The sequence below is a fragment of the Streptomyces sp. NBC_00083 genome (assembly GCF_026343295.1).
Classification (GTDB): Bacteria; Actinomycetota; Actinomycetes; order Streptomycetales; family Streptomycetaceae; genus Streptomyces.
The window spans coordinates 1,531,691-1,647,033 of the sequence record NZ_JAPELY010000002.1 but is presented as its reverse complement, the minus strand read 5'-3'; the positions used below and the strand labels follow the sequence as shown (position 1 = coordinate 1,647,033).

Genomic DNA, 115,343 nt, shown 5'->3' with positions numbered 1-115,343 from the left:
CGCGGGCGGTCTCGACGGCGTCCTCGGCGGTGGTGCCCCCGTCGGCCCAGTCGGTGGCGGAGATCCGTACCGTCATCGGCCGGTCCCCCGGCCAGACGGCGCGGACCGCGTCGAAGACTTCCAGGGGGTAGCGGAGCCGGCCGGCGAGGGAACCGCCGTAGCCGTCGGTCCGTTGATTGGTGAGGGGGGAGAGGAATCCGGAGAGCAAGTAGCCGTGGGCGCAGTGCAGTTCGAGGAGGTCGAAGCCGCAGTCGGCGGCGCGGCGGGCCGCCGCCGTGAACCGGTCGCGGATCTCGGTGAGCCCCGCGCGGTCGAGGGCGTGCGGGACCTGGTTGACGCCGGGCCGGTAGGGCAGCGGCGAGGCGGCGGCCACGGGCCAGTTGCCGGTGTCGAGCGGCTGGTCCATGCCGTCCCACATGAGCCTGGTCGAGCCCTTGCGCCCGGAGTGGCCGAGCTGGACCCCGAGGGCGGTGCCGGGCGCCTGGGCGTGCACGAAGTCGACGATCCGCCGCCAGGCGTCGCCCTGTTCGGCGGTGTAGAGGCCGCCGCAGCCGGGCGTGATGCGGCCCTCGGGGCTGACGCACACCATCTCCGTCATGACCAGGCCGGCGCCGCCGAGGGCGCGGGCGCCCAGGTGCACGAGGTGGAAGTCGCCGGGGACGCCGTCCACCGCCGAGTACATGTCCATGGGGGAGACGACGACGCGGTTCCTCAGTTCGAGACCGCCCAGCCGGAACGGGGTGAACATGGGCGGAGTGCCCGGCGGGCAGCCGAACTCCCGCTCGACGGTGTCGGTGAATCCGCTGTCGCGCAGCCGCAGATTGCCGTGGGTGACGCGGCGGCTGCGGGTGAGGAGGTTGAAGGCGAACTGCCGGGCGGGCTGGTCGAGATAGAGGTCCAGCTCCTCGAACCAGCGCAGGCTCGCGGCGGCGGCGCGCTGTGTCGACTCCACGACGGGCCGGCGCTCGCTCTCGTACGCGGCGAGGGCCGCGGGCAGGTCGGGCTGTTCCTCGATGGACGCGGCGAGCGCGAGGGCGTCCTCGACGGCGAGCTTGGTGCCGGAGCCGATGGAGAAGTGCGCGGTGTGCGCCGCGTCGCCGAGCAGCACCGTATTCCCGTACGACCAGCGGTCGTTGACGACGGTGCGGAAGGCGGTCCAGGACGAGTTGTTGCCGCGCAGGGGACGTCCGCCGAGGGCTTCGGTGAAGATTTTCGCGCAGAGGCCGGCGGACGCCTCCTCGTCGAGCGCGTCGAATCCGGCGGCCGTCCACACCTCCTCCCGCATCTCGACGATGACCGTGGAGGAGTCGGCGGAGTAGGGGTAGCCGTGGAGCTGCATCACGCCGTGGCCGGTCTCGGCGATCTCGAAGCGGAAGGCGTCGAAGGCGAAGTCGGCGGCGAGCCAGATGTAGCGGCAGCGGTGGGTCGTGACGCGGGGCGCGAAGTGCTCGGCGTGCGCGGCGCGGGTGAGGCTGTGCACCCCGTCGGCGGCGACCACCAGGTCGTAGGCGGCGGCGAGTTCGCCCGCGGGCGGCGCCTCGGCGCGAAAGCGCAGGTCGACGCCGAGTGCCTGGCAGCGCTCGTGCAGGATCTCCAGGAGCCTGCGCCGGCCGAGCGCGGCGAAGCCGTGGCCGCCGGAGGTGAGCGTGCGGCCCCGGTGCACGATGTCGATGTCGTCCCACCGCACGAACTCGGCGCGCAGCGCCCGGTAGACGGCCGGGTCGGCGTGCTCGATCCCGCCGAGGGTCTCGTCCGAGAGCACGACGCCGAAGCCGAAGGTGTCGTCGGGGGCGTTGCGCTCGAAGAGCGTGATGGCACGAGCCGGGTCGAGCCGCTTGAGCAGAGCCGCGGCGTAGAGCCCGCCGGGGCCGCCCCCGATGACGGCGATCCGCAACGGGACCGGGCGGCCGTCCGGGGTGCCGGGCGTGTTGGCCCGTGGGTGCGTCATTGTCAGCGGCCCTGCCATTTCGGGGGACGCTTCTCGGTGAAGGCGGCGTGGAATTCGGCGTAGTCCTCGCCGTTCATCAGGAGGGCCTGGGTGGCCGCGTCCAGTTCGACGGAGGCCGCGAGCGGCATGTCGAGTTCCGCGGTGAGCAGCGCCTTGGTCTGCGCGTACGCCAGGGCGGGGCCGTCGGCGAGGCGGCGGGCCAGCTCGGCGGCGCGTTCGTCCGCGCGGCCCTCGTCGGTCAACTCGCTGAGCAGGCCGATGCGTTCGGCCTCCGGGGCGCGCACCGGCTCGCCCAGCATGAGCAGCCGGGTGGCGTGGCCGAGGCCGACGACGCGGGGCAGCAGATAGGCGGCGCCCATGTCGCCGCCCGACAGGCCCACCTTGGTGAACAGGAAGGCGAACCGTGCCGTGGGGTCGGCGATGCGGAAGTCGGCGGCGAGGGCGAGCACCGCGCCGGCGCCCGCGGCCACGCCGTGCAGGGCGGCGATCACGGGGAAGGGGCACTCGCGGATCGCGCGGACGACCTGGCCGGTCATGCGGTTGAAGTCGAGGAGTTCCGCGGTGTTCATGGACAGGGTGGCGCCGATGATGTCGTCGACGTCGCCGCCCGAGCAGAAGCCGCGGCCCTCGCCCGCGAGGACGAGCGCGCGCACGGAGCGTTCCCGCGCCAGTTCGGCGAGAAGGTCGCGCAGGTCCGCGTAGGCGCCGAAGGTCAGTGCGTTGAGCTTCTCGGGCCGGGCGAGGGTGACCGTCGCGACGCCGTCGGCGATCGAGAGCCGGAGATGGCGCCAGTCCTCGGTGCGGGGCGCGGAGCTGGGAAAGGGGCTCATCGGGGGCTGCGGCCTCCTCCGGCGGGGCGGCGGGGCCGCCGCTGCTTCTGCTGCCTGCCTTCCGAAGGTATCACTCCTGTGTGACTGTCGTCACGAGTACGCGATACGCCGCGCCGGAGAGGCCCCGGGCCCCGCTCCCGCACGGTCCCGGCGGGGCCCAGAGGCCAAGGTCCCGCGCGCCGGTGCCCCACGGCCCGCGTCCTGGGCCCCGGCTCCCCTATGACCTGGCGCCGCATGTTCGTACCGTGGAAGGCAGGACGAGACCCCCCGCCGCGTCCGCCCCACCCTCCGAACGGATCCCCCGCCTTGCCCGAGCCTTCCGGCCCCGACCGCGACGCCACGCCCTCCGCGTGGCGCATCGCGCTCCCCCACACCGCCGCCGCGGTGCCGATCGCCCGCGCGCTGATCCGTACCGCGCTCGCGGACCTCGACGCGGGCGCCGACAGCGACACGGCCGAGCTGCTCACCGCGGAGCTGGTGGCCAACGCCGTCGAGCACACGGCGGGCGACGCGCCGATAGAGCTGGTGGTGGAGCTGCTGGAGACCGGCTGCCAGGTCGAGGTGCACGACGGTTCGCCGGTGCCGCCGGGCGATCTGGGCGGGCCGGACGGCCGTCACCCCGACCCGTGGCAGGAGCACGGCCGGGGCCTGCTCCTCATCCGCACCCTGAGTTCCGCCTGCGGCCACCGCCCCACCGCGCACGGCAAGGCGGTCTGGTTCACGCTGTCGGACCGCCACCCCTGACCAGACGCGAGCGCGCGCGGCCGTAGCAGGCGTACAGGACCGCGCCGGCCAGCAGGAACACGGCGAACTGGAGCCAGGTCGCCCAGCCGGTCCCGTACATCAGATAGAGGCAGAAGCCGACGCCCAGGGCCGGGCTGACCGGGTAGAGCGGCACGCGGAACGAACGCTTCAGCTCCGGCTCGCTGCGGCGCAGCGCGACGACGGCGATGTTCACGACGGCCATCACGGCGAGCGTGCCGATCGTGGTCAGGTTCACCACCGCGTCGAGGGAGGCGAACGCCGCGGGCACCGCGAAGACGAGGGCGACGATCCAGGTGTTGACGCCCGGCGTCGCGGTCTTCGGCGAGACCCGCTCGAAGACCCGCGGGACGAGGCCGTCCCGGGACATCGACATCAGGATGCGGGTCTGGCCGTACATCACGGCGAGCACCACCGAGGCGATGGCGACGACCGCGCCGAACGCGATGACGCCGCCGCCGAACGACGACCCGGTGACCTGGTTGACGATCAGCGACAGCGCGGCGGGCCTGTCGCCGACGGCGTCCGCTCCGAGCCCTCCGATCGCGGCCAGGGCGACCGCGCAGTACAGCAGGGTGACCAGGCCGATACAGATCATGATCGCTATCGGGATGTTCCTGCGCGGGTTCTTCACTTCCTCGCCGGCGGTGGTGATCGCGTCGAAGCCGATGTACGAGAAGAAGGCCAGCGAGGCACCCGCGGTGACCCCGGCGGCGCCATGGGTGGCGAACGGCGAGAGGTGGCCCGCCTTGAACGCCGTGAACGCGATCGCGAGGAACAGCAGGAGGATCCCGATCTTGAGGACGGCCATGGCGGCGGTCGCCCGCGCGCTCTCCCTGACGCCCCGCACGAGGAGGGCCGCCGCGAGCAGGATGACGACGACCGCGGGCAGGTTGACGACGCCGCCGTCGCCGGGCCCGGCGGAGAGCGCGGCGGGCAGCTGCCATCCGACGAGGCTGTTCAGGAGCTCGTTGAGGTACTGGCTCCAGCCGACCGCGACCGCGGAGACCGACACGCCGTACTCCAGGAGCAGACACCAGCCGACCAGGAAGGCGGTGCGCTCGCCGAGCGTGGCGTAGGCGAAGGAGTACGAGGAGCCGGACACGGGGATCGCGCCGCCCAGCTCGGCGAAGGCGAACGCGGTGAACACGCAGGTGACCGCGGCCAGCACGAAGGAGAGGACCACGGCCGGGCCGGCCTTGGCGACGCTGTCGGAGAGCCCGACGAAGATGCCGGTGCCGACGATCGCGCCGACGCCGAAGCACACGAGCTGGAAGAGGCCCATCGTGCGGCGCAGGCCGTGCCCTTCGAGGTCGGCGCCGGACTCGGCGATGAGCTGCCGCGGCGGTTTGATCCGCCGGCGGTCGGCGGGGCTGAAGGCGGGGTGGGGGCGCCGCATGAGGGGTTCTCGTTCCTGGTCGTACGCACCGCGGCCGGAGCTGGGGAGGGGCCGCGCACAAAGAAAAGCGGGGCCCGAGCGTGCGAGCTCGGACCCCACCAAGAAGCGACATAGTAGCCACCGCACCGCATGTTCACCCAATCGGGCGCATTCCTATTCGAGGGGTACGGGCAGGGGCCCGCGGTCGGCCCTCCCTCGTGCCCCGACCGCCCCTCCCTCGTACGGCGCCCGGCGACCCCGGCCGGGCGGTGCCCTCGACCCCGGCTAGGCGGCGCCCGTGACCCCGGCGCCCGGGACTGCCGGGCCGCCGCCGAGCGTGGCCACCATGACCGCCTTGATCGTGTGCAGCCGGTTCTCCGCCTCGTCGAAGACGACGGAGTGCCCCGATTCGAAGACCTCGTCGCTCACTTCGAGCTCGGCGAGCCCGTACCGCTCGAAGATCTCGCGGCCGACCTGGGTGGAGAGGTCGTGGAAGGCGGGCAGACAGTGCAGGAACTTGACGCCGGGGTTGCCCGTGGCGCGCAGCACGTCCATGGTCACGGCGTACGGGGCGAGCGCCTTGATCCGCTCGGCCCAGATCTCCTGGGGCTCCCCCATCGAGACCCACACGTCGGTGGCGACGAAGTCCGCGCCGGCCACGCCCTCCTCGACGGACTCGGTGAGGGTGATCCGGGCGCCGCTCACCGAGGCCGCCTCGCGGGCCTGCGCGACGATCTCCTCGGCCGGCCAGTACGCCTTCGGCGCCACGATCCGGACGTCCATGCCGAGCAGGGCGCCCGTGACCAGGTAGGAGTTGCCCATGTTGAAGCGGGCGTCACCCAGATAGGCGAAGGCGACCTCGCCCAGCGGCTTGTCCGTGTGCTCGGTGACGGTCAGGACGTCGGCGAGCATCTGGGTGGGGTGCCAGTCGTCGGTCAGGCCGTTGTAGACCGGCACCCCGGCATGGGCGGCGAGGGTCTCGACCGTCTCCTGGGCGTCCCCGCGGAACTCGATCGCGTCGAACATCCGGCCAAGCACCCGGGCGGTGTCGCGCGGCGACTCCTTCTTGCCGATGTGCGAGCCGGCCGGGTCGATGTACGTCGTCGACGCGCCCTGGTCGGCTGCGGCCACCTCGAAGGAGCAGCGGGTGCGGGTCGAGGACTTCTCGAAGATCAGCGCGATGTTGCGGCCGCGCAGCCGCTGGACCTCGGTGCCCGCCTTCTTGGCGGCCTTGAGGTCGGCGGCGAGCGTGACCAGCCCGAGGAACTCCTCGGCCGTGAAGTCCAGCTCCTTGAGGAAGTGGCGGCCTGCGAGGTCTATCGCCATGGTGGCTGCTCCTGGGGCGGGTAGGGGACGGCAGCGAGGCCCGGCAGGACCGGACATCACTGGAAGTCTATACGATTGAGCGCATCACTATACGGCATCGCGTTCGACCGGACAGCTCATGCAGCGCGGGCCTCCCCTCCCCCGGCCCAGCTCGTTGCCCCGGATCTCGATCACCTCGATGCCCTCCTTGCGCAGATGCGTGTTGGTCGTCACGTTGCGCTCGTACGCGACGACCACCCCGGGCTCGACCGCGAGCACGTTGCAGCCGTCGTCCCACTGCTCGCGCTCGGCGGAGTGCACGTCCTGGGTGGCGGTGAGCACCCGGATCCGGTCGAGGCCGAGGGCCGCCGCGATCGCCCGGTGCATGTGCTCCGGGGGGTGGTCGGTGACCTTGAGCTCCTGCTCCCCGGCGCCCGGCTCGATCGTGTACGAGCGGAGCATGCCGAGGCCCGCGTACTGAGTGAAGGTTTCTCCGTCGACCATCGTCATCACCGTGTCGAGGTGCATGAACGCCCGCCGCTTCGGCATGTCGAGCGCCACGATGGTCTGCGCGGAGCCCGCCGCGAACAGCCCGCGCGCCAGCATCTCGACGGCCTGCGGGGTGGTCCGCTCGCTCATCCCGATCAGCACCGCCCCGTTCCCGATCACCAGGACGTCACCGCCCTCGATGGTCGAGGGGTAGTCGCTCTGTCCCCGCGACCAGATGTTGAACGGACCCGCCTGCGCGCCCTTGAACAGCGGGTGGTGCCGGTAGATCGCCTCGAAGTGCACGGTCTCGCGCTGCCGGGCCGGCCAGCGCATCGCGTTGATCGAGACACCGTCGTAGATCCACGCGGAGGTGTCCCGTGTGAAGAGGTGGTTGGGCAGCGGGCCGAGCAGGAAGTCGTCGAGGTCCATCGCGTGGAAGCGCACGGAGGTGGGCTCCGGGTGGCCTGCGAGGAACTCGCGTTTGGTCATCCCGCCGACGAGCGCCTCCGTGAGGTCCGCGTCCGGCAGGTCCTCGAAGGCCGCCCGCAGATGGTCCGTCGCGAGCGGGCCGTACTCCTTCTCGTCGAAGACGCGGTCGAGGACGAGCGCGCGGGCCTCGGGGATGCCCAGGGACTCGCGCAGCAGGTCACCGAAGAGGTGCACCTCCACCCCCCGGTCGCGCAGCACGTCGGCGAACCCGTCGTGCTCCTGTCTGGCCCGGCGCACCCACAGGACGTCGTCGAAGAGCAGCGCGTCCTTGTTGCTGGGCGTGAGCCGTTTCAGCTCCAGATCTGGCCGGTGGAGTATGACGCGGCGCAGCCGCCCGGTCTCGGAATCGACATGGAATCCCATGTCTCCATCCTGTCCCGCCCCGGCCCGCCTCACCCGGCAAACACGGGGCCCGCGGCGGCCGGGGTGCTCGGGGCGGGCCCGGACGCCGCGGGGCGGGGGGCCCGCCCCCAGCCGCGGGACGGTCCGCCCCGCGCACCGGGGTGACCGGGTCAGAGCCGGGGGTCGACCGGCTCCGATTCCAGGGCGAGCACCGCGAAGACCGCCTCGTGGACGCGCCACAGGGGCTCGCCGTCCGCGAGGCGCGCCAGCGCTTCGAGGCCGAGCGCGTACTCCCGCAGGGCGAGCGAGCGCTTGTGGCCCAGGGAGCGCTGCCGCAGCCGGTCGAGGTGGTCCGGACGCGTGTACTCGGGACCGTAGATGATCCGCAGGTACTCGCGGCCGCGCACCTTGATGCCGGGCTGGACGAGCCGGCCCCGGCCGTCACGGGCGAGCGCCTGGAGCGGCTTGACGACCATGCCTTCGCCGCCCGCCCCGGTCAGCTCGAGCCACCAGTCGACGCCGGCCCGCACCGAGGCCTCGTCACCGGTGTCCACGACCAGGCGGCGGGTCCGCCGGACCAGCCCCGTCGGGTCGTGCGCGGCCAGCCGGTCGAGCCGGGCCAGCTGCTCGTCGTGGGGCACGCCGGCGAAGCTGCGGCCGTGCCCCGCCAGGATCTGGAACGGTGCGATCCGCACGCCGTCGAGTCCGTCCGTGGTCCAGCAGTAGCGCCGGTAGGCCTCGGTGAACGCGGCGGCGTCGGCGGCCCGTCCGCGCTGGTGGCCGAGCAGCTCCCCGACGTCCACGCCTCGGGCCGACGCGGCCTCCAGCGCCTGGACGGCGGCCGGGAACACGGCCCCCGACGCGGCTCCGACCGCGGCGTACTGCGACCGCAGCAGCCCCGCCGCCTTCAGCGACCAGGGCATCAGCTCGGCGTCCAACAGGAGCCAGTCCGTGCCGAGTTCGTCCCACAGACCGGCTGCGGTCACGGCCGACCGCAGCCGCCCCAGGACCTCCTCGGTGACCACCGCGTCGTCGAAGAACGGCCGTCCGGTACGGGTGTGCAGCACCCCGGTCGCGCCGCGCGCCCCGAACCGCTCCCGCGCGACCTCCGCGTCGCGGCAGACCAGGGCCACCGCCCGGGACCCCATGTGCTTCTCCTCGCACACGACGTGGGCGACGCCGTCCTTGCGGTACTGCGCGAACGCCTCCCGCGGATGCTCGAGGAAGCCTTCCTGCGCCGAGGTCGCGGTCGGCGACATGGTCGGGGGCAGGTAGGTGAGCAGCGCCGGGTCGACGGCGAACCGGCTCATGACTTCGAGGGCCGCCGCGGCGTTCTCCTCGCGCACGGCGACCTTGCCCATCAGCCGGGTGTCGACGATCCGGCGCCCGTGCACATCGGCGAGGTCGAGGGGCCGGCCCTCGTGGCCGCCGGGCGCGTCGGTCGCCATCGGCCTGGCCGGCTCGTACCAGACCCGTTCCGCCGGCACGTCGACCAGCTCGCGCTCCGGCCAGCGCAGCGCGGTCATCTTCCCGCCGAACACGGCGCCCGTGTCCAGGCAGATGGTGTTGTTGACCCAGGAGGTGTTCGGCACGGGGGTGTGGCCGTACACCACCGCCGCACGCCCTCGGTAGTCCTCGGCCCACGGGTAGCGCACCGGCAGCCCGAACTCGTCGGTCTCGCCCGTGGTGTCCCCGTACAGCGCGTGCGAACGCACCCGGCCCGATGTGCGGCCGTGGTACTTCTCGGGCAGCCCGGCGTGGCACACGACCAGCTTGCCGCCGTCGAGCACGTAGTGGCTGACGAGCCCCTCGATGAACTCCCTCACCTGCTCCCGGAAACCGTCGTCCTCCTTCTCCAACTGCTCGATGGTCTCGGCGAGACCATGGGTGTGCTGGACGTTGCGTCCCCTCAGGTAACGCCCGAGCTTGTTCTCGTGGTTCCCGGGCACGCACAGCGCGTTGCCGTCGGCGACCATGCGCATCACCCGGCGCAGCACGCCGGGGCTGTCGGGGCCGCGGTCGACGAGGTCTCCCACGAAGACGGCGGTACGGCCCTCGGGGTGGACGCCGTCTTCGTAGCCGAGCCGGCCGAGCAGGGTGTCCAGCTCGGAGCGACAGCCGTGGACGTCACCGATGATGTCGAAGGGGCCGGTGAGGTGGGTGAGGTCGTTGTACCGCCGCTCGATGGCGATCTCGACGCTCTCCACCTCCGCCACGCTGCGCAGCACATGTACCTTGCGGAACCCTTCGCGCTCCAGGCCGCGCAGGGAACGCCGCAGTTCGCGCCGGTGCCGGCCGATCACATGGCGTGGCATGCCGGCCCGGTCCGGGCGCCGGGCGTTGCGCTCGGCGCAGACGTCCTCCGGCAGGTCGAGGACGATCGCGATGGGCAGCACGTCGTGCTCGCGCGCCATGCGGACGAGCTGTTTGCGGGACTCCGTCTGGACGTTCGCGGCGTCCACGACGGTCAGCCGCCCCGCGGCGAGGCGCTTGCCCGCGATGTAGTGGAGCACGTCGAACGCGTCGGAGCTGGCGCTCTGGTCGTTCTCGTCGTCGGCGACCAGGCCCCGGCAGAAGTCGGAGGAGATGACCTCGGTCGGCTTGAAGTGGCGCCGGGCGAAGGTCGACTTGCCCGAGCCGGTGGCGCCGACGAGCACGACGAGCGAGAGGTCGGTGACGGCGAGCGTCCTGGCACCCTCCGAGGCGGCCGACGCCGCCGGGGCCTCCGGGGTCTCCGATGTGCGCGGGGTGTGTGGGGTGGCCGGGGTGTGTGGGGTGGCCGGGGTGGTCTCTTCCCTCATGCTGCCTTCGCCTCCTTCGTGGTGTCGTGCCGGGTGGGCGCGCTGTCGCCCGGGGTGGGCGCGTCGGTGCCGGTCAGCGTGAAGACCGCCATCTGGGTGGGCGGCCCGACCTCCGGGTCGTCGGGGCCGACGGGCCCGAACTCGACGGCGTAGCCGTGCTGTTCGGCAACGGTGTGCGCCCAGGTCCGGAACTCCGCCCGGCTCCATTCGAATCGGTGGTCCCCGTGGCGCACGTGCCCGGCGGGAAGCGTCTCCCAGCGGACGTTGTACTCGACGTTGGGCGTCGTCACGATCACGGTGCGGGGCCGCGCCGCGCCGAACACGGCGTACTCCAGCGCCGGCAGCCTCGGCAGATCCACATGCTCGATCACCTCGCTGAGCACCGCCGCGTCGTACCCCTTGAGCCGTTTGTCGGTGTAGGCGAGGGAGCCCTGCGTCAGCTTCACCCGCGCTGCCTGACGCTCCGTCATGTCGGCGATGCGCAGTCGCCGGGCCGCGGTGTTCAGCGCCCGCACGGACACGTCGACCCCGACGATCTCGGTGAACCGCGCGTCCTTGAGGAGCGCCTGCACCAACTGGCCCTGCCCGCAGCCGAGGTCGAGCACGCGGGACGCTCCCGCCGCGACGAGTCCGGCGATGATCGCGTCCCGGCGCTGCTCGGCCAGCGGCGCCGGCCTCCGCTCCGTGTCGCGGCTTTCGTCGACGGAGTTGTCGACCTCGGCCACGTCCAGGCCCTCGGCCTCGGCGAGCCGCACCAGTTCGAGCCGCTCCGTCGCCTGGCGGGCCAGGCTCCGGCGGCGCGCCAGGTACCGGTTGGTGATGAGCTGCCGCTCGGGGTGAGCGGCCAGCCAGCCGTCGCCGGCCCGCAGCAGCTTGTCCACCTCGTCCGGTGCCACCCAGTAGTGCTTGGCGTCGTCGAGCACGGGCAGCATGACGTACAGCTGCCGCAGCGCGTCGGCCAGGAGCAGCTCGCCTTCGAGCACCAGGCGTACGTAGCGCGAGTCGCCCCACTGCGGGAACTGCGGGTCCAGCGGCACGGGTTCGGCGGTCACCGTGGACCAGCCGAGCGGCCCGAACAGCTGGTGCACCAGCTCCGCGCCGCCGCGCGCGGGCAGCGCCGGCACCTCGATGCGCAGCGGCAGCGGTGTGGCCGCCCGCTCCGGGAGCGCCTGGCACACGCCGCGCAGCGCGCTCTTGAAGACGGTGGACATCGCGACGGACATCAGCGACGAGGCGGCGTAGGGGCGGTCGTTGACGTACTGCGCGAGCGCTGCGTCGGGCGCGCCGCCCCGCCCCTTGCCCTGACCTCGCCTGACCAGCGCCACCGGATCGACCTCCAGGAGCAGCGCGGCCGTGCAGCGCTCGGCGGTGGCCTCGGGGTAGAGGATGTGCGCGGTGCCGTGGGAGGTGGAGAAGCGCTGCGCGTTGTCGGGGTGCTTGTGCAGCAGAAATCCGAGGTCGGTCGCGGGGCGCTCAGGGGTGCCGGTGGTGGTGATTGTCAGGAACACGCAGCCGAGTATTGCCTGGTCCCGGCCGCGCGCACCAAGGGTTTTCGCTACCCTCCGGCGCCCCTGACGCGCGCCGGCAGTTCGGCGATCCGCTCCGGCCCGACCCGGCAGCACCCTCCGACGAGCCGAGCGCCCGACGCCGCCCACTCCTCGATCCGGGCCGCGTCGAACGTCACGTCGCCCGTCCACCGACGGCGCTCCGCGTCCCACCGTTCGCCGCTGTTGGGGTAGACCACCACCGGCTTGCCCGCGGCCGACGCCGCGAGGGGCACCGCCCGGCCGGCGTCGGCCGGAGTGCAGCAATTGGCGCCGACCGCGATCACCCGGTCCTCGCCCGCGACGAGCCCGAACGCCTCGGCCAGGTCCTGTCCGGCCCGTGTGCGCCCGTCCTCGATGCTGTACGAGAGCCACACCGGCACCCCGCATCCCTCGGTCGCCCGCAGCAGCGCCTCCGCCTCATCGATGTCGGGCACCGTCTCCAGGGCCAGCACATCGGGCCCCGCGGCCACCAACGCCTCGATCCGGGGCCGGTGGAACCGCTCCAGCTCGCGCACGCTCAGCCCGTACCGCCCCCGGTACTCGCTGCCATCGGCCAGGAAGGCGCCATAGGGCCCGACGGAGGCCGCCACCCAGACGTCACCCCCGGGCGCCCCCGAATCCGTCGATCCCCTCAACTCTGCAGCTCTGCGCGCCAGTTGAACACTTTCACGGAAGAGGTGCTCGGCCTCGCGCCGACCGAGGCCCCGGCGCGCGAACCCTTCGTACGTCGCCTGATAGCTCGCCGTGGTGAGGACTTGGGCGCCCGCCCGTACATACGCCTCGTGCGCCGCCCGGATCTGCTCCGGGTCGTCCGCGAGCAGCCGGGCCGACCACAGCTCGTCGCTCAAGTCGCAGCCTTGAGCCGCCAGTTGGTTGGACAGGCCGCCGTCCAGGACGACCGTCCCGCGCGCGAGGGCCGCGGCGAGTGTCCGGGCGGGGCGCACCGTCAGGCTCCGGTCAGCTGCGGCAGCACCCGCGCCGAGATCAGTTCGAGGTGGTCGAGGTCGTGGAGGTCGAGCAGTTGCAGATAGATACGGGACGAGCCGGTCGCCTCGTACGTGCCGATCTTCTCGACGACTTCGTCGGGCGAGCCGGCGAGGCCGTTGGCCTTGAGCTCCTCCACATCGCGTCCGATGGCGGCGGCCCTGCGGGCCACCTCCGCGTCGTCCTTGCCCACACACACCACCAGCGCGTTGGAGTACACCAGGTCGTCCGCCTTGCGCCCGATCGCCTCGGCGGCGGCCCGTACCCGGGCGAACTGCCGCTCGCTGTCCTCGATGGAGGCGAACGGGATGTTGAACTCGTCGGCGTACTGCGCGGCGAGGCGCGGGGTGCGCGTCGCGCCGTGCCCGCCGATCAGGACGGGGACCTTGGCCTGCGCGGGCTTGGGGAGCGCGGGTGAGTCGCTGAGCTGGTAGTAGGTGCCCTGGTAGTCGAAGGTGCGGCCCACCTCGGTGGCCCAGAGCCCGGTGACGATGGCCAGCTGCTCCTCCAGCCTGGCGAATTTCTCCTTCGGGTAGGGGATGCCGTACGCCTTGTGCTCGTCCTCGAACCAGCCGGCCCCCAGGCCCAGTTCGACCCGGCCGCCGGACATCTGGTCGACCTGGGCGACCTGGATGGCGAGGACGCCCGGCAGCCGGAAGGTGCCCGCGGTCATCAGGGTGCCGAGCCGGATGCGCCGGGTCTCGCGGGCGAGCCCGGCCAGGGTGATCCAGGCGTCGGTCGGGCCCGGCAGCCCGTCGGCGCTGCCCATCGGGAGGTAGTGGTCGGAACGGAAGAAGGCGTCGAAGCCGAGGTCTTCGGTGGCCTTGGCGACGGTCAGGAGGGTGTCGTAGCCGGCGCCCTGCTGGGGCTCGGTGAAGATGCGAAGATCCATGGCTCCATCCTGCACCGTGGAGCCGTCGTCAACCCTGCCTCCACGACTCCCCCGACGGAACCCCGGTCGGGTGAATATTGACCGCTCTGGTGGTGCACGCCCCCTCTGACCAGTGACGTTGAGGCCCAGTATTCGTTGGCTCGGGCGGAGCCGGAGTGCCCGGCCCGCGTGTCGGCGGCCGTGGCCGGTACGTCGACCGATTCTCCGCCCTCCGCCCCTGCCGGAGGGCTCGGGCCGAGGAGGCCGCCATGTCCCAGGAAGCCGTGCCGGAACAGACTGTGCCGGATCAGGCTGTGCCGCAGCAGTCGGCGCCGCACTCCGCGTCCGAGCGGAGGGGTGCGCCCAAGGGGCTGTTGCAGCAGATGGAGGAGCTGATGGCCGCGCTCAGCGCGGACCTGACGCAGCTCGACGCGGACCTCCAGTCCACCGCGGACCGCTCGTCGCCCGACGCCGGGGCGGGAGAAGCACGCGAGGCGGAGGAGCCGGTCGAGGCAGGCGAGACCGGCGAGGCGGACGGGCCCCGCGCGACCCTGCGGACCTCAGTGGCCGAGGGAGGCCCGGGGCGCGGGGAGCACGAGGAGCACGGGGAGCACGAGAGCCACCCTCGGCCGTAGGCTCCCGCCACCGCCGGGCAGGCCTCCCCGGCCCCGCGGCACGAGCCGCCCACGTCCACCCCACGGCGCGAGGCCGTCCAGGCCCCGGTGACACGCGGGCGAACCCTACGGCGCGAGGCGGCTCCGGCCCGCGACACTTGGCGGCCCGCAGCGCGAGGTGGCCCAGTCCCTCCCCGGCACCGGGAGGCTCCACGGCAGGAGAAGGCCCGACCGCCGCGACGCCGAGCGGCCCCACCGGCACGAGGTGACTCCGGCCCCGCGGCGCTGAGCGGCCCCACCGGCACGAGGGGGCCCAAGGCCCTCGCCGATGCGGCACTGGCCGTCCCCCACGGCGTGAGGGGCCCGGCCCCCGCGGCTCTCAGCGGCCGGCCTCCCGCGGTGCGGCCGGTCCGGCCCGGGACCCGTTCTTCAGGGCGGGCCCGTCGCCGAGTCGCGGAGCACCTCCGTCGATCTCTCCTGGGTCCGCAGCGTGATGCGCCGCAGCATTCCACGGACCCGGTCGGTGGATTCGTCGGCCGCGTCGATGGCCTCCATGCACTGCCAGTACAGGGCCTCGTCGTCGGTGGCGCAGGCCACGGAGACCAGGGCCATGGCGACGTCGCCGAGGAGCGCGGCCAGCGAGGTCAACGCGCTTGTCGCATCGCCCACTTCGGACAGCTGCGAGGCCCGGACGGCCGACCGGCGCAGGCCGGGATGGTCGAGGACCGCGCAGCCCCGGCTGCCGGCTTCGCTGAGACCGCGGGCCTCGCCCCTCAGCTCCGGCGGGCCGGAGGCCGCGAGGTGGCCGCCGATCGCCTGGGCGAGCGCCTGCGCCTGCCAGGCCTCCCCCACGATGTCGAGCACTGCCCCGCTCTGGGTCAGTGCGTGCCTGCTGACTTTTAAGAGCCGTACCGCATCCATCCGATGCCCCCGTTTCCCGTGCCGGACCCGGCGTTCGCGTCCACTACCTAGAGTGAGCTTGCCCGGCCCGGAAAGCCAGAGGAAATCGGAAATCTGTGCACAGCAAGGCGATTGTGAGTATCTCGGTCACTCAAAAGAGTGACTCTCCGTGGTCGAAGGCGAATCCGGCGGACCGGGCGACGGCTTCGGGTCCCCGGGCACCGGGAAGCGCAGTTCATTGCGGTCGATCTTGGCGTCGAGCGCCGCGAGGACGTCGATGCCGAGGACCTCGCAGAACTGGAGCAGATAGGAGAGGACGTCGGCGACCTCGTCGGTGACGCGGTGCGCGGTGTCCGGGTCGCTCATCACCCGGTCCGACTGTTCGGGGGTGAGCCACTGGAAGATCTCCAGCAGCTCGGAGGCTTCGACGCTGAGGGCGGCGACGAGGTTCTTGGGGGTGTGGTACTGCTGCCAGTCGCGGGCGGCGGCGAATGCGGCGAGCCTGCGCTGCAGGGCCGTAACGTCGAGTCGGGTCACGGTCGCAGGTCTACCACTGTCGCCCCGTGGGCCTCGCGGGCGCCGTCCGCGGTGCCGACGGCGGCGAGGAGCCGGATGTGGCCGCGGGCGCACATCTCGGCCGCGAGGGCGATGAGTTCGCGGGCCTGGCGGGGATCGAGCGCGCGGTCGAGCCCGTCGGCGAGGACGGTGAGGGTCTGCATGGCGGGCGGCACCTCGGCGACGGTGTCGACCGCGAGGACGCCGGGCCCCGTGAGCAGCACGAGGGCGAGCGCGAGATAGCGCAGTTCGCCCTCGCCGAGCCGCCCCACCGGGGTGCCGTGCCGGTTGCCGCCGCGCGCGAGGACGGCCCGTACCGTACCGTCGGCGAGTTCTTCGGTGGTCAGGCCGGTCACGGTGCCGTGGCAGCCGGCGCGGGCCGCGGTGACGAGCCTGCCGTGCCGGATGCCGCATTCGGTGCGGGTGCGGAGCAGGATCTCGGCGAGGTTCTCGCAGCCGCGCCGCAGCCGGCCGCCGGCGGCCCCCTGGGCCGGCACGACGGGGGCGCGCATGTGCTGCGGCTGGGGATCGCAGGGAAACACCGAGCGCAGCGCGACGACGACTTGTTCGGCCGCCGCCAGGACGTGCCGCTGGCCCTCCGTCTTACCGGCGACGCGCAGCGGCAGCAGCGCGGTGCCGAGGCGGTCGTCGGGCAGCGGCGCGCGCGTGACCGGGACCGCGCCCGCGGTGTGCCAGGCCGCCTGGACGGTGGAGCGGCTCGGGTCGCGCAGCGCGGTGCTCAGGAGCGTCTGCCCCTCGCTGGTCAGACGTTCGCCGACGACGCGGAGTTGCGGCTCGGCCTGGACGGCGAGGTCGAGGCGTACCGGCCCGGCGGGGCCGTCGACGGTGCAGCCGATGCGGAAGCCGCGGCGGCCCTGGGCGTCCGCGTCGGCGCGCTCCGGCACACAGCCGACGGGGTCGCGGAAGACGGCTCCGAGCGCCGCGCCCGAGCCGAGTCTGGCGAGTGCCTCGAACGCCTCCAGGACACTGGACTTGCCGCTCCCGCTCGGCCCGGTGATCAGGGTGAGGGGGCCGAGCGGGATGGCCGCGCCGCGGTGCGTCCGGAACGCGGAGAGCCGTAATTCGGTGACGGTGGGTCGATCGGGACGGCCGTTCCTGTCACTGTTGGTGGTCATGGCTCGGACCGTACGCAGCCCGAAAACTGACGAACCGTTCCGCCTCGTCGACCTTCCTACGAATGAGGGACGGTACGGCGGTGCGGGACGGTCCTGGGCGAAGCCGGTGGGGTCGGCGGCCATGGCGGGCGGCCGGTGACGGCGGCCGTGGGTGGCGGCGGAGGTGGGGCCGGAGGCGGGCGGAATACCGGTCGGGGATGCGGGGGCGGGATGCCCGGTCAGGGCTGCGGGACGACCGCCGCCGCGATGCCTTCCACTTCGGTGCCGGCCGGCGCGAGCAGGAAGACATTGCGGTCGACGCGGTGCATCCCGCTGCCCAGGCCGAAGACGACACCGGTGCTGAAGTCGAGGATCCGCTTGGCGACTTCGGGGTCCGCGCCGGTCAGGTCGAGCAGGACCGGGATCTGGGCCATGAGGTACTCGGCGACTTCGCGGGCGTCGGCGAAGATTTGCACGCGCAGGACGACGAAGCGCCGCTGTTCGACGGTGACGTAGTCGCCGGGGATGGTCTGATGGTCGGCTCTGGACGGCCATTCGTTGCGGCCGCGCAGCGGAACGACCTGGGCGAGGCCCTCCCACTGTTCGTCGGTGACGTCGTACCTGCTCACCGGACCACCTCGCCCACGTGCTGTATTTGCATTCGGCCATGATGACGCCGCTCACCCGTTCAGCCCAACTTCGACACGGCTGCGGGAGTGTCGCCCACGACTCGTTTCCGCGGAGGCGGGCGTCGGCCGACCGCGTCCCGGGGCCTTCCGGCCCCGGCTTCCCCCGCCCGTGCGGCTACGCGCAGGACGGGCACAGCCCGCGGTAGGTGACCTCGGCGCGGGACAGGGTGAAGCCGAAACGCTCCTGTGCGGGCAGGTCGGCCAGCCGGTCGCCGACCGGGTGGACGTCGCGAATGGTGCCGCAGCCGGAGCACACCAGATGGTGGTGCGGGCGGTGGGCGTTGGGGTCGTACCGCTTGGCGCGGCCGTCGGTCGAGACCTCCATGACCTCGCCCAGCGACACCAGCTCGCCCAGCGTGTTGTAGACGGTCGCCCGGGAGATCTCGGGGAGCAGCGCGGCGGCGCGGACATGCACCTCGTCGGCCGTCAGATGGACGTGCTCGCCGCTCAGGACCTCCGCCACGACACGCCGCTGGGACGTCATCCGCCAGCCGCGCCCTCGCAGCCGTTCGAGCAGGTCGCTCATGCCGTTCACCTGTCCACGGTTCGGGGTTGGACGGACACGCGCAGTGTGCCGGAGGGGGCGGCCGCGTTCCGAAGGGATATGGATTTGGTGTTTTTCTTGACTTGGATTTGGTCCATCGTAGGATCGAAAGCACCGATAGCCTAGGGACAAGAGGACTCCAGCACACCAGCACTGCGACACATCACCAGGAGACGCATTCGTGATGGGGGATCGCCGCCGCGAAGGCGCGGGACACCGGGCCGCGGGCGCGCAGCGTCCGCCGCGCGCCGTGGGTCCCTGCTCCGCCCCGGGCGCACGCCTGGGCGCAGCCTCCGGCGGACGTCGCCACGCGGCCTCCGGCGGAGCTCCCGGCGGACGCCTCGGCGGACGCCCCGCCGGGCGGTCGCCCCACGCTCTGCGCGACGGCTTCCGGGACGCGTGATCATGTGGGCCGTAGTCTTTGCCAAGTCGTGTACGCGGCCCTCCACTTGCCCACCAGTCGGCCGCGCGACGCGCCGCGTCACGGCCCGTCCGGCCGCCCGCAGTTCCTGAGCACCGTGATCCACCGAGTGAAGAAGGATTGCCATGTCCGAGAACCCCGATGCAATCGTCACCGACGCCAAGACGGAGGGCACGACCGGCTGCCCCGTCCTGCATGACCGCGCCCCGCACCCCACCCAGGGCGGCGGCAACCGTCAGTGGTGGCCGGAGCGGCTCAACCTGAAGATCCTCGCCAAGAACCCCGCGGTGTCCAACCCGCTGGGCGAGGAGTTCGACTACGCCGAGGCCTTCAAGGCTCTCGACCTGCCCGCGGTGAAGCGCGACATCGCCGCGGTGCTCACGGATTCGCAGGACTGGTGGCCGGCCGACTTCGGGAACTACGGCCCGCTGATGATCCGCATGGCGTGGCACAGCGCGGGCACGTACCGCATCAGCGACGGCCGTGGCGGCGCCGGTGCCGGTCAGCAGCGGTTCGCCCCGCTCAACAGCTGGCCGGACAACGTCAGCCTCGACAAGGCCCGCCGTCTGCTGTGGCCGGTCAAGAAGAAGTACGGCCAGAGCCTCTCCTGGGCCGACCTGCTGGTCCTCACCGGCAACGTCGCCCTGGAGACGATGGGCTTCAAGACCTTCGGCTTCGGCGGCGGCCGCGCCGACGTGTGGGAGCCCGACGAGGACGTGTACTGGGGCCCCGAGACCAACTGGCTCGACGACAAGCGCTACACCGGCGACCGCGAGCTGGAGAACCCGCTCGGCGCGGTCCAGATGGGCCTGATCTACGTCAACCCCGAGGGCCCCAACGGCAACCCGGACCCGATCGCCGCGGCGCGTGACATCCGCGAGACGTTCCGCCGCATGGCGATGAACGACGAGGAGACCGTCGCGCTGATCGCGGGCGGCCACACCTTCGGCAAGACGCACGGTGCCGGCCCGTCCGAGTCCGTGGGCAACGACCCCGAGGCCGCCTCCCTGGAGCAGCAGGGCCTCGGCTGGAAGAACACCTACGGCACGGGCGTGGGCCCCGACGCGATCACCAGCGGCCTCGAAGGCATCTGGACGAACACCCCGACCGCCTGGGACAACAGCTTCTTCGAGATCCTCTTCGGCTACGAGTGGGAGCTGTTCAAGAGCCCCGCGGGCGCCCACCAGTGGCGGCCGAAGGACGGCGCCGGCGCGGACACCGTGCCGGACGCCTTCGACCCGGCCAAGAAGGTCGCCCCGACCATGCTGACGACCGACCTGGCGCTCCGCCTGGACCCGGCGTACGAGCAGATCTCGCGGCGCTTCCTGGAGAACCCCGAGGCCTTCGCGGACGCCTTCGCGCGCGCCTGGTTCAAGCTGACCCACCGCGACATGGGCCCCGTCGTGCGCTACCTCGGCCCGGAGGTTCCGGCCGAGGAGCTGCTGTGGCAGGACCCGCTGCCCGCCCGCACCCACGAGCTCGTCGACGCCCAGGACATCGCCTCCCTCAAGGAGCAGGTCCTCGCATCGGACCTGACCGTGTCCCAGCTCGTCTCGACGGCGTGGGCCTCCGCGTCGTCGTTCCGCGGCAGCGACAAGCGCGGCGGCGCCAACGGTGCGCGCCTGCGCCTGCAGCCGCAGAGCGGCTGGGAGGTCAACGAGCCCGACGAGCTGGCGGCCGTCCTGCGCACGCTCGAAGGCATCCGGTCGTCCTTCAACTCCGCGCAGAGCGGCGGCAAGCAGATCTCGCTCGCCGACCTGATCGTGCTGGCCGGTACGGCGGCCGTCGAGAAGGCCGCGAAGGACGGCGGCACCTCGGTCGAGGTCCCCTTCACGCCGGGCCGCGTGGACGCCTCGCAGGAGCAGACCGACGTGGAGTCCTTCGCCGCGCTCGAGCCGACGGCCGACGGGTTCCGCAACTACCTGGGCAAGGGCAACCGCCTGCCGGCCGAGTACCTGCTGCTCGACCGCGCCAGCCTGCTGACCCTGAGCGCCCCCGAGCTGACCGTCCTCGTGGGCGGCCTGCGCGTCCTCGGCGCCAACCACCAGCAGTCCGCGCACGGCGTCTTCACGGACCGGCCGGGCACGCTGACCAACGACTTCTACGTCAACCTGCTCGACCTGGGCACGACGTGGAAGTCGACGTCGTCGGACGAGTCCACGTTCGAGGGCCGCGACGGCTCGGGCAACGTCACGTGGACGGGCACCCGCGCCGACCTCGTGTTCGGCTCCAACTCCGAGCTGCGCGCGGTCGCGGAGGTCTACGCGAGCGACGACGCCAAGGAGAAGTTCGTACGGGACTTCGTCAAGGCGTGGGACAAGGTCATGAACCTGGACCGGTTCGACCTGGTCTGACCGTCCTTTTTCGGACACCCGCGGATCCGCCGCCCGCCCCCGATGACCACCTCGGGGGCGGGCGGTTCCGTGTCCCGCAGGGGCCGCACGCCCGCGCCCGGCACCGTCGGGTTCGCGCCAAACCCGGGCGGCGGAGCGGGCGCACACGTTCGACGGAGCGGGCGGCTCATTACGCTGGGGTGGCAGACGTGGAAGGCGGCAGAGAGCCAGTGCGGACAACCGGCGCGTACGAGGAGCTGCAACGCAGGTGCCTCGCGATCCTGCGTGATGTCGGCGTGGAGCGCTCCCTGCCCTTCGACGCCGTCTGCGCACGGGTGGAGGAGCTGCGGGGCCGCCGCCTCGTCCTGCGGGAACTGCCGGAGGAGGCCGCGCAGAGCGGGGTCTGCGGGCTGTGGCTCGGCACCGACACCGCCGACTACATCTTCTACGAGGCCAGGACCGCGCCCCTGCACCGCGAGCACATCGTCCTGCACGAGATCGGCCATGTGCTGTGCGACCACCGCCGGGACATCGCCGCGGGCGCCGGCGACCTGGCGGGACCGCCGGACGGCGAGCTCCAGCCGCAGCTCGTCAAACGCCTGATGGCGCGCAGCAGTTACACCACCCGCGAGGAGCAGGAAGCCGAGATGATCGCCAGCCTGATCCAGAGTTCCGGGAAGCCCAGCCGTCTGGCGGGCCCCCTGGGACGACTCGGCGCCTTCCTCGGATTGACGGTCACCGGTGGCGAGTGAACGCGTGGTGGATCAACTGGCCGACACCGTGGGCCTGGTGAGCATGGTCGTCCTGTGGGCGGCCCTCGTGTGGCGGGCCCTGCCGGCGCTGCGCCGCCCCGCGCACCGCGGCCTGTGGCTCACCGTCCTCAGCGCGACCATCGCCATCACCCTGTTCCAGCCCAAGGTCGTCGGGTGGCTGGTGAGCGCGGGCGCCGGCGTCCATCTGGTGTCCCTGACCCGCAATGTGCTGGGGGTGCTGAGCGCCGGACTCGTCCTGCTCTTCGTCATCGACTCCACCCGGTCGCGCCGGCTCCGGCCCACCGTGGTGGCGGGTCTGGTGGCGGCGATGGGTGCGCTGCTGGTCCTCGACCGGTTCGGCGTCGCACAGTCGGGGTCGCGGATGGCGCTCCAGGGGCCGGCCGACCCGTCGACGCTGTACTGGCTGATCCTCGTCGCCGCCCATCTGCTGGGCGACGCGGTCGCCGTGGTCGTCTGCTGGGAGTACAGCCGGCGTGCCGACGACCGCGATCTCGTATGGTCCCTGCGGCTGTTCGCGGCCGGCAGCGTCCTGGCCATCGTGTTCTGGAGCGGCTACCTCCTCAACCTGTGCTTCCACACCATCGGTACGCTCCCCTACCTCTCCCTGGTCATCAGCGTCCACGGCCTGTTCCGCGCGGCCTCGCTCCTGGTGCCCACCGCGACCGCCTGCGCGAGGTCGGTGTCGGACCTGCGCACGACGTGGCGGCTGTGGCCGCTGTGGCGCGATCTGGTGGTCGCGGTCCCCCAGGTGACCCTGACGAAGCCGCAGCGCTCCCGGGTCCAGGACGTGCTGCGCCCCCGCTCCCCGCTCTCCCTCCAGGCGCACCGCCAGACCATCGAGACGTACGACGCGATGCTGGAGCTCCAGCAGTACGTCCGGCCGGACGCGTACGAGCAGGCGCTCCTGCGGGCGCGGCACGCGGGCCTGTACGGCGACCGGCTGACGGCGGCGGCGCTCGCCGGGGCCCTCGACGAGGCCCGCCGCGCCAAACTCGCGGGCGCCCCGCCCTCGGCGCCACGCCCGCTGCCCGGCGTCGACCGGGGCAGCACGGTGACGCTTCTGGCGATCGCCCGGATCTGGCCCGCGGTGTCGGGCCGCGCCGCCGCGGGGGCGGTCCGGCCCGGCTGAACCGCGGGCCCCGACGAGCCCTCAGAGTGCGGCATCCTCCCTCGGGGTGATCCGGAAGTCGAACGCGAGGGTCCCCGGGTCGAGGGCGGTCGCGCCGCCGTCGATGGTGAGCACGGAGCCGTTGACGTACGAGGACGCCGGGGAGAGCAACCAGCTGATGGCCTCGGCGACCTCACGCGGCTCGGCGGGACGTCCCATGGGCAGCAGCCGGGTGGCCTCCGCGTAGGCGGAGTCGGCGCCGCCGTCCCCGAGCCCCGCCTCATCGGCGAAACGGCTCATGCGCCGGTCGGCCATCTCGGTCCGCACCCAGCTGGGGCACACGATGTTGGAGCGCACGCCCAGGTGCGCGTAGTCGACGGCGACCGAGCGGGCCAGTTGCAGCAGGGCCGACTTGGAGACGGCGTACGGCGCGTTGCCGCGGCCGTTGCGCAGCGCGGAGACCGACGCGACGGAGACGACCGCGCCGCGCGCTTCGATCAAGTGCGGCATCGCGGCGCGCAGGAGCAGCAGCGGGCCGGTGACGTTGGTGCGCATGACCTCGTCCCAGTCGTCCAGGGAGAGGTCGCCGACCGTTCCGCCGCGCCCGATACCGGCGTTGAGCACGATGCCGTCGATCCGCCCGTACGTGTCGAGCGCGGCCCGCACGAGGCTGTCGGCGGCCTCGGGGGTACCCACGTCGCAGGGGTGCGCCAGCGCCCCGGCCTCCCGCGCGAGCCGCTCCAGCGGTTCGGCCCGCCGCCCGCCGGCGACCACGGAATGACCCCCCTCGCACAACAGCCGAGCAGCCGCCTCCCCGATCCCGGAGCCGGCGCCGGTGACGATGACAACGCGCTTGTCGTTCATTGCGGTTCAGCCTTCTGTTCTGGGTGTGGTGCGTTCGACGGGTTCCCTTCGCATCGTAGATCGGTGACGGGGCACCGCGATGATCTTGAGTGCGGGATGGCTCGTTCTGGCGGGCTCGCCGGCGGTGCGCCGCGGCACGGGTCCCGGGCCGCGCGTCCTTCCCGACCGTCGCGCCCGCCCTACGGACGCCCCGGGGCGGGGACCCGGCTGTCAGACCGAGCCGATCCGCTCCCTGACCAGTTCGATGAACTGCCGGGCGGAGGAGTTCTGGTAGAAGTCCCGCACGGCGATCTTCGGTGCGCCGAGGTCCTTGACCTCGGCCAGGACACGGACCACGAGGAGCGAGTTGCCGCCCCGTTCGAAGAAGTTGTCCTCGGGGCCGACCGCCGCCCCCAGATGACGGCTCCAGATGGTCAGCACATCCCGCTCCAGCCGGTCGGTGGACCCGCTGGGGGCGGCGTCCGGGGGCTCCGCCGCGGCCGGGCGGGCGGTGGTCGGTGCGGGGAGCTGTGCGCCGTCCACCTTCCCGTTGATCGTCAGCGGGATGGCACCGACTTCCGTGACCGTCGCCGGGACCATGTAGTCGGGCAGAAGCCGCCGTGCGTGCTCCGCGACCATGGCCGCGGTCGTGTCCCGTTCGAGCACCACGTACGCGTCCAGCCTGTCGGCCGCTCGGTCGCCGCTCTCGTCGTGGCGTACGACGACGGCCGCCCCGGAGACCGACGGCGCGCCGAGCAGGACGTTGCGGATCTCGTCCAGCTCGATCCGGTACCCGCGAATCTTCACCTGGCTGTCGATCCTGCCCAGGTGTTCCAGGGAGCCGTCGGGCTTCATGCGGCCCTTGTCGCCGCTGCGGTAGATTCGCTCGCCGGTCACCGGGTCGGGGACGAAACGCTCCGCCGTGAGCTCCGGCCGGCCCTCGTAGCGCAGCGCCACGCCGGCCCCGCCGACCCAGATCTCGCCCGCCGCTCCCAGCGGCAGGACCTCGCCGTGCGGTCCGCGTACGGACACCGACCAGCCGGGGAGCGCCCGGCCTACCGAGCGGCTCCCCCGCAGGGCCGCCTCCGGCGTCACGGTCCGGGCCGTCACATGCACGGTGGTCTCCGTGATCCCGAACATGTTGACCAGACGGCACTCCGCCTGCGGGTGGCGGGCGAACCAGGGCAACAGCTCACGGGCGTCCAGCGGCTCACCGCCGAAGATCACCAGGCGCACCGCGAGTTCGGCCGGCGATTCGCGGTCCTGCGCGACGAGGGGCAGGAACGCGGAGGGCGTCTGGTTGAGCACGGTGACGCGCCGTTCGGCGAGCAGGGCGTGGAACTGCGCCGTGTCCCGGGTGATCCAGAAGGGCACCACCACGAGATGGCCACCGGTCAGCAGACATCCCCAGATCTCCCAGACGGAGAAGTCGAACGCGCTGGAGTGGAACATCGTCCAGACGTCGTCGCCGCCGAGCCCGAACTCCTCGGCCGTGCCGTCGACCAGGGCCAGCACATTGCTGTGCGGGACGACGACCCCCTTGGGCCGCCCCGTCGAACCGGACGTGTAGATGATGTAGGCGGGGTCGTTCTCGTCGGCGAGTGCGGTCCGGCCGCGAGAGGCGCTCCTCCGGCCGAGCCGGAGCAACTCCTCGGGGGTCAGGGACCGGACGCCCTCGACGGCGGGGAACGTCCCGGCCGCGGCGACGACGACGCGCACCCCGGCGCTCCCGGCCGTGTAACGCAGCCGCTCGTGCGGGTACTTGACGTCCATGGGCACATAGGCGCAGCCGGACTTGAGTATCGCGAGCAGGGTGACGACGAGGGTCGCGTCGCGCTCCAGGCACACACCGACCATGCCCCCCGGCGCCGCCCCGGAGGAGCGCAGCCCCTCGGCCATCAGCGAGGCCTGCTCGTCGAGTTGACGGTACGTCAGGGTGTTGGTGCCGTGCGTGACACCGGCCGCGTCCGGTTGGCGTCGGGCCAGCTCCTCGAAGCGCCCGTGGACCGTCGAACCGGCCGCGGCGGCCCCGGCGGGAGCGGGGGTCACGCCTCGCCGCACGATGTCCGCGGCGCGGTCCGCCCGCATCGAGGGGACCGCCGACAGCGGCAGTTCGCCGGCGGACTGGTCCATGTCCGCCAACCACCGTGCCGCATCGGCCACTTGCCCGACGAAGGCCTGCGCGATCAGCGGGTCGATCACCCCCTCGTCGAACCAGCAGCTGCCGCTCCAGGACCCGTCCGGGCGCCGCTCCGCCTGGAGCGTGAGGGGGAAGACGGGCGCGAGGCAGGGATGGTACCGCCGCGTGTCGTCCCACTCGCCGAAGACCATGCCCACGGGAATCGCGGGACCACCCCCGCGTTCGAAGGCCGATTCGGCGGCCGGCTCCGGTGTCCGGGGCCCGGCGTCGAGGAAAGCTGCGACGGACGTGGTCTCGTCGTAGGTGAAGGCGTACGTGGACTCGTGCGCGCCAATACGTGTGGATTCCTGTCCGGACTCCTGCGGGTGGACACGCGTCGGCAGCGCGGCCGGTTCTGTCGCGCGGGGGTCGAGCAGGCCGACCCGCGGCGTCTCCTCGGCGTCGTACCGGGCCAGGACGATGGCGGTCGCGGACAGCAACAGCCGTTGGTCCACCGGGGTTTCGCAGACCGGCACGGAAAATTCGGCCGTCCCGACGATGCCCCGGCGTGCCGGGTCGCCGCAGCCCCACTCCGGTCCCGCGAGGGGGGCTGCCCCCGACCCGCTCGTTTCGCGTGCGGCCCCGTGCCGCACCGCCCGGGGCGGTGCGCCACCGGTGAGGAACCCGGCCAGATCGCTCAGTGCCCTCCGGGACAGGGCGTCACGGGCGGCCACCAGCACCAGATCGGCGGCGCCGTCCGCATGCCGCACGAGGGTCACGCGCAGCCTCGGACCGGAGGTGGCGCGCAAAGGCCGGCGGGCTTCCTGTTCCACGTACCGCCGCGCCCGGGGTGTCGTCGAGCGCTCCCGGGTGAGCCGTTCCCACAGCACGCCGTCGGCGGGTTCACCGATCCGTTCCAGCCGTGCCCGGAGCTCGCTCGCACCGGGTGACCGCGGGCATCCGACCGTCAGGCTGTGGCACATGGCGGCCTGCTCGTGACAGTGCGGCGGCACGGACCAGTGGGCTGTCGCCATCGGAGAACTCCTGTGGGTGTGCCAAGAGGGGTGCGGAAAGGCAAGAGGGGTGCGGGGAAGGCGGTCGGCCGGCGCGGGTCAGCGCGCGGTGAAGCCTCCGTCGACCGTCAGTACACTGCCGGTCACTTGCCGGGAATCGTCACCGGCGAGCCAGAGGGCGGCGCCGGCGATGTCGGAGGGGGCGATGAGCGAGTTCATCGGCTGCGCCTGGACGAAGACCCTCTCGTGGTCGTCCACGGCCACGTCGAGGGAGCGCGCGATCTCGGACAGCATGCGGCCGTCCACCACCGGGTCGTCCGCGACGGAGCCCGGACAGAGGGCGTTGACCCGGACCTGGTGCGGTCCGTAGTCCAGGGCCGCGGCCTTGGTCAGCCCGATCAGCCCGTGCTTGGCGGCCACATACCCCGCGAAGTGCCGGTAGCCGACCAGACCGGCCGTGGACGAGACGTTGATGACGCTGCCCCGCCGCTGAGAGATCATCGTCGGAGCCACGGCTTTGATCATGCGCCACGCGCCGGAGAGGTCGACGTCGATCATCAGATGCCACTCGTCCTCGGTGATCTCGTGGACGGCCTTTCCCGAAGGGGCGGCGATGCCCGCGTTGTTGACGAGGACATCGATACGGCCGAAGCGGTCGAGCGCCCTCTCGACCGCCGGTGCGACACTGCCGCGCACGTCGACCGAGTCCGCCAGCACCGCCGCGCCGCGCTCCTCGCAGAGCCTGGCGGTGTGCGTGAGCTGCCCGCTCGTCGACAGGGGGTAGGGGACACCGTCGATGTCCTCGCCCACGTCGAGCAGTACGAGGTCGGCGCCCTCGTCCGCGAACCGCAGCGCACAGGCGCGCCCCAGGCCCCGGCCCGCGCCGGTGATGACCACGGTCCGGGACTCCAGGGCGGCGCCCGTCGTGCTCCTCCCGTCGCGCGTCATGTGCGTGCGGCCCGCGCCGCGGCCTCGATGACGGCGAGCAACTCCCGGCTCCCGTCGGTCAGATACATGTGCCCGCCCGCCAGTTCCCTCAGCTCGAACGGCCCGGTCGTCGCCGCCTCCCAGTCCGCGCACTGCGCCCGGCTCACCAGGGCGTCGTCCGCCCCCCGCAGAGCCGTGACGGGAAGCGTCAACGGCTCGTCCGTGACGGGCCGGTAGTCCTCGTGCAGCGCCACGTCGGCCCGGAGCAGCGGCAGCAGCACGTCCCGCAGATCGGGGTCGTCGAGCGCCTCGTGCCGGTACCCGGCGAGCTCCGCCACCCGCTCCACGAAGGTGTCGTCGTCGAGTTCCGCGGTCCGCCCCGTGCGGCCGCTGCGCGGGCCGGGGGACCCGCTCACGAAGAGATGCTCCAGCGCGTCGAAGCCCCGCGCCCGGAGTGCACGAGCCGTCTCGTACGCGAGGACGGCGCCGAGGCTGTGCCCGAAGAGCGCCACCCGTTCCGCCCCGCCGACCAGCCGGAGCGCGGCGCCCGCCAGGTCCTCTGCGGCCTCCCCGGCGTCCTTGTACGGGGCCTCCATGAACCGCTCCTCCCGACCGGGCATCTGGAGCGGGACGATCCGAAGACCCTGCTCACCGCCGTTGGGCCAGGCCCGGTAGAAGCCGGCGCCGCTCCCGGCGAAGGGTATGCACAACAAGGACAGGGTCATCTGTGATCCTCATACGTGGAATGCGTCCTGGTTACTTTCACCGGTCGGATCCGCTCCCGCCGACGGGGCGGAGCCCACGGAGCACCGGGTGCCAGGTTCGCTCTGCGGAACAGTGGGGCGGCGCTTCCCTGCGAGGCCGCCGAAGGAACACGCCAGGGGCCGGCGCGCGGCGGGTGCCGCCACGCTCCGCGGCCCGCTCACAGGACGGTACCGGCGCCCGCCGCACGTCGGGAAGGACCCCGGGAGGTCGCCCGACGTACGGTTTCGCCCTCGCCTCAGGACTCGCCGGCGGCCCGGCGCAGGATCTCCATCGCCCAGGCCTCGACCGGCGATCCCTCCCTGCTGGCGGCGGTCCGCAGCTGCGCCAGGATGCCGGCCGGCAGTTCGATGCGCAGCTGACCCGCCTCGGTACAGGACTCGGCCTCGCGCCGCTCCGGACCCGCGCCGGCTCCGGTCTCGACGGATGCGGCCCGCCCGGCAACCGAACCGGCCCCGGCGGTAACGTTTTTGGCCGGCTCGACGCGGCCCTTGGACTCGGTCACCTCGCTCTGCCGGGCGCGCAGGCTGCTGCGGACCTCCCCGCGAAGCTTGTTCCTGCTCCAGCGCAACGCTTCCGCTTTCCTCAGCCAGTAGTCCTGCTCCGGCTGGTCGAGCGCCACCACTTCGAGGTGATGACTGAAACTGAGATTCTGCCGTCGACGGGTGAGCGGAAACTTGCGCGCCACCCATGTGTAATTACGGAGCGTCTGATAGCTGAGCGACGTCCGCTTGACGGCTTCGTGGTAACGGTCCTGGAACTCGGATTCGCCATACACCAGCCAGTCGGCAACCCACCAGGTGGAAGAGTCCGCGAATGACAGCAGCCCCGTACCGACCTGTTCCCACGTATTGAGGCTTTGCCTGGAAGTGAACGATAGGCCGGACTTGTGGAATTGCACGCCCCTGCTCAGCAACTGTCCCGTCGTGCTTGTCGTTGCCACGTTCCGTGCGGTTGTCTCGTTTGTCCCTTTTGTGAGAATAGCAGTACTCAACGATCCCCCGCTGGTTGATGCTTTCGCGTGTACCGGCCAACCGTAACAGTCGGCCTCTCCGAGTGGCTTGATTGTGCGCCTCCCGCGGGCCGTCCGCTACGGCGCGGAGGCAGGCACCTGGGAGCCCTTCACCGATAAGGGGTTCCCCTTAAGGGAAATCCCCTCGACATCACAGCGCATTTATATTGCTCCTTCCGTGCCGCTTGTACCGCCGATCGGACAATTCGCCACGTTCGGCGCCGATCGGTGCGAGCGTGCACCCCCTCCCGGCGGTGTCTCGCCGGCGAGACACGAGGCGGACGAACGGTCCTCGCCGGCGCTGGAAATGACCCCGGGAGGCGTCATGTTGGGGGCCACCCTCTTCCCGCGGCAACGGGCTGTAAATGCGCGGCAGGTGAAAGCGTCCCACCGGCACTCGAACGATTGCGTGGATCGAGCCGGAAAATAGAGTGGTATCGAAGGAACGGCCGATCTGATGGGGGAGGGCTTCCGTGCCCCGAATACGTCACACACATGGACTGGATATGCCGGATCTTGAGGGTGACGGTCTCGCGGGCAAGCGTCATTCGCGCAGGGTTCCCGCCTCTTCCGCGCAGCGCAGGATGTACTTCTCCACGGTGCTGCGGCCGAACAACTCGTCCGATGTCTGGAGGCCGGTTCTTGCCGTCACGGGAGATCTCTCGGTAGACAGGCTGGAACGCGCGCTCCAGGTGCTGCGCGCCAGGCACGAGGCCTTTCGCACCACGTTCGTCGAGCACGACGGCGAGGTCCTCCAGGTCGTCCACGACGAGGACGGGGACGCCGGACGGCCGGTTCTGATCGGCCTGGTGGAGGCCGAGGGCGACTCGTGGGACGAGCGCAGGGCGTGGGCGGACGCGGAGGCCAGGAGGGTCGCCGAGCTCCCCTTCGATCTCTCGGCGGGCCCGCTCTGGCGTACGTCGGTGATACGGCTGTCGCCGAGCTTCCATCTGCTGGCCTTCACCCTCCACCACATCATCACGGACGAGGTGTCCGGGAAGGTTTTCGCCGAGGAGCTCCAGCTGGCCTACGCGGACCCGGACGCACCCGCCCTCGCGGCGCCGGCCGCGCAGTATGCCGACTTCTGCCTGACGGAGAACGCTGCCAAGGTGGATGAGGAGGCCCTGGATTACTGGCGCGACCGGCTGGCGGGAATGCGGCCGGCGTCGATGCCGGAGGACGGCGAACAGAATCCGCACACCATGATCGGGGCAAGACTTCCGGTCACCGTCCCGCAGAATGTGGTGGCAGAATTCGAGGAATTCTGCCGGGCCCGCTCGGTGACGCCGTTCGCCGGCATGCTGTCCGCCTATTTCCTCTTGCTCCAGCGGTGGACGGGAACGAACGATCTGTCGGTCGGAACGCAGACGCTCGGCCGGCCGACCCCGGAACTCTTCGGAACGATCGGATTCTTCTCCAATACGGTGGCACTGCGCTGCCAGGTGGATCCGGCACTGACCTTCGATCAGCTTCTCGATCGCGTGAGCGAAACGGTTCATGACGCACTGGACTATCAGGACGTTCCGTTCGAGATGGTCGTGGGTGCACTGGCCCCCGACCGCGCCGCCGATCGCAACCCGCTGTTCCAGGCATCCATCACCTGGGGCGCGAGCGACCTGAACGACGTATGGGCACTCGAAGATCTCCAGGTGGCGCTCCAGCCGGACCCGGAGGAATTGTCGGGGCTGCAATTCGATCTGTCGCTGGACATTCAGCGGGTGGCAGGCGATGTCTCGGTCACCGTCGAATTCAACCGCCACCGGTTCTCCGAGGCAGCCATGCGGCGGTTCGCCCAGGCCTATGGCGATCTGCTGGGGACTCTCGTCCAGCGATCCGACGCCGCCCTCGGCAGCATTCCGCTTCTCGACCGGGGCGCCCTGACGCGGACGCTGGCGCTCGGCGCGAGTGGTGAACCCGAGAACGGCTCCGCGTCGTCGGCATGCACGTCCGCGTGGGAACTCTTCGAACGGACCGCGGCCACCGCGCCCGAACGGGAGGCGGTCGTCGCGGACGGCGCGCCCCTCACCTTCGCCGAACTGGCCGGCCGGGCACGTTCGATGGCCGCGGGCCTGACGGCTCGCGGCGTGCGGACCGCCACCGTGGTGGGAATCTGTCTGGACCGGCGCACCGATCTGATCGTCGCGATGCTCGCCACCTGGTGCGCGGGCGGAGCCTTCCTGCTGCTCGACCGGGACCAGCCGGAGTTCCGCCGCCGTCTGCTCCTCGCGGAGGCGGGCGTCGCTCTCGTCGTCGCCGACGAGCCGTTCTCCGAGGTCGAGACCGTCCCGGTGGCGGACCTCCTTGCGGACGCCGGGAACACCCCGGGCCACGCTCCGGCCGCCGGCACCGCGACGCGCCCGGCCGCCGCACCCGCCTACGTGGTCTTCACACCGGGCGCCACCGGACGGCCGAGGGGCGCGGTCGTCGACCAGGCGAGCGTTCTCGCGCTCGCCACCGCCCAACTGGCGCCGATGTACGCCCGGTTGCCCGAGGACCGCCAGGTCAATGTCGGTGCCCTGAGCGCGGTGACCTCCGGCAGGTTCATCACCCACTGCCTCGGCATGATCGCCTTCGGGCACAGGCTGCTGCTCCTCGACGAGGAGGAGCGGACGGACTCGTACCGGCTCCTCGCCCGTGGAGCCGATCCCGAGACGGCGATCGACGTACTGGACAGCACGAGCGACCGGATCGACATCCTGGTCGAGGACGGCCTCCCGACGCTCCCCCACCCTCCGAAGCTCGTGGTGCTCGGCGGCGATCGACCGTCCGACTCGTTGTGGGAGCGCCTGCGCGGCACACCCGGCCTGCTCGCGTTCCACACCTACGGGACCGAGGAGTGCACCGTGGAATCCGCCAGGGCGGAAATCCGTGAACACGCGGGGCCGGTGGCCGGCCGCGCGGCCGGCCGATCGCGGATCTACGTCGTCGACGACCAGATGCAGTTGCTGCCGCCCCTGTTCCCCGGCGAGATCTGCATCGGCGGACCTGGCGTGGCCCAGGGATACGCGGGACAGCCGGCGTCCACCAGTGAGCGCTTCGTGGCCGACCCCTTCAGCCCCGTACCGGGACAGCGCATGTACCGCACCGGCGACCGGGGCCGGCTGCGCCCGGACGGACAGTTGGAGCTGTGGGGGCGCCTCGACGACCAGGTCACCGTCCGCGGCCTGCGCGTGGAGCCGGCCGAAGTGGAGGGCGAGCTGCTCGGGCATCCCGCCGTCGCCCGCGCCGCGGTCGTCGCGGTCGGTGCCGGGACCCGCATGGCCGAACTGGTGGCGTACGTCGTACCGGGCGCCGAAGGGCAGGACGCGCCGACGCCCGCCGGGATCCGGGAGTTCCTGCGCGGCAGGCTCCCCTCCGCGCTGCTGCCCGACCGGGTGGAGGTGCTCGCCGCCCTTCCCGCCACGCCCGACGGAAGGGTGGACCGTGCGGTACTGGCGGGCGGCGGCCCCTCGGTCGCCGTGCCGGACAACGGCCGCGGCGCCCAGGAGTCCGCCGACCCCCGAGAACGGCAGCTGTGCCGGATCGTGGCCGAGGTGATCGGTGTTCCGCACCCGCGCCCCGGCGACAACTTCTTCGACCTCGGCGGAGATTCACTGCTCGCCATGATCGTCATCGGCCGGGTGCGCGCCGTCATGGGCTGCGAGCTGCGGCTGCGGGCGTTCTTCGACATGCGGTCGCTCGGGGAGCTGGCCAGTCAGCTCACAGCCGGGGCCGTCGCGCCCCGGCCCGTGCTGGGCAGGAGAGCGGACGCATGACGACGACGGCGCGTTCGTACGCACAGTCCGGGTGAGCCGGGGCTGGAGGCGCCGTCCGTTCCGGGGCCGGGCCCACGAGCCGCGTCGAGCCCCGACCACGACACACACCACGTGCTGGCCCGGCGGCCGGAGAAACGCATGCGAAGGAGACACTTTTATGTCCAGGCACACCACGTCGGACCATGTCGCTAAGAACGCCGCCGAGCGGGCCAAGCGACTGCGACCGGACGGCATCGACCAATACCTGCCCCTCAAGGGCGAGTTCGCCCACATGAACGAGGACCCCTTCACCGATCGTGTCGAGCGTGAGCCGCGCCGCGACCACGTCACGGTCGCGGTCATCGGCGGGGGGTTCGCCGGTCTCATGACGGGCGCCCGTCTGAACGAGGCGGGTGTCCGCGACATCAGGGTCATCGACACCGGCGGCGACTTCGGCGGAACCTGGTACTGGAACAGGTACCCCGGCGCCCAGTGCGACATCGCGTCCATGATCTACCTGCCGCTGCTGGAGGAGACCGGCTACGTGCCCACCGAGTGGTACGTGCGCGCCCCGGAGATCCAGGAGCACTGCCAACGCATCGGCAAGCAGTACGGGTTGTACGAGAACGCGCTCTTCCACACCCGGGTCACCGGCCTGGACTGGGACGAGCCGGCGGGGCTGTGGACGGTGCGGACCGACCGCGATGACGAGTTCACTGCCCAGTTCGTGGTCATGGGGCTCGGCCACCTGTCCGTGCCGAAGCTCCCCGGCATCCCGGGCATCGAGACCTTCGCGGGCCATGCCTTCCACGCGAGCCGATGGGACTACGCCTACACCGGCGACCCGGCCGGCGGACCGCTGGGCAATCTGCGGGACAAGCGGGTGGCGATCATCGGTACCGGTGCCACCGCGGTGCAGTGCATCCCCCACCTGGCCACCGCCTGCCAGGAGTTGCTGGTCTTCCAGCGCACGCCGTCCGTCATCGAGGTCCGCAACAACCGGCCGATCGACCAGGACTGGTTCGCGGACATGGCCACGCCCGGCTGGCAGCAGCGCTGGCTGGACAACTACGCGGCCAACATGACGTCGGCCGAGCAGCCGGCCGAGGACCTGATCAACGACGGCTGGACCGCCATGGCCAGGATGTGGCGCCACGCCGGGGAGAACCACCAGCCGGACGCGGACGCGCCCGAGCATCTGACCGCCCCGTACTTCGCGGACATGGAGAAGATGGGCCGCCTCCACGCCCGGGTGGAGGAGACGGTCGACGACGCGCGGACCGCGGAACTCCTCAAGCCCTGGTACTGGCTGCCGTGCAAGCGCATGACCTTCCACGACGAGTATCTGAAGGCCTACAACGAACCGGCGGTCCGTCTCGTCGACACGGACGGCAAGGGTGTCGAGCGGATCACGCCGCGCGGTGTCGTGGTGGACGGCACCGAGTACGAGGTGGACTGCGTCATCTACGCGTCGGGATTCGAGGTCGGCACCTCGCCCACCCGGCGCGCGGAATTCGACCCGGTCGGCAGGGACGGCAAGCGGCTGTCGGAGCACTGGGCCAACGGCATGCGCACGATGCACGGGCTCCATGTGCACGGGTTCCCCAACGCGTTCCTCGTCCAGTCGCTCACCGGCGGGACACGGTTCTCCAACCTCTCGCACAACCTGTCCGAGGCGGCCAGGACCGTCGCCGCCTCCGTCGCGCACGCGGTCACCACGGGGTCCGCGGTCGTGGAGCTCACCCAGCAGGCGGAGGACGCCTGGATGAGCAACGTGGGAGTCGATCCGGAGTGGCGCACGTTCCTGGGTACCGAGTGCACCCCCGGCTATTCCAACAACGAGGGAATGGAACTCGGTCCGCACACCCTGTGGGACGAATACGAGTTCCCGGACGGTCTGGGTTTCTTCCGGCACCTCCAGGAATGGCGGAGCAGTGGCGCGTTCGAGGGCTTGGAATTCCGCCGTTCGGACATGTGAGACGTTGGCCCGTCTCGCCGGCGAGACACCCTCCCGGGCTCTGTCGAGTGGTGCCCGGTATTCATTCACCCGCGCGAGTGCCGCCTGCTAGCCTCGCGAAGTCGATGCACACCGCTTCTCTCTTTTGCCAACCCATTCTGCCGACTCAACGGCTCCCGATCCCGCTGCGGCCCGATGCCCTGCCGGTGAATTCGGCACCCGAGCCATCGGCTGCGGATCGCGACTGATAGCGGTCGGAAACAGCGAGGTAGCCTGCATGATTCCGTTGTCGTTCGCTCAGCAGCGGTTGTGGATCACCGGTCAGTCGGCAGGGCCGAGCGCCGCGTACAACATGCCGTTGACCCTGCGCCTGTCCGGACCGCTGGACCGGCAGGCACTGGCGGCCGCGCTGGGAGACGTGGTCGCCCGGCACGAGACCCTGCGAACCGTCTTCCCCCTCGTCGACGGCGAACCCGTCCAGCAGATCCTCCCCGCCGACACCGTCACCCCACCCCTGACCTGGACCGACACCGACGACCAGAACGTGACCGACCTCGCCGTCCAAGCAGCCGGACACCTCTTCGACCTCGCCACCGAAATCCCCCTGCGCACCCACGTGTTCACCACCGCACCCAACGAACACGTCCTCATGCTCCTCATCCACCACATCGCCTGCGACGGCTGGTCCACCGGCCCCCTCGGCACCGACCTCACCACCGCCTACACCGCACACACCAACAACACCACCCCCACCTGGACCGAACTCCCCGTCCAATACGCCGACTACACCCTGTGGCAACGCGAACTACTCGGCACCACAACCGACCCCACCAGCCCCCTCTCCCGCCAGACCACCTACTGGAACCAAGCCCTCGCCCAACTCCCCATCGAACTCAACCTGCCCCACGACCGCCCACGCCCCACAACCCCCACCCACCACGGCGCACAAGTCGACATCACCATCAACGCCGACACCCACACCCGCATCACAGAACTGGCCCGACACACCGGCGTAACCCCCTTCATGGTCGTCCAAGGCGCCCTCACCGTCCTCCTCTCACACCTCGGCGCCGGCACCGACATCCCCCTCGGCACCCCCGTCGCCGGACGCACCGAAGAAGCCCTCCACAACCTCATCGGCTTCTTCCTCAACACCCTCGTCCTGCGCACCGACCTCTCCGGAAACCCCACCTTCACCCAACTCCTCACCCGCATACGCGAAACCGACCTCGCCGCCTTCGAAAACCAAGACCTCCCCTTCGAACGCCTCGTCGAAAACATCGCCCCACCACGCACCGCCACCCGCCACCCCCTCTTCCAAACCATGCTCTCCTTCGACACCAACACCGAAGCCACCCTCACCCTCCCCGGACTCACCACCACCCCCTTCGACATCCCCGGCCACGGAACAGCGAAATTCGACCTCAACTTCGAATTCGAGGAGCGGTTCGGACCGGAAGGGCATCCCGTCGGCATCAAGGGAATTCTCGAATATTCCACCGACCTGTTCGACCACCACACGGTCCAGGCGTGGGCCGAGCGGTTCGGCCGGCTGCTCGGAGAACTGACCCTGAATCCCGGCGCGACCGTCGGCACGGCGGAGCGGCCGACGCCGACCCGCGCCTTCCGCGGGGAGCTCGGCGAGGTCGAGGCGGTGCTCGCGGGGTACCCCGGCATCGCGGGGGCGACGATCGTCGCGCGTGAGGACAACCCGGGTGAGCGGCGTCTGGTCGGCTACGTGGTGCCCGGCCCCGGCCTCGCCCCGGACGTGGCCGCACGGCTGCCCAAGGTCCTGCGCGAGCACGCCGCCGGACTGCTGCCCGCGCACGTGGTGCCGGCCGCGATCGTGGTCCTGGACCGCCTGCCCCTGACGGAGCACGGGACACCGGACCATGAGGCCCTGCCCGCACCCGACCGAGCCCTCGTGGCCGCCCGGCGTGCTCCGACGACCGTGCGGGAAGAGATCCTGTGCGCCGCGTTCGCCAAGGTGCTGGACCTGGAGCTGTCCACCGTCGGCATCGACGACAACTTCTTCCTGCTGGGCGGCCACTCCCTGCTCGCCACCCGGCTGGTCGCCCGTATCCGCGCCCTGCTCGGGGTGGAACTCGGCATCCGCACGCTGTTCGAGGCCCCCGACATCGCCGCCCTGGCCAAGGCGCTGGCCGGGGCGGGCCCTTCGCGCCCGGCGCTGGTGACCGCGGACCGTCCCGACCCGATGCCGTTGTCGTCCGCGCAGCGGCGGCTGTGGTTCCTGCACGAGCTCGAGGGGCCGAGCTCCACCTACAACATCCCGGCGGTCATCGGGCTCTCCGGTGCGATCGACACCGGCGCGATGGACGCGGCGCTGCGGGACGTCCTCGGACGCCACGAGGTGCTGCGCACCCTCTTCCCTTCGGTCGAGGGCCGGCCGTGCCAGCGGGTGGTGCCGGTCGAGGAGCTCGGCGAGGTGCTCACCGTGGTGCCCGAGGCCCTGGTCGCGGCGGCCGGCCTGAGCGCGTCGATCAGCGGGGCCGCGGGCCACTGCTTCGACCTCGCGGCCGAAGTGCCGTTCCGCGCCTGGCTGTTGGAGGCGGGCGCGGACGACCACGTGCTGGTGCTGCTCGTGCACCACATCGCCGGTGACGGCTGGTCGCTCGGGCCGCTGGCCCGGGACCTCTCGGTGGCGTACACGGCGCGCCTGGCCGGCCAGGAACCCGGCTGGGCGCCACTGCCGGTCCAGTACGCGGACTACACACTGTGGCAGCGGGAACTGCTCGGCGAGGCGCAGGACCCCGGGACTCTGCTGAACAGGCAACTGGCCCACTGGCGCGAAGCGCTGGCCGGCATTCCGGAGGAACTGGCGCTGCCCGTCGACCGGGCCCGCCCCGCGGTGGCCACGCACCGGGGCGGCAGCGTGACGTTGGAGATCCCGGCGCCGCTGCACGCCCGGGTCGCGGAACTGGCCCGGGACGAGGGCGCGACGGTCTTCATGGTGCTCCAGGCCGCACTGGCCGTGCTGCTCTCCCGGCTCGGCGCCGGCCAGGACATCGTGATCGGAACGCCGACGGCCGGGCGCACCGACACAGCGCTCGACGACCTCGTCGGGTTCTTCGTCAACACCCTGGTCCTGCGCACGGATGTGTCCGGCGGTCCGTCCTTCGGCGAACTGCTCGCCCGGGTGCGGGAGCAGACGCTCGACGCGCTGGCGCACCAGGACGTGCCGTTCGAGCGCCTGGTCGAAGAGCTGGCCCCGGCCCGCTCCATGGCCCGCCATCCGCTGCTCCAGGTCATGCTCGCGCTCCAGAACAACGCGGAGCCCGCGCTCCACCTGCCCGGCCTGCGCACGCGCCTGCTGCCCGACGAGGACACCCCGGCCAAGTTCGACCTCTCTTTCGACCTGAGCGAGCGCTTCGACGAGTACGGCCGCCCCGCCGGGATGGCCGGCGAGGTCTTCTACGCCGTCGACCTGTTCGACCGTCCGAGCGTCGAGCGGCTCGCCGAACGCTTCACCCGTGTCCTCGGCGCCCTGGCAGCCGACCCCGGCCGGCGGGTGGACCAGGTCCCGGTGCTCTCGGCGGCGGAGCGGGAGACGGTACTGCGCACCTGGAACGACACCGCCCGCCCCGTCCCGCCCACGCACCTGCCGGCCCTCTTCGAGAAGCAGGCCGCTCGCACCCCCGGGGCCACCGCGGTCGTCTTCGACGGCGCCGCGGTGACCTACGGCGAGCTCAACGCGCGCGCCAACCGGCTGGCGCACCACCTGATCGAGCGCGGGGTGGGCCCCGAGGACATCGTGGGCATGGCACTGCCCCGCTCGATCGATCTCATCGTGGCCATGCTCGGCGTGCTCAAGGCGGGTGCGGCGTATCTTCCGATCGACACCGACTATCCGCAGGAGCGGGTCCGGTTCATGATCGAGGACGCGAAGCCGTCGTACGTGGTGACGCTCCGGGCCATCGCGGCGTGGCTGCCGGCCGGCACCCCCCTGCTGGTCCTGGACGCCACCGCCGAGGACGGACCGGCGCACCAGGCCCGCAGCCACGATCCGGCCGACTCCGAGCGCACCCGCCCGCTGACTCCGGCCCACCCCGCCTACGTCATCTACACCTCCGGCTCCACCGGAACTCCCAAGGGCGTGACGGTCCCGCACCGCAGCATCACCCACTTCGTCACCGTGCACCGCGAGTCGGTCTTCGCGTGCGCCGCCGAGGTGTCGGACCGTCGCCCGTTGCGGGTCGCACTGACCACCTCCATATCCTTCGACGCGGTGTGGGACCAGCTGTCGTGCCTGCTGGAGGGGCACGAGCTGCACATCGTGAGCACGGAGGTGCTCTCCGACACCGGTCTCCTCGCGGCCTGGCTGGACGCACACGACGTCGACTTCCTCGAACTGACCCCCACCCATATGGCAGCCGCCGTGTCGGGGGGCCTGTTCGACCGCGGCCGCCGTACTCCGGCCCTGCTCGTGGTCGGTGGCGAGGCCGTGCCCGACTCGCTCTGGGAGTGGCTGGGATCGCTGGGCGGGGCCACCCGCAGCTTCAGCTTCTACGGGCCCACGGAGTGCACCGTCTACCAGGTCTTCGCCGAGCCGCGGTCCACGCCGCGGCCGGTCCTCGGCGGACCCACCTTCAACATGCGGATGTTCGTGCTCGACGACGGCCTGGAACCGGTGGCCCCCGGGGTGACCGGCGAGTTGTACGTGGCGGGTGCAGGGCTGGCGCGCGGCTATCTGAACCGTCCCGCGCTGACCGCGGAGCGGTTCGTGGCCTGCCCGTTCGGCACGCCCGGCGAGCGGATGTACCGCACCGGGGACCTGGCGCGGTGGCGGCCGGACGGGACCCTCGAATTCGCCGGCCGGGCCGACGACCAGGTGAAGGTCCGGGGGTTCCGGATCGAGATCGGCGAGGTCGAGGCGGCGCTGGCCCGGTGTCCCGGTGTCGCGCGGGCCGTGGCGGTGGTCCGCGAGGACTCCCCCGGTGACAAGCGCCTGGTCGGTTACGCGGTGCCCGCGCCGGGCCAGTCCCCGCACCAACTGGCCCAGTTGGCGGGTCTGGCCCGCCGGCATGCGGCCGGGCCGCTGCCGGACTACATGGTGCCGGCCGCGGTCGTGCTCCTGGACCGCCTGCCGCTGACCGCCAACGGGAAGCTCGACCGCAAGGCCCTGCCCGCCCCGGACTACGCGGCCGCCTCGACACACCGCGCTCCGAGGACCGTGCGGGAGGAGATGCTGTGCGCGGCGTTCGCCGAGGTGCTGGCCCTGCCCTCCGTCGGCGTCGACGACCACTTCTTCGAACTCGGCGGGCACTCCCTGCTCGCGACCCGGCTGGTCGCCCGCGTCCGCGCGTTGCTCGGTGTGGAGATCACCCTCCGCGCGCTGTTCGAGGCCCCCACCGTCGCCGCCCTGGCCCGTGTGCTGGGCGAGGCGGGGCCCTCACGTCCGGCGCTGGTGGCGGCGGACCGTCCGGAGTCGCTGCCGTTGTCGTTCGCTCAGCAGCGGTTGTGGATCATCGGCCAGTTGGGGGGGCCGAGCGCCGCGTACAACATGCCGTTGACCCTGCGCCTGTCCGGACCGCTGGACCGGCAGGCACTGGCGGCCGCGTTGGGAGACGTGGTCGCCCGGCACGAGACCCTGCGAACCGTCTTCCCCCTCGTCGACGGCGAACCCGTCCAGCAGATCCTCCCCGCCGACACCGTCACCCCACCCCTGACCTGGACCGACACCGACGACCAGAACGTGACCGACCTCGCCGTCCAAGCAGCCGGACACCTCTTCGACCTCGCCACCGAAATCCCCCTGCGCACCCACGTGTTCACCACCGCACCCAACGAACACGTCCTCATGCTCCTCATCCACCACATCGCCTGCGACGGCTGGTCCACCGGCCCCCTCGGCACCGACCTCACCACCGCCTACACCGCACACACCAACAACACCACCCCCACCTGGACCGAACTCCCCGTCCAATACGCCGACTACACCCTGTGGCAACGCGAACTACTCGGCACCACAACCGACCCCACCAGCCCCCTCTCCCGCCAGACCACCTACTGGAACCAAGCCCTCGCCCAACTCCCCATCGAACTCAACCTGCCCCACGACCGCCCACGCCCCACAACCCCCACCCACCACGGCGCACAAGTCGACATCACCATCAACGCCGACACCCACACCCGCATCACAGAACTGGCCCGACACACCGGCGTAACCCCCTTCATGGTCGTCCAAGGCGCCCTCACCGTCCTCCTCTCACACCTCGGCGCCGGCACCGACATCCCCCTCGGCACCCCCGTCGCCGGACGCACCGAAGAAGCCCTCCACAACCTCATCGGCTTCTTCCTCAACACCCTCGTCCTGCGCACCGACCTCTCCGGAAACCCCACCTTCACCCAACTCCTCACCCGCATACGCGAAACCGACCTCGCCGCCTTCGAAAACCAAGACCTCCCCTTCGAACGCCTCGTCGAAAACATCGCCCCACCACGCACCGCCACCCGCCACCCCCTCTTCCAAACCATGCTCTCCTTCGACACCAACACCGAAGCCACCCTCACCCTCCCCGGACTCACCACCACCCCCTTCGACATCCCCGGCCACGAAGCGGCCAAGTTCGACCTCAACTTCCTGTTGCGGGGCTCGTACGAGCCGGACGGGCGGCCGACCGGGATCACGGGGGTCATCGCCTACGCCACCGACCTGTTCGACCACCACACGGTCCAGGCGTGGGCCGAGCAGCTCAGCCGGCTGCTCGGAGCGCTGGCATCCGACCCCGACCGGCCCATCGGCACCGTCGGCGTCCCGGAGATGACGCAACAGAACGCGAAGCCGGAGAAGTCGGCGGCCCGGCCGGGGCTCGGTCCCGGAAGGCGGCGGGTGCTGGCCCGTCCCCGTCCAGCTCTGGATCAAGCACTCGGTGGAACCCCAGACTGAGTGCCCCGGGGGGAGACCCAGGCATGCCCCACACCGCCCGGCACCTCCCCGGCAGGCCGTGCGGCGAATTCGACCCGATAGGAAGACTGTGATGGACCAACGCGCCGAGACCCGGCGTTCCCGACCGGGAGCCGAGATCCGTAAGGCGGTGCGCTCATGAGCGAGGAGACCGCACGTACCGGGAAGAAGCCGGGCTCGCTGTTCCGGCGGCGGGAGTTCGCGCTGCTGTGGACGGGCCAGTCGGCCTCGCTCCTCGGTTCCCAGATCACCTACGTCGCGATGCCGCTGACCGCGGTCCTGCTGCTCCGCGCGACGCCGATGGAAGCCGGTGTGCTCGTCGCCCTGGAGACGCTGCCGTTCCTGCTCTTCGGCCTCTTCGTCGGTGTGATGCTGGACCGCCGGGCGCGCCGTTCCGTGATGATTCTCGCCGACGCCGTGCGCGCGGTGGCGCTGGCCTGGATACCCATCGCGCACCTGCTCGGTGTGCTGAACATCGGTCAGCTCTTCGTCGTGGTTTTCGTCGTCGGCGTGATGACCGTGTTCTTCGACCTGGCGGCGCAGTCCTACACGCCCGGCCTGATCGGCCGGGAGCGGCTCGGCGAGGCGAACGCGAAGCTGGAGCTCTCGGACTCGGTGGCACAGGTTGTCGGGCCCGGTGCGGCGGGCCTGATGATCAGCGCGCTCAGCGCGCCGGTGGCGATCGCGGTGGACGCGGCGAGCTACCTCCTGTCCTTCTTCACGGTGACGGCGCTGCCGGCCGACGAGCGGCCCGAGCGTGAGCCCGGAGCGGCGGTCCTCTCGGTCCGCGCCTCGATCCGCGAGGGATTCGCCGCGATCGTGCGGCACCCGCTGCTGCGCTGGTTCACCACGGCCGCGCTGATCATCAACCTGTTCTCCGGCGCCCTGATGTCGGTGTTCTTCCTCTACCTGCTCCGAGAGCTCGACATGGGCTCGAAGCAGGTCGGCCTGATCGTCGCGGTCGGGAGCATCGGCGCGCTCGTCGGCGTCCTCCTGGTCGGCCCGCTGACCGGACGGTTCGGCGTCGGTCCGACGCTGATCCTGACGATGGCGATGCCCGGCCTCGGATATCTCGTCCTCGCGGCCGTGCACGGCCACTCCCTCGGGGCGATCGCCGTCGTCGCGGTCTCCTCCTTCTTCGTCCAGTTCAGCGTTCCCGTCTTCAACGTGACGGTCATCAGCTTCCGGCAGGTCTCCACCCCGGACGAACTGCTCGGGCGGGTGAACGCCACAGCCCGTACCTGCGCCCTGGGCGCATACTCGCTCGGCTCGCTGCTCGGCGGTGCGCTCGCGTCCGGAACCGGGCTGCGGACGGCCGTGGTCGTGGCCGCGACCGGAACGTTCCTGGCCTCCCTGGCCCTTCTGTTCTCACCCGTGCGCGCGGTGCGCCGCCTCCAGGCATCGCCCGGCGATGCCGAGCCGGCCCCCGCTCCGGAGCCCGCATGACCCATCAGGAGCAGACATCATGACAAGCGTCGAGACCTGGCAGGAGGAGGGCTATCAGCTCTCCCCGCAACAGCTCGCCCGGTCGGGCGAGGCCCGTGGCACGGCGATGCGCACCGTCGCCACCGCCGCCCGCATACCGGTGCCCGACCTGGAGGCCCGGATCGCGTCGGCGGTCGCCGCGCACGAGAGCCTGCGTACGCGGTACACCCACTTCGCGGGGCTGCCCACACTCGTCCAGGTCGTCGATCCGGTGGGCCCGGTCGCCATCGAGCGGTCCGGAACGGATCGCACCGTGTTCCGTGCCGGCGCGCTGACCGTCGAGCACACATCCACTGCCAACGGCACGCGGCTGGTGCTCACCCTGCCGCGGCTGAGCGTCGACGACGCGTCCTGGACCCGGCTCGTCGGCCTGCTCCTCACGGATGCGGCCGCCGCGGCCGGGGAGACGGTGCTCCAGTACGCCGATGTCGCCGCCTGGCTCGGTGAGGTGCTGGACGACGCACCGCGGCCGCCGCTTGCGGACGAGACAGCGCGGCCGTCGTCGGCGCCCGCCCCGGCGCTGCCCTTCCTCACGCCCGCCGGACTTCGGGACGCGGCCGCCGGGCCGGCGAGCGCCACGGCCGTCATCGAAGGGCCGGCTCTGGAGCGGCTCGACGCGCTGGCCGCACGGTGCGGTGTGAGCGACGCGGCGGTGCTGCTGGCGCTCTGGCGCGCGCTGTACGGCCGATACTGCGGGGACACCGACGACCAGGTGCTGGTGCTGGCCGACGGCCGGTCCACCGAGGGCCTGGAGAACGTGCTCGGCCTGCTGGAACGGCCGGTACCGGTGCGCCTGGAGACCGGCGCGGACACCCCGGTGGCCGACGCGCTCCGGGCGGCGCAGGACGCGCTGCGCTCCGCGGCGACGGCCGAGAACGAGACGGACCCGGGGACCGCGGCCGGGCGGACGGCGAACGGCTGCCCGCTCTCGTACCGGCACCGCGCGGACCGGTGGGCCGAGGAACTCGCGGACGGCGCGCCCGTCCACGAGGGCCCCGGCGCGCTGCATCTCGACTGCGTGCGCGGGCCGCGCAGCCTGCGCCTGACCTTCATCGGCGGAGCGGGCCGCGTCGCCCAGGACGACCTGGACCTCGTCGCGGAGGCGTTCGGACATCAGCTGACCGATCTGGTGTCCGGCGGCACCGAGCGCGCCCTGGGCGGCCTGCGCCTCACCGCGCCCCACGCGCCCGGCGCCGCGCCCGAACCCCGTGCCTCGTACGCCCCGGTGCTCGACCGCTTCCTCACGCAGGCGGAGCGCACACCCACGCGGCCCGCGCTGCGCTGCGGCGATACCGTCGTGTCCTACCGGGACGCGGCTCGGGGCGCGGACGCGGTGGCGCACCTGCTGCGGGAGCACGGCGTGCGGGCCGGGCAGCGGGTCGCGCTGTTCGTGCCCGCCTCGGTGGACACGGTCGTCGCGATGCTCGGCGTCTGGCTCGCCGGTGCGGCGTTCGTGCCCCTCGACCCCACGTGGCCGCGGCAGCGGATCGACACGATCCTGCGGGAGGCCGGTCCCGCGCTGCTGCTCTCCCCCGGTCCGGAGGCCGATCACCCTGTCGGCGTCCCCCTCGTGCGCACGGCCGACGCGGTCGTCGACCCGGGGCGCGCGGTGCCGTCCGGCGCGGCGGCCACCGGCCCCGCCTACGTCATCTTCACGTCGGGCACCTCGGGTCTGCCCAAGGGCGTCGTCGTCGGACACGAGCAACTGGCGCACTACGCCTGGGCGATCGGCGGCACGCTCGCCCTGCCGGAGGGCGCCGAATTCGCGGCGGTCTCCACCCTCGCCGCCGACCTGGCCTACACGGCGGTCTTCCCCACCCTGGCCGGCGGCGGCTGTGTGCAGCTCGTCCCCACCGAGACCGCCACGAGCCCCGCCGCCCTCACCGAGCGGTTCCGTTCGCACCCCCCGGCCGCGATGAAGCTGGTCCCCTCGCACCTCGCGGCGCTGCTGGCCGAGGCGGCCGAACCGCTCGCGCTGCTGCCGAGCGAGGTGCTCGTGCTCGGCGGCGAACTGCTGCCGCGCGCGCTGTACGAGCGGCTCCGGGAGATCGCGCCGTCCCTGCGCATGTACAACCACTACGGCCCGACGGAGACGACGGTGGGTGCCGCGTGCCTCCCGCTGAACACCCCTGTCGACGACCGCTGTTCCTCGGTCCCGGTGGGCTCCGGTCTCGGGGCGAACGTCCTGACGGTGGTCGACGCGGAGGGTGCCGCGCTGCCGCCCTGGTGCCCCGGTGAGGTGCTGATCAGCGGGCCCGGCGTGGGCCTCGGCTATCTCGCGCGGCTGCGCGAGGGCGGGGCGGGCTTCGGTACGGCGGATACCGCGGACGCCCACCGGACCGGTGATCTCGGCCGGCTGGTGCCGGGCCACGGCATCGAGATCCTCGGCCGGATCGACGACCAGGTGAAGCTGCGCGGCTACCGGGTCCAGCTCGGCGAGATCGAGACGCTGCTGGCGGACGAGCCCGGTGTCGGCGCCGCGGCAGTCGTGGCACGCGCGGACGCCGACGGCCTCGTCACGCACCTGGACGCCTACCTCACCGCCGCCGCCGGCGTGGCGGGCCTCTCCGTCGACGAGGTGCGGGCCGCCGTGGTCCTGCGTCTCCCGGCGGCCCTCGTGCCGACCGGCTGGCAGGTGCTCGACCGGTTCCCGCTGACCCGCAACGGGAAGCTCGACCGCAACGCCCTCGCCCCGGTCGCGCCGCCGAAGGCTCGGGCGGGCCGGCCGCGCGACTCGGTGGAACAGCGCCTGCTGGCGATCTGGTCCTCGATCCTCGATCAGGACATCTCTTCCCCCGACGCGGACTTCTTCGAGCACGGCGGGCAGTCGCTGCGCGCGATCAAGCTCATGGCCCAGATCAACAACGCCTTCGGTCTGCGCCTGCCGATGTCCGCGGTCTTCAGCGCCCCGACCGTCGCGATGATGGCGGAGCTGGTGCGCAAAAGCGACGTCCAGGACTCCAACCTGGTCCCGCTGCGCGCCGCCCGCGGGCCCCGTGAGCAGGCCCCGGTCTTCTGCGTCCACCCCGGCGGCGGCAACACGCTCAGCTACTGGGAACTGGCCCGGCTGATCCCGGCGGACCGGTCGGTGTACGGCATCGAGGCCTGGGGTCTGCACGGCAGGCCTCCGCAGGACGACTTCGCCGCCATGGCCGAGGAGTACGCGGCGAACATCGCGGCCGTCGGCGATGCCGCTCCGGTGATCGTCGGCTGGTGCTTCGGCGGCATCATGGCCTACGCCACGGCCCAGGCGCTGCGCCGTGCCGGGCGCGAGGTGGCGCAGCTGATCATCGTCAACTGCGGGGTCCCCGGCGACGCGGAGAGCGCCCTGGCGCGACAGCCCGCCGACCACCTCATGCGCCGCTTCGCCTTCCACTACCAGCTCGAACTGCCGCCGGGGCCACTCGGCCGGCTCGGTCACCAGGAGCTGCTGAAGGCCCTGCAGGACGTCGGGCGGCTGCCTCCGGACTCCGGCGAGGCGGAGCTGCGGAGCCTGCTGGACGTCTACATGACCAACATGACCGCGCTGGACCGCCACTTCGTGCGGGAGGGGGCCCAACTCGGCCGCGCCGACTTCCCGGTGCTCCTGGTGCGCGCCGAGCCGGCCGACGAGCCGCACGATGCGGACCGTACGTGGGGCTGGGGATCGGTGGCCGGGCCAGGGCTCGGCTTCGCCTCGGTGGCAACGACCCACCACGGCATCATGCGGCAGCCGGCGGTGGAGGAACTGGCCGAGCTGATCCGACGGGAGATCGGCGCATGACCCGGAGCACGACCGGGTGCGACGCCGAGGAAAAGAGGACCACGACATGAACGAAGCGACTTCCAGGGCACCGGGACCGCGCCCCCTTCTGGGCGCGACGCGCCGGCAGGTGCGGGTTCCCGGCGAAGACGCCGTGACCTTCGGCTTCCTGCCGGAGTCACCGACGACCCCCACCGTCATCACGCCGGCCGGACCCGGCGTCGACCTTCCCGGCTGGCTGCGCGCGCACCGGGACGAACTCGAAGGACGGCTGCTGCGGCACGGCGCGGTCCTGCTCCGCGGGTTCCACGCCGGCTCGGTGGAGAGGTTCGAACAGGCCGCCTCGGCGATCTGCGGCACCCTCTTCCCCGAATACGGCGACCTTCCGCGCGAGGGCGAATCGGCCCGCGTGTACAAGTCGACGCCGTATCCGGAAGACCTCTCGATCCTGTTCCACAACGAGAGTTCGCATCTGCCGCAGTGGCCGATGCGCCAGTTCTTCTCGTGCGTCGTGGCCCCACGGTCCGGCGGTCAGACACCGATCGTGGACTGCCGGACGGTCCTCGCCCGGATGCGTCCGGAACTTGCCGAGCTCTTCGCCACCAAGAAGCTGCGGTACGTCCGCAACTTCATCGACGGCGTCGATGTCAGTTGGCCGCGCTTCTTCGGCACCGACGATCCCGCCGAAGTCGAGCGCAGGTGCGCGGCGGAGGGGACGAGCCTGGTATGGACGGCGGACGGGGGCCTGCGGACCTCGCGCCAGGCCGACGCGGTGCTGAACCATCCGACGACCGGCGAGGCGGTGTTCTTCAACCAGCTCGCGCTGCACCACCCCTCGTCGCTCGACCCGGAAACACGCTCGTCGCTGCTGGAGATCTGCGGCGACCAGGGAATGCCCCGCAACGTCTTCTGGGGCGACGGCACGGTCATCGACGACGCCGTGGTGGACGAGGTCCGCGATCTCATGGACCGGGAATCGGTCGCGTTCTCCTGGCAGGAAGGCGACATCCTCGTCATCGACAACATGCTGGTCGCGCACTCGCGCAGTCCCTTCACCGGGCCGCGGAAGATCGTGGTGGCGCTGGGCGACATGACCGGCGAGGCCGTGCCCGCCACCGGCTGAGCCCGGTCCGGGCCCGGAGGTGTCTCGCCGGCGAGACACGCCTCGTATGGAGGCCCCCTTACCCACCCGCCGCGACGGTGACGGCCGGTTATCGCCACTGTTACGCTGACGGCCGTTCGATCGATTTATCAGGAGAATCCGTGGCGAATCCGTTCGACGATGAAGAAGGCGCATGCCTGGTTCTGGTGAACGACGAGAACCAGCATTCTCTGTGGCCCGTATCCAATACGGTACCGGCCGGCTGGCGGGTGGTTTTCGGACCGAATTCCCGCAACGACTGCCGCACCTATGTTTCCGCGCATTGGACGGACATGAGGCCTGCGAGCTTGATCAGCGCGATGGGCAAGTGACCGCGCTGGGGCGTTGGCGCGCAGCAGCGATATAAAATACACGGGGACGGACCACGAATTCCGTATCCCGTCCCCCATTCGGTCATCCCGGCGATGCGCTCGGCGATCCGACCGGCGACATGGCCTGACCACAGCACACCACTCCCCCACAGCGGCGGCGCGCATTGCGGCGCCCCGCCGCATTTCCCTGCCTTGCCGCAACTCGCCCTGCCTCGACCCGAACGGGTGCGGGGCTCGACATCCCGCAAGCGCAGTGCGCGACGCTTCTTCATCCATCCGCCCTTCCCTCCCCCGCCCACCGGGGGAAGGAAGGAGCCATTTCCACACTTCGTGCCTCATCCACACGAAGTCGCTGATGCCTGCCCCACTGCCCCAGCGATCTCGCGGGAGGCCGCCCCAGGGGAAGGTGCCAGACATGACTTCCGACGCGAGCACGGCGTCGCCGCAGGGTCTGTTCCGACGGGCCAAGGTGAGCGCCGTCGACGAGCGGACGTTCCTCTTCAAACTCATTGCCGCCTATGCCCTTTGGGCGCTCGGCGCGGCGCTCGCGCTGTGGGCCGGAGCGTGGCCCCCGCGCGTGCTGGGTGTCCTCCTGACCGGCGCGATGTACGCACACTGGCTGGAGCTCCAGCACCAGTGCCTGCACCACTCGGCGTTCCGGCGCGCCCGGTACCACCGGATCGCCGGTGTCCCGCTGGGCGTGCCCATGCTGGTCTCGTACAGCCACTACCGCGTCCTGCATCTCCAGCACCACCGCCATCTGGGCACCGACCAGGACTCGGAGTTCTTCGGCTTCGACTCGCGCCAGCCCGTCACCTGGGGCGCGCTCGTCCGCGAGGCCCTGGCCTTCGGCCGGCTCGGCGGCGCGGTCGCGGACGTGGTGCGCGCCTGGACCGGCTCCTGGACCTACGGGTCCGGCCAGATAGCACCGGCCCGCAAGCGCGAAGTGGTCGCCGAGTACCGGCTGTTCGCCGTGCCGATCCTCGCGGCGGTCGCGCTCGTCATGCTCGGTCAGGGCGAACTGGTGCTGTGGGTGTGGCTGTTGCCCCTGCTGATCGCAGTGCCCCTGCACTTCCTCGTCGAGCTGCCCGAGCACATCATGTGCGACAACTCCAGCACCGACGTTCTGACCAACACGCGTTCCATCACAGGCAGTTGGTTCAGCACCTGGTACACCAACGGCAACAACCTGCACATCGAGCACCACGCGGCCATGGTCGTCCCGATCAACCAGCTCCGCGAGCGCCACGACCTGACGTTGTCGTACGCCAAGCACACCTCCCCGAGCTATCCGCAGTTCTTCCGGGCCATCGCCAGGGAGGCCGCCGCGAACGGCCGCAAGGCCCGTGCACAGGACGGCACTTGTGCCGAATAGCACCGGCCGCACACGCGGTGGACGCACTCACGAAGGCAGGACGGCATGAGCGACACCTCGGAGCGGCTGCGCGAGCAGCCTCCCGCCCAGAACACCCAGAACACCCCGGAGGCACGGAGCGCCGCACAACGGGAGGGGCGCACCGCGCGCGCGGCGGGCGCGGGTGCCCCGTTGTCCTTCGCACAGCAGCGCCTGTGGTTCCTGGACCGGCTCACCCCCGGGAACGCGGCGTACACCGTGTCGTACGCGCTGCGGCTGGCGGGGCCGCTGGATCCGGACGCGGCGGCGCGGGCCTTCCGGGCCCTGGTGCGGCGGCACGAGACCCTGCGGACCAGCTACCCCTCGGTCGACGGCGAGCCGGTGCCGGTCGTCGCCCCGGCGGACAGCCACGGGTGGGAGCCCCGTTTCGTCGACCTGCGCGGCACGGACGACGCCGAGGAGCAGGCGCGGCGGATCGCGGCCCAGGACACGCGGGCACCGTTCGACCTCGGCCGCGGGCCGCTGCTGGGGGTGACGCTGGTGGCGCTCGCCGAGCAGGAGTCCGTCGCGCTGATCACCCTGCACCGCATTGTCGCCGACGACCGGTCGACGGAGGTGCTGACGGACGAGTTCCGCCACCTGTACGACGCCTTCCGCGCCGGCGGCCCCGATCCGCTGCCGCCGCTCGCCGTCCAGTACGCCGACTACGCGCGCCGGCAGCGCGAGCAGTTCACGGGCGGTGCGACGAGCCGGACGGCACAGGGGCTGGCGCACTGGCGCCGGCGGTTCAGCGGCGAGCTGCCCAGTCTGCGGGTGCCGACCGACCGCACCCGGCCGAGCGTGCGGACGTACGCGGGCCGGACCCGGTCCTTCACTCTGTCCGCCAAGGCGACCGCCGGGCTGCGGGAACTGAGCGGCGCCGCGGACGCGACCCTGTTCACGACGCTGCTCGCCGGATACGCGGCCCTGCTGCACCGCTACTCGGGCCAGGACGACATCGTGGTGGGCACGACCGTGGCCGGCCGCGACAGGCCGGAGACCGCATCGCTCGTCGGCCCCGTGGCCAACACCCTGGCCCTGCGCACGGACCTGTCGCGCGACCCCACCTTCCTCGAGCTGCTCGCCCGCACCCGGCAGGCGTGCCTCGCGGACTTCGCCCATCGGGACATCCCCTTCGCACGGGTGGTCGAGGAGGTGCGGCCGGACCGCGACCCCAGTCGTGCCCCGCTGTTCCAGACGATGCTGTCGCTGCACCACACCCCTGGGTCCCCGCGGGACACCGCGGGGCCGCACGCCGTCCCGTTCGGCGCCGGGGAGCCGACCACGGCGCTGTACGACCTGAGTCTCGACGTCTTCGACGAGGGCGAACGGCTGCGCTGCGCCTGGGAGTTCAACACCGGCCTCTTCGCCGACGCCACCATCGAGCGGATGGCCGCGCATTTCGAGCGGCTGCTGCTCGGCGCCGCGGCCGACTCCGGTCTGCCGCTGTCCCTGCTGCCGCTGCTCTCGGAGCCGGAGCGGACCGAGCTCCTGCACCGGGACGACACGATCTCCGTCGAGGTCGCCCACGACACCTGTGTGCACCATCTGTTCGAGGAGCATGTCCGCGCCACCCCCGACGCCGTGGCGGTGGTCGACGGCGAGGACCGGGTCAGCTACCGCGAACTCGACCGCCGGGCGGGGATCATCGCCGCCCGGCTGCGCGCGCTGGGCGTCGGCCCGGAGACCCGGGTGGGGCTCTGCGCGCCGCGCCGCCCCGACTCGGTGGCGGCCCTGCTCGGCGTGCTCAAGGCGGGCGGCGCCTATGTGCCGCTCGACCCGGCCCACCCGGTGGACCGTCTGCACCATGTGCTCTCGGACGCCTCCGTTCGCCTGCTCCTGACCTGGCACGACGTGGTGGACGCGGTGTCCGGCCTCACCGAGGGGATGACCGTCGGCTACGTCGACGACTGGCTCGCCGACGGCGCCGTCGCGGCGCGGGGCGAGCCGGCCGCCACCCCGCCGGCGCCGCACGCCGAACCGAACGCCGACCACCTGGCCTTCCTGGTGTACACCTCGGGCTCGACCGGCCGGGCCAAGGGGGCGATGATCACCCACGGTGCCCTGATGAGCGCCTTCCGGTCCTGGGAGCGGGTCTACGGCCTGGGCACGGTGGTACGCCGCCACCTCCAGGCCGCGAACATCGCCTTCGACGTGTTCACCGGTGACATGGTCCGCGCGCTGTGCTCCGGCGGCACGCTGGTGCTCTGCCACCGTGAGGTGCTGCTCGATCCGGCGCGCCTGTACACGCTGCTCCAGAGGGAGCGCATCGACTTCGCCGACCTCGTCCCGGTCGTCATCCGCCGGCTCAGCGCCCATGTGGCCGAGCAGGGGCGGATGCTGGACAACTTCAAGGTGCTGGCCGTCGGCGCGGACATCTGGTTCATGCAGGACTACTGGAACCTGGCGAAGCTGTGTCCGCCCCGCACCCGCCTGGTCAACTCGTACGGCGTCACCGAATCGACCGTGGACAGCGGCCTGTTCGAGACTCCGATGCCGGAGCGCGGTGACGAGGAGCCGGTGCCGATCGGGCGCCCGCTGCCCAACTCCCAGTTCTACGTACTCGACGACCGCCTCCAGCCGGTGCCGCTCGGGGTGCACGGCACCCTCCACGTCGGCGGCCTGGCCCTGGCCCGCGGCTATGTGGGGCGCCCCGAGCTCACCGCCGAGCGATTCATCGCGCACCCCTTCTCCCGGACACCGGGAGCCCGCCTGTACAACACCGGCGACCTGGCACGGCTGCTCCCGTCGGGGGACGTGGAGGTGCTGGGGCGGGTGGACCGGCAGGTCAAGCTGCGCGGCTTCCGGATCGAGTTGGAGGAGGTCGAATCGGTGCTCGGCCAGCACCCGGACGCCCAGGACGCCGCCGTGATCGTCCGGGAGGACGCCCCGGGCGAGCGGCGCCTGGCCGGCTACGTCGAGCCGCGAGCGGGGCGCAGCCCCGATCCGGTCGCTCTGCTCCAGTACCTGCGCACCCAACTGCCGTACTACATGGTGCCGTCCACCATCACCCTCCTGGACCGGATGCCGCTGAACGCGAACGGCAAGCACGACCGCAGGGCCCTGCCCGCTCCGGCGCCCGCGGCGGACGCGGTCGAGCGGCCTTCCGGGGGGTTCACCACCGCCACGCAGGAGCGCGTGGCGCGGATCTGGTCGCAGGCGCTGGGGGCCGAAGTGGCGGCCGCCGAGGACGACTTCTTCCGGCTCGGCGGGGACAGCCTGCTGGCGCCGCGCGTTCAGGTCGCGCTGCGCCGGGCCTTCGACGTGGACCTGCCTTTGATCACCCTGTTCACGGCGACGACGGTGGAGGAACTGGCCCACCGCGTCGACCTCGCCGCGTCGGCGCTCACCCAGGAAGCCCTCGCGTAGGAACCGGTGCTCCCGCCCCGGGCCCCACGGCCCCGGGCGGGAGCACATTGGTCTGGCTCCCCTTCGGCCAACTGCCCGTCGGCGCAAGGAACGTGAGCTGGGCGGAGAAGCATCCGATCACCCGCACCCCACGCACAAGGGCCCGGCGGCCTGCAGCCGCCGGGCCCTTGTGCCGCTCGCGTCGCCCTTCTAGGAGGCCGAGTCCTCGCGCCGGTACAGGACGCCCTCGCTCCACACCAGGTCGAGCTGGCCCCACTCGATCGCCGACGCGACGTCGGGGAAGAAGCTGCGGCCGTTGTAGTTCGCGCTCGTGTTGCACAGGACCGGGATGCCGCTGCACTTGTAGTACTCGCGCAGGATGGCGTGCAGGTTCGGGTCGTCGGACGCGTTCACCGTCTGGAGGCGGGCGGTGCCGTCCAGGTGCATGACGGCCGGAACGCGGTCGATCCACTCGGGACGGACCCAGTGTTCGAACAGCATGTACGGGTCCGGCGTGCCCGGGTTGAAGACGGCCGGGGCGTGCTCCTCCAGGCAGATGGGGGCGACCGGCCGGAAGTGCTCCCGGCTCTTCACGTCGTTCAGGAGCCGCTTCATCGACGGCTCGACGGCCGATGCGATGATGCTGCGCCCGCCGAGCGCGCGGGGTCCGAGTTCGGCACGGCCGTCGAGCACGACCGCGGGCTGGCCGGTGGTGTGCAGGATGTGGGCCAGCTCCTGCGGCGTGCAGGGCGACGTGCTCCAGCCGCCCGGAACGTCCGCCGTCGGTTCGAGGTCCGGGCCCAGCCGCGCGCTCCACTGGATCGGCCGGAGCCCGGAGCCGCCGGCCGCGGCCAGGCACGCCGTACCGATGGCGACGCCGGAGTCGTCCGGGAACGGCGGCACCCACATGGCCTTGATCGTCGGGTGCGCACGCAGGGCGCTGTTCCATTTGATGTTCAGCGCGCAGCCCCCGGCGAAGCAGAGGTTCCAGGCGCCGCCGCCCTTCCACTCCTGGATCTTCCTGGTCACCCGGTCGATCAGGAGTTCCTCAAGGAACGTGTGGACGCTGGCCAGCACGTCCTCGTCCAGGACCCCGAGCGCGGCGGTGCGGGCCTGCACGGCGGTGAGGAACTGGTGCACATAGGCGTGCGACGCCTCACCGGTGCTGCCGCACCCGATGATGGCCCGCCGGTACTCCCGCACCCGCGGCGTGTCGGCGTCGAAGAAGGCGAAGAACTCCTCGCGGAAGATCTGCTTGATCCGCTCCCGCGAGGTGCCCAGGGCGATGTACGCCATCATCTTGCCGGCCACGGACAGGTCGTCGACGTTCTTCGATTTGTTCGACCGCTTGAACGGGCCCCAGTACTGCGAGGTCATCGAGTAGGTGTGGCCGATGAGCGGGAACGCCTCGCCGCCGGCCTCTATCCGGCCGTCGGCGTCCACGCAGTACAGCCGGGGGAAGCAGCCGCCGTCCCAGACCAGCACCATCGACGGCTCGCCCCGGCGCGCGAACGGGCTCGTGCAGTAGGCCGAGGCCAGGTGGCCGGCGACGTGGACGTAGCTGTCGTAGTCCAGCGCCTGGCCGCCGATCACGATCCGGCCGCGGTGGCCGGGCAGCGCCGGGTCGGGCACCAGGTCGGTCTCCCGGTAGGGGGCGACCAGGACCTCGGTCCGGACACCGCCGGCGAGCACGTTGATCCGGCCGTCGGCGGCGCCGTCCCAGCCGTCCAGCGCCCAGGTGCCGACGTCGCCGGGCTTGAGGCCGAACCGGTCCATGATGCCGACCAGGTCGTCGAGTTCGTCGACATTGCTGTATCGGGCACCATTGGCGATCTTCTGCATCTCGACGTTGAACAGCAGGCGGTCCTCGTCGAGGATCGCGATGCCGCCGCTCTGGGTGAGTTTCAAGCCTGCCGTGATCATGTTCTTGCGGCTCCCGTTTGTCCGAGGGCTGTCGTGGTCGTGTGCGCGGTGGGGTTCAGAGGTGGTCAGAGCCGGCCCCGTCCAACTCGGCCAGCGGGCGCTCGCCGTGCGCGAGCAGGCCGGCGAGCAGGTTCTGGTAGCGGCGCGCGACACCGGCGGCGACATCGGGGGCGACGACGTCCGTCGCGATCTCGATGTCGCACCGGAGGCCGTCCGCGCCCTCGATGATGTTCAGCGCCAGGGGGTGGCCGGTGCGGACGATCGGCAGCGGGTCGGCCTCCGACACCGTGAGCCCGTCCATCGGGGGCGCCGCCACGCGGCGGTAGTACGAGATGGACGTCGCGAGCAGGTCGGCGCGCAGGCCGCTGCCCGGCGCGAGTTCCGTGATGAGGTCGGCGAACGGGTGGTCCTGGGACTCCAGTCCGGTCACGAGGTGTTCCATAACGTCGGCCACGTACTCCGATGCCGGAACGTCCGCCGTCCGCCGCAGGCGCAGCGGCAGCAGGTTCGAGCAGTACCCGACCATATGGTCCAGCTCCGGCGGGCGGCGGGCGGCCAGGACCGGGACGACGATGTCGTCCTGCCCCGTCACCTGGTGCAGCACGGCGCCCCAGGCCGCGATCAGATAGGCGAACACCGTCGCGCCCTGCTCCCGGGCGGTGGCGCGCATCCGCTCGCAGAACGCGGAGTCGAGCCGGACGCTGTGCCGCACCGCCCGGTAGGGGAAGGGCGCGGACGTGCCGGGTCCGGGCAGTTCCGGGGCCTGTGCGCCCCGGAGCAGGGTGTGCCAGTACGCACGGTGCTCGGCGGCGTCGGGGCCGCCGGCGGTCCGCTCGTGCCACGCGGTGTAGTCACGGAACTGCGCCGCGGGCGGCAGCAGCGGCCTGACGTCCTGGCAGCCGGCGTTGTACAGCGCCACGAGGTCGTCGACCAGCACGCCGAACGACCAGCCGTCCACCGCGGCGTGCGCCCCGGAGATCAGCAGCAGATGCCGCTCCGCGGCGGTCCGTACGAGCGCGACGCGGAACACCGGGCCGTCCGCGAGCCCGAACCGCTGCTCGGCCCAGGACCGGCGGAAGCGGTCGAGGTCGGCGTCGTCCGGACTGACGTGCTCGGTCAGGATCTCGTCCAGCACCGTCTGCGCGGCGGACCGCACGGCGAGCGTCACGCCGTCGGCGGCGAGTGTGGTCCGCAGGCTCTCGTGCCGCGCGACCAGGTCCCGTACCGCACCGCGCAGCGCGTCCCGGTCGAGCCGGCCGTCCAGCCAGAAGCCGACGGACATCTGGTACGCCGGTACGCCGCCCTCGTCCAGCGCGGCCTGCTGGCGCTGCGCGAGGGTGCTGCGCGGCGCGGGCGGCGGCACCGCGGCACCGGACCCGGACGAGCGGCCGGGGCCGAGCACACCGTGCTCGCGCAGTTCGGCGACCGAGTCGCGGACCGCTGCCCGGATGTGGTCGAGGTCGGCCTGCTCGTGCGCCGTGGACAGGAAGAAGTTGCGCAGCTCCCAGACGAACACACCGCGGTCGAGCAGGTTGAAGTACAGGGGGTCCATGTTCTCTTCGTGCTCGAACCGGAAGAACGAGGAGAACCGGCGGACGTCGATCGGCACGTCGAGCTCGCGGAAGTCGGCGTTCAGCCCGTCGACGAACAGCTCGGTCGTGCGATCGAGGTTCCGCTGGAGGGCCGGGCCCTCGTCGCGCAGACGGCCAAGGACCGTCCGGGCCGCCACCATGGTCATCGGATGCTGGCTGAACGTGCCGGCGAAGAAGGTCGACTCCGCGGTCGGGCGCGAGTCGTCACCGAAGTCCCAGACGCCGCCGTCGATCGCGTCCATGATCCCGCCCCGGCCGGCGATCACGCCGATCGGCAGGCCGCCGCCGATGATCTTGCCGTACGTGGCCAGGTCGGCCTCGATACCGAAGAGCCCCTGGACACCGGCCGGGTGGCAGCGGAACCCGGTCACCATCTCGTCGAAGATCAGCTTCGTGCCGTGCCGCTGGGTGATCTCCCGTACCCGGCGCAGGAATTCGGGATTCTGCACCCCGGGGGTGCGCAGGGTCACCGGCTCGGTCATCACCGCGGCGAGGCGCGGGCCGTGCTTCTCGATGAACTCCAGGGCCTCGTCGGTGCCGAATTCGAGCACGTGCACGTTCTCCACCGCGCGCGCCGGGATGCCCGAGGTGACCGGCCGGGTGGCCCGCACGCCGTTCTCGGAGGAGGCCGCGGCGAGCACGCTGTCCGCGTGACCGTGATAGGCGGTGGAGAAGACCACGACGTCGTCGCGGCCGGTCGCGGTCCGGGCGATGCGCAGGGCGGTCATGACCGCCTCGGTGCCGGTGTTCAGGAAGGCGACCCGCTCCATGCCGGTGAGGTCGACCAGGCCGGCGGCGACCTCCTCGACCGTCTCGGTGCGCGAGGCGATGACGAAGCCGAGGTCCAGCCGCTCGCGCAGGGCCGCCATGACGGCCGGCGGGTTGTGCCCGAGGAGGTGGACGCCCCAGCCCATGGTGAGGTCGACGTACTCGTTGCCGTCGATGTCCCACAGCCGCGCGCCCTGCCCGCGTTCGGCGACGATCGGGTACAGCATCTCCTTGGTCGTGGGCCGGAAGCCGATGGACGAGCGGCTGTCGGCGATCAGCGGGCGGAACCGCTGGGCGAACTCCTTCGAGCCCTTCGTCCTGCGGCCGAACCTCTCGGCCAGGACCTTGAGATACCGGGCGCGTTCCGCCGACTCCACGAGGCCGGCCCCGCCGCGCCCGCCGGGTGCGAGCGGGGCGGCGGCGGTCCGGGACGGGGCAGGCCGGACGGCCGGACGGACCGCGGGCGCCGTTTCGACGGCGACCGGTCCGGCGGCCGGGGCTGCGACGCCCGCCAGGAGTTCGAGCTGGCTTCGCATCACGGCGAGTTGTTCGCCGAGCAGCCGCTCCACCGCCGCCGAGGTGCCGGGCGCCGGCACGGTGGCCGCCGCGGCGGGGGTTCCGAGGGGCTCGGGCACAACCGGCGCGGGCGCGGGGGCGGGGGCGGGGGCCCCCGAGACGTCGGCGGCCGCGGCGGTCACCGTGCCGGCGCCCGTGGCCGGTGCGGCCCGTGCCGTCCGGGCCGGCGCGTTCGCGTCCAGGTGCGCCGCCAGCGCGGCGGGCGTCCGTACGTCGCCGAACAGCTGCCGGAGCGGGATCTTGCAGCCGAAGCGCTCCTCGACCAGCCGCACCATTCCGAGCAGGGCCATCGAGTCCGCACCGAGATCGGCGAACGAGACGTCCGGGTCCAGCGCGTCCGGCCGGATGTCGAAGTAGCCGCCGACCATCGCGACGACCTCTGGGAGCAGTGGCTCCACGGTGTTCTCCTCGTGGTTCACGTCAGCCGACCTGGGCCAGGTGCGCCGCCAGGCGGTCGATCGTCGGGTTCTTCAGCAGATCGATCGTCGGCAGCGGGACGCCGAGCTCCGTCCCGATCCGGCGGGCCAGCCGCACGGCGAGCAGCGAGTCGTCGTCGATGTCGATGTCGAAAAGGCTCCGGTCGTAGCGGTCGACCTCGGTGCACAGCACCTCGGTCCACAACTTCGCCAGCAGCCGCTTCAGCTCCTCGCCGCGCGGCGGTCCCGCGGGGGCCGCGGGCGGCGCCGGATCCGGTTCGTCCAGCCGCAGCCTGCTGCGCCGCAGCGGATGCGCGGGCAGGGGGACCCGGTGGGGCTCCGCACCCGGCCGGTCCGACCAGCCCGACCAGTCCACGGGGACGCCCGCACTCCACAGCCGGGCCGCGTCCTGGAGCAGCCGCTCCACCGGCGACGACCCGGCGCCGCCGTCCGGGGCGATGGCGCCCGGCACCGGTTCGGCGGGGGTTCCTATGACGACGAGGGCCGTCCCGTCCGAGGCCCGGCCGCCGAAGGCTTCGGCCAGCCGGCCGCCCTCCCACACGTCCCGTGTCCAGTGCAGCGGGTCGAGTGCTCGCGCCTCGGGGAGTTCGCCGCCCACGACGGCCGACAGGACCGGGACGCGCGGGGCCCGCGGCCGCACCGCGGGCGGGCCGTCGAGCAGCCCGGCCCGCCAGGACAGCAGGGCCAGCGCCTCGGTCTCGTCGAGGACGCCGCTGAAGCAGGCCGCGAGGACTTCACCGGCTCCGGCGCCGCCGACCGCGTCGGGACGCGCGCCGGATTCGGCCCACAGGGTCGCGAGCACCAGTGCGGCGGTCGCCGGCGCGGCCGGTGCGCTCTGCGCGGGGACCGCTGCGCTGTCGAAGGACCGCCCCGCGATGTCGGCCACGGCCGGCACGCTCTCGGCCAGCTCCTGGAATTCCTCGATCGGGACCTCGCCGAACAGGAACGACACGGCCGGGGTGGTCTCCGCCGTCGCCGCCGTCGCGGGCTCCGCGGCGATCGCCCGCAGTGCGGCCTCGGCGGTGGCGTGGTCGTGCGCGACGACCGCGCGGCGGTGCGGGAAGGCGCGCCTGCCGGCGCGCAGCGTGTAGTCGGCGTCGGCGAGACGGGGGGCGTCCGGCCGCGCCAGCGCGTCGGCCAGCCGGCCGGCCAGCTCGCGCAGCGCCGGACCGCTCTTGGCACTCACCGCGAGCAGCCGGGGACCGGCGTCCGGTGCCGGCCGCTCGGGCGGCACCGGCGCCTCCTCCAGCACGACGTGCGCATTGGTACCGCCGATGCCGAACGAGCTGACCGCGGCCCGGCGCGGGGTCGGGCCCGGCTGCCACACCAGGGGCCGGACGTTGATGTGGAACGGGCTGCCGTCCAGGTCGATCCGCGGGTTGGGCCGGGTGAAGGCCGGGTGGCCGGGGATCTCCCGGTGCCGCAGGGCCAGCACCGCCTTCATGAACCCGGCGATCCCGGCGGCCGCGGCCAGATGCCCGACATTCGCCTTGACCGAGCCCAGCGCGCACTGTCCGGGCCGGGCGCCGCCGTCGGCGAAGGCCTCGTTGAGCGCGGTGAACTCGATGGGGTCGCCCAGAGGGGTCGCGGTTCCGTGCGCCTCGACGTACGTGATGGTGTCGCTGTCCACTCCGGCGACGGCGTGCGCCTCGCTGATCACGGCCCGCTGCCCCTCGACGCTCGGGGCGGTGTAGCCGATCTTGTCGGCGCCGTCGTTGTTGATCGCCGAGCCCTTCAGCACCGCCAGGACCCGATCGCCGTCCGCGATCGCCTCGTCCAGCCGCTTGAGGGCCACCAGGCCGACGCCGTCGCCGAACGTGGTGCCCGCGGCGTCCGCGTCGAAGGGGCGGCAGTGACCGTCCGGGGAGAACATCATCCCCTCGCCGTAGACGTAGCCCGGATACGGATTCGCGATCACCGAGACGCCACCGGCCAGCGCGATGTCGCACTCCCCGGCGATCAGGCTCTGCGCGGCCACGTGCACCGCGACCAGCGAGGTCGAACAGGCGGTCTGCACGCTGACGCTCGGCCCCTTCAAGCCCAGCTTGTAGGAGATCCGCGTGGTCATGTAGTCCTTGTCGTTGGCGACCATGAGCCCGATGCCGTCATAGGTCAGCAGGTCGCAGGACCGGGCCACGACATTCGTCAGGTACGTGTTCATCGCCGCGCCGGCGAACACCCCGACCGCCTGGCCGCCGGCCCCGCCGGAGTAGCCGATGGTGTCGAGCAGCTCCCACGCGACCTCCAGCATGAGCCGCTGCTGGGGGTCGATCAGCTTCGCGTCGCGCCGGGTGTAGCCGAAGAACTCGTGGTCGAAGTCGAAGGCGTCGGGCAGGGCCGCCGACCGCGGGACGTACTGCGGATCGCGGCGCACCCGCTCGGGTACGCCGGCCGCGGCGAGTTCGTCGTCGGTACAGGTGGTCAGCAGGTCGTCCCCGGCCCGCAGCCGGCGCCAGAACGTGTCCAGGTCGGGGGCGCCGGGAAAGCGGCCGCACATCCCGATCACGGCCACGTCGTTCGAGTGGACCATCGCGTCGGCCGCGTCGGCCGCGTACGTCACGTCGGCGTCAGGCATTCTTGCCTCCCCGTTCCCGGGCCCGCAGGCGCGCGCCGCGGACCGTGTCGTCCGCCGGCCGGGCGCGGCGGCCCGCTGTCCGGCCGCGGTCGCGGCCCGCGCCGGCGGCGGGCTCGGAGGCGGCCCGGCCGAGGCGTGCGGCCAGCGTGGCCACGGTGGGATAGCGGAACAGTTCGGACCCCTTCAGCGGCTGGTTCACGGCGTCGCCGGCGAGCAGTTCGTGGACTTGGGCCAGCAGCATGGACGTGCCGCCCAGGTCGAAGAAGTTGTCGTCGCGCCCGATGTCCTGGCGTCGCAGTACCTGCTGCCAGACGGCCGTCACCCGGCGCTCGTGGTCGCTCGGCGCCCCGGCGGCGCCGGTTCGGGCGGCCGCGCCGGCGAAGTGTGCGGCCAGTGCGGCGCGGTCGGTCCTGCGGTCCGCGTCGAGCGGGAACGCGTCGACCGACCTGATCTCGGTGGGCAGCAGGGAGGGCGGCAATGCGGAGCCCAGCTCCGCCAGCAGGGCGCTCTCCGTCACGTCCGCCCCCGGTTCGGGGACCACGCAGGCGACGAGCCGGCGGTCGTCGGCACCCTCGCCGACGAGCAGCGCCGCCGACCGTGCGACACCGGCCAGCTCGTCCAACCGGGCTTCCAGGCCTTGCAGTTCGGCCCGGAACCCGTCCACCACCACCTGGTTGTCGGCACGGCCCAGGAGGTGCAGTCGACCCGTGGTGTCGATCCGCGCCAGATCGCCGGTGCGGAACAGCCGGCCCCCCGGTTCGAGGGGGCTCTCCAGGAAGCGTTCCTTCGTCAGCCCCGGCTGGTCGACGTAGCCCCGGCCGACGCACGGTCCGCCGATGTGGAGCTCGCCGGTGAACTCCCGCGGTACCGGGTGCCCGTGCTCGTCGAGGATGTGAATGCGGCCGTTCGCCAGCGGAAGCCCTGCCGGTACGGCGGTTCCCGCGCAGTCCTCGGGCCGGACGGGCTGCGCGGTGACCCAGCCCGTGGTCTCGGCCGGGCCGTACCCGGTCCACAGCGTCCCGCACCACGCGCGGACGTTCCGGGCGAGCGGCGCGGGCAGCGGCCCGCCGCACGAGAAGACGTGCCGCAGCGCCAGGCCCTCGGCCCCGGTCCGCCCGATCACGGCGTCCAGGCCGTGCAGGGCGGAGGGCGTCTGGACCAGGTGCGTGACCCGTTCCTCGACGAGCAGCGCGTGGACGCGGTCGGGCGACCGGGCCTCCCCCGGAGCCACGACGACCAGGCACGCCCCGGCCAGCAGGGCACCCCACAGGGCCGGCTCGGAACCGGCCGGGTGGAAGAGCGCCCCGACCGCGGTCTCGTCGAAGGCGGCGTGCTCACGCATCGACTCCAACAGGGCCAGGACATTGCCGTGCTCGATGTCGGTCCCCAGCGGTGTCCCGGCCGGGCCGGACGTGTAGACCGTGTGGGCCACATCGCCGGCCCGCGGCAGATCGCCGGGCTCGCCGGCCGGCGGCAGCTCGGTGTCCGGCATGACCAGGACCGGCACCGCGGCCCCCGCCAGCAGACCGGCCAGGTCCGGCTGGGTGAGCACCAGGTGCGCTCCGCTGTCGTCGAGCACCGCCCGGTGCCATGCCGCGGGCCAGGACGGATCCAGGACCACGTGGGCCGCCCGGACGCGCTGGACCGCGACGAGCGCGGCCACCGTGTCGAGGGAGGGTTCGAGCAGGAGGGCGACCCGGCTGCCCGGTCGGACGCCCTCGGCGCGCAGCCGGGCCGCCCAGCGCCCGGCCAGCTCGTCGAGTCCGGCGTAGGTGAGTTCGTCCGCGCCGCAGCGCACGGCCGTGCGGTGGGCGTACTGCTCCGCGGCCTGCCGGAAGCGGGCCGCCAGGCTGTCGTCCGGCGCGACGGACACCGGCTCGGGGCTCCGGCCGTCGCCGTGCCCGGCCTCGTCCAGGAGCGGCAGATCCGGCACAGCGCGGTCCGGGTCGGTGACCGCGGCCCGCAGCAGCGTCGTGTAGTGCTCGGCGGCGCGGCCGGCCGCGGCGGCGGAGAAGACGGACTTGCGGTACTTGAGCACTCCGACGAGGCGGTCACCGTCGTGGACGACCTCCAGCAGGAGTTCGAGCTGGTCGTCCTGTTTGTCCAGCGGGAACGGCGCCGCGGTCAGTCCGGCCCAGGCGGCCGGGGACGCACCGTCGTCGGCCACATGGAGGGCGGCGTGGGCTGGATGCCGGCCGGACTTCTGGTAGATGAACATCGTCTGGAAGAGCGGATTGCGGCCGTCCGTCCGGCGCGGCGCCAGCTCGCCGACGAGCAGCTCGAAGGGGTAGTCCTGGTGCTCGAACGCCTCGGCGACCGTGCGTCGGGTCCGGCCGAGCTGCTCGCGGAACGAGACCGCGTCGCTCAGGTCGGCCCGCAGCACGACGGGGTTCATGAAGTTCCCGACGCATTCGGACAGCGCGGGGTCCGTGCGGCCGGCGAACGGGCTCCCTACCAGCACGTCGTGCCGGCCGGTGTAGCGGCCGACCAGGATCTGAAAGGCCGTCAGCAAGACCGCGTAGGGCGTGACCGCTTCCGCCTTGGCCAGCGCGAACACGTCCGCGGCGAGCTCCGCGGGGAGGGGGAACATGAGCGAGCCGCCGCCGTCAGTGTCCGCCGGGTCCAGATCGAACTGCGGCCACCGGACCGGCTCCACGGGGCCGGCCAGCTGCGCGTGCCAGTAGGCGCGGGCCCCAGCACCCCGCTCGCCGGCCATCAACTCCCGCTGGTACGCGACGAAGTCGCTGTACGGCCGGTTGTTCCCGGGCAGCCCCGCCGGGCGCCGTTCGGCCTCGGCGGCGTAGAGCTGTTCGAGTTCGGCCAGCATGGTGCCGAGCGACCAGAAGTCGCACACCACGTGGTGGGCCGCCAGCAGCACGACCGCTTCTCCGGGCGCCACCCGATAGGACCGCACACGCAGGGGCGACCCGCTCACCAGGGCGAACGGCTCGCGATAGGCGGCGCGTACCGCCTCCTGGACTTCTTTCTCGGTCCACTGGCGCGCGTCCAGTTCGGCGAAGTCGGGTTCGAGCCAGCCGTGCACGGTCTGACGGCCCGTGGGGCCGCCCCCGTCGTCGGCGCCCGCCCGGCTGAACGTGGTGCGCAGCGACGCGTGCCGCCCGACGAGCGACTGCAACGCCCGGTGGAACACGGCGGAGTCGAATCCGCCGGTGAACCGGGCCGTGAGGGCGACGTTGTAGGACGCGCTGTCCGGGTCCATCTGATGCAGCAGCAGCAAGGAGCTCTGCGCGTACGAGAGCGGATGCTCGGTGCGTGCCTGTCCGGCCCGTGCCCGAAGCGCCGTCTCCAGCCTCTTCCTGAGGTCGTGGTCAGTCATGGGTGTCACTCCTCGGTCGATCCGACGGGGTGGAAGCGCCTGGGCCTGCCAACCGGGGCAGGAGGGCGTGCAGTTGGTCCTCGGTCAGCGCGTCGAGCGAGCCCAGCAGCCGCACCGCCTCTTCGGGCGGGAGCTGGTCCGGCCCGCCCGCCTCGGCACCGGGCCGCGCCCCGAGTTCGAGCCCGACGACCTCGACGACCGGCCGGCCGGCGGCGTCGACGACCGAGACGTCGACGACCTCGCGCGCCGCCCCGCCCGGCCGGGGCCGGACCACCGCGACTCCGGAGCCCGCGGCACTCGCCGACGCGTGGATCACGACCCGTTCGATCCGGAACGGCAGCTCGGCAGGGGGCGCCGGGGCGGCCCCGACCGCTTCCGGCCGGTCCGCTTCCGGCTTCCCACCGGCCGTCGTCGGGCCGGCACGGAACGGCGCGTGGTACCGCACCCAGTCCACCGGAATCCCCGCTTCCTCCAACGCGGTCAAGTGCTCGAGGACCGTCGTCGAGTCCGGTCTCCGAGGCGCGAGCCCCGCCAGCCAGAGCTCACCGCCGTCGCTCTGCGCCCGGCCGGCCGTGGTCAGCGACCGTCCGGGCCCCACCTCCAGGAAGACCGTGCAGCCCTCGTCCATCAGGGCCCGGACTCCCGCCGTGAACCTGACCGGCGAGGTGAGCTGCCGGCCCCAGTACGGTGCGCCGATGTCCCCGCTCGCGGCCCAGCCCCCGGTGAGGTTCAGGACCATCGGCACCGCCGGGGCCCGGTGCCGCACGCGGCCTGCCGCCGCGACCAGTGCCGGAACGGCCGGGGCGACCAGCGTCGAGTGGAAGGCGTGGGTGGTCTCCAGCGGGACGGTCGGCCGGCCCTGCCGCTCGAACGCCGCCGCCAGCTCCTCCATCGCCACGTCGGTGCCGGAGACGACGATCCGTTCCGGAGCGTTGTACGCGGCCACCGAAGCCGCGTCGCCGTAGGCCGCGACCATGCGTTCCAGCTCCGCCGGGTCGGGGCCGCCCACGGCGACCATCCGGCCGGCGCCGGGCACCGCCGCGAAGGCGCGGCCGCGGGCGCTGACGAGTTCGAGCCCCTCCTCGACGCCGAACACCCCCGCCACGCAGGCGGCCGCGTACTCGCCGAGGCTGTGGCCCGCCACCGCGTCCGGCCGCACCCCGCACGCGGTCCAGAACTCCGCGAGCGCGACCTGGAGCAGGAAGACCGCCGGCTGGAGCAGCTCGGCCCGGGTCTGGGCCGCCGGGTCGGCGAACACGTCGAGCGGAGCGACGCCGGTGAGCCGCCGGAACTGGTCGGCGTGCCGGTCGATGGCCGCGCGGAACAACGCGTGCTCGCGGTGGAGTCCGACGCCCATGCCGACGTACTCCGAGCTCTGCCCCGAGAACAGGAAGCCGGTCCGCGGCCGGATTCCGGAATTGCTGCCGGAATCCGATATGACCTGACCCTTGTCGTACGGCATTCCGGACACGAAGGAACTCCAACCGATCTGTCACATCTGGAGAAAGCCAGTCATATGAGCCCGCGAGATTGTTCAACGGACCGAAAGGGGGATGACGCCGAATTCCCAGAAAAGGTCGATGCGCCATTGTCTTGCCGGCGAGACACGAGAGGCATCTCCTTGGCCGGCACGGAGAATCGAACCACAGAACCCCGCCGCCGGGGCAGCGGCCGAAGCGTGTTCCGCTCCGACGCCGGGATCAGGACGCCTTGCCGACCAGTTCGGTCAGTACGTCACTGAGGTCGCTGAGCAAGGGGTTCTTGAGGATGACGCCCGTGATCCGGGAAATCCCCAGCTCCTGGCGGAGGGCCTGACCGAGGCGGACGGCGATGATGGAGTTGCCGCCGACGGCCAGGAAGTCGTCGCCGATGCCGATGCCCGGATTCCCGAGAAGCTCCCGCACCTTGCCGACCACCAGCTCGTCCATGGGGTTGCGGAACCCGCTGTCGACCGTCACCTGGCCACCTCTCGTACGTCGTCGGTCAGTTCGCGCAGGCTCGCGGGCCGCAGGTCCGACCAGTGCGCGGCCACATGTGCAAGGCAGTCCGTCCGCGTGTCCGCGTGGTGCGCGACCGGCCAGCCGGTGGGCACGCCACGGGACACCGGCCACAGCGAGTACTGCTCCTCGCTGTCGACCAGGACCAGATGAACGCCTTCCTCATCTTCGAACGGATGGGCCACGGCTCTCCTGTATGAACGAAACCTGATTTCCCGAAGGTCGTGTCCATCGTGCGCTTGTCTCGCCAGCGAGACAACATTCCGGCGGTCGATTGCCACCAGGGTCCGCAGTGAGTGCGTCCACGAAGAACGCGGGTGCTATGAATCAGGAACGGGCGCATTTACCGAACGATGTTCGCCATACACCCCGACTCCGAACCGTATCCGCTGGGGAGAACTCACGATGGATCTCAGCCTCTTCTATTTCGCCAACGACAGCGGAGGCGCCGAGGCCGACCGGTACCGGTTGCTGCTCGAAGGCGCCCGCTTCGCCGATGAGAACGGTCTGGCGGCGGTGTGGACCCCGGAACGCCATTTCCACCCCTTCGGCGGGACCTATCCGAACCCCTCGGTGACCAGTGCGGCGATCGCCGCGACGACGGAGCGTGTCAAGATCCGGGCGGGCAGCGTGGTGGCACCACTGCACCACGCGCTGCGCATCGCCGAGGAGTGGTCCGTGGTGGACAACATCTCCGGGGGCCGGGTCGGGGTGTCCTTCGCCTCCGGCTGGCACGCCGTCGACTTCGCCCTGAATCCGGCCGCGTACACGAACCGCCGCGAGGAGATGTACGAGCGGATCGAGCAGGTGCGTGCCCTGTGGCGCGGCGAGGCGATCGAGGTCATCGACGGCGCGGGGACCCCGGTGAAGGTGCGGTCGTACCCGCCGCCGGTACAGAGCGACCTGCCGGTCTGGATCGCCAGTGTCGGCGACGTCGAGACCTTCCGGAGCGCCGGCCGGATCGGCGCCGGGCTCCTCACCCACCTCCTCGGACAGACTCCCGAACAACTGGCGCACAAGATCGCCGAGTACCGCGCGGCCGCGGCCGACGCCGGCTGGCCGGGCCATGTCGCGGTGATGGTGCACACCTGCCTCGGTGAGGACACCGACGCGGTCCGTGAGCTGGTCCGGCCGTCGCTGAGCGCCTACATGCGCAGCTCGCTCGGGCTGATCCTGTCGTCGGACCTCAGCACCGGAGACCTGGAGCCGGACGAGATCGACATGCTCGTCGAGCGGGCCTTCGATCACTACTTCGACAACGTGGGCCTGCTCGGCTCGGTGGACAAGGGCGAGGAGGTCGTGGCGCGGCTCGCGGAGCTCGGCGTGGACGAGATCGCGTGTCTCATCGACTTCGGACTGCCCACGGACGAGGTCATGACCGGCCTGACCCACCTCAAGCGACTTCAGGACGCGTGCGGCGCCGACGCGTCCCGCGAGCGCACGGACTGAGCCCGGCCCCTACCCGTCCCCGTGCCGCCGCGATCGCCGGCCCGGGTGCGGAGGCACGGGAGCGCGCCGGGGCCGGTGGGGGAACGGGATGACGTTCCCCCACCGGCCCCGGCGGTCTCTCAGCCCGCGAGCCGGGCGATGGAGTCGGCGCTCTCCAGGTCCCGCTTCACCTCCGTGAGGAAGCGGACCGCGTCACGGCCGTTGAGATAGCGGTGGTCGTAGGTGACCGCGACCGTGGTGACGGGCCGAGTGAACGGCACGCCGTCCTCGGCCAGGGCCACCTCGCTCCGCTCGGCGCACAGGGTCACGACGCAGGTGCGGCCCGGATGGACGATCGGCGCGGCCAGGACGATGTCCGGATCGTTGTGCAGCGAAAGGGTGATGGCCTCGTCGGCGAACGCGTCCTCGCGGAAGTTCTGCCGCAGGGCGCTGACCCGGAAGTCCATGAGGTCGTCGGTCAGCTCGTCGATCGCACGGAGGTCGGCGTCCTTGAGCACGGGGATGAACAGTCCCGTCCCGACGTCGATGGTGACCCCGACGTTGGGGGCCGGCGCGAGGGTGAGGGTATGGCCCCCACCGGGTGTGGCGAAGAACAGCGGGAAGTCGGCATGGCGGGCGGCAATGGCCTTGACCAGGAGCTCGACCAGGCCGTACGGGGCGTCGCCGCCGCGGGTCGCGCGGAACGCCGACAGATCGACCGCGATCGCGGCGAAGGCGGCCGGGATGGTGCGGTGCGCCTCGCTGACGACGGCGGCCACCGCGCGCTGGCGCGGGCTGAGGCTGACGACCTCCGCGTCCTCGGACGCCTCGGCCTCCTGGGTCTCCTGGGTCTCCTCGGCCGGCCCGGCCGCGTCGGGGGCCGGCTCCTGGTCCGTTGCCCCCTGGTCGATGAGCCGCTGGACGTCGGAGGCCTTCACCATCCGCTTGCCGAGCGCGCGCAGTTGCCCGGCTCCTATGCCGTGCTCCTCGGCGAGGGTGCGGGCGGCGTCGCTGAGGACCGGGGCCGGACCGCCCTCGGAGTCCTCGCCCTCATCCGGGCCCCCGGGGGCGGCGGCGAGCCCGGCGGCGGCCGGGCTCGCCAGGTAGTCGTCCCGTTCCTCGACGCTGTCGAACAGCAGCCCCACCGGCCGCCCGAACTCGCAGTGCGATCCCGCCTCGACGAGCCGGTGGAGGACGCCGTCGATGTCCGCGACGAGTTCCTCCAACGCCTTGGCGGTCTCGACCTCGGCGACGACCGCGTCCGCGGACACCTCGGCGCCGTCGTCGACCGTCCAGCCGACCAGGACGCAGCCCTCGTCGTTGTTGTTGAACTTCGGCAGCAGCAGTTCACGCATGCAACGCCTCCCAGATGGCGCGGTGGATGTCGGACGCTTGAGGGAGCACGGTCTGCTCCAGGTGGGCGGCGGTCGGAATCACCTCGGCCTCGGCGCTGCACAGCACGACCGGGCGCCGCAGGCGGCCCCACAAGCGCTCGTAGACGCGCGTGGCGACCTCCGAGCCCCAGGTGCCGCCGGCGGCCGAGTCCTCGACCAGGCACACCACCTCGGCGCCGGCCAGGGCGGGCAGCAGCGGCTCCACGTCGAACGGGTACAGCCGGGTCGGAACGATCACCTCGCAGGTGATCTCCCGTTCCGCGAACAACGTCCCGGCCGCCGCGAGTGCTCGCCGGGCCACGCCGCCGGGCGCGACGATCACGCAGTCGGCCGTGTCGTCGCCGTCCGACATCCGCAGGCGTGCCGGGCCGTCGGCGCCGAACGGGAAGTCCGCGGCGAACGGCCCGTCCGTGCCCGGCTCGTGCATCGGTTGCGTGTAGAGCACCTTGTCCTCGAACAGGACGGCCGGCTCGCCGGCGGCGAGCAGACCGGCCAGCAGCGCCGTGCTGTCGTGGAACGGCGAGATCTCGTACACCGACAGGTGCGGCACGCCGATGAAGTGCTTCTGGAGGCTCTGGCTGTGGGTCGGGCCGTATCCGCGCCGGCCGCCGGTGGGACAGCGCACGATCACCGGTACCTCGACGCGCCGGCCGTACATCGCGACCGACTTGGCCGCGAAGTTCACGATCTGGTCGAAGGCCAAGGTGGCGAAGTCGCCGAACATGATCTCGACGATGGCGCGCCCGCCGGACAGCGCGAGCCCGTTGGCCACGCCCACCAGCGACTGCTCGCTGATCGGCGTGCTCAGGACCCGGTCGGGGTAGCCCGACGAAAGACCCTTGGTGATTTTGAAGGTGCCGCCGTACGGATCGGTGACGTCCTCCCCCAGCAGGAACAGCCCGGGGTCGGCGGCGAAGGCCGCGTGCAGGGCCCGGTTCAGATTCTCAGCGACGCGCTCCATCGGTCAGCTCCTCTCCCAGACCGAGGCCGGACGGGCCAGGACCCGGTCCACGGCGTCGGCTATCCGCGTCCGCTGCTCGTCGTCGACCTTGGCGAACAGGTCGGGGTCCCGACGCCGACAGGCGTCGTACCAGTCGTGTTCCCGCTCGGCGTCGACCTCGGCCGCGGAACGCGTGTCGTCGCCCTTGCTGTGCGGGCCGAGGCGGTGGGTCGCGAACTCCACGACGCACGGCCCGCCGCCGGCGCGCGCCCGCTCCACCACCGGCGCCAGGAGCGCCCGGATCGCGGCCACGTCGCTGCCGGTCACGGGCACATGGTCGATGCCGAACGCCGCGGCGCGCCCGGCGATGTCACCGGCCATGGCGCTCGCGGTCGGCGTGGTCTGCGCGATGCCGTTGTTCTCCACGACCACCACCAGCGGCAGCCGCCACAGCGCGGCCAGGTTCAACGCCTCGTAGACGGCGCCCTCGCCCCAGGTGCCGTCGCCGATGTAGGCCACGGCGATCCCGGCCCTGCCGGTCCGCTGGAACCACAGGGCCGTGCCCACGGCCACGGGCAGGCTCTCGCCCTGCACCCCCGTGGACAGGTAGGTGTCCCGGAAGATGTGCTGGCTGCCGCCGACGCCCGAGCAGACGGCGCCCTCGCGGCCGGTCATCTCGGCCAACAGGCCCTCGGGGTCGTCGAACCGGGCCAGGTAGTGGCCGTGGCCGCGGTGGTTGCTGAACACGAAGTCCTCCGGGGCCAGCAGCGGCCCCAGGGCCACCGGCACGTACTCCTGGCCGATGCAGGTGTGCGTCGTACCGTTCAGCAGCCCGCGCGCGAACAGGTCCAGGACGGTCAGTTCGAAGTGCCTGATCATCAGCAGCCTGGAGAGGTCGCCGGCAGCGGTAGCGGCGCTGGACACCGCGGCCGTTCCGAGGGCGGTCGTGGGCCGGCCCTCGTGGTCCGCCGGGGCGGGGGACCACCCGTTCTCGTCATCAAGCACGTTCATGTTCTCGCCCGTCGGAGGTCGAAGAGATCAAGGTCAGGTCGGATGCGCCGGATCGGATGCGTCAGGTCCGCGCACCGACCGCGGCGTTCAGGTCCCGCCCGGGTCCGTCACGGTGAACTCCCGGGTGGCACAGGCGGCGGGGTCGCCCGGCCTGAGGTACAGCCGGCCGCTCCCCGGCAGCGCGACGGCGGCGGCCACGGTGCGCTCGTACCGGATGTCACCGGTCGCGGCAACGCGGATGGGAGGAGCCGAGAGCAGAGCGAAGTGGTCCTCCACCCCCGCCGCCGGTGCCATCGCGGCGAGACCGGCACGGCACGCCTCCAGCCGTCGGCGTGAGGAGTTCCGCGCGAAGACGTTGATCTCGTCGGAGGGCTGGAAGTCGGGGTGGAGGAAGTGGTTGGTATGTTCGGCCTGTTGGGCCTCGAAGCACCGGAACTCACCGTCCAGGGCCTCCACCCACACCGCCTTGTCCGCGTCGCAGAGCATGAACGAACGGGAGCTGGCCAACGGCAGACCGCGGAGGAATTCGACCGCCTCGTCGACGCCGCCGGCGCAGTCCAGCACATGGCGTATGGCCAGGTACGGCGGGACTCCTGGTTTCCAGTCGCCGCCGAGGACCAGGTTGAGGCCGACGGCCAGGCCGTCGCTGTTCACCCCGAGATAGCCGAGGAGCCCCGCGAAACTGAGCACCAGGGCCCGGCGCGGGGAGCCCTCGAGACCGATGTCGAGGACGCTGATGCGGTCGTCCAGGTCACCGTTCAGGTCCACCGTCTGGGCCAGGACCGGATGGGAGCCGGCCCTGGCGTACGTCGTGCAGTCGCCGCGCGCCGGGATCTTCCGGTAGCCCAGGATCTCCCGGCGCAGTTGCAGCAGCAGCGCCTGGTCGCGGGGGATGCCGATCCCGTCGGCGAGCCCGGTGATCTCCTCGGCCAGCCGCGGCAGCTCCGCCGTGATCACCGCGTCGAACGCGGACAGCACGGGGTGCAGCCCGGCCATCGAGACCTGTTCGTCGAGCAGCAGGTTGAGACGGCAGAGGGAGTCGTCGACGAAGCCGCGCAGCGACCCGGCGAGCGCCGTTCCGTGCTGCCGGCCGACCTCGTAGGGAGTGCCGCTGAGGCGCAGATGGGCGACGCCCGCTCCGTCGGTCACACCGCCGCGCCCGGACGCGTCACCTTCGCGTGGGTGGCCAGCTCGTCCTTGAGCCACGTCCACTCTCCGCGCAGCACGCTGTAGTAGACGGCGTCCCGGCGCCTGCCGTCCGGCATCGGGTTGAAGCTGCGCAGGACGCCCTCCTCCTGGGCGCCGATGTTGCGCAGGCCCGCTCGGGCCTGCACGTTGAGCTGGTCCGTCTTGAACTCCACGCGCTCGGCGCCCAGGGTCTCGAAGGCGTGCTCCAGCAGCAGGTACTTGGCCCAGCGGTTGATGCCGCGGCCCTGGAAGTCGATGCCCAGCCAGGACCAGCCGATCTCCAGGCGTCCGTCCGCCTCGGAGAGGTTGCCGAAGCTCATGCTCCCCGCGCAGCGCCCTGTCTTCTTGTCGGTGATGTGGAAGACCACGCGCTTGCCCGCCGCGTGGTCGGCGAGCATGCCCCGGAAGAAGGCGTCGAAGTCCTCCTCCGTCTCGACCAGACTCACGAAGTAGCGCCAGATCACCGGGTCCATCGCGATGTCGTGGACCGACTCACGGTCCTCGGGACCGATCGGCCGCAGCCTGACATGGTCGTTCTCCAGCGTGGCCGCGGCCAGCTCTGCCCAACTCACTTCATGAGGCCTTTCCGGCGTAGCGCGACAGGGTGTCGACGACATCGTGGAGGGTGCGCATCTCCGCGACGTCGCGTTCGGTCAGATGCACCAGGTCGACCGCGAGGTCCTCGCAGAGCCGCGTCAGGAACAGGACCTTCTGCAACGAGGTCAGTCCGTAGTCGGTCAAATCGGTGTCCGGTTCGAACGCGTCCGGGTCGACGGCCGGTTGGACCGCGGCCGACAGGTTCTGCCGCGCGATGGTCTCGATGTCACTGGGCATGGATTCCGTCCTGGTTGTTCGTGATCTCCGACTGGAAGGCAGCGAAGATGGCCTGCCGTTTCGGCTTGAACTGCGAAGTGAGCATGCCGTTGGCGATGCTGGGCCGCGGGCTCGCGACCACGACCTTGCGAATCTGCTCGTCCCGGCCGAACGCGGCGTTGGTGCGGGCCAGTTGCTCGGCGATCGCCTCGGTGTCGGCCGTGTCGGAGGAAGGCGAGACCACCGCAACCAGTGACGTCTGCGCGGGGCAGAACACCACGCACTCCTCGATCGCCGGACTCGTCCGCATGTGCTCCTCGATCGGCCGGACGATCACCTTCTTGCCGTTGCCGAGCACGATGACGTCGTCGGCGCGCCCCCGGATGAACAGGAAGCCGTCCTCGTCCACGTGCCCGAGGTCCCCGGTGCGCACCACCCCGTCGGGGAGGAACATCCGCTCGGAGTCGCCGGGTTCGGCGAACGTGTAACGCCGGTTCACCGGGTGCTCGCTGCGCACGAGGATCACGCCGTCCTCGTCGAGCAGCACCTCCTTGCCCCGCAGCACCTTCCCCACGCTGCCCTCCTTGTGGGCGCCGGGGTGGTTCTTGCTGACGATGCACGTCTCGTTCAGGCCGTAGCCCTCGTAGACGGGAAGACCCGCGTCGGTGAGATAGCGCAGCACCTCCCTGTCCGCCGGGGCCGACCCGGTCCACAGGTACCGGATGCGGTCGCCGAACAGACGGCGTGCGGCCGCGCGGCGGGCCTCCTCGGGCGCGACGCCCTCCGCGCGTGCGGCGTCCCGGCCGATCTGCTGCCGGGCGGCCTCGAAGAACGCCGGTACGCCCATCACCACGGTCGGCCGGGCCGTTGCCAGTGCGGCGAAGGCCGCCTCGTACGTGGTGACGGTCACGTCGTGGCCGAAGCAGAGGGCGGAGTAGAGCCAGTACCGCTGCTGGAGCAGCGACAGCGGAAGGAAGACGAAGAGGTTGTCGTCGCCCCCGTGTCCGAAGAGCTCCTGCACGGCCCGTATCGAGGCGTCGATACTGCCGACGGTGGCCCCGAGCCCCTTGGGCGCACCGGTGCTGCCGGAGGTGAACTTGATGGTCGTCACGTCCTCGGGCCCGTACACGACGGGTACGGGAGGCCCCGGGCAGGCGCGGCGCGCGGCGTCGGCGACTTCGGTGAACGCCCGGACGGCGGCCGGTGCGTCCGCCGGCACGTTCTGGTCGGTGAACAGGACCGCGAGCCCGTAGCGTGCCACCAGCTCTGCGGTATCGGTGAACTTGCCCGGCTCGAAGCCCGCGACAACTGCCCCCAGCCGCAGTGCGGCCAGGTCCAGCAGCACCCATTCCAGGCTGTTGGCTCCCAGGACGCCGATGCGGTCCCCGGCCCCGACGCCGATGCCGCGCAGGTGGGCGGCGACACGGCCCGACTGTTCGTACAGTTCCGTCAGGTCGAGCGTCCTGACGCTGCCGAGCCGGATGAAAGAGATCCGGTGGCCGGGCGCCGGCGGCCTCGCCACCAGGCGGTTGATCACGGAGTCCGTCATGCCTGGACTCCCCCCGCCGGCGGCCAGTCCGACGGCAGGGCCGCGAAGTAGGACTGCTGCTCAAGGTCGATCCGGGTGCCGGGCGTGACCAGTTCGACCTGAGCGGGCCAGGACGCGAGGTCGGCCTTCCCCAGCGCCTCGGCGAGCCGGGCTGCGAACCGGGGCATGACCGGCACGGCCGCGCGGGCCAGGAGCTGCGCGGCGGCCAGCTCCAGCGCGACGGCCGTGCGGGCCTCGTCCTTCCAGCCGGCGAGCTGCGCGGTGCGTGCCTCCGCTTCGGCGAACCGCCGCGTGTCGGCGACGATCCCGTCCAGTTCGGCGGCCGCGCGGTTCAGCGAGAATCCGTCCTGCCCGTAGCTGTCGGCGAGGGCGGCGAGCCGTATTCCCAGGCGGTTGAGGAACGCCGTGTGCTCAGGGGTCCAGACACCGGCGTCGGGGGCGGTCCCGCCGTATTGCCCGGCGACCCGGGCGCCCAGGTCGTTCAGCCAGCCCTGCCAGCCGTCCACCAGGACCCGCTGGACGGTCTCCGTGTACGCCGCGAGTTCGAAGTTCGTCCGCCGCTCCTCGGGACGCGTGAGCGCCAGGTGGTAGCGCACCGCGTCCACGGTCTCCGGCCGCAGGATCTGCTTGCCCCAGATGGCATGGCGCCTGCTGGTGGAGAACTTGCCGCCCTCCAGGAGATAGAACTCGTTGACGTGGTAATCGATGTCGGGGTTCCACCGGGGGTGCGCCAGCCGGTAGAGGGCCGGGTAGAGCACCGCGTGGTAGAAGCTGTTGTCGTAGCCGAAGAAGTGGACGAACTTCCAGTCCTGTTCGGGAGCCGCGGCCTGCCAGGTGCGGCCCAGGCGGCCGCCGAGGGCCTCGATGCCGTGGAGGAAGCCGTAGGACATCTCGGGCCAGACCCAGATCACCTGCCCGGCCGCCCCCGACTCCGCGGGCGGTACGCCCCAGTCCGACGGGTGGGTCACGGGAATGTCGAGCCTGCCGCGCGCGAACACCCGCTCCGCCAGTGCGCGCAGCCGGGCCGGGACCCGGCCGAGGCGGTGGTGGTCGGCGACCTCGCCGCCGAACTCGTGCAGGGGCAGGACGAAGCGCGGGAGGCGCCGCTGCTCGGGCGGCGCGTCCGACCGGCCGCTGCGCGGGTCGGCCAGATCTGCGCAGGTGTTCGGTTCGCCGCACTCCTCGCAGATGTTGCCGCTGGTGGCGCCCCCGCAGCCGGGACAGCCGCCCGCCACGTCCACCTCGTAGAGGTAGGCGTCCGTCTCGGCGTCCACCAGGGCCGCCGTCTCCTGGACCGTGACCGCCCCCGAGCCGACCAGCTTCGAGAAGTACCCGCGCAGCCCCTCCCGGTAGTCGGGGTCCTGGTTGGTCACCGTGTACTGGTCGACCTCGATGTCCATCAGCCGGAGCGTCGCGGCGATCTCGGCGCTGTAGTGCTCGGCGGTACGCGCCGGGTCGCGCTCCTCACGGCGGGCGCGGTCGACCACATAGCTCTGGAAGTCGTCGCTCCCGGTGAGGTGCCATGCCTGCGTGCCCCGCATGCGCTGGAACCGGACGTAGGCGTCGGCCCCCAGGTAGGGACCGGACAGGTGACCGAGGTGGAGGTCGCCGTTGGGGGTGGGCGGGGTCGAGAAGACGAACACCGGCCTCTCGTGGAACCGGCGGCGCGTGCCGCCCGCCGCCGCGGACTCGGCGGCACGCGCCGGGTCGCGCCAGTACAGGTCGAAGAAGACCAGGTCGACGTCGCCGTCGTTCTCGATGACGTGCGTCTCGAAGGGCTCGAACTGGCACACCGTGCCCGGCTCCACGCGTACGCGCCGCCCGTCGAAGGCCACCCAGCCGGTCCCGGCGACGACGACGAACATCTCGATCTCGTCGTGCTGGTGCGGATCGGAGGTGACTCCGGGGGCGACCCTGCCCCAGCCGGCTCCGGCGCCCATCTTCTCCACGGAGCTCATCTCGATGCCGAATGCCTGGTGCAGTTCTTCCGTGGAAAAGACGCTCACGTTCATCGGTGGCTCCCTTGGTCGGAAAGGTTCTCAACGGCGGTGCGGAGCAGCTGCGCCGCCTCCCTGGCGATGGCGGGTGCGAGCCGGTAGCCGGAGCCGTTGGCGCACCCCGCGAAGACCAGCCGCCCCTCCTCGTCCAGGGCGCGTACCACCGGCTCCCGGTCCGCGCTGTACGCGTCGCAGAACACCCGCCCGCTGCGGGCGGAATCGGCCAGGCGGGGGGCGCGCCTGAGCAGTACGTCACGGGCCTCGGCCAGGTCGGACGGGGAGAGGCTGCCGGTGAGCCGGTCGGGGTCCACGTCCCAGACCTGGCTGGTGTAGCTGAAGAGCCAGCGCCGCTGTCCGTGCAGCGGAAGCAGGAACGCGTCCTCGTCGTGGAAGACGACGACTCCGTCCCGCGCGGCGGGCGGCTCCTCGATGTGCAGCGCGACGACCTTCTTCACCCGGGCATCCAGCACCGCCAGCCGTTCGCGCCAGGCCGGTGCGGCCAGCCACGGGCCGGGGGCGAGCACGACCGAGCCGGCCGTGACCCGTTCTCCCGTGCCAAGCCCGAGTTCGTAGCCGCTCCCGACCCGCTCCAGTGAGTCGACGCGGACACCCTCGCGGAAGGTCGTCCCCGGACGCAGCGACCGGGCCAACACCCGTGCCAGTGCGCCGACATCGGCGTACTGGGCGCCCTCGCCCGTCCAGGCCGCCGTCTCGGGCGACAGGGGTGGCAGCCAGTCCGGCAGGGCGTCCACCCGGGAGAGTCCGGCCTCGTCGAGATAGGCGGCCTCCACCTGGTCCGCGCTCGCGCGGTCGGACACCACCAGCAGGGGAACCGGATGGATGGGCAGCGCCGGATCGGCGTCGAGCAGGGCGCGGTAGGAGGCCTGGCTGTAGGCGGACATGCGGCGCACGCGCTCGCTCGTACCGCGCGGGAAGTGCAGACCGGCCGACCGGCGACTGGCTCCGGACCCGACGGCATCCTTGTCGAGTACGAGCACGGAGGCGTGCGCAGCCCGCAGCGCCACCTCCCGGGCGATCATGCACCCGATGACTCCGCCACCGACGACCGCGACATCGACATGCGTCATGGCTCAGCCCACCCTCTCGTCCGGGCTGAGCTTCGCCGACCATTCGATGAACGAAGGAACCGGATCGTCACTGCGCACACAGCGGACGCGGTCGATGATCCGCTGGCTCCGCCAGGCGAGCAGGCTGAGGTTCTTGTCCGCAAGCCCGCGCTGTCCCAGAGCAGCGTTCTGGAGGAAGATACTGCGGTTCGCGGGACCGTCCCACCGCACGGCATAGTCACTGTCGATCCGGTACTCGTCGCCCTCGCGCTCCAGCCGGTCCGCGAGCGGCGCGAGGAAGTCGGGCGCGGTGCTGCGGAACCCGGTCGCCCACACCACCACGTCGGCGTCGACCTGCCCGAGAACCGTCGGATGGTTGCTGTTGTGCAGCTTCAACGACCACGTACTGCCGGAGCCGGAGACCGCGGTCACGTTCCGGTTCGGGTACAGGGAGACCAGGTCGGTGTTGCCGTGGATGAACCGCTCGGCGTAGATGCGCTGGTAGATCTCGCGGAGCGTGCTCTCCGAAATGCCGTCGCTGGTCAGGACGTGCTCCCGGTTGAGCGATTCGCGCGTCCCCTGGTCCAGCCTGGCGAAGTAGTCCGAATAGCCGGGCATGTAGAAGTCGTTGGTGAAGGGCGAGTCGTCTATGGGCGAGAAGTTGTGGCGGCGCGACACCCAGGAGATACGGCGCGGCCGCTCGGCGGGCGGACGCGAGATGAGATCGAGGAACGCCTCGGCGCCCGACTGTCCGCCGCCGACGACGCAGACTCTCTTCCCCACCAAGTCTCTGCTGCGGGGCATGAATTCACTGACGTGGAACTGCGTCGGGCCGAGATGGTCACGGGCCACCGCCGGCACCCAGGCGCGGCTGCCGATGCCGATGGACACATTGTTCGCCGTAACCGTACGCCGGTTGGTGCGCAGAACGAATACGCCGTCGAAGTCGACGGATTCGACTTCCTCACCGAACACCACGTTCGGATTGCGCCTGCTCGCCCACTCCAGGTAGTTGCGGAACTCCTGCCGCGGCACCGCACCGAACTGGGCGTTGATGAAATGGTAGATCCGCCCCTTTTCCTTCAGGTACGACAGGAATGAAAAGGAACTGGTCGGGTCCGAAAGACTCACCAGATCCTTGAAGACGGAGACTTGGAGGGTCGCGTCGGGGATCTGCTGGCCATCGTGCCAACTGAATACTTCACGTTTTTCAAGGAAGATGTTCGGCAGCCCCGGAGAACCGTGCAACAAGGACGCGAGACTCAGGTTCGCAGGGCCGACGCCTATTCCGGCACACTCGTAGTGCTGTTCGTCACTCATGGCTCTCCCCGTCTACGCATCGGATGTCCACTCGACTGGGCGGGACGTCGGATGCCACTCGGGACCGGCCCGCGTGCGGTCGCCGTCCCAGGGCGTCCGCGATGATGAGCTTCTGGACCTCGGAGGCTCCCTCGTAGATACGCAGGGATCTGACCTGCCGGTACAGACGTTCGGGGACGCTGTCGGCCACCAGTCCCGCTGCCCCGTGGAGCTGGACGGCGGCGTCGACGATCTCCTGCGCGGCCTCGGTGGCGGCCACCTTGGCGATACTCGAATGCTTCGCGCAGCCGGGGTTCTCGTGGTCGAACTCCCACGCGGCCCGCGCGACCAGGAGCGCGGACGCGTTCAGCTTGATCTCCATGTCGGCAAGCGCCCCTTTCACCAGCTGAAGGTCGAGCAGCCTGCCGCCGTGGATCCGCCGTTCACGGGCCCGCTGGACCGCCGAGTCGCGGGCGCGCCGCGCGAACCCCACCGCGGCCGCCCCCACCGTCATCCGGAAGCGTTCCAGCAGGTCCGTAGCGACCACGAAGCCGTGTCCGGGGCGTCCGAGGACACTCGATTCGGGGACCAGGCAGTCGTCGAAGGCCAGGTGTCCGAAGGAGCGCGGAGCGACCAGCGGCACCTCCTCCAGCACCCGGACGCCGGGCGTGTGCGCCGGTACCAGGAACGCGGTGAGCCCCAGCGCACCGGGTCCCTCTCCCGTCCGCGCGATCACGCAGTGCACATCCGCGATGCCGGCGTGCGCGATCCAGGCCTTCCGGCCGTTCAGCAGATAGCCGCCGGACACGCGGTCGGCCGTCAGACCGACTGCCGAGATGTCGGAGCCGGCCTCCTCCTCGGAGATCGCGAACGATCCCGCCACTTCGCCGGACGCCATGCGCGGCAGGTACTCCCCCTGCTGCGCACTGCTCCCCCATCGGAGGATCGGGGTCGCCGACAGCGCTTGGATGGAGAAGGCGAAGTCCGCCAGGTCGTCCGCGTAGGCGAGGATTTCCCTGGCCAGACAGACAGAACGCAGGCCACCCGCATCGGGCCGGTTCGCGGGGTCGAGGAATCCCAGCCATCCGGCGGAGCCGAGCGCGCTCAGGATCTCCCGGCCGGCCTTCTCCGGCGTCCGCTCCAAAGGACGCGACCACAAGTCGGCGTGGGCGACGCACCATTCGGCGAGTTCCACGGCCGTCGTGCGGTGCTGCTCCTCGTAGAACGGCAGCGCCAGGAATTCCTCATCGAGACCACTGAACAGCGCGTAATTCATGTCGCCCTTTCAGATCCGCAGGTCAGTATCGGTCGAGACGGCCGCGAGCCCGGCAGCAACGTGATCCGGAATTTACGCGAACGAGGCACGGCCCCGCCAGATCAGCCGCCCTGTCGCGGCACCCCGCCAATATCGGTGCGGGCGACGGGACTCATCCCATCAGGAAAGGCGACGGTCGTGAACGCGCGGGCCACGAAAGACGGTGCCATCGTGAATATCCGGGCGCGCCGGGTCACTTCATCCCGGTCTCGGCCGCCGACTTGCGGCGGCGGACCGGCCGACGCTTGTCTCGCCAGCGAGACAAAGCCCTCGCCGACCGTGCCGGTTCGGATGCTAACGCGGCTGCTTGCGCAGCAGAATCCCGTACCGTACGCCCGGAACCGAGGCGGCCAGGAGATAGCTCCCCCGATCGCGAAGTCGGCCGGCCGCAGCGAGATCGGCCAGATTGATGACCGGGTCGGCGGCGAAGCAATGGCCCACTCGCGCGATGTTGTCCGTGAACAATTGCGCGGCGGAAAATCCCGCCTGAAGCTCCTTCATGACAATGATGGCTTCGAAGACATTGGTGTGCATGAGAATGTCGACCTGGTCGATTCCCATGGATGCCCCGTGGGGCGCCCGTCGGGACGCGTGCTTCATCAGGTGCGTGTTGACCCGGCGGGAGAGTTCCGGGCTGATCTGGTTCGACCAGTCCAGGTCCTTCGTCTCGTGCGCCGCGGCACTGGCGACGATCTCGTACTCTCCGTCGGTGTCCGACACCAGCGCTCCGGCCGCGCCATCGCTGAACAGGGCGAACTTGGCGAGACGTTCCGCCTCGGCGGTGACGCGGTCGGTGGTGACGACCAGGACCCGCCGATGGGTTCCGGCCGCCACGAAGGCCTCGGCGACGCGCAGTCCCGCCAGGAGGTTCGTGCATCGGTCGAGCGTCACGCCGAGGAAGTCGGCGTCATGCAGGCCCAGCCCCTCGGAGATGGTCCGCACGAAACCGCCGTGGCTGTCCGGCCCCCCGGGGAAGCTGGTGCAGCACAGCACCAGCGCGTCGACGGACGAGGGGTCGACGCCGGCGGCGCGGAGGGTCGCCCGGCCCGCCTCGACCGCCAGCTCCTCCAACGACTTGTGGGTCCGGTGCACTTGGCCCCAGCCCCACACCTGCGGGGCATACGGCAACCCCAGTTCACCGGCGCGCTCCTTCAGGTCCGGAAGGTCGCCGTAGTGCGACGCGATCTCCCCCAGCACGTACCGCGGTCCACTCAGGAAGACAGAGGAGGAACTCATCAAGGCTCCACAACAGGAAGTGTGCAGGGGTCGGCCGGGCTCGCGCCGGCCGGCACGGTCGGTGGACGGCCCCGTCGGGGAGGCCGGGTTCAGTCCGCGGGCGTCGTGTGGGCACCGGGTCCGAGTTCCGCCATCAGGCGCGCCATTCCCGCGTCGTCCAGGCCGTCGAGGGCGGCGAGGAGGTTTGCGGCCGCCTCCGGAGAGGCGTCGTCGAGGTCCGCCTCCGCGGGGCCGCCGGTCACCGGCCCGGCAGCGGTGACCGACCCGCCCTCCGCCAGGACCCGCGCCGCCAAGCCGTCCGGGGTGAGCTCCAGCAGGTCGCCGGCCGGAATGTCCACACCGAGGTCGGCGCGCAGCCGGGCCCACAGCTCGATGGCCGCGAGCGAGTCGAATCCGAGCGAGACGAGCGGGACGTCGTGGCTGAAGGGGCCGGTCAGTCGGGCCCGGACCAGCCCGTCGAGACAGCCGCGCACGGCCTGGGGGTCGCTGTCGCCCGCGCTGTTGCCGTCACCCGCGCCGTCGCCGTCGTCCTTGCCGATCGTCACTTGCCCGCCGCCTCTCTGCCATGGCGCATCGGCCATCTCCCTGATGCTCGAACTGAGTTCGCCAGGACTCTCCTGCGCAAACGATCCGGCCCGCGGTGTCCGGCCGGCGGCGTCGGCCACCCGGCCTCCATCACGCCCCCTCGGCGCGGCAGTCGTGTGCCACGTCGCCGCGGCACAGGACTGCCCTCGCAGGCCTCCTCATGCTGTGCGTGTCTCGCCGGCGAGACAACACCGCGCGAACCAACCTGGCCCGCTCGCCATGCGGTGGCCCGCGAGCGCGGCGGCTGCCGCATCATGGCCACAAAGGCGTTGAACGCGAGCGGCGGTAACGCGCCCGCTGGATCGCGGAGTTCAAGGAGCCGTGACCTCTTGCCCCTCCGGCCGCGCATCAGGTGCCGAGCAGCGACAGCCGGGCGAGGACGCGGCGCAAGAGGCAAGGGCGGCCGGGCACGAGCCTGCCGCGGTCGGAGCGCACACCGCAAAGCGGCACTCTCGACGGGGAGTGACGTCGCACTTACCGTAAGCGGGGAGGACGCGGGCCTGTGCCGGCCGGCCTCGGAGGGCGGGAAGCGACGCAAGGAGCGCTCTCGGACCGGCGTCGGCGATTTCGGTGCGACCTGTAGGCAGGCACAGCCGCACGGGCGGAAGGAAGCTGCGATCCGCCGAGCGGTGGAGACCCCTCTCGTCGAAGCGGCAGCGGTGGCGGGGCTTGAGGCGGGCCTACCCGCCGAGGCCGCCGTCGCCGCGCACCGCGCACGCTCGAAGCCGCAGGTCAGTCGTCCTTCTTCACCGGCTCAAGGATCGCCACGCACTCCACGTGGTGCGTCATCGAAATGATGTGAATCAAAAACATGTGCCAGAAAACCGCAGGTCAGCAGGAATGCGGGGGCGCGACTGGCTCGGGGTCATGTGCATTACGGGCGCTACGTGCGATCTCTTGACGCACGCCCCAACCCAGCATGCGCAGCCCTCATGAGCGCCGGAGAGGACACGGAGGCAAAGGCCTCGCCATATAGCATTTGAAATGCTATACTTGCCCCATGGCTGACGAAGACACCGATTTCTCTCCTGGCGACGGCCCCAGCAGCGGCATCTCCGTCTCCCTCAGTACCGGCACCCTGCAGGCGATCCGCGAACGGGTAGGTAAACGGGGCGTGTCCGCGTATTTGGAGAGGGCCGCGCAGCGGCAGATCGAGCGCGACAATCTGGACGAGCTGATCGCCGACTTCGACGAGGCCAACGGCCCGGCCGATCCGGAGGCCGTGGCCGCCAAGCGGGCGAAGCTCACCGGGACCGCCCCCTCGTCCGGTGCCGGGGCAGCCGCGTGAGTGGCGCCCTCATCCTGGACAGCGAGGGCCTGGCCAAGGCCGTTCAGCGCGACCGCGAGGTCCACGAGTGGCTCACGGCCGCCCGCGACGCGGACTTACCCGTCATCACCTCCGCCGCGGTGCTCGTCGAAGTGATCCACCCGAAGATCAACGACGCCGCACTGAAATGGACGCTGTCCCGGCTGCGAGTCGAACCGGTCACCCAGGCCATCGCCCAGTCAGCCGCCACCCTGCTGCGTACGGCAGGACTGCACGGCCACAAGTACGCCATCGACGCCATGCTCTGCGCCACAGCCCTCGCCCAAGCCGGCCATGTCACCATCCTGACCTCAGACGTCGAAGACATCGCCATGCTCACCGCCGACTACGCCCGGATCGCAGCCGAGAAGGTCTGACGCCGCCACTTCAGGCCGGGCCTCCTCATCCACGCCTGGACGGACACGACGTTGCAGCGAGCGGCAAGAACTTGGAGTGCCCTCGGGTGCACCAAGCACTCGACGAGGCCCCTCGGGCCGCCACCGCTTACTTTGACGCACTCGGCGCCATACCGGCCGCGGCCAAGGCCGTCCTGCACATACTCTCCGCGCCGTCCGACCGCAGGACGGTGCCTGCTCACATCTGACGCAAGTGCTGACAAGCCACAGTGAGCCATCGGCGATCCTGCTCCATACGCCACACCCCGGGGCCAGGTCGGCAGCTGCCCCCGGGTCCTGATCACGCCCCCGGCTGCCGCACCGGCGCCGGAGGCGGCAGCGCCGGATCCTGGGTGTCACCAAGATCAAGGTCATTGCCGATGATGATCTTGCCGAACAACCAAATCAACCGCACCGCGCGCGCCACCCCGAGGGCTGCCGCGCCCTCGGCCAGCCAGTGCACTCCCCCCGGATCGTGCTGTGTGGTGTCGAGGACGACAGCGAGCAGGCACAGCCCGGAGATCACCAGTGTCGCGCTGAGAATGCTCATCCAATTCCGTCGGAATTCCGGCCCCTGTTGAGGGTGCGTACGCAATACCCGCATACGGGGGCCTGTCGCCGCGGCGTACAGGGTCACAGCCGCAGTGATGAAGCTGCCGACGATCGCGACGACGGTCGCCGTCGTCGTGTAGACCACGATCCTCTGCTCTCTGCCGGGCCATCCCAGCACATCGCCCGCGCCCGTGATCCGTACAGCCATCATGTGCAGGCCGACCACCACACCTGCGATCACCAAGTCCACCGCCGGTCGACCCACCCAGCGTCGCCACAGCCAATTCAGCACGTCGCCCCCAACCTCAGCCCTGAAATGCTGCTCAGGCTAGCGACCGATACTGACATGCTTCCTGCAGTGCCTGCTCGTGCGTTCGGGCTGCTGCAAAGATTTCGTCGACGGCGTACCGCAGATCGACCGACCGACCGTCGGTGAAAGCGAGCGGGACATCGCACTGGGCCGTGATGCGGTGGGCGAGGAAGTCGAGCGGCTCGTACTCAAGGGACTGACGGTGCGGGTCCCGGACCGCGACCCTGCCGGTCACGGACCGGATCACTCCGGACTCGTCCACCCATTCGTCCAGATCTGGCATGAACTGGAGTACGTCAGTGCGCAGTTCGGTCGCGGCCCGATTCCTGCGCATCGCGGAGAGCCTGCTGCCACGCTGGGGCACCTTCAGCGAGAGCGTGATGGAGGTGTCGGGATGCCGTTGCCCAAAACTCCGCAGTGAATCAGCAAGGCCGCCGTGGGCGCTCAAGGCACTGACAGTATCCGCCGGAGCCCCCTCCAACTGCACAGTGAACTCAGTGACCGCCTCAATGCGGTTGAGCTTCTCTCGAGCGCGCGCGTGGATGACCGGCTTGAGCACCACCTCGCCCCACGGCAGACCAACGCCATTCAGCCACTTGGTGATGGCACTCACCCGCGGCGCCGAGAAGCCGCCGGGCAGCACCCCGATGATGTTGGCGTACGGAAGGAAGCAGATCGTCGTCACATGGACGACATCCTTACCTGCCGCGACCTGAAGCGCCTCGATCGTTCCGTTGCTCCGATCCAGCTGGTGCGGCACCTCACCGGTAATCTTCGCGAGTTGCAAATGATCAACAGAGATAGCTGAGTCAATCACCCCGACCAGCTGATCCTCCGCACTGCGGACCACGCGCTCGTACGACTCCGAGGCCGCGACCCGGTCGAGGAAGCTCCGCCAGTCCTGGTGATCCATGCGCGGCTGACCACGCTTGGCCTCAACGACCTCGAAGAAGAAGACTGTTCGCTTGCGTACTGTCCGGGCCACGCCCGCCTCCCCCGCCCTCAGGCTCCCGCGTTCTTACATGATCGTAAGTGGATTCGCAGTGGCATGCGGCACAGAGTTCACAGAATGGCTTGATAGCAACGACCGCCTTCCCTTTCCCCCCACGGCTCTCGTCGGAATTCTCCCCGGCCTCCTCCAACACCGCCCCCCACCTGGCAAGATGTCCGGATCAGCAGTCTGACGATAACAACAAGTCGCGATCCGCCCCATACCGTCAACACCGACACGGACCACGTTGGCGACGGGCGAGTCCGGTAGCGGAAAGGTGCGGTGAACGGCGGTGGCGGCAGCAGGAGGTCGGGCGACCCCCAAACCCGGCCAGCACCAGCCGAAGCGCTGGTACCAGACCCGGCCGTCCCCCTTCCCTTGGGAGCAGGCTGCCCTCGACCACATCAAGCAGCGGATGCCGGCCACGGCTCCGCACTACGCCTGGGCAACGTTCTCCTTCACTGCCATGAGCGGCCGCATCAACGAGTGTGACCTGTTCATCGCCACACCCCGTGGTCTCTATCTGGTCGAGTTGAAGGGGCATCCCGGCCGCGTCGTCAACAGCGGGGACACCTGGAGCTTCCACGCGCCCGACGGCCGGGTCCGTACGATCCGCAACCCCCTGCACCTCACCGATCTCAAGTCCAAAGAACTGAAATCGCGCCTCCAGGAAGCGGCCCGCGAGCTCTATCCCAGTGTGCGTGTTCCCCGGATCGACCCGATTGTGTTCCTCTCCGACCCGCTGCTCCACAGTGAGTTGGACACGGTGCAGCGCACTCATGTGTACGGACGTGACGGCGCCCAGAGCGGCCTCCCGGGCATCTGGGACGACTTCCTCAGCCTGCCGCCGGAGCGAGAGAGCTGGCGGATCAAGGAAGACGTCTTCGCACGGCACCTGCCTGAGTTGATGAAGAAGATCGGGGTGCGGGCATCCACCGCCCATCTCGACTTCGGCGACGGCTGGAGGCTCTCCTCCCGCCCCTTGGACGCGGGACCCACCTGGGAGGACCGGCTCGCCAAGCGCAAGGAGGTGATCCACGAGGAGGGCCGGGTTCGCGTCTATCTCGTGGAGCAGCAGGCGAGCGAGGAGAGACGTCGCTCTGCCACCCGCGCCGCCGAGCGCGAGTACCAGGTCCTCCAGGGCATTGCCCACCGCGGCATCTCCCAGGCCGTCGCCTTCCGCCAGCATCAGGGCGGCCCGGCAATCCTCTTCCGCCACCGGGAGAGCGACCTGCGACTGGACAACTACCTTGCTGTGCACGGCCCGAAGCTTTCCGAAGCCGTACGCCGCGACATGGTGCGCCAGCTCGCTGAGGCCGTCCGCTACGCCCACCGCCGCTCGCTCTACCACCGCGCACTCGCGGCCCGTTCGGTGTACGTCAGTGCCCGCGAGAACGGCAGCGACCCCGTCCTGCGCATCATCGACTGGCAGGCATCGGCCCGCGATTTCGACACCACCTCACTGCGCTCGCTCGGCGAGAGCTCCTTCACCGGAGAGCACATCGAGGACGCCGCCCAGTGCTACCTCGCGCCCGAGACCGACGCCGACTATCCGGACCCGGTGGATCTCGATGTCTTCGGTCTCGGAGCCGTGGCACACCACATCCTGACCGGAATGCCGCCTGCCGAGACCCGTACCGCCCTGAAGGCGCGACTCGCGGCCGACGGCGGACTGCACCTGTACGCAGTCAGCGACGCCATGGATGCCGGTCTCGACGAGCTGGTGTACGCCGCGACCCGCGCGTCAGTGGACGATCGCCTCGACTCCGCCAACGCCTTTCTCAGGCAGCTCGACGATGTCGAGCAGGCCAGCGCCGCACAGGCGGTCACCCTGGAGGCCGACCCGCTCACCGCCATCCCCGGCCAGGCTGTCGACGGGGACTGGACCGTCGAGCGGGTGCTCGGTTCGGGTGCGACAGCCCGGGCGCTGTACGTCACGCGTGTTACCGAGGACGAGCGCGGTCGCCGCGTTGAGGAGGAGCGGGTCCTCAAGGTCGCGTTGGACGCGGAGAAGAACGAGCGCCTCGCCTCGGAGGCGGCGGCCCTCCAGCAGATCAGTAGTGGCCGCATAGTCAAACTGCACGAAGGCCCGCGCGCAATCGGCGGCCGGACCGTCCTCGCCTTGGAGTACGCCGGTCCTGAGACGCTCGGCCAACGGCTGGCCGGCTACGGTCAGCTGGGCTACGAGGAATTGGCATCATTCGGCGAAGACCTGTTCACCGCCCTCGACGACCTTGCAGCCAGGGGCCTGCGTCACCGCGACCTCAAGCCCGACAACCTCGGGATCAAGGTCCGGGACGACGGTGGGCAGCAGTTGATGCTCTTCGACTTCTCCCTGGCCAATGTCTCCGACCGTGACATCAAGGCCGGCACGCGCGGCTATCTCGATCCCTTCCTCGGGGATGCCCGGCGCCCCATTTACGACGACTACGCGGAACGGTACGCCGCCGCGGTCGTTCTGCATGAGATGGCCGCCGCCGAGCGCCCCATGTGGGGCAACGGCACGGACGACCCTCAGACGGCTCTCAAGGACGACCTCCCCGTCCTCGCCACGGACGCCTTCGTGGCTGTCCTGAGGCCAGGACTCGAGAAGTTCTTCGAGCGGGCGCTGCACCGCGACGCGAACCGCCGGTTCGAGTCACTACGGCAGATGCGGGACGCTTGGCGATCCATATTTGTCGAGGCCGACCGCACTCAGCCGCCGCCTGCATCAGACCCGGTCTCGCTGCTGGGCGGCGCGGGCCGACACGAGGGCCTCTCCGACGACGAAATCCGAGACTTGTACTCGGAGAAGGCGAAGCTCGATACGACGTTGAGGGACGCGGGGCTGACCGAGCGGGCGGCTGCGGTGGCCGAGGAGCTGGGCGCGGTAACAGTCGGCGAGCTGCTGGACGTCCCCTCGCCTCGCTTCCGCGGCAAGCGCGGTATCGGCGCGGTGGTCAAGAAGGAGCTCAATCGCCGGCACCGTCAGTGGACGGCTGCGCTGCGTCCCAAGAAGCCCAAGGCCGCCCCTACTCCAGTACGGCCCGTGGTGCCTGTGGCGGCGGACGACAAGCTTGGTGCCGAGCACGAGGCCAGGCAGGACGTGGAGCACTTGACCGCGCTCCTCAACCCGGTGCCACCGGGCCGCAAAGACAACAAGCGGCCGCAGGTCGTCGCGGCCTGGCTCGGGCTCGACGGCAAGGCTGAGTTGGGCTCATGGCCCACCAACCGTCAGGTCGCGGAGACGGTGAAGGTCTCCGAGTTCACCGTCTCGAAGCACCTCAGCGCGGCGATCACAGAGTGGGCCGACTCGGGTTGGATGAATGTCCTGTGCGGTGAGTTGGTAGATGCCGTCCGGGACGCGGGCCGCGTGATGACCGCCAGGGAACTGTCCCGGGTGCTGGCCGCGAGCCACGGTTCCGAGAGCGAGTCCACGGAGGGCAGGGAGGCCGCCGCGCTCGCGGTCGTACGAGCCGCTGTCGCCGCCGAGACACTCCTCACCGGACGCGACGAGGACCATGAACCGCGGCTCGCACAGATGCGGCGGCGGGGCCGGCTGATCGTGGCCCTGGAGTCACTGGACGGCTCCGATGACCCGACGTCCGATGAACTCGCTGCCTACGCGATAGAGCTGGGCGAAGCGGCGGAGAAGATCGCCACCGCCGATCCCCTGCCGGACCGGTCCGGTGCACTCCGCGACCTGCGAGCAGTGCGCACTCCTGAAGGCATGGACCCGCTGCCGGACGCCCGACTGGTCACGCTGGCTGCGGCAACTTCGTTGGGTGCCGCCGCCTCCCCGCGGCTTGAGCTGTACCCACGCACGCTGGAGCTGTGGCGTGCCCTGCAGATCTCTCAAGCCGCGGCCGGTGTGCGGCGCGAGGTAGGCATCAGCTTGGAGGGGCTGCTCTCTCGTCTGCGCTCGCGCTTCCCCGAGATGGCAATGGGCAGGCCCACGTACGTCGAGGTCGAGGACGCGCTGAAGAAGGCCGGGTTCCCGCTGACGTACGAGACGGCCGAGGCGCGCTTCAAGCCTCCGGCGCTGGTGTCAGCGGCGGGCAGCAGCAGCTGGCCCACCTCGACAGGCACGGTAACCAAGGCCTCTCGCGCACTGGTGGCTGGCGTCGCCGGGGGGCGCGAGCCATCGGCGCTGCTCGCGGCGAAGCTCAACTCCGCGATACGGGAGGGCGGTTTCCTCGCCCTGAACGTGCACGTCAAGCGGTTGCGTAGCGAGGCCGGCTCAGTTGCGGAAGCGGTCACGGAGGCGTTCCCAGTGGTTCCGGTGAACTTGGCGCGGGTCTTCCTGGAGGAGTTCCGGGAGCTGGCGGGCGAGCACGGCACGGACTGGTCGAAGGTGCTGGGCGCGGACACCCGGTACACGAGAAGCAGTGAACTTCCGGGTGGACTGCGATCGTTCGTGGTTCGGGTGTGGCCGAGGGTCACGGCGCGACTGGAGGGGGCAGCCGCTCGGGAGCCCGGGGCGGTGTTGTTCGTTCACACCGCAGGCCTGCTCTCCCACTACTACGAGGCGGGCGGGCACGAGCTGCTGGTGGAGCTGCAGCGCGAGGCCCGCAAGCCGGGTGGGCGACCGCACGGGCTGTGGTTGCTTACGCCGTCACACAACCCGCAGGGGGGACCGCAGTTGGACGGGCGCACGGTGGAGGTAACCGGTGGCGACGCGGAACGCGTGGTACTGACCGAGGACTTCCTCAAGAACTTGGCTGCACATCGAGAGGGGTTGGCACTGTGAGCGCGCGCAGTGGTGGTCAGGACGGTCTGCTGAAGGACTTACGCAAGCAGGTCACGCTCCTGGAGGACGACCTGCGGGCGCGAAGCGAGTCGGTGGAGGAGTACCGGGACCGGCTCACAGACGAGTACACGCGGGCGTACGCGGCCGACCGTACGGCGGCAACATACGAGTCATGGCGCGATGAGCGGGTCACGCAGGTCGCGGCGGCGTGGGTCCTCGGTTGCGTCTTCGTACGGTTCTGCGAGGACAACGGGCTGATTGCGCGCGCGTGGCTGGCGGGTGTTGGTGATCGCCTGAAGGATGCGGAGGACCACGACGCGGCGTTCTTCGCGGCGAACCCGGAGAAGAACGACCGCGACTGGATCGTTGCGGCGTTCGACCACTTAGCCGGGACCAACCCGACGGTGGCGGGTCTCTTTGACCGCAGGCACAACCCTTTGTGGGAGATCTCCCCTTCGTATGAGGCGGCGACGGCGCTTCTGAAGTTCTGGCGGCGGGTTGATTCCGACGGTGAGCTCATCCACTCGTTCGTCGACGGCGACTTGGACACGCGTTTCCTCGGCGACCTGTACCAGGACCTGAGCGAGCACGCCCGGAAGACGTACGCGCTGCTGCAGACCCCGGTGTTCGTGGAGGAGTTCATCCTCGACCTGACGTTGGAGCCGGCGGTCGAGGAGTTCGGCCTGGAGCCGGTCGTCAAGATTCGTGAGCACGGAATTTACCGGGAACTCCCAGCGGGGTTGCGGACGATCGACCCGGCGTGCGGATCGGGCCACTTCCTGCTGGGGCTCTTCGAGCGGCTGTTGGCGAAGTGGCGGGACGAGGACAGGAGCGCGGACGACTGGACGCTGATCCGGCGATCCCTGAACGCGGTGCACGGGTGCGACAAGAACCCCTTCGCCGTTTCGATCGCCCGGTTCCGGCTTTTGATCGCTGCACTGAAGGCTGCGGGTGCGAGGCGGCTTGATACCGCTCCCGGGTTCCCGATCAACGTGGCGGTGGGCGATTCCCTGATCCACGGCCGCGGTGCGCCGAAGCGGGAAACGGAGGCCATGTTCTCTCTGTCGGGGGAGAGCCTGGAAACCTTCTTCTACCGACCCGAAGACATCGACGAGTACGCGGAGCGTTGTGACCTAATGACGCGCGACACGTACCACGTGGTCGTGGGAAATCCGCCGTACATCACGGTCAAGGACAAGCAGGAGAATCTCAACTACCGAGTGTACGAGTCCTGTTCGGGCAAGTACGCACTGTCCGTACCGTTCGCTGAGCGGCTGTTCCAGCTGGCGGTGCGAACGTCGGGTCCGAATCGAGATGCGGGGTACGTCGGGCAGATCACCGCGAACTCCTTCATGAAGCGGGAGTTCGGAAAGAAGCTGATCGAAGAATTCTTCCGGCTGAAGGTGCACCTGACGCATATTATTGATACGTCGGGTGCTTACATTCCTGGACATGGGACACCGACAGTGATTCTCGTGGGGCGGAATTACGTATCACGGCCCGATGAGCCAATTCGAGCGGTGCTGGGGGTGCGGGGCGAGCCGTCTCAACCCAAGGATGCCGCAGAAGGAGCCGTGTGGAAAGCGATCGTGGGCCAACTACACAGGCCGGGAAGCGAGTCCGAGTGGATTACCGTTACTGAGGCTGGGAGAGGCAACTTCTCTTCTTACCCTTGGAGCCTCTCCGGCGGTGGCGCTGGAGGTGTCGTAGCGGCTCTCGAAAGGATGCCCGCAACGCTGAGGCAAAGGGTCGACGGAACCATCGGCTTCCATGTTGTGCTGGGCGACGACGATGTATACGTGGCCAACGAAGTACCACCAACCTGGAAACGACTCAACGCTTCACATAAGTCGTTCACAACTGGTGACGGCGTGCGCGATTGGTGCGCATCCTCATCAGTTGCCTTGTGGCCATACAAGGACAAGGTAGCGGATAACTCGCTTCAAGATAATCAGTTGTTCTGGCCTCACAGAACAGGACTAAGAAACGGCTTGGCTTTCGGGAAGACCCGAGAGCAGCGCGGCATGTCGTGGCACGAGCACACAATGCTCTCTTGGCCCCGAACCGCTTCCCCGATGCTCATCGCCTTCGCCTGCGTGTCCACACACAACCATTTTTTTCTCAGCCAAGATCACCGGATACACAACCGTCACGCACCAGTGATCAAGCTGCCGGAAGGCAGTAGCGAGAATGAACACTTGGAATTGGTGGCGGTACTCAACTCGTCCGCCGCATGCTTCTGGCTCAAACAGGTATGCCATAACAAGGGCAACGAGGGCTACCAATCCGGTATCAAGACTGAGATGTGGGAGCGCTTTTACGAGTTCACCGGAACCAAGCTCCAGGATTTCCCCCTCCCTCTTCAGCTCCCCCTACCCCTCGGTCGTACCCTCGACACCCTCGCCCAGGAGCTCGCCACTCACCAGCCCTCCGCCGTCTGCACCACCGATGAGCCGCCCATCCGCACCCGCCTCGACGCCGCCCACGAGGCCTGGACCCGTACCCGCCAGCGCATGATCGCCCTCCAGGAGGAGCTGGACTGGGAGGTCTACCACTCCTACGGGCTGCTCACCGACGCCGAGAAGGCTCGCCTCACCGATTCCTCCCCCGCGCCCACGACCATCCCCCAAGTGAAGCTTGGGGAGCGGGCGTTCGAGATCGTGCTCGCGCGCAAGCAAGCCGCCGGCGAGATCGAGACCGCCTGGTTCGTCCGCCACGGCTCCACCCCCGTCACCGAGATCCCCGCCCACTGGCCCGACTGGTACCGGGACATCGTCCAGGCCCGTATCGACACCATCACATCCCGCCGCGACATCGCCCTCATCGAGCGCCCAGAGTGCAAGCGGCGCTGGGCCACCGAACCCTGGGAGAAGCGGGAGAAGGCCGCCCTTCGTACCTGGTTGCTCGACAAGTGCGAGGACAAGTCGCTCTGGTTCCACGTACTCAACGACTTCGAGCAACCCCGCACCCTCACCGTCGGCCAACTCGCCGACGAGCTCGAGAACCAACCAGACGCCAAGGCGATCCTCAACACCGCCTCCCTCTACGCCGCCCACCTCGGCAAGCCCAACCTCACCCTCGCCCAGGTCCTCCAGGACGTGATCGACGCCGAGCACGTCCCATACCTCGCCGCGTACCGCTACAAGGACACCGGCCTGCGCAAGCGCGCGCAGTGGGAGGACGTCTGGGAGCAGCAGCGCGAGGAGGACCGGTCCGGCGAGCGCCTCGACATCCCCGTACCGCCGAAGTACACCTCCGCGGACTTCCTGAAGCAGTCCTACTGGTCGAACCGCGGGAAGCTGGACGTGCCCAAGGAGCGGTTCATCTCCTACCCGGACGCGAGCCCCGGCTCCGATCCGACCCTGCTCCTCGGCTGGGCCGGCTGGGACCAGCGTGATCAGGCCACCGCTCTGCTGAATATCGTCAGCGAGCGCCGCAAGCAGCAGGACTGGTCCGGCGAGCAACTCGTGCCGCTGCTCGCCGGGATCAACGAACTGATGCCGTGGCTGCGGCAGTGGTTCGGCGAGGTGGACGACGAGTGGGGCGAGGAGTCCGCCGCCGAAGAGTTCCAGAGCTTCCTGGACGGCGAGTTGGCGCGCGAACAGTTCACCCCGGCAGCACTCACCGCATGGCGTCCGGCGAAGAAGACCCGGGCGCGCAAGGCAATAACGACGGCAAAGACAGCGAAGCAGAAGGCGGCGGAAGACGATGAGTAGCGGCAATGGCGACCTCTACCTCCGGGACGTACTCGACCTGCCCGAGTCCGTACTCGCCGGGTCGTTCAAGGTCGAGCTGTCCGGCGGCTTCGACGCGACCGCCGAGCGCGTACGTGAGTACGTGGTCACCCCGCAGCTGGAGCAGTCCCTCCGCAGGGCACTCAAGATCGTTGAGGCGTCCGTACGGGCGGGGTCGTCCGACGCCGCATACCTGCACGGATCGTTCGGCTCCGGTAAGAGCCACTTCATGACCGTGCTGCACGCGATCCTCTCCAAAGACCCGGCTGCCCGCACCAAACCGACGCTCCAGCCGATCATCGCGGACCATGACGCGTGGCTGCGGGACCGGAAGTTTCTGATGGTGCCGTTCCACCTGGTCGGAGCGACCGACCTCGATTCGGCGATCCTCGGTGGGTACGTCCGCACGGTCCAGCGCTTGCACTCGGACGCCCCCGTGCCGCCGGTCTACCGGGCGGACGCGATGTTCGAAGATGCCCGCCGCCAGCGGGAGTTCTTCTCCGATGACACGGAGTTCGTCCGCTGGCTCGGCAACCCCGCGCTGCCGAAGGACACCAACACCGCTCCGCAGGAGAGCGCCGATGACGAGGGCGACCTGGTCAACCTCGACGTCAAGGAGGCGCCGGAGGTCTGGTCCGCGGCGCTCCTCGACGAGGCCTTCGCCGCCGCCCCCGGCGAGACGGTCCGCAACTGGCTGGCGTCCGCACTGGTATCCGGTCCGTACTCCTCGTACTCACTGAGTGCGATCGGCGCGAAGAATGCCTTCCTGCCGCTTGAGAACGGTCTCGACATCATCAGCCAGCACGCCAAGTCCCTTGGCTATGACGGGCTGATTCTCTTCCTCGACGAGCTGATTCTCTGGCTCCAGGCGCATCTCCGGGAGCGGACCTTCGTCAATGACGAGGTGAACAAGCTCGTCAAGCTGATCGAGTCAGGTACGGGTGGCCGCGCCCTGCCGGTCATCTCGTTCATCTCCCGCCAGCGCGACCTCTCCGAGCTGATCGGCTCGGACGCGGTCGGCGCTGACGCCAAGAACCTGGAACAGCAGGTCAAGTACCTGGCGGGCCGCATCGACCCGATCAGCCTGGAAGACCGCAACCTCCCGGAGATCATCAAGGAGCGGGTCCTCAAGCCGAAGGACGACGCCGCCAAGGCCGCACTCGAAGCAGCCTTCGCCCGGGTCGAGACGTCCAACCAGTCGGTGCGGGACGTGCTGCTCGACGCCAACGGCGCCACCCATGCGGACTGGGCCGACTTCAAGGCGCTGTACCCGGTCTCGCCCGTCCTCCTCAACGTCCTGGTCGCGCTCTCCGGTGCGCTCCAGCGGGAGCGCACCGGTCTCAAGCTGCTCCAACAGATGCTCTACAAACGACGCGAGGACATGAAGGTCGGTGAGCTGATCCCGCTGGGTGACCTGTGGGACGTGCTGGCCGAGGGAATGGGCGAGGCGTTCACCGACCGGCTGCGCAGCGAATCCGACGCGGCAACTCGCTTCCACGGCAAGGTCAAGGACCACCTCCTCCAGAAGTACGGTTCGGCGGACGACGCCAAGTACAAGGCCGATGACCGCTTCATCAAGACGATGCTGCTCGCCTACCTCGCGCCCGAGGTGCCTGCTCTCACCCGCCTCACGGGGCCGCGCCTCGCTGCCCTGAACCACGGATCGATCCGCTCCCGCACCGGGCAGGAGGACCGGATCGTGGTCAAGCGGATGCAGGAACTCCAGGCGGAGTTCCCCGGTGAGTTGCGCAGTGACGGCAACGACGCGGACCCGGTCTTCACGCTGCATCTGTCCGATCTGGACGTGGAGCCGATCCTGGACAGCGTCGGCGAGAAGGACACGCACGGCGCCCGCAAGCGGTGGGTGCAGGAATGGCTGTGGCGAGAGCTGGGCGTCGTCGACAATGGTGGCTTCGTCGCCGATCGCGAGATCGTCTGGCACGGCACGCGGCGCATGGCCGAGTTCGTCTTCGAGAACGTGAGCGATACCCAGATCCTGCCCGACGCACAGTTCGAGCCGTCCTCCCCGGACCGGATCCGGTTCGTCATCGACTACCCCTTCGACGAGAACGAAGACGGCCGGCCCAGCGCAGACGAGAATCGAGTCTTCCGCCTGCAGCGAGAGAAGCCCGACGCGGCGACCATCGTCTGGCTGCCATCCTTCCTCTCCGCCCAGCGAGGCACCCAGCTCGGCCGACTCCTGAAGATCAATTACCTGCTCGGTAGGGACCGATTGAAGGACTTCGCGACCCACCTGTCGTCCGACGACCAGGTGCGGGTCAGGCATCAGTTGGAGGCACAGCGCGAGACACTCGTCTCGCAGTTGGGCCAGGTATTGCACCAGGCGTACGGAATCGCCAAGGCCAACGAGACCGACCTCGGCGCCCAGGTGACCGAGGGCAAACACGTCCACTCGTTGTATGCCGGACACACTCCGCAGCTCCAGGGGGGCGGCGTCTTCGAGTACAACCTGCTGAAGCTCGCCGACGGGTTGCTGGACACTCTGTATCCCAAGCACCCGAACTTCGACCGTCAGGAAAGTCGCAAACCGGTCACTGCCGCAAAGTTCAAGAAGGCATATGGCTGGATCGCCAAGGCCATGGACGATGGCTCACGCCGGGTCGTGGTCGACAGCGGTGACATCACGGACGTGGCGCGGATCGTGCACGCGCTACAGCTGGGTGAAGTGCACGACGGACCACTGAACGTCTCCACCGACTGGCGCCGCCACATCGACCAGCAGGCAGGCAAGCGCGGCGCCAAGGGCGACTTCTCGGTCGAGGACATCCGCGTCTGGATCGCCGAGCTCGGCTGGACGGGCCTCGACAAGCTCGTCTCAAACCTGGTGATCGCCACGTACGCACTGCTCTCGGACCGCTCCTGGATCTACAACGGGCAGGCGGAAGAGGCCCCCGCGCTGGATCAGATCGGACCCGGCTGGGCACTGCGGGCCCAGGAGCGACCCAGCGAGGAAGAGTTCACGGCGGCACATACCCGGGCCGCGGCGCTATTCGGCACGAGTGTCTCGCGGATGCTGTTCGCCCGGAACGTCAACGCACTCGCCACGGACGTTCACGCGAAAGCGGCGGAGCGCGAGGCGGCTGTCAACGGGTTGCGGCGGGCGCTGACCCGATTCAGAACCGCCCTCGGTATCAGTGGCGAGGCCCTCAGCGCACGCGAGCAGTCGGTGCGCGACGCGGCCGATCTGCTGGCTCGGATCAAGCAGCACTCGCAGCCGACTCCGCTTGCCCGTGACCTTGCCGTGGCTACGTACGCGAGCACTGATGTCGTGCTGGCCAAGACCATGTCCTCGGCTCAGCGCGTGCTGGATGCTCTGGAGAGCACCGACTGGGACCTCATCGAGAGTCTTCGGCAGTACACAGAGCGCGGGGATGATCTCGCTGACCGGTCAAGGCTTTTGCTCGACGAAATCGCGGAGACAGCGGCGGCCGCCGAGTTCGACACCGAGCTCGCCCCGGTGCTGCGTAGTGCGCGCAGTCAGGCCGTGTCGATGATCAACGAGGCAGCGCGCCGCAGCGTCGTGGCGCCCGTCGCGCCCACGCCGCCCCCGCCCGAGGAACCGGTGGTGGTTTTTCCCCCTGCCGATACGGACGACGAGAACGTCGAGCGCTTCGAACAGCCGACGCCGACGCCCAGTACCCCGGTCGCTCCGGTTGCCCCTCGCCGTCCGCGTCGGGTCTCAGCGGAGTCTTCGACTGCGCTGGAGACCGCGCTCAGTGAGGCCCTTAACGCGATACAGGGCGAGATCCGCGACTACGTGGCCGCACACCCCGGCGTCGAGATCGAAATCCAGTGGCGGGTACCCCACGCCGACCAGGGTGATGACGTACAGGCACACGGCGGCGAGGGCTGATGGGAACCACGGCACCCGAACTCGACCAGCGGGTCATCACCGGACTTCTGACCACACGGCTGGCCCATACCAAGGGTCGACGACTGGTGCTGGTGCACGGTAAGTACGTGGTGGACGGGCCACAGGAGTTCACCGTGCCGGTCGGCGAAGGTGAACGCCGCAAGGTCCGGGTCGTACACACCACTTCGGCGCTCGGCATCACCGACGCCTGGCAGGCTCATCTGGGTACCGAGGCTTCGGACCTGCTGGTGGTCACCACCGATGTGTCCGGTGATCGGATCAGTCTCGACCTGGTGGGCGAGATGGTGCGCTCGCAGATCATCGCCGTCGACGAGGCCGACATCGTCAAGCAGCTCTTCGGCGCAGCCGACCTCGATCCTCGTATGCGGCGAGACCCATGGCTCTGGTTGCCCAGCGCACTGATCACCGCTGAGCCGGACGGCGGCTGGCCTCAGCGTGGGGCCGTGCTCACCCTGGACGCGGCGATGCGCGCCCTCGTCGGAGTGCGGCTCGGGCTCGAGGGTGTCTTCGAGGGCGAGGCGTCGGTGGATGTCGATGCGCTGCTGGCTTGGTCCCGCACGCCTGGTGGGCCACAGCGTTTCGCGGCGTTGCCGGAAGCCGAACAGCAGGGCATCGCCGACTGGCTGGCGCAGAACGCGGGCGAGGCTGCCCCAGTGCTCCTGCGACTCGCACTCAGCGGCCGCGGAACTGAGGCCACCGCGCTGGGTGTGCTGGCCTCGGTCATGAACGGGGACGCCGCGTCGGCCGATGCAGCCGTCGCTCTGGGCTCCGTCTTCGGCATGGGTTCACGCCCGTCCGAACTGCGCGCCTACGCAAGGGCAGTGGAGGGCACGCTCACCCGATGGATCGGTGAGGCGACGGGGCGGGGGGCGCAGAGCGAGGAAGCACGGCAGCGGGTTCTCGGTGTACTGCGCCAGGCCGATCAACTGGCCGCGGAGGCCCACCTCTCTGCTGCGCTCGCCGACAATCCCTTTCTGCCCTCAGGGTTCCAGGCACGGCTGCGTCGGCTGGCCGAGGCACTGGCCGGGGTACCCCAGGCAGCACAGACCGCTTGGGAACACGTACAAGAGCATCACCTTGCCACTCTCTATGCGAAGCGGATCGAGCTGGCGCGCATGGCCGTACGGCTGAAGCACTGGCTGGACGCGCCGGAGCCGGCGGTGTCGTCGGTCGACCAGGCTGTGCACGCGCATGTCGCCGACTGGGGCTGGGTGGACCGGGCAATGGCACAGCTGTGGGTGGGAGACGCCGACGCCGAGCCCGTTCTGGTTCATGCGTACCGCACTGTGCACGACGCGGCGCGGCGGCAACGGGCGACGCTCGACGAAGCCTTCGCGGCCGAGCTCGGACCGTGGGCGCAACATGCCAGTACGGCGCAGTCCGGTGGGACCTTGCTCATCGAGGATGTGCTGGAGAAGATCGCCGTGAAGCTGGCGGCGAAGCGACCGCCGCTGGTCCTCGTATTGGACGGGATGAGCAGCGGGGTCGCGGCGCAGCTCGGCGAAGAGTTGACCGGTGCGGGCCGGTGGAACGAACTGTCCCGCGACGGGCGGAGGCCGGCTGCGGTCGCCATGATCCCGTCGGTGACCGCCGTCAGCCGGACCACTTTGCTGTGCGGACGCCCAGTATCGGGCGGGCAGAGTGTGGAGAAGGAAGGGTTCGTCGACTTCTGGAAGCAGCACGGGCGTGCGGCCGCTCTCTTCCACAAGAGTGAGATCGCCGGTCCTGCGGGACAGTTGCTCGACCAGCGGCTGGTCGAGGCCATCGCATCGGATGCCGTGGTCGGTGTCGTGCTGAACACCATCGACGACAGCCTGGACCACGGGCAGCAGAGCTCACTGGCCGACTGGTCGGTGAAGCGAGTGAAGTACCTCACCGAACTGCTCAACTCGGCCCGGGGGCAAGGGCGTCCAGTGGTACTGGTATCCGATCACGGACACGTGCTGGACCGGACGAGCTCCGACGCAGGACCAGTGATCACCGAGGGAGTGGAGTCGGCCCGCTGGCGTACAGGGACGGCTGCCGGTGAGGGAGAAATCGCGCTGACGGGCCCCCGCGTGCTGGAAAATGGCGGTCGGGTCATTGCTCCTTGGTCGGAAGAGATCCGCTACACCCCGCGTAAGGCCGGATACCACGGCGGTGCCTCACTCGCCGAGATGACGGTGCCAGTACTGGTCCTGACACCGTCGATCGACATTGCGCCCGACGGATGGGCCGAACTACCGCGAGAGTCGGTCCAGCCACCATGGTGGGAAGCGCAAGACGCCCCGGCACCGCCCAAAACCCAAACCGCCACGAAGCCGGCGAGGAAGTCCCCACCCGTCAAGCCGAAGGCACGGCCACAGGAGGGTGAGCTTTTCGCTGACGATGCGGTCGAAACGCCCCCGACCAGGCCCGTACCCATCGAGCCGCTGACCCCGGTCACGCTCGGCCGTCAGGTCGTGGACACCAAGCTCTACGAGCATCAGGGGAAGTTCGTGCGCAGAGTCCCCGACCGCAAGGTGGTGGCCGCCGTCATCGACGCACTCGACGCATCGGGCGGCACGCTCTCACTCGCAGCAGTCTCTGGGGCCGCCGTCGCTTCGGGGGGCCGCACCAACACCCGCCCGGAGGGCTTCGTCACTGTGCTGACCCGGCTGCTGAACATCGAGGGCTACGAAGTCATCAGCCTGATCGACTCCCGGACCCGGGTCCGGCTCAACCGCGACACACTGTGCGAGCAGTTCGAACTGCCCAGGGAAAAAACATGAGCGGCGCATCTGTCAGCGCGGCCCGCCGCCGCGAGGTCATCGACGCGCTGCGGCGCGGGACCGTACCGCAGTCAGGTCTCGACCTCTTCGCTGTCGGGCTGGATCGTTTCGCGCCCACGCTGGACGAGCGGATCACTACGATCGCAACGGGCAGTGCGGCCTTCCATGCCATTCGCGGCGAGTACGGGTCCGGCAAGACCTTCTTCGCCCGCTGGCTCGCCGAACGGGCGAAGCGGGCAGGGCTCGCCACAGCCGAGATCCAGATCTCGGAGACCGAGACGCCACTGCACAAGCTGGAAACCGTCTACCGACGGCTCACCGAGCGGCTGACCACAGCGACCGAACCTGCCAGCGCCTTGCGCTCGGTGATCGATGGCTGGTTCTACACCCTCGAAGAAGAGGTGACCGAGGCGCAACCCGAACTCACGGAAAACAGTGAGGCGTTGGAGTCCGCGGTCGAAGCGCTGCTGGAGGACCGGCTCCGTGGTGTCGCCCAGACCACTCCCGCCTTCTCCGCCGCCCTGCGTGGCTATCGCAAAGCCACACTGGACGGGGACGCGGCCACCGCTGAAGCCGTCATTGCCTGGCTGGGCGGCCAGAAGTCGGTCGCCGCCTCCGCGCGCCGAACTGCGGGAGTGCGTGGAGACCTCGACCACTTCGCGGCACTGGGCTTCCTTCAGGGGCTGCTCACCGTCCTGAAGGACTGCGGGCATCCTGGACTCCTGCTGGTCCTCGATGAGATTGAGACCTTGCAACGGGTGCGGGGAGACGTGCGTGAGAAGGGGCTCAACGCCCTGCGACAGCTCCTTGATGAAATCGATGCGGGCCGATTTCCCGGGCTCTTCCTGGTCATCACCGGTACACCAGCCTTCTACGACGGACAGCAGGGAGTTCAACGTCTGCCTCCGCTGGCCCAGCGGCTGGCAACCGACTTCTCCACCGATCCGCGCTTCGACTCACCACGGGCAGTGCAACTGCGACTTACCGGCTTCGATCTCCAGCGGCTGGGCGAACTGGGTCGCGCCGTACGCGACTTGTACGCGGGGTCGGCTCGGAATCCTGAGCGCATCGCTGCCCTTGTCGACGACACCTACGTGGCGGAGCTGGCCACTGCCACAACGGGAAGGCTCGGCGGGCGTGTCGGCATCGCACCGAGGATCTTCCTGCGCAAACTCGTCGCAGACGTATTGGATCGGGTCGACGAGTTTGACGATTTCAACCCGCGCAAGCACTACGCGCTAACCGTCAGCAGAGACGAGCTGAGCGCAGTCGAGCGCAACGCCGCGGTGGACAGCGCCGACGAGATCGAGTTGGAGCTTCCGTGACAGGTGCACCCGAACCGCTGGACCGGCTGCACCCCGGGGTCGTCCACCACATCGTCAACACCCTGGGGTGGCCTGGTCTTCGCCCGCTCCAAGAAGAGGCAATCGAACCGCTGCTGGACGGGGCGGATGCAGTACTCCTCGCACCGACGGCGGGAGGCAAGACCGAAGCGGCGTCCTTCCCTTTGCTGTCCAGGATGGCTGCGGAGAACTGGACAGGGACCTCAGTCCTCTACGTATGCCCGCTCAAGGCGCTGCTCAACAACCTCCTACCCCGTCTGGAAACGTACGCCTCGTGGCTGGGCCGGACCGCGGCGCTGTGGCACGGGGATGTCACGCAGCCACGACGCAAGCGGATCCTGCGGGATCGTCCGGACATCCTGCTGACTACGCCAGAATCGCTGGAAGCGATGCTGGTCAGCGCCAATGTCGACCATCGGGCCTTCTTCTCCGGGCTGCGGACCATCGTCGTCGATGAGGTGCATGCCTTCGCCGGTGACGACCGGGGCTGGCATCTGCTGGCCGTGCTCGAGCGACTCGAACGAGTCGTCGGTCAGCCAGTACAGCGGGTCGGCCTCTCCGCGACAGTGGGCAATCCCGAACAGCTGCTCAGCTGGCTGCAGGGCTCGGGGCGCGACAAACGCGCGGCTTACGTTGTTGCCCCGCATCTGCGCGAGGAGAATCCAGTCCTGCCGCCTCCCGGGGAAATCCAGCTCGACTACGTGGGATCTCTGGAGAATGCGGCGACGGTGATCTCCTCGCTGCATCGCGGGGAGAAGAGGCTGGTGTTTTGCGAGTCGCGTCGGCAGGTCGAGATGCTCGGCGAGAGCCTGCGGGCCAAAGGTGTGACCGCGTTCCTCTCGCATGCGTCTCTCTCAACGGATGAGCGGAGGCGGGCTGAAGAGGCATTCGCCAATGCACGAGACTGTGTGATCGTCTCCACCAGCACACTGGAACTCGGCATCGATGTAGGCGACTTGGACCGCTTCATCCAGATTGACGCACCGAGCACCGTAGCCTCCTTCCTCCAGCGGCTCGGTCGGACCGGCCGGCGCGCAGGTTCCATTCGTAATTGCCTTTTCCTTGCCACCAACGAGGACGGTCTGCTCGGCGCAGCAGCCCTGCTTCTGCTGTGGTCACGTGGCTGGGTCGAACCGGTGGTAGCCCCACCGGAACCCCGGCACATCGTCGCCCAACAGGTGCTAGCTCTCTGCCTGCAGGAACACCGGGTCGGAGACCGGCTCTGGCAGGAGTGGTGGGGCGGGCTCGGCCCCTTCGGTCGCTCCGCCGAACCCATCGTGCGCCATCTGATCGACGAAGGGTTCCTGGAGCGGGACGGCGGAATGCTGTTCATCGGCCCTGAGGCCGAACGCCGCTTCGGGTACCGGCACTTCATGGACCTCACCGCCGTCTTCACTGCCGCACCGGAGTTCACTGTGCTGGCGGGCCGCAGCGAGATCGGCACCACCAACCCGACACTGCTGACGGAGGAAGTTGCCGGACCGAGGCGGCTACTCCTCGCCGGACGGAGCTGGCAGGTGACATACATCGACTGGTCCCGGAGGCGGTGCTTCGTCGAGCCGGTCGAGGGTGGTGGCAAGGCGCGGTGGGGCGGGGTCGGTTCCGGCCGTTCCGCCTCGTACGAGCTGACCCGCTCCGCCCGGGAGGTCCTGCTCGGCGCCGATCCACCGGTCGCATTGACCCGTCGGGCTGAAGCCGCCCTCGCTCAGGCTCGCGACAGCGGTGCGGAATCGGTGCATCCTGCCGGAACAGTTGTTGTCCGAGGTGGTCGGGACACGAACGTGCGCTGGTGGACCTGGGCCGGCTATCGGGCCAACGTCACCCTGGCTGCAACGCTCTCGGACATTGCCGACCCTCTCCAGCGCCCTACAGACACGTACATCCGGCTCCGCGAAGACCTCACTCTGAGCGAGTGGAATCGGACCAAGGCCTCGGCAATCGGTCAGCTCTGCCTCCCCGCCGTGGACACTCGCGCTATCCATGGGCTCAAATTCAGTGCCGCGCTCCCTCAGCGGCTTGCAGAGGCCACACTCGCTGCGCGTCTCGCGGATCTCGATGGGGCATCAGCTGCGCTCAAAGAAGCCTCGCGGTTTGTGTCTGCGGGCGCTTGAGCGCCCTCCAGGGGCAGGCTCGGGTGGGGAGGAGTTCGAGGGCTTCGGCGTTAGGGAATACCTGGACGAGATCGACCCTACGCTTCATCCAAATAAGGGATCTCGCTGCCCGCCCCGAATTCCCGCAGAAGCAGTGGGCATTGTCTCCGCGGCTGCACGCCCTGGGAACCACGGGAGAACCACATGCACCAGGCCCTCAACGAGCGGCAGCAGACCGTGCTCGACTGGGTGGGCCAGGGGAGTCCCGACGGAGTCTGGCCGGACAGCACGTACAAGGTCAGCGCACAGGCCCTGCAAAGCCGGGGGCTCATCAAAATCACCAAACGCCGCGGGCATTGGAACGCCCACCTCACTGACAAAGGTCGCCAGTATCTCACCGAACGCGGCATCCACCCCGTGGAGCAGAACGCTGAACCACCCAGGCAGTCCGGTCGAAAACCGGCACAACCACGGCCCAAGACAGTGTCGAAGGCCCGTACGAACTACGCGGACCAACTCCTCGAAGAACTAGCCGCCAACAACGGCTGCCTCATCAAGCCCATCGAACCCGGCCCTCACGCAGTGAATTGGGCATCGCGGGTCAACGCCGCCCGTAAGTCGGGCAAGATCCCACACACACAGGAAATCTACGGATACCGCACCCACCGCGGCTACGAAATCAAGCTCGCCGACATTCCCGCCTGGCGCCTCGCCGAACTCACCCCGCTCCCCGTGCCAGCCAGACTCACCAAACCCCACGCCGTCGTGGCCGCCCTCGAAAAGTGGCCGCAGCCCATGGGCCTGACCAAACCCCACCAAGGCAGAGCCCTGCGCATCATCCAGGCCCTCATCACCACCACCGAAGCACAAGGCCATAGGGCAGCGATCGGAACCACACAAGGCGCTCCCCCACCCCACCGGCGCCGCACGGCACCACCGCACTTCACCATCACTGCCCAAGGCGAAAGCGTCGGATTCCTCATCCTTCAGGAACAGGACCGCAGCGAACACGTCCCCAGCGCAAAGGAACTCGCCGACGCCAAGAAGCACTCGTGGATGCGCATCCCCCGCTTCGACTACACCCCCTCAAACCGCCTGCGCTTCATCCTCCGCGGCGGCAACCCGCACCGCGCCAGCGAATGGGCCGACCTCCCCGACCGGCCACTGGAAGACCAACTCGCCGAAATCGCACAAGAAGTCGGCCTCCGCGGCGAAGCCGCCGAACGCAAACGCCGCGCCGACCAGCAAGCCCGCGAGGAGCAGGAGCGGCGCTGGGAAGCCGCCATGCACGAAGCCCGCGCCGCATACGCCCACGCCTATCGCGTCAAACACCTCGAAGAACAGGCAGACGCCTGGCACCAGGCCAAGCGCCTGACCGAATACGTCACAGCAGTACGCGACCACGCCACATCACTGCCGCCGGGGCAAGAAAGGACCGAGATCGAGGCGTGGCTCGCGTTCGCAGACGCCCGCCTCCGACATCTCACCAAGTCCGCCTCAGCACCGAAGCTGCCCACGCCACCGAAGCCCAGCGGCGACGACCTCAAGCCCTTCCTCGGCCACTGGAGCCCCTACGGGCCCCGCTCCTACTAAGCCTTAACGCCGCCCACTACCCCGAATTTTCACCAAGAGACGGCAAAGTCGGAACCCCGACAGGCCCTACCCGACCCACCGCCACCTGCACGAACAGTCGCCTGACGCCCCATCAGAACGTGCGTCAAACGTGCGTCACGTGCGTCGCTCGTGCGTCAAGATATCGCCCGTAACGCACACAACGCCCATAATGCACACCAGGCGAAACCGCAGGTCAGACGCCCTTCGCGATCGGCTCCAGAATCGCCACGCACTCCACATGATGCGTCATCGGGAACAGGTCGAACGCCCGCAGCGTCCGCGGCTTGTAGCCCGCTTCCGCGAAGTACGCCAGGTCGCGGGCGAGGGCTGCCGGGTCGCAGGCTACGTAGGCGATGCGGCGGGCGCCCAGGGCGGCCAGGTGTTTGACCGTCTGCTTGCCGGCGCCCGCTCGGGGCGGGTCCAGGACGATCAGGTCGGCCTCGCTGATCTTGGTGCGGGGCAGGACCTGGTCGACCTTGCCCTGTTCGATGCGGACCCGGGGCAGGTCGGCCAGGTTGTGGCGGGCGTCCTCCACCGCGCGCTTGGAGGACTCGATGCCGAGGACCGCCCCGGTCTCGCCGACGCGCTCCGCGATCGCGCCCGCGAACAGGCCGACGCCGCAGTACAGGTCCAGCGCCATCTCGCCCTTGCGCGGCATCAGGCCCTGCATGACCGCCTTCACCAGGGTGTCGGGGGCCTGCGGGTGGACCTGCCAGAAGCCGCCCATGCCGACGCGGTAGGTGCGGCCGTCGGCGCGCTCGCGGACGAAGGCGCGGCCGTGCACGCGGTGCACCCCGCCGTCCTTCTCCTCGACGCGCAGGACCGAGACCGGCTTGTCGAGCTCGACCAGGGGGAGCCGGCCGCCGGGGTTCGGGGTCAGGACGACCTGGCGGTCGTGCGAGCCCGAGGAGGCGATCGCCTCGACCGACGCCATCTGCGGCCACTCCCGCTTCTCGACGCCCAGTTCCGTCACGCCCGGCGCCGCGATCATGCAGTGGTCGATGGCCTCGATGTCGTGCGAGCGGTGCTTGCGCAGGCCCGCGCGGCCCTCGTCGTCGACCGCGTACTGGACCCGGGTGCGCCACTTCGGGACCTCGCCCGCGGGGAGCTTGTCGCCCTCGGCCGGCATGACCGTGCCGTCCCAGCCGGCCTCCTCCGGGGTGAGGCCCGCGAGGCGCTGGAGCTGCTCGGCGATGACCTCGCCCTTGAGGCGGCGCTGCGCGCCGGGCTTGGCGTGCTGCCAGTCGCAGCCGCCGCACTTGCCGGGGCCGGCGTAGGGGCACGGGGCCTCGACGCGGTCCTTCGAGGGCTCCAGGACCGTCACCGCGTCCGCGCGCAGGAAGCGCGAGTCGGCCTCGCCCTCGGTGACGCGGGCGACGATCTTCTCGCCGGGCAGGGCGTGGCGTACGAACAGGACGCGGCCCTCGGCGGTGCGGGCGATGCAGTGGCCACCGTGCGCGACGGGGCCGACCTCGACCTCGTACTCCTCCCCGACCAGCGACGCCTGCGAGGGCTCGGATGCGTTCTGCTGCATGGGTGGGTGACTCCAGGGGTGAGGGAGGAAACGGCGGCGGCCGGGTGAACAGCCCACCAGTCTACGTGGGTGTCGCCCGGCCGCCCGCCACAGGCACCGCCCGGTCCGGCGCCGGACCCGTCCCCGCCCGGCGCCGCCCCGGTCAGCCCTTGTTGCTCGGCTCCTTCGGACGGGCCACCGGGCCGCGGCGCACCGCGCCCGGCGCGTTCCAGTCCGCGCGCCTGCGGGCCCGCTTCTTGGCGGCCTCGGAGGACTCCAGCTGATAGGGCACGGAGGTCACCATCACGCCGGGCGTGAACAGGAGGCGGCCCTTGAGCCGCAGCGCGCTCTGGTTGTGCAGCAGGTGCTCGTACCAGTGACCGACGACGTACTCGGGGATGAACACGCTGATCGCGTCGCGCGGGCTCTCGCGGCGCAGGCCCCGTACGTACTCGATGATCGGCCGGGTGATCTCGCGGTAGGGCGAGTCGAGGATCTTGAGCGGTACGTTGATGCCGCGCCGCTCCCACTCCTCCTTGAGCGCCTTCGTCTCGGCCGGGTCGACCGAGATGGAGAGCGCCTCCAGCTGGTCCGAGCGCATCAGCTTGGCGTAGGCCAGCGCGCGCAGGGTGGGCCGGTGGACCTTGGAGACCAGCACGATCGAGTGCACGCGGGAGGGCCGCAGGCTGTCGTCGGAGGGCTCGTCGGGGGCGGCGATCTCGGTGGCGACGCGGTCGTAGTGCTTGCGGATCGCGGTCATCGTTCCGTAGAAGATGACCATGCCGAGCAGCGCGACCCAGGCGCCGTGGGTGAACTTCGTGGCGAGGACGACCACGAGGACCAGGCCGGTGAAGAACGCGCCGAACGCGTTGATCGCGCGCGAGCGGACCATGTGACGGCGCTTGGCCTGGTCGGTCTCGGTGGCCAGGTGACGGTTCCAGTGCCGGACCATGCCGGTCTGGCTGAGCGTGAACGAGACGAAGACGCCGACGATGTACAGCTGGATCAGCCGGGTCGAGTCCGCGCCGTAGATCACGACGAGCAGTACGGCGGCGCCGGCGAGCAGCACGATGCCGTTGGAGAACGCGAGGCGGTCGCCGCGGGTGTGCAGCTGGCGCGGCAGGTAGCGGTCCTGGGCGAGGATCGAGCCGAGCAGCGGGAAGCCGTTGTACGCGGTGTTCGCGGCGAGGAACAGGACGAGCGCGGTGGCCGCGGCGAGCACGATGAACAGGAAGCTGCCGTTGCCGAAGACCGCCTCGGCGACCTGCGAGATCACCGGGTTCTGCACATAGCCGGAGCCGAGCGGCGAGCCGTTGTGCAGCAGGTCCTCGGCGGGCTTCTCGACCATCCGCACGTGGGTGGTCATGGCCAGCACGATGATGCCGCAGAACATCGTGACGGCGAGGCCGCCCATGAGCGCCAGCGTGGTCGCGGCGTTCTTCGACTTGGGCTTGCGGAAGGCGGGGACGCCGTTGCTGATCGCCTCGACGCCGGTGAGGGCGGCACAGCCGGAGGAGAAGGCGCGCAGGAGGAGGAAGACCATGGCGAAGCCCGCGAGGCCCTGGTGCTCGGCCTTGATCGTGTAGTCCGCGGTCGGGGCCTTCATGGTGTCGCCGAGCACGATGCCGCGGAAGGCGCCCCAGGCGATCATGAGGAAGACGCCGGCGACGAAGACGTACGTCGGGATGGCGAAGAGCTTCCCCGACTCCTTCATGCCGCGCAGGTTGAGCAGTGTGAGGAGCACGATGACGGCGACGGCGCAGAGCACCTTGTGCTCGACGATGAACGGGATCGCGGAGCCGAGGTTCTCGATGCCGGAGGCGATCGACACGGCCACGGTCAGGACGTAGTCGACGAGCAGGGCGGAGGCGACGGTGAGGCCGGCCTTCGGTCCCAGGTTGGTGGTGGCGACCTCGTAGTCACCGCCACCGCTCGGATAGGCGTGCACGTTCTGCCGGTAGGAGGCGACCACCGTGAACATGAGCACCACGACCGCGACCGCGATCCAGGGGCTGAAGTGGTACGCCGACACACCCGCCACGGACAGCACCAGGAGTACTTCTCCAGGCGCGTACGCAACGGACGAGAGCGGGTCGGAGGCAAAGACGGGAAGTGCGATGCGCTTAGGGAGGAGCGTTTCTCCCAGCTTGTCGCTGCGCAGCGCCCGGCCGATCAGGATCCGTTTGGGCACGTCGGTCAGTTTGGACACGCAGAGGATCGTAAGCGCTGTGTCTGGATAAGGCGCACCCGCCTCCCCCGGGCCGTGTCCGCTCTCGTGAAGGTCATGGGGGGCACTGCGTGAGTGGTTCCCGGGGCGGGCCGCATAAGCTCATCAGGCGGCACCGTGGATTTCGGTTGCCACGCTGTTGCCCGGCTAGCCGAGAAGGAAGTAGTGAGCAGGGTGTTTGCGCAGGTCATCGGGGCGACCAGGAGTGCGGGGTAAGGGGACGTGCACATCGTCATCATGGGCTGCGGGCGAGTGGGAGCCGCTCTCGCGCAAGCTCTGGAACAGCAGGGGCACACCGTCGCCGTGGTCGATCAGGACCCGACGGCCTTCCGCCGGCTGGGTTCCGGTTTCGGCGGGCGGCGGGTCACCGGCGTCGGTTTCGACCAGGACACGCTGCGCGAGGCGGGCATCGAGGAGGCCGGCGCGTTCGCGGCGGTCTCCAGCGGCGACAACTCCAACATCATCGCGGCCCGGGTGGCGCGCGAGATGTTCGGCATCGAGAACGTGGCGGCGCGGATCTACGACCCGCGGCGCGCGGAGGTCTACCAGCGCCTGGGCATCCCCACGGTCGCCACGGTGAGCTGGACCGCCGACCAGATGCTGCGGCGGCTGCTGCCGTCCGGCGCCGAGCCGCTGTGGCGCGACCCGAGCGGTGGCGTGCAGCTGGCCGAGGTGCACACCTCGGTGGCGTGGATCGGCCACAAGGTCAGCAAGTTGCAGGAGGAGACCGGCGTGCGCGTCGCGTTCCTCACCCGGCTGGGCGAAGCGGTGCTTCCGACGTCCCAGACGGTGCTGCAGGAAGGCGATCTGGTGCACGTGATGATGCGGACCGACGAGGTCGAAAAGGTCGAGGCGGCGTTCGCCCAGGGCCCCGAGGAAGGCGGTCACTGATGCGCGTGGCGATTGCCGGGGCCGGCGCGGTGGGCCGTTCCATCGCGGGCGAGCTCCTGGAGAACGGGCACGAGGTGCTCCTCGTCGACAAGGCGCCCACCGCCATCTCGGTCGAGCGGGTCCCGCTCGCGGAGTGGCTGCTCGCGGACGCCTGCGAGATCACCTCGCTCGACGAGGCGGCGCTCCAGCGCTGCAACGTGGTCATCGCGGCCACCGGCGACGACAAGGTGAACCTGGTCGTCTCGCTGCTCGCGAAGACCGAGTACGGCGTGCCGCGGGTGGTGGCCCGGGTCAACAACCCGAAGAACGAGTGGCTCTTCAACGAGTCGTGGGGCGTGGACGTCGCCGTCTCGACGCCGCGTCTGATGTCGGCGCTGGTCGAGGAGGCGGTGAGCGTCGGTGATCTCGTACGCCTGCTGCGCTTCAGCCACGGCGACGCCAACCTGGTCGAGCTGACGCTGCCGCCGGAGTCGGCGATCGCGGGCACGCAGGTCGGGGACGTGGCCTGGCCCGAGGACACCTCGCTCGTCACGATCATCCGGGGCACCCGGGTGCTCACGCCGAGCCAGGAGGAGACCCTGGAGGCCGGCGACGAGCTGCTGTTCGTGGCCGCGCAGGCCCGCGAGGAACAGCTGGAGGACCTGCTCTCGGTACGCCGTCAGAGCTGATCCCCCGCCGTACGGCGAAGGGCCCGCGACCGTGATGGTCGCGGGCCCTTCGTCACGTCGTGCTCGGGACGCGCGCGGCGGCCGCGCGGTGGGGCGCTGCGCCCCCGCCCCGCCGTACTACGCGCCCGCCTCGCCCCGCGACGCCGCGGCCTTGCGGGCCTTCTCCGCGGCTTCCTCCGCCTCCATCTCGGCGAAGACGTCGATCGGCGCCGGCGCCTTCGCGAGGAAGACCCAGGTGAGGTAGACGGCGAGCAGGAACGGCGGGATCTTCAGGGCGATCAGGACCCAGCCGAGCTGGGAGGTGTTGGCCCACCAGTACAGCGGGAAGAGGATCGCGCACTTGGCGAGCAGGATCAGCCCCCAGGCCCAACTGGCCTTCGCGTACGCCTTCTTGCGGCCCGGGTTGCGGGTGCGCCAGGACAGGTTCTCCTTGAAGACCGGGCCGAGGATCAGGCCGATCAGCGGGACCCCGCACAGGGTGGTGACGATGTAGGCGAGCGCCAGGCCGAGCGTGTAGAGCATGCCCGGCAGGTAGAAGTCCTTGGCGTTGCCCGTCACCATCGCGAAGACCACGCCGAAGGCGACGCCGAAGACGCCGCTGAAGGCGTGCTTCATGGTGTCCTTGCGCACCAGGCGGACCGCGACGAGCAGCAGCGACACCGCGAGGGCGGCGATCGCCGAGACGTGCAGGTCCTTGTTGATCGTGAAGATCGTGACGAAGAGCAGTCCCGGGAGGACCGTCTCCACCATGCCGCGCACCCCGCCGAACGCCTCGAAGAGCGCGGCCTCGGTGACGGCCTTGGCATCGGCGGGCGGGGCGGGGGTGGTCATGGTCGGCTTGTCGACTGACGTCACCGGCTACTCCTGTCCGAGCGGTCGGAGTTCGTATTTGGGGTTGAAAAGGACCCGCCGGCCGTGGCTCATGGAGATCCGGCCCGAAGCGATGAGCTTGCGGCCCGGCTCGATGCCCACGATCGAGCGCCGTCCGAGCCACACCACGTCCAGCGGGGCGGTGCCGTCGAAGAGCTCGGCCTCAAGCGCCGGCACACCCGCCCGCGGACGCAGGGTGACCGTCCGCAAGGTACCAGTGACTTTGACTATCTGGCGGTCGCTGCACTCGGAGATGCGGGTGCACCCCGTGGCCTGCGTGTCCTCCTGCAGTTCCGCGGAGTGCAAGTCCTCCTGCGAGGTGGACAGCCGGTCGAGCATCCGGCGGAAGCGCCCCGCGGGCTTCTCGGTACGAAGGTCAGCACTCATACAGAAAGGGTACCGGGGGCCGCTCGGGCCGGATCGGAGAGTGGGGCGGATCAGCGTTCGAAGCGGTACCCCATGCCCGGCTCGGTGATGAAGTGGCGCGGATGCGAGGGGTCGAGCTCCAGTTTGCGGCGCAGCTGCGCCATGTAGACGCGCAGGTAGTTGGTCTCGGTGCCGTAGGAGGGCCCCCACACCTCCTGGAGCAGCTGCTTCTGGCTGACCAGGCGGCCGGTGTTGCGCACCAGGACTTCCAGCAGATGCCATTCGGTGGGCGTGAGGCGTACGTCGCGGCCCTCGCGGTTGACCTTCTTGGCGGCCAGGTCGACGGTGAAGCCCTCGGTCTCGACCATCACCACGTCGTCGGCGCCCTCCGCGCCGCCGGCCGGCTCCGCGCGGCGTACGGCGGCGCGGAGCCGGGCGAGGAGTTCGTCCATGCCGAAGGGCTTGGTGACGTAGTCGTCGGCGCCCGCGTCGAGCGCCTCGACCTTCTCGTCGGAGGTGTGCCGGGCGGAGAGCACCAGGATGGGGACCCGGGTCCAGCCGCGCAGCCCGCGGATGACGTCGACGCCGTCCATGTCGGGCAGGCCGAGGTCGAGCAGGACCACGTCGGGGTGGCGGGCGGCGGCGAGCTGGAGCGCGGTCGCGCCGTCGGGGGCCGCGTCCACCTCGTACTTGCGTGCCTTGAGGTTGATCACGAGCGCGCGCACGATCTGCGGCTCGTCCTCGACCACGAGCACCCGGGTCATCTGGGATCCCTGCCTTCTGCGGTTGCGGTCCGAACGGTTCGGTTCATGGCGTGCCCTCGGGTCCGGTTCACGGGGTGCCCTCGGCGGTGAGGCCGGCGGGTGTGCGGGCCGGGCCCGGGGCGGCGCGGACGGTGAGGACCATGGTCAGGCCGCCGCCCGGGGTGTCCTCGGCGGCCAGGGTGCCGCCCATGGCCTCGGCGAAGCCCCGGGCGACGGCGAGGCCGAGGCCCACTCCGGCGCCGCGCGGGGCGTCGCCGTAGCGCTGGAAGGGCGCGAAGATGCGGTCCTTGGCGGCGTCGGGGACGCCGGGCCCGCGGTCGGTGACGCGTATCTCGACGCGGTCGGCGAGGGCGCTGGCGGCGACGGAGACGGCGCGCCCCAGGGGGCTGTACTTCACGGCGTTCTCGACGACGTTGGCGACGGCCCGCTCCAGGAGGCCCGGGTCGACCTCGACCATGGGCAGCGTCTCGGGGATGTCCAGGACGACGCTGTCCTCGGGGACGCCGCCGAGCGCCATGGGCACCACCTCGTCGAGGTCGATCTCGCGGATGAGCGGGGTGACCGTGCCGGTCTGGAGGCGCGACATGTCGAGGAGGTTGCCGACGAGGTGGTCGAGGCGGTCGGCGCCGTCCTCGATGCCTTCGAGCAGCTCCGCGCGGTCCTCGTCGGACCAGTCGACGTCGTCGGAGCGCAGCGAGCTGACGGCGGCCTTGATGGAGGCGAGCGGGGTGCGCAGGTCGTGGCTGACGGCGGCGAGCAGCGCGGTGCGGATGCGGTTGCCCTCGGCGAGCTTGCGGGCCTCCTCGGCCTCGCCCAGCAGCCGCCTGCGGTCCACGACGACGGCGGCCTGCGCGGCGAAGGCGCCCAGCACCCGCCGGTCCTCGGCGGGCAGGACGCGCCCGGACAGGGCGAGCGCCATGTGGTCGCCGACCGGCATGTCGACGTCGGCGTCCTCGGGGCGGCCGACCGGGTGCGGCCCGACGCTGCCCGCGCACGTCCAGGGCTCCACGTCGCCGGCCCGCTCCAGGAGGGCGACGGACCGCATGGCGAAGGTCTCGCGGACCCGCTCCAGGAGGGCGTCGAGGCTGGTCTCGCCGCGCAGGACGCTGCCCGCGAGGAAGGAGAGGATCTCGGATTCGGCGCGCAGCCGGGCCGCCTGGTGGGTGCGGCGGGCCGCGACGTCGACGACGGAGGCCACCGACACGGCCACCAGGACGAAGATCACGATGGCGACGATGTTCTTCGGGTCGGCGATCGTGACCTGGTGGACGGGCGGGGTGAAGAAGTAGTTCAGGAGGAACGAGCCGAACGCGGCCGACGCGAGCGCCGGGAGCAGCCCGCCGAGCAGCGCCGCGGCCACCGTGAGGGTCAGGAACAGGAGCATGTCGTTGGCGAGCCCGAGGCCCGCCTCGACGTTGGTGAGCAGCACGGTCAGCAGGGCGGGGCCGATCACGCCGGCCGCCCAGCCCCACACGATGCGGGCCCGCCCGAGCCGGGCACCGCGTGCGACGGGCAGGCCGCGGCCCTTGGCTACCGCTTCGTGCGTGACGATGTGGACGTCGAGGTCGGGCCCGGAGTCGCGGGCCACGGTCTGGCCGACACCGGGGCCGAGGATGTACTGCCAGGCCTTGCGGCGGCTGGAGCCGAGCACGATCTGGGTGGCGTTGACGCCCCGGGCGAAGGCGAGCAGGGCGGCCGGGATGTCGTCGCCTATGACGTGGTGGAAGCTGCCGCCGAGGTCCTCGACGAGGGTCCGCTGGACGGCGAGCTCCTTGGG

The 115,343-nt window shown here is 70.6% G+C and carries 73 protein-coding genes (2 of these 73 running past the window's edge); 26 read left to right on the top strand and 47 right to left on the bottom strand.

What is annotated here, in order from left to right:
• Together OOJ98_RS23545 and OOJ98_RS23540 are read right to left on the bottom strand one after the other, a co-directional pair.
• Window positions 1-1,948: the 5' portion of a bifunctional salicylyl-CoA 5-hydroxylase/oxidoreductase gene (locus OOJ98_RS23545; protein ID WP_267056921.1), read on the bottom strand. Its footprint begins 374 nt before the window's first position; only the first 1,948 of its 2,322 coding nucleotides appear in the window; the start codon lies at window positions 1,946-1,948; its stop codon lies off the left edge, out of view.
• 2 nt (window positions 1,949-1,950) lie between these two features.
• The gene (locus tag OOJ98_RS23540) at window positions 1,951-2,778 is read right to left on the bottom strand and encodes an enoyl-CoA hydratase family protein (protein ID WP_267056920.1); all 828 of its coding nucleotides are present in this window, start codon (window positions 2,776-2,778) and stop codon (window positions 1,951-1,953) included.
• A 306-nt stretch (window positions 2,779-3,084) separates the two neighbouring features.
• Between OOJ98_RS23540 and OOJ98_RS23535 the strand changes: the two genes are divergently transcribed.
• Entirely contained in the window at window positions 3,085-3,522 is a 438-nt protein-coding gene (locus tag OOJ98_RS23535) for an ATP-binding protein (protein WP_267056919.1), read from the top strand.
• On the opposite strand, the gene OOJ98_RS23530 is transcribed toward OOJ98_RS23535, so the two are convergent.
• From OOJ98_RS23530 to OOJ98_RS23500, 7 genes are all read right to left on the bottom strand, one after another.
• Entirely contained in the window at window positions 3,497-4,939 is a 1,443-nt protein-coding gene (locus OOJ98_RS23530) for an amino acid permease (protein WP_267056918.1), read from the bottom strand. The two genes, OOJ98_RS23535 and OOJ98_RS23530, sit on opposite strands and share 26 nt — an antisense overlap.
• Before the next feature lie 264 nt (window positions 4,940-5,203).
• Window positions 5,204-6,244 (bottom strand): ornithine carbamoyltransferase, encoded by a 1,041-nt coding sequence (gene argF, locus OOJ98_RS23525; protein WP_267056917.1) that lies wholly within the window; start codon window positions 6,242-6,244, stop codon window positions 5,204-5,206.
• An 87-nt stretch (window positions 6,245-6,331) separates the two neighbouring features.
• Window positions 6,332-7,564 carry an arginine deiminase gene (locus OOJ98_RS23520; RefSeq protein WP_267056916.1) on the bottom strand — a complete coding sequence of 411 codons (1,233 nt, stop codon included), beginning with the start codon at window positions 7,562-7,564 and terminating at the stop codon, window positions 6,332-6,334.
• Window positions 7,565-7,713: 149 nt separating this feature from the next.
• Window positions 7,714-10,344: a polynucleotide kinase-phosphatase gene (locus OOJ98_RS23515; protein WP_267056915.1), complete on the bottom strand. Its 2,631-nt coding sequence runs from the start codon at window positions 10,342-10,344 to the stop codon at window positions 7,714-7,716.
• Window positions 10,341-11,852 carry a 3' terminal RNA ribose 2'-O-methyltransferase Hen1 gene (locus OOJ98_RS23510; RefSeq protein ID WP_267056914.1) on the bottom strand — a complete coding sequence of 504 codons (1,512 nt, stop codon included), beginning with the start codon at window positions 11,850-11,852 and terminating at the stop codon, window positions 10,341-10,343. The genes OOJ98_RS23515 and OOJ98_RS23510 overlap by 4 nt, the downstream gene beginning before the upstream one ends.
• A 47-nt stretch (window positions 11,853-11,899) precedes the next feature.
• Window positions 11,900-12,835, bottom strand: a complete 936-nt coding sequence (mmuM, locus tag OOJ98_RS23505; protein WP_267056913.1) for a homocysteine S-methyltransferase — start codon at window positions 12,833-12,835, stop codon at window positions 11,900-11,902.
• A gap of 2 nt (window positions 12,836-12,837) precedes the next feature.
• Window positions 12,838-13,767 carry an LLM class F420-dependent oxidoreductase gene (locus OOJ98_RS23500; protein ID WP_267056912.1) on the bottom strand — a complete coding sequence of 310 codons (930 nt, stop codon included), beginning with the start codon at window positions 13,765-13,767 and terminating at the stop codon, window positions 12,838-12,840.
• Between the two features lie 248 nt (window positions 13,768-14,015).
• Here OOJ98_RS23500 and OOJ98_RS23495 point away from each other — a divergent pair, with 248 nt between their 5' ends.
• Window positions 14,016-14,381 carry a hypothetical protein gene (locus OOJ98_RS23495; protein ID WP_267056911.1) on the top strand — a complete coding sequence of 122 codons (366 nt, stop codon included), beginning with the start codon at window positions 14,016-14,018 and terminating at the stop codon, window positions 14,379-14,381.
• A 408-nt stretch (window positions 14,382-14,789) separates the two neighbouring features.
• Here OOJ98_RS23495 and OOJ98_RS23490 read toward each other — a convergent pair whose 3' ends face one another.
• From OOJ98_RS23490 to OOJ98_RS23470, 5 genes are all read right to left on the bottom strand, one after another.
• The gene (locus OOJ98_RS23490) at window positions 14,790-15,281 is read right to left on the bottom strand and encodes a DUF6099 family protein (RefSeq protein ID WP_267056910.1); all 492 of its coding nucleotides are present in this window, start codon (window positions 15,279-15,281) and stop codon (window positions 14,790-14,792) included.
• Between the two features lie 126 nt (window positions 15,282-15,407).
• Window positions 15,408-15,797 (bottom strand): nucleotide pyrophosphohydrolase, encoded by a 390-nt coding sequence (locus OOJ98_RS23485; RefSeq protein WP_267056909.1) that lies wholly within the window; start codon window positions 15,795-15,797, stop codon window positions 15,408-15,410.
• Window positions 15,794-16,951: an AAA family ATPase gene (locus OOJ98_RS23480; RefSeq protein ID WP_267056908.1), complete on the bottom strand. Its 1,158-nt coding sequence runs from the start codon at window positions 16,949-16,951 to the stop codon at window positions 15,794-15,796. The genes OOJ98_RS23485 and OOJ98_RS23480 overlap by 4 nt, the downstream gene beginning before the upstream one ends.
• Before the next feature lie 218 nt (window positions 16,952-17,169).
• Window positions 17,170-17,559, bottom strand: coding sequence for a cell division protein SepF (locus OOJ98_RS23475; protein ID WP_267056907.1), 390 nt, complete (start codon window positions 17,557-17,559; stop codon window positions 17,170-17,172).
• 175 nt (window positions 17,560-17,734) lie between these two features.
• Window positions 17,735-18,145 carry a Fur family transcriptional regulator gene (locus OOJ98_RS23470; RefSeq protein ID WP_267056906.1) on the bottom strand — a complete coding sequence of 137 codons (411 nt, stop codon included), beginning with the start codon at window positions 18,143-18,145 and terminating at the stop codon, window positions 17,735-17,737.
• Between the two features lie 564 nt (window positions 18,146-18,709).
• Between OOJ98_RS23470 and katG the strand changes: the two genes are divergently transcribed.
• The 3 genes from katG (at window position 18,710) to OOJ98_RS23455 (ending at window position 22,819) form a co-directional block, all read left to right on the top strand.
• On the top strand, window positions 18,710-20,938 hold the full coding sequence (katG, locus tag OOJ98_RS23465) for a catalase/peroxidase HPI (protein ID WP_267056905.1): 2,229 nt from the start codon (window positions 18,710-18,712) through the stop codon (window positions 20,936-20,938).
• Window positions 20,939-21,147: 209 nt separating this feature from the next.
• On the top strand, window positions 21,148-21,669 hold the full coding sequence (locus OOJ98_RS23460) for an ImmA/IrrE family metallo-endopeptidase (protein ID WP_267056904.1): 522 nt from the start codon (window positions 21,148-21,150) through the stop codon (window positions 21,667-21,669).
• Window positions 21,659-22,819 (top strand): MAB_1171c family putative transporter, encoded by a 1,161-nt coding sequence (locus OOJ98_RS23455; RefSeq protein WP_267056903.1) that lies wholly within the window; start codon window positions 21,659-21,661, stop codon window positions 22,817-22,819. The genes OOJ98_RS23460 and OOJ98_RS23455 overlap by 11 nt, the downstream gene beginning before the upstream one ends.
• 21 nt (window positions 22,820-22,840) lie before the next feature.
• Here OOJ98_RS23455 and OOJ98_RS23450 read toward each other — a convergent pair whose 3' ends face one another.
• The 5 genes from OOJ98_RS23450 to OOJ98_RS23430 form a co-directional block, all read right to left on the bottom strand.
• Window positions 22,841-23,662 carry an SDR family NAD(P)-dependent oxidoreductase gene (locus OOJ98_RS23450; protein WP_267056902.1) on the bottom strand — a complete coding sequence of 274 codons (822 nt, stop codon included), beginning with the start codon at window positions 23,660-23,662 and terminating at the stop codon, window positions 22,841-22,843.
• Between the two features lie 210 nt (window positions 23,663-23,872).
• Window positions 23,873-26,794: an amino acid adenylation domain-containing protein gene (locus tag OOJ98_RS23445; protein WP_267056901.1), complete on the bottom strand. Its 2,922-nt coding sequence runs from the start codon at window positions 26,792-26,794 to the stop codon at window positions 23,873-23,875.
• A gap of 78 nt (window positions 26,795-26,872) precedes the next feature.
• Window positions 26,873-27,721: a mycofactocin-coupled SDR family oxidoreductase gene (locus tag OOJ98_RS23440; RefSeq protein ID WP_267056900.1), complete on the bottom strand. Its 849-nt coding sequence runs from the start codon at window positions 27,719-27,721 to the stop codon at window positions 26,873-26,875.
• A complete protein-coding gene (locus tag OOJ98_RS23435) occupies window positions 27,718-28,425 on the bottom strand; it encodes a thioesterase II family protein (protein ID WP_267056899.1) in 708 nt (235 codons plus the stop codon). Before OOJ98_RS23435 ends, OOJ98_RS23440 begins: the two co-directional genes overlap by 4 nt.
• A 275-nt stretch (window positions 28,426-28,700) precedes the next feature.
• Entirely contained in the window at window positions 28,701-29,363 is a 663-nt protein-coding gene (locus OOJ98_RS23430; protein ID WP_267056898.1) for an LmbU family transcriptional regulator, read from the bottom strand.
• Between the two features lie 713 nt (window positions 29,364-30,076).
• On the opposite strand from OOJ98_RS23430, the gene OOJ98_RS23425 reads away from it, so the two are divergent.
• The 9 genes from OOJ98_RS23425 (at window position 30,077) to OOJ98_RS23385 (ending at window position 53,552) form a co-directional block, all read left to right on the top strand.
• Entirely contained in the window at window positions 30,077-33,229 is a 3,153-nt protein-coding gene (locus OOJ98_RS23425; protein ID WP_267057072.1) for a condensation domain-containing protein, read from the top strand.
• Between the two features lie 157 nt (window positions 33,230-33,386).
• Entirely contained in the window at window positions 33,387-35,186 is a 1,800-nt protein-coding gene (locus OOJ98_RS23420; RefSeq protein WP_267056897.1) for an NAD(P)/FAD-dependent oxidoreductase, read from the top strand.
• A gap of 256 nt (window positions 35,187-35,442) precedes the next feature.
• A complete protein-coding gene (locus tag OOJ98_RS23415) occupies window positions 35,443-42,072 on the top strand; it encodes a non-ribosomal peptide synthetase (protein WP_267056896.1) in 6,630 nt (2,209 codons plus the stop codon).
• 156 nt (window positions 42,073-42,228) lie between these two features.
• Window positions 42,229-43,536, top strand: coding sequence for an MFS transporter (locus tag OOJ98_RS23410; protein WP_267056895.1), 1,308 nt, complete (start codon window positions 42,229-42,231; stop codon window positions 43,534-43,536).
• A 19-nt stretch (window positions 43,537-43,555) separates the two neighbouring features.
• Window positions 43,556-47,338 carry an amino acid adenylation domain-containing protein gene (locus OOJ98_RS23405; protein ID WP_267056894.1) on the top strand — a complete coding sequence of 1,261 codons (3,783 nt, stop codon included), beginning with the start codon at window positions 43,556-43,558 and terminating at the stop codon, window positions 47,336-47,338.
• 46 nt (window positions 47,339-47,384) lie between these two features.
• Window positions 47,385-48,440: a TauD/TfdA family dioxygenase gene (locus OOJ98_RS23400; protein ID WP_267056893.1), complete on the top strand. Its 1,056-nt coding sequence runs from the start codon at window positions 47,385-47,387 to the stop codon at window positions 48,438-48,440.
• 140 nt (window positions 48,441-48,580) lie between these two features.
• On the top strand, window positions 48,581-48,790 hold the full coding sequence (locus OOJ98_RS23395) for an MbtH family NRPS accessory protein (RefSeq protein ID WP_267056892.1): 210 nt from the start codon (window positions 48,581-48,583) through the stop codon (window positions 48,788-48,790).
• Between the two features lie 415 nt (window positions 48,791-49,205).
• Window positions 49,206-50,165: a fatty acid desaturase gene (locus OOJ98_RS23390; protein ID WP_267056891.1), complete on the top strand. Its 960-nt coding sequence runs from the start codon at window positions 49,206-49,208 to the stop codon at window positions 50,163-50,165.
• Window positions 50,166-50,210: 45 nt separating this feature from the next.
• Entirely contained in the window at window positions 50,211-53,552 is a 3,342-nt protein-coding gene (locus OOJ98_RS23385) for an amino acid adenylation domain-containing protein (protein ID WP_267056890.1), read from the top strand.
• Between the two features lie 189 nt (window positions 53,553-53,741).
• Here OOJ98_RS23385 and OOJ98_RS23380 read toward each other — a convergent pair whose 3' ends face one another.
• From OOJ98_RS23380 to OOJ98_RS23350, 7 genes are all read right to left on the bottom strand, one after another.
• On the bottom strand, window positions 53,742-55,454 hold the full coding sequence (locus tag OOJ98_RS23380) for a carbamoyltransferase N-terminal domain-containing protein (protein WP_267056889.1): 1,713 nt from the start codon (window positions 55,452-55,454) through the stop codon (window positions 53,742-53,744).
• 55 nt (window positions 55,455-55,509) lie between these two features.
• Complete coding sequence (locus tag OOJ98_RS23375; protein WP_267056888.1) at window positions 55,510-58,788, bottom strand: aminotransferase class III-fold pyridoxal phosphate-dependent enzyme; 3,279 nt, start codon at window positions 58,786-58,788, stop codon at window positions 55,510-55,512.
• Window positions 58,789-58,810: 22 nt separating this feature from the next.
• Window positions 58,811-61,402: a type I polyketide synthase gene (locus OOJ98_RS23370; protein ID WP_267056887.1), complete on the bottom strand. Its 2,592-nt coding sequence runs from the start codon at window positions 61,400-61,402 to the stop codon at window positions 58,811-58,813.
• Window positions 61,395-64,739, bottom strand: coding sequence for a condensation domain-containing protein (locus OOJ98_RS23365; protein WP_267056886.1), 3,345 nt, complete (start codon window positions 64,737-64,739; stop codon window positions 61,395-61,397). The genes OOJ98_RS23370 and OOJ98_RS23365 overlap by 8 nt, the downstream gene beginning before the upstream one ends.
• On the bottom strand, window positions 64,732-66,201 hold the full coding sequence (locus OOJ98_RS23360; protein ID WP_267057071.1) for an acyltransferase domain-containing protein: 1,470 nt from the start codon (window positions 66,199-66,201) through the stop codon (window positions 64,732-64,734). The genes OOJ98_RS23365 and OOJ98_RS23360 overlap by 8 nt, the downstream gene beginning before the upstream one ends.
• 238 nt (window positions 66,202-66,439) lie before the next feature.
• Window positions 66,440-66,697: a phosphopantetheine-binding protein gene (locus tag OOJ98_RS23355; RefSeq protein ID WP_267056885.1), complete on the bottom strand. Its 258-nt coding sequence runs from the start codon at window positions 66,695-66,697 to the stop codon at window positions 66,440-66,442.
• Window positions 66,694-66,921, bottom strand: coding sequence for an MbtH family NRPS accessory protein (locus OOJ98_RS23350; RefSeq protein ID WP_267056884.1), 228 nt, complete (start codon window positions 66,919-66,921; stop codon window positions 66,694-66,696). The genes OOJ98_RS23355 and OOJ98_RS23350 overlap by 4 nt, the downstream gene beginning before the upstream one ends.
• A gap of 220 nt (window positions 66,922-67,141) precedes the next feature.
• Here OOJ98_RS23350 and OOJ98_RS23345 point away from each other — a divergent pair, with 220 nt between their 5' ends.
• A complete protein-coding gene (locus tag OOJ98_RS23345; protein WP_267056883.1) occupies window positions 67,142-68,185 on the top strand; it encodes a MupA/Atu3671 family FMN-dependent luciferase-like monooxygenase in 1,044 nt (347 codons plus the stop codon).
• A 119-nt stretch (window positions 68,186-68,304) separates the two neighbouring features.
• On the opposite strand, the gene OOJ98_RS23340 is transcribed toward OOJ98_RS23345, so the two are convergent.
• The 13 genes from OOJ98_RS23340 to OOJ98_RS23280 all read right to left on the bottom strand — a co-directional run bounded on the left by OOJ98_RS23340 (window position 68,305) and on the right by OOJ98_RS23280 (window position 82,518).
• Window positions 68,305-69,519, bottom strand: a complete 1,215-nt coding sequence (locus OOJ98_RS23340; RefSeq protein ID WP_267056882.1) for a 2-oxo acid dehydrogenase subunit E2 — start codon at window positions 69,517-69,519, stop codon at window positions 68,305-68,307.
• Entirely contained in the window at window positions 69,512-70,519 is a 1,008-nt protein-coding gene (locus OOJ98_RS23335) for an alpha-ketoacid dehydrogenase subunit beta (protein WP_267056881.1), read from the bottom strand. The genes OOJ98_RS23340 and OOJ98_RS23335 overlap by 8 nt, the downstream gene beginning before the upstream one ends.
• Window positions 70,520-70,522: 3 nt before the next feature.
• The gene (locus tag OOJ98_RS23330) at window positions 70,523-71,509 is read right to left on the bottom strand and encodes a thiamine pyrophosphate-dependent dehydrogenase E1 component subunit alpha (protein WP_267056880.1); all 987 of its coding nucleotides are present in this window, start codon (window positions 71,507-71,509) and stop codon (window positions 70,523-70,525) included.
• An 87-nt stretch (window positions 71,510-71,596) separates the two neighbouring features.
• Window positions 71,597-72,658 carry a C45 family peptidase gene (locus OOJ98_RS23325; RefSeq protein WP_267056879.1) on the bottom strand — a complete coding sequence of 354 codons (1,062 nt, stop codon included), beginning with the start codon at window positions 72,656-72,658 and terminating at the stop codon, window positions 71,597-71,599.
• The gene (locus OOJ98_RS23320; RefSeq protein ID WP_267056878.1) at window positions 72,655-73,269 is read right to left on the bottom strand and encodes a GNAT family N-acetyltransferase; all 615 of its coding nucleotides are present in this window, start codon (window positions 73,267-73,269) and stop codon (window positions 72,655-72,657) included. Before OOJ98_RS23320 ends, OOJ98_RS23325 begins: the two co-directional genes overlap by 4 nt.
• Before the next feature lies 1 nt (window position 73,270).
• Window positions 73,271-73,531: an acyl carrier protein gene (locus tag OOJ98_RS23315; RefSeq protein ID WP_267056877.1), complete on the bottom strand. Its 261-nt coding sequence runs from the start codon at window positions 73,529-73,531 to the stop codon at window positions 73,271-73,273.
• The gene (locus OOJ98_RS23310; protein WP_267056876.1) at window positions 73,521-75,059 is read right to left on the bottom strand and encodes an AMP-binding protein; all 1,539 of its coding nucleotides are present in this window, start codon (window positions 75,057-75,059) and stop codon (window positions 73,521-73,523) included. The genes OOJ98_RS23315 and OOJ98_RS23310 overlap by 11 nt, the downstream gene beginning before the upstream one ends.
• Window positions 75,056-77,071 carry a class I tRNA ligase family protein gene (locus tag OOJ98_RS23305; protein ID WP_267056875.1) on the bottom strand — a complete coding sequence of 672 codons (2,016 nt, stop codon included), beginning with the start codon at window positions 77,069-77,071 and terminating at the stop codon, window positions 75,056-75,058. The genes OOJ98_RS23310 and OOJ98_RS23305 overlap by 4 nt, the downstream gene beginning before the upstream one ends.
• Window positions 77,068-78,144, bottom strand: a complete 1,077-nt coding sequence (locus OOJ98_RS23300) for an FAD-binding oxidoreductase (RefSeq protein WP_267056874.1) — start codon at window positions 78,142-78,144, stop codon at window positions 77,068-77,070. The genes OOJ98_RS23305 and OOJ98_RS23300 overlap by 4 nt, the downstream gene beginning before the upstream one ends.
• Window positions 78,145-78,147: 3 nt before the next feature.
• Window positions 78,148-79,443, bottom strand: coding sequence for a lysine N(6)-hydroxylase/L-ornithine N(5)-oxygenase family protein (locus tag OOJ98_RS23295; protein ID WP_267056873.1), 1,296 nt, complete (start codon window positions 79,441-79,443; stop codon window positions 78,148-78,150).
• Entirely contained in the window at window positions 79,436-80,698 is a 1,263-nt protein-coding gene (locus tag OOJ98_RS23290; RefSeq protein ID WP_267056872.1) for an acyl-CoA dehydrogenase family protein, read from the bottom strand. Before OOJ98_RS23290 ends, OOJ98_RS23295 begins: the two co-directional genes overlap by 8 nt.
• Window positions 80,699-81,031: 333 nt before the next feature.
• Window positions 81,032-81,934 carry a 3-oxoacyl-ACP synthase gene (locus OOJ98_RS23285; protein WP_323177922.1) on the bottom strand — a complete coding sequence of 301 codons (903 nt, stop codon included), beginning with the start codon at window positions 81,932-81,934 and terminating at the stop codon, window positions 81,032-81,034.
• A 128-nt stretch (window positions 81,935-82,062) separates the two neighbouring features.
• Window positions 82,063-82,518 (bottom strand): acyl carrier protein, encoded by a 456-nt coding sequence (locus OOJ98_RS23280; RefSeq protein ID WP_267056871.1) that lies wholly within the window; start codon window positions 82,516-82,518, stop codon window positions 82,063-82,065.
• Between the two features lie 1,040 nt (window positions 82,519-83,558).
• Between OOJ98_RS23280 and OOJ98_RS23275 the strand changes: the two genes are divergently transcribed.
• Both OOJ98_RS23275 and OOJ98_RS23270 read left to right on the top strand, forming a co-directional pair.
• Entirely contained in the window at window positions 83,559-83,846 is a 288-nt protein-coding gene (locus OOJ98_RS23275; RefSeq protein ID WP_267056870.1) for a hypothetical protein, read from the top strand.
• The gene (locus OOJ98_RS23270; RefSeq protein WP_267056869.1) at window positions 83,843-84,241 is read left to right on the top strand and encodes a PIN domain-containing protein; all 399 of its coding nucleotides are present in this window, start codon (window positions 83,843-83,845) and stop codon (window positions 84,239-84,241) included. The genes OOJ98_RS23275 and OOJ98_RS23270 overlap by 4 nt, the downstream gene beginning before the upstream one ends.
• Window positions 84,242-84,560: 319 nt before the next feature.
• Here the strand turns inward: OOJ98_RS23270 and OOJ98_RS23265 are convergent, their stop codons facing one another.
• Together OOJ98_RS23265 and OOJ98_RS23260 are read right to left on the bottom strand one after the other, a co-directional pair.
• Complete coding sequence (locus OOJ98_RS23265) at window positions 84,561-85,103, bottom strand: hypothetical protein (RefSeq protein WP_267056868.1); 543 nt, start codon at window positions 85,101-85,103, stop codon at window positions 84,561-84,563.
• 31 nt (window positions 85,104-85,134) lie between these two features.
• A complete protein-coding gene (locus OOJ98_RS23260; RefSeq protein ID WP_267056867.1) occupies window positions 85,135-86,106 on the bottom strand; it encodes a hypothetical protein in 972 nt (323 codons plus the stop codon).
• A gap of 298 nt (window positions 86,107-86,404) precedes the next feature.
• On the opposite strand from OOJ98_RS23260, the gene pglW reads away from it, so the two are divergent.
• The 7 genes from pglW (at window position 86,405) to OOJ98_RS23225 (ending at window position 106,246) form a co-directional block, all read left to right on the top strand.
• Window positions 86,405-90,841, top strand: coding sequence for a BREX system serine/threonine kinase PglW (gene pglW, locus OOJ98_RS23255; RefSeq protein WP_267056866.1), 4,437 nt, complete (start codon window positions 86,405-86,407; stop codon window positions 90,839-90,841).
• Complete coding sequence (gene pglX / locus OOJ98_RS23250; protein ID WP_267056865.1) at window positions 90,838-94,557, top strand: BREX-2 system adenine-specific DNA-methyltransferase PglX; 3,720 nt, start codon at window positions 90,838-90,840, stop codon at window positions 94,555-94,557. The genes pglW and pglX overlap by 4 nt, the downstream gene beginning before the upstream one ends.
• 247 nt (window positions 94,558-94,804) lie before the next feature.
• Window positions 94,805-98,449 carry a PglY protein gene (locus OOJ98_RS23245; protein ID WP_267056864.1) on the top strand — a complete coding sequence of 1,215 codons (3,645 nt, stop codon included), beginning with the start codon at window positions 94,805-94,807 and terminating at the stop codon, window positions 98,447-98,449.
• Window positions 98,449-101,220 carry a BREX-2 system phosphatase PglZ gene (gene pglZ / locus OOJ98_RS23240; RefSeq protein ID WP_267056863.1) on the top strand — a complete coding sequence of 924 codons (2,772 nt, stop codon included), beginning with the start codon at window positions 98,449-98,451 and terminating at the stop codon, window positions 101,218-101,220. Before OOJ98_RS23245 ends, pglZ begins: the two co-directional genes overlap by 1 nt.
• Window positions 101,217-102,545 (top strand): BREX system ATP-binding protein BrxD, encoded by a 1,329-nt coding sequence (gene brxD / locus OOJ98_RS23235; protein WP_267056862.1) that lies wholly within the window; start codon window positions 101,217-101,219, stop codon window positions 102,543-102,545. The genes pglZ and brxD overlap by 4 nt, the downstream gene beginning before the upstream one ends.
• Window positions 102,542-104,674, top strand: a complete 2,133-nt coding sequence (locus OOJ98_RS23230; RefSeq protein WP_267056861.1) for a DEAD/DEAH box helicase — start codon at window positions 102,542-102,544, stop codon at window positions 104,672-104,674. The genes brxD and OOJ98_RS23230 overlap by 4 nt, the downstream gene beginning before the upstream one ends.
• 183 nt (window positions 104,675-104,857) lie before the next feature.
• Window positions 104,858-106,246, top strand: coding sequence for a hypothetical protein (locus OOJ98_RS23225; protein WP_267056860.1), 1,389 nt, complete (start codon window positions 104,858-104,860; stop codon window positions 106,244-106,246).
• A gap of 214 nt (window positions 106,247-106,460) precedes the next feature.
• Here the strand turns inward: OOJ98_RS23225 and OOJ98_RS23220 are convergent, their stop codons facing one another.
• On the bottom strand, window positions 106,461-107,801 hold the full coding sequence (locus OOJ98_RS23220; protein ID WP_267056859.1) for a class I SAM-dependent RNA methyltransferase: 1,341 nt from the start codon (window positions 107,799-107,801) through the stop codon (window positions 106,461-106,463).
• A 142-nt stretch (window positions 107,802-107,943) separates the two neighbouring features.
• Window positions 107,944-109,989, bottom strand: coding sequence for an APC family permease (locus OOJ98_RS23215; RefSeq protein ID WP_267056858.1), 2,046 nt, complete (start codon window positions 109,987-109,989; stop codon window positions 107,944-107,946).
• Window positions 109,990-110,229: 240 nt separating this feature from the next.
• Between OOJ98_RS23215 and OOJ98_RS23210 the strand changes: the two genes are divergently transcribed.
• Both OOJ98_RS23210 and OOJ98_RS23205 read left to right on the top strand, forming a co-directional pair.
• The gene (locus OOJ98_RS23210; protein WP_267056857.1) at window positions 110,230-110,898 is read left to right on the top strand and encodes a TrkA family potassium uptake protein; all 669 of its coding nucleotides are present in this window, start codon (window positions 110,230-110,232) and stop codon (window positions 110,896-110,898) included.
• The gene (locus OOJ98_RS23205) at window positions 110,898-111,566 is read left to right on the top strand and encodes a TrkA family potassium uptake protein (protein ID WP_267056856.1); all 669 of its coding nucleotides are present in this window, start codon (window positions 110,898-110,900) and stop codon (window positions 111,564-111,566) included. The genes OOJ98_RS23210 and OOJ98_RS23205 overlap by 1 nt, the downstream gene beginning before the upstream one ends.
• A gap of 117 nt (window positions 111,567-111,683) precedes the next feature.
• Here the strand turns inward: OOJ98_RS23205 and OOJ98_RS23200 are convergent, their stop codons facing one another.
• The 4 genes from OOJ98_RS23200 to OOJ98_RS23185 all read right to left on the bottom strand — a co-directional run.
• A complete protein-coding gene (locus OOJ98_RS23200; RefSeq protein WP_267057069.1) occupies window positions 111,684-112,397 on the bottom strand; it encodes a DUF3159 domain-containing protein in 714 nt (237 codons plus the stop codon).
• Between the two features lie 27 nt (window positions 112,398-112,424).
• Window positions 112,425-112,823, bottom strand: a complete 399-nt coding sequence (locus OOJ98_RS23195; RefSeq protein WP_078966308.1) for an OB-fold nucleic acid binding domain-containing protein — start codon at window positions 112,821-112,823, stop codon at window positions 112,425-112,427.
• 50 nt (window positions 112,824-112,873) lie between these two features.
• On the bottom strand, window positions 112,874-113,566 hold the full coding sequence (locus OOJ98_RS23190) for a response regulator (protein WP_267056855.1): 693 nt from the start codon (window positions 113,564-113,566) through the stop codon (window positions 112,874-112,876).
• 67 nt (window positions 113,567-113,633) lie between these two features.
• Window positions 113,634-115,343, bottom strand: partial view of a sensor histidine kinase KdpD gene (locus OOJ98_RS23185; protein ID WP_267056854.1) — the 3' portion only. Its footprint extends 834 nt past the window's final position; the window shows 1,710 of its 2,544 coding nt (coding positions 835-2,544); its start codon lies off the right edge, out of view — the gene reads right to left on this strand; its stop codon occupies window positions 113,634-113,636.

Excerpts from the sequence above, each read along its gene's own strand:
- OOJ98_RS23540 (WP_267056920.1), bottom strand. The coding sequence starts at position 2,778 with ATGAGCCCCTTTCCCAGCTCCGCGCCCCGCACCGAGGACTGGCGCCAT.
- OOJ98_RS23530 (WP_267056918.1), bottom strand. The coding sequence starts at position 4,939 with ATGCGGCGCCCCCACCCCGCCTTCAGCCCCGCCGACCGCCGGCGGATC.
- argF (WP_267056917.1), bottom strand. The coding sequence starts at position 6,244 with ATGGCGATAGACCTCGCAGGCCGCCACTTCCTCAAGGAGCTGGACTTC.
- OOJ98_RS23520 (WP_267056916.1), bottom strand. The coding sequence starts at position 7,564 with ATGGGATTCCATGTCGATTCCGAGACCGGGCGGCTGCGCCGCGTCATA.
- OOJ98_RS23515 (WP_267056915.1), bottom strand. The coding sequence starts at position 10,344 with ATGAGGGAAGAGACCACCCCGGCCACCCCACACACCCCGGCCACCCCA.
- OOJ98_RS23500 (WP_267056912.1), bottom strand. The coding sequence starts at position 13,767 with ATGGATCTTCGCATCTTCACCGAGCCCCAGCAGGGCGCCGGCTACGAC.
- OOJ98_RS23495 (WP_267056911.1), top strand. The coding sequence starts at position 14,016 with ATGTCCCAGGAAGCCGTGCCGGAACAGACTGTGCCGGATCAGGCTGTG.
- OOJ98_RS23490 (WP_267056910.1), bottom strand. The coding sequence starts at position 15,281 with ATGGATGCGGTACGGCTCTTAAAAGTCAGCAGGCACGCACTGACCCAG.
- OOJ98_RS23480 (WP_267056908.1), bottom strand. The coding sequence starts at position 16,951 with ATGACCACCAACAGTGACAGGAACGGCCGTCCCGATCGACCCACCGTC.
- OOJ98_RS23470 (WP_267056906.1), bottom strand. The coding sequence starts at position 18,145 with ATGAGCGACCTGCTCGAACGGCTGCGAGGGCGCGGCTGGCGGATGACG.
- katG (WP_267056905.1), top strand. The coding sequence starts at position 18,710 with ATGTCCGAGAACCCCGATGCAATCGTCACCGACGCCAAGACGGAGGGC.
- OOJ98_RS23450 (WP_267056902.1), bottom strand. The coding sequence starts at position 23,662 with ATGAACGACAAGCGCGTTGTCATCGTCACCGGCGCCGGCTCCGGGATC.
- OOJ98_RS23445 (WP_267056901.1), bottom strand. The coding sequence starts at position 26,794 with ATGGCGACAGCCCACTGGTCCGTGCCGCCGCACTGTCACGAGCAGGCC.
- OOJ98_RS23440 (WP_267056900.1), bottom strand. The coding sequence starts at position 27,721 with ATGACGCGCGACGGGAGGAGCACGACGGGCGCCGCCCTGGAGTCCCGG.
- OOJ98_RS23435 (WP_267056899.1), bottom strand. The coding sequence starts at position 28,425 with ATGACCCTGTCCTTGTTGTGCATACCCTTCGCCGGGAGCGGCGCCGGC.
- OOJ98_RS23420 (WP_267056897.1), top strand. The coding sequence starts at position 33,387 with ATGTCCAGGCACACCACGTCGGACCATGTCGCTAAGAACGCCGCCGAG.
- OOJ98_RS23415 (WP_267056896.1), top strand. The coding sequence starts at position 35,443 with ATGATTCCGTTGTCGTTCGCTCAGCAGCGGTTGTGGATCACCGGTCAG.
- OOJ98_RS23410 (WP_267056895.1), top strand. The coding sequence starts at position 42,229 with ATGAGCGAGGAGACCGCACGTACCGGGAAGAAGCCGGGCTCGCTGTTC.
- OOJ98_RS23405 (WP_267056894.1), top strand. The coding sequence starts at position 43,556 with ATGACAAGCGTCGAGACCTGGCAGGAGGAGGGCTATCAGCTCTCCCCG.
- OOJ98_RS23400 (WP_267056893.1), top strand. The coding sequence starts at position 47,385 with ATGAACGAAGCGACTTCCAGGGCACCGGGACCGCGCCCCCTTCTGGGC.
- OOJ98_RS23390 (WP_267056891.1), top strand. The coding sequence starts at position 49,206 with ATGACTTCCGACGCGAGCACGGCGTCGCCGCAGGGTCTGTTCCGACGG.
- OOJ98_RS23385 (WP_267056890.1), top strand. The coding sequence starts at position 50,211 with ATGAGCGACACCTCGGAGCGGCTGCGCGAGCAGCCTCCCGCCCAGAAC.
- OOJ98_RS23380 (WP_267056889.1), bottom strand. The coding sequence starts at position 55,454 with ATGATCACGGCAGGCTTGAAACTCACCCAGAGCGGCGGCATCGCGATC.
- OOJ98_RS23370 (WP_267056887.1), bottom strand. The coding sequence starts at position 61,402 with ATGCCTGACGCCGACGTGACGTACGCGGCCGACGCGGCCGACGCGATG.
- OOJ98_RS23365 (WP_267056886.1), bottom strand. The coding sequence starts at position 64,739 with ATGACTGACCACGACCTCAGGAAGAGGCTGGAGACGGCGCTTCGGGCA.
- OOJ98_RS23360 (WP_267057071.1), bottom strand. The coding sequence starts at position 66,201 with ATGCCGTACGACAAGGGTCAGGTCATATCGGATTCCGGCAGCAATTCC.
- OOJ98_RS23345 (WP_267056883.1), top strand. The coding sequence starts at position 67,142 with ATGGATCTCAGCCTCTTCTATTTCGCCAACGACAGCGGAGGCGCCGAG.
- OOJ98_RS23340 (WP_267056882.1), bottom strand. The coding sequence starts at position 69,519 with ATGCGTGAACTGCTGCTGCCGAAGTTCAACAACAACGACGAGGGCTGC.
- OOJ98_RS23335 (WP_267056881.1), bottom strand. The coding sequence starts at position 70,519 with ATGGAGCGCGTCGCTGAGAATCTGAACCGGGCCCTGCACGCGGCCTTC.
- OOJ98_RS23330 (WP_267056880.1), bottom strand. The coding sequence starts at position 71,509 with ATGAACGTGCTTGATGACGAGAACGGGTGGTCCCCCGCCCCGGCGGAC.
- OOJ98_RS23315 (WP_267056877.1), bottom strand. The coding sequence starts at position 73,531 with ATGCCCAGTGACATCGAGACCATCGCGCGGCAGAACCTGTCGGCCGCG.
- OOJ98_RS23310 (WP_267056876.1), bottom strand. The coding sequence starts at position 75,059 with ATGACGGACTCCGTGATCAACCGCCTGGTGGCGAGGCCGCCGGCGCCC.
- OOJ98_RS23305 (WP_267056875.1), bottom strand. The coding sequence starts at position 77,071 with ATGAACGTGAGCGTCTTTTCCACGGAAGAACTGCACCAGGCATTCGGC.
- OOJ98_RS23300 (WP_267056874.1), bottom strand. The coding sequence starts at position 78,144 with ATGACGCATGTCGATGTCGCGGTCGTCGGTGGCGGAGTCATCGGGTGC.
- OOJ98_RS23295 (WP_267056873.1), bottom strand. The coding sequence starts at position 79,443 with ATGAGTGACGAACAGCACTACGAGTGTGCCGGAATAGGCGTCGGCCCT.
- OOJ98_RS23290 (WP_267056872.1), bottom strand. The coding sequence starts at position 80,698 with ATGAATTACGCGCTGTTCAGTGGTCTCGATGAGGAATTCCTGGCGCTG.
- OOJ98_RS23275 (WP_267056870.1), top strand. The coding sequence starts at position 83,559 with ATGGCTGACGAAGACACCGATTTCTCTCCTGGCGACGGCCCCAGCAGC.
- OOJ98_RS23245 (WP_267056864.1), top strand. The coding sequence starts at position 94,805 with ATGACCGTGCTGCACGCGATCCTCTCCAAAGACCCGGCTGCCCGCACC.
- pglZ (WP_267056863.1), top strand. The coding sequence starts at position 98,449 with ATGGGAACCACGGCACCCGAACTCGACCAGCGGGTCATCACCGGACTT.
- brxD (WP_267056862.1), top strand. The coding sequence starts at position 101,217 with ATGAGCGGCGCATCTGTCAGCGCGGCCCGCCGCCGCGAGGTCATCGAC.
- OOJ98_RS23225 (WP_267056860.1), top strand. The coding sequence starts at position 104,858 with ATGCACCAGGCCCTCAACGAGCGGCAGCAGACCGTGCTCGACTGGGTG.
- OOJ98_RS23220 (WP_267056859.1), bottom strand. The coding sequence starts at position 107,801 with ATGCAGCAGAACGCATCCGAGCCCTCGCAGGCGTCGCTGGTCGGGGAG.
- OOJ98_RS23205 (WP_267056856.1), top strand. The coding sequence starts at position 110,898 with ATGCGCGTGGCGATTGCCGGGGCCGGCGCGGTGGGCCGTTCCATCGCG.
- OOJ98_RS23200 (WP_267057069.1), bottom strand. The coding sequence starts at position 112,397 with ATGACCACCCCCGCCCCGCCCGCCGATGCCAAGGCCGTCACCGAGGCC.
- OOJ98_RS23195 (WP_078966308.1), bottom strand. The coding sequence starts at position 112,823 with ATGAGTGCTGACCTTCGTACCGAGAAGCCCGCGGGGCGCTTCCGCCGG.
- OOJ98_RS23190 (WP_267056855.1), bottom strand. The coding sequence starts at position 113,566 with ATGACCCGGGTGCTCGTGGTCGAGGACGAGCCGCAGATCGTGCGCGCG.